The sequence below is a fragment of the Nocardia sputi genome (assembly GCF_023501985.1).
Window position 1 is genome coordinate 1 of sequence record NZ_JAMFLC010000025.1, and the last position, 115,343, is coordinate 115,343.

Here is a 115,343-nt window from a genome sequence, read left to right on the forward strand (position 1 = left end):
GTCGAGGGCCGAGGCAGGGTCGCGCTGATGCGCGCGGGCCTCGAGCAGGCCTACAAGGTGGGCGCTGCGAAGACGGCGGGGCGCCTGTCGGCGTTGGGGCCGGCCCGGTTCGCGGTCGCGGTCGGCAAGGCCGCCGCGCTGCCCGCGGGTGTGGATCTCGGGGTACAGCTTGCGCAAGTCGCCTCCCGCGACCGGAATTCGACCGTCAAGGGCCCGAACGGAGAGAACCCGAGGGGTATTGATCTGAAGTCGGTCGCTGCCGCAGGAGTATCGGGCGCTGGGGGTGCGTTGGGCGGCATGGCCGCGGGGATGCTTGCGCCGAAGGCCTTTCCCCGTCTGGAGACCAGCCGCTGGGCGCTTGGGCTGGTGCAGGGGGTCGCGGGCGCGGTGTCCGGTTTGGGTGCGGCGGCGTTGATCACGGGCTGGCCGGAACGCCCCGAGGACGTTTTGGCGTCGCTGCTCAGCGGCGGATTCGCCGGAGTCGTTGATGTCCACAGAGGGGGCCACTCGGATCTCGGTTCCCCCGTGAGAGAAGTGGTCGATGGCAGCGTGGCCCACGTGCCTCCGGATCCTTCGACGATGAGTCTGAGCAAGGATGCCGTGATGCGGCTGGCGGGGGCTCCTCAGGGGACGAAATCGCTGGTTCCCGCTCCACCTGCTCCGGTTGACAACACCGGCGGCACTACCCCGCAGCCCGCGAACCCGGCCTCACCCGGCCCCGCTACGGGCGCCGGACCATCGCAGGCTGAAGAGAACTCGGTTTCGTCGGGGCCGCCGGGAGCGACGGGCGATGGACAGCACGGGCCCGACGAGTCGGGAGACCGCGCGCGGCACCTCGCCGATTCGGGATCAGGTGAGTGGGCTCCGGTTTCGGATGCCCACGCGAACGGTCAGGCAGGGACGGCCGGGCAACCAGGGGACTCCAACTCGCCCGCACGGCAGGGTGACCGGGCAGCCGCAGACCGGATCGGCGATCGTGCGCGCGGCGATGACGGTGCGCATGGCGGTGATATGCACAACGACGGCGGTGCGCAGGCTGGTGGCGCCGGGATATCGCAGACCAGGGACGGCGGGCAGGCCGATAGTGGCGGCGGTGCGCACGCCGGCAATGGGCAGGCTGGTAGCGGTGCGCACGGTGCTGGTGCTGGTGGTGTGCAGGCTGGTGGTGGCGCGCACGGTGCTGGTGCTGGTGGTGGTGGTGGTGTGCAGGCTGGGCGTGGCTCGGCTTCCGGTGCTGTCCTGTCGAGCGCGGGTGGCGACTACTCCGGTTCGGGGCCGCGGCCATCGGCAGATCACGGCGAGGGCGGCGCGCACGCGGCCGGTCGTGGCCGGATTGCCTGGGCTCCTGCTGGCGACAGTGTGGCTGGACACGAGCCGGCGGCTGCGCGGCCGGGACCGGGACCGGCGACGGTTGATCCTCCGGTGGAGGTGGGCGATGCCGGTCCTCACAGTGCGGGCGATGAGGGCCCGGCGCGGGTCACGGCGCCGAAGCAGACGGACATACCGTCGGCGCACGAGCCGCCGGTGGAACACTCCGCGGATGCGGCGCCCGCCGACGATCGCCCATCCGTGCACGACGCACCCGACCGCCCGGTGGGGGAACTGGCGCAGGAGTTGGTGGGGTTGCCTTCGGCAGATCCGGCGACGAAGCGGGACCTCACCGCCGAGCAGCAGGCTCAGTTCAAGGCGGCGGCGAAGAAAGCGCTGACGGTCTATCGGTTGCGGCAGGAGGAGCTGGCCGGTGAGTCGTGGGAGCAGCGCAGGCACGCGATGGAGCACGGCGATCGGGCGGAATCGCTGCTGCGGTACATCGACGCGGTGCGCGAGGGAACCGGGAAGACGCCGCGGTGGAATCAGATCAAGGCGTTCCTGCTCGGCGAGCACGGCTTCATGCGTCAGATGGGCACGGGGCAGGGCAAGTCCATGGTCGGTGCGCTGGATACGTTGCGGCAGTTGTCGCGTGGAGAGCCGGTGGAGGCCGCGAGCGGTAAGTCGGTGCGGGTGCATCATGTGATCACCACGACCGAGGTGCTGGCCAACGAGGGGGTGCGGGAATTCGCGCCGATGCTGCGCGGTCTCGGGTATGAGGTGGCGCGCTGGGATCCGCACGACCCGCCGGGCGAGACGCAACGCCCGACTGTCTACTACATGACCTACGACGAGCGTGCGACCGCCGAGCTGTTCGACCGGCCGCCCCCGGGGAAAACCGCGACCATCGATGAGGCGGACGCGGTGCTGGTGCACAACCAGACGGTGCACTACCAGTCCGAGGGGCAGCGGGAGATCGCCTCGGAGGTGGAGGCCGCCGGGGTGCACCGGGTGCGTGACTTCTTGAAAGCCGTCTTGCGCAGCCGAATCACCGCGGCGAAGGACCTGTCGATGCATCTGGAAGAGGCACTCCACGATGGGCCGCTGACAGCGGAGGAGGCCGGGGCCGTACGGGCGCTGTCGGCGGTGGAGGTCGGGGCGGCACGGACGCTGACGGCGCGATTGCTGCGCGAACAACCCGAGCAGTGCCTGGACACGGTGAGCCGGTTGTGGGAAAGCTACGCCGGACGGAAATTCACCGCCGAGGAAACCGAGATGGCCCGTGCCTTCCTGGACGTCAAGGCGGGCCGGTTGAAACTGGATCGGGATTTCCAGATCTTCGGAGAGGATTCCGAGAAGAAGGTACAGATTCTCGACGAGTACGGGAAGCCGCGAAGCGATCCGAAGATCGGCACCGAGAGCCGGTGGTTCGGAGGCCGCCACAAAATGGTGGAGGCGATGTTCGGTGCCCCGGTGTACTCCGATGGGACGGGGTCGAAAAAGGTGACCGTGGAGGACGTCCTCGGCAGGTACGAACATCTGCATCTGATGTCGGGCACGCTGGAGCGGACCGCGGCGGAGATCAAGGAGAACTTCCCTGTCGAGGGTGGTTTGGCGAAGGTGGAGGACTTCGGCCGGTCGAAACTGGTGGGGGAGCAGGATCGGATTTTCCTCACCGAGCCGGAGAAATTGCGGGATGCGGTGGGCCGGGTGCGGCAGTTGCAGGCAGCGGGGCGGCCGGTGCTGGTGATCTGCCCGTTCAACGATCTGGCTCGGAAATTCTCGCTGATGCTGACCAAGGCGGGCGTGGAGCACAATTCGATCGATGCCCGGTGGTTCGCCGAGCACCGCGACAACAACGCCGCCGAGGAACACCTGCTGTCGGTCAAGGACACTGCGGGTGTCCGGGGCGCGGTGACTGTCGGCACGGGGATGCTCGGCCGGGGTTTCGACGTGTCGATCAGCGACGAGGTCAATGAGCTGGGCGGGGTACACGCGCACATGCTGGGGCGTTCGCCGACCAATCCGGACGAGGACCATCAGTGGTCGGCGCGCGCGGGCCGCAACGGCCGCAACGGCAGCTTCTGTTTCAACGTCGCCGCGTCCGACCGCCTCTACAGCGAGGCGCAACAGCAGGGTGCGCGGGTCGCGGTCACCCACTACCGGGCCGCGGTGGCCAAGCACGCCGAGGCCACCGCCGAATACACCGAAACCGTCCGTCAGGTAGGTGACCCGGATGCGGCGCAACCGCAGAAGTCCGTGCAGGCGGCGCGGACGAAGGTCGCGGCCACCGCGGCCGATGTCGCCGCGGCCGAGCGGGAGATGCGCAGCCTGACCACCCCCTTGCAGAACGACGCGGCCGACCGCACGTATCTGCAGCGTGCGATGCGCCGCGCCAACCAAGCCCACGCGCCCCCGGCCGCAGAAGATCTCGCCGCCACCTCGCCCCAGTCCACCGTCGCTGCGGACCTCCTCCACACCGGGCCGGGCACTGCCCATGCTGCGGCGGGCGTTGACCCGACCGGGGCAGACCCTGGCCGGACCAGGTCGGACACCGGCCACGCCGGGGCGGACAAGGACCGCGTCGTGATGGAGGCGGTGCACGTCGGGCCTGACGCCGTCCAACCGCACCTGCGGGGGGACCGGTTCGCGCGGCTGGCCGGGTGGCTGGGGATTCCCGCATCGGTCCAGGCGGCCGCGGCCATGTTCGACACCGACGATGACGACGACCCGCTGAGCCGACTGCTGGAACGAGCAGGCGTCTCATCCGCCGCTGTGGAAGCGCTGAACCAGCACCTCGACCACGCCGCGCCCGCGGTGGTGATGCGGGCGGACACACTCAGCGACGAGCAGGCACTGAATCATCTGATGCCCCAGCGCAATCGGCTGGCCGCCGAACTCGGCTGGGAACCCGCTCAGGTCGCAGGCGCGGAGGGCGTGCGCCAAGTCGGTGCCGCCGTCGACACCGCCCGCAAAGAGCTGGCGGACCTGCTGGACGTTCCCGCCACCGAGGTGAACACCGCCACCGCCCGCGACTGGCTCGCCGACGCGGTCGCCCGCCTGCTCGCCCCCACCGAAACCGCCGACGACCCGGCCACCGAACTCCTCGTGCTCGCCGCCTCCACCTACCTGGCCGTCACCGCCCTGCTCGACCTCGCCGTCGCCATCCACCAGCGCAGCCCGAAGAGCTGCGTCAACAACGGCGTGACGATGATGCGGGTGCTGTACCCCGACAGCGAGCACGCCTACCATCTGCCGGACGACATGCCACTGCGGGGCCACGACGAAGAAGACACCGAGCGGGCCTTCGGCGGCGCCTTCCGGGCATTCGGGTCGCTGGACGCGGCCGCCGAATCGCTGAAAGATCGTCCCGGGGGTAGCCAGGCGCTGGTCTATAGGTGGATGAACAAGGGGGAAGTCGAAAGCCACCTGGTGCTGCTGGTCAACGACAGTGACCGAGCAGATGCCCCGAACCTGGTCGTCTTGGACATCGCGGCCGCCCCCGGAGAGACTCCGATCACTCCGGCAGATCTGGCAGGTCGGCCCGCGCTGCTGAACAAGGCAGTCCCGTTCCAGCAATGGCGGCGCGAGCAGCAAGCGTTCATCGACCGACTGAAGGAGGCCGATCGCGCCGTTTTCGCCATCGAGTTCGACAACAAGGGCCAACCCCTCGCCCGCCTTTCCGCAACACAGCGCTCTGCTGTCGCCTCCCGGGACCCAGGACTTCCTCCGCCATCGCTCTGGTCGAGCCGTGCCCCACCGCTGCGGCGGAAGATGTTCGCGCTCGCCGGCGCTCGCCCGCCCGGCGACGGCCCGTCACCGGACAGCTCCGTCCCGGCCGATACGACTGAACCGGACACGCAGTCGTCGAACGTCGACTCCGGTTCGGCGATGCCGCACGACGATCCGGAAAGTCGCGGCACGGATGCGGGCTCCATGCAAGGCCGCGTCGGCAGCAGGCCCCCAGCGGGACGCGACCGCGAGTCGACATGGTCGGCCGGTACTGCGCCGCTGGATTTCCGGACCACGCGGGCGGAGGTTCATGCCAGGACCGGGGCCGAGGTCGGAGACGGTCTGGCGACGCTCGAGACGTTCGTGGCGATGCGCGATGGCGCTCCGGTCCATCCCGGGGGCGGTGCGGACGCGGGGGATCTCACCGATGAGCAGATGGCGGGGCCTGCTCTCGTTCCCGAGCAGCTTCTGCTCACCCAAGAGCATGCGGACGCACTGTCGGATGCCCTGACCGAACGCGATCAGGCAGTCGACCGGATCACCGATCAGGTGTGCGAATTGGAGCACGTGCTCGCGGCATTGGTCGGTGAATCCGGAACGGTAGACATGGTGTCTCTGACCGGTGTCCGCGATGAACTGAATACATTCTTGGACCAGCAGTTGGCCGCATACGCCGAAACTCCAGAGGGACGGCGTGACCAGATGATCGCGACCCTGCGTCAGGTTACCGCGAAGCCGCGTCTGGACGATCGAGATATTCGAGTACTGAACGAGATAATGCCGGCCAAGCACGGTGGACTCGCCGCGTTGCTTCCCGGGGCGAGAAATCGTTATGCCCAGGCGTTACACACCGCGGCCCGGGTTCGGCTCGCGGAACTGGATTCGCATCGGGTGGACGCCTTCCGAGTCGATGACGCGATGCGGCGTTTGCAGCGCGGAATTCGAGGTCAGCTCGACCACGCGGCAGAGGTGCTCTTTGAGCGCGGGTCGCGTCGGACGATCCAGGGTTTGCTCGACGACATCGATTCGATGCGGTCCAAAATATCGGCGGCGCGTCGGAATATCAGCGCTGGATGGCACGATATCCCGGGCGACGGGCTGGCGCCGCTGCTATCGGAGATCGCCCGGGGTCTGCGTACCAGAGACGATGTAGTCGAAGCAGTAGCCGCCATTGCCGCGCCCCGGCACATCGCCGTGATCGTTGATGACGTACTGAGGATGGTCGAACAGTCCGCGGTCGGCATATTCGCCGAATCCTCGATGCGGGGTCTCGTGTTCCGCGATCAGGAGGCTCGGCGCGTCAGGGCCTTGGAGGACACCGTAGCCCGCGTGCGCACCACAGTGGGCATTCCCCAGACTGCCCCCGATCTGTACACCCGAGTAGTGGATAAGTCGGCGGAGCACCGATCGGATCTCAGCACCTTCGTGGATCCGGCCGACACACTGTACCTGCACTTCACCCCGAACATTCGGGCAATCGCCACAGCGGGCATGATCCGGTCCGGCGCACACGACGAGATCATCAACACCACGGCCGGCCATTCCCTCGGGGTGCATTTCATCAAGCCGGGGAACTGGCAGGGGACGGAAAACTTCAACATGTACGTCGGATACGCCGGACTCCGCCGCACACTCGCAACCGGGAACGGCACTGTACTGCCTGACCCGCTCGGCGCGATCGTCGTCATGCCACTCGGCGCGATCACGAAGACAACGCCGATACGCAACGAGGCCAAGACGACCGCACCGGACGAGGCTCATCTGGCCAGCGACGCCACATTCCGTCCTTTGGACGGGAATCCCAGTTACGCCTACCCTCTCGACGACGCCTACATCATTCCTTGCTACAGCAATCTGCAGGTCCCTCAGGAGCAGCGTCTGATCATCGACCCCGACACTGGGGAACGAAACGTGCGACCGATTGCCGAGCCGATCCGCGACGCCTTTCGCCGCGCCGGGTACGAGGAGGCTTGGATCGACCGGCACGTCATCGAGCTACCAGAACGCATCGCAGCGGACCCTGACACTCGCGTCCTCCACGGGGAGTACGACCGTACAAAAAGGTTGATCCGGCAGGCCCAGGACGAGATCAAACGGCGGATGGCCGAGGACGGGACGTACACGGATCGACTCGTCGTTCCATTGACCACTGAGCACGGGCGGCAATTCGAGACCCTCGATCTGCACGGCACAACGCGGCAGGGTTACCACTCGACATCCGCTCTTGCCATCGAACGGCTGATTGTCACTGACCGGCGCCCGCCGGTCGGTGACGCGGAGAAACCGCGGAGCGAACGTACCCGGTGGACTCGGAGCGACCAGCCGGATAGAGCACCCGACCAGCAGGAACAGCGCACCCGACCGCACGGACTCGACGGTCCCATCGGCAGCCGGCCGTCGTCCGACGTCACCGCGAGCGAGCAGAACCGGCCCACGCCGTGGAGGACAGCGAGGACGGAGCCGGATCAACCGCCGATTCCACCGGCGTCGCCCGGCGATTCCGTGCCGGGTGAGGACACTACCGGACCGGGCGAATTCATCGGGAGCAGACCGCCCAGCCCGGGTGAGGCCGCAGGCAGGCCGACGCCGTGGGCGCGGCACACGGTCCCGGAGGCGTTGATCGAGCAACCCGACGGGTCGGCTCCAGCGGCGTGGCCGACCCCGAACGGCACCGAGCCGTTCCGGCGGTGGTCGAAGGATGCTCGCCTTGCTCGCGGACTGACTCAGGCCCAATTGGCCGCTCGCATGGGCGTGCCGAATTCGGCGACATATATCGGTTCGCTGGAGCGTGGGGTGACGATCACGCGGGATATGGCGGTGCGTCTGCTGGAAGGTCTGGGCGCTCCCGCCGAAGTGGCGGAGTCAGTACTGCGCGAGTACTTCCCGGACGAACACGGCGAGTTTCCTGATCCCCGGTCCGACCGGTTCCGCCATCCCAAGGACTGGATAATTGCCGCTCGCACGAGTAAGGGACTGTCACGCACGGAGTTGGCCGCGCGCGCAAGTGTGGGCCTGACCGGTTTGAGCCAGGAAGAACGCGCGGAGAACCCCCGGGGCGAGTTCGGCATGAACCCGGATTACGCGCTGCGCCTGCTCGCCGGACTGGACGCACCGGGCGATATCGCCACGGCGTTCATGAGTCGCTTCTATCCCGACTGGGAAGCCGCAGCGCGGGCCGACGAGCCACGAAGCGGCGGGCCCGACGGATTCATCGGCAGCCGTCCAACGGGTTTCACGCCCGAACCAGGTGACCGGCAGCCCGCCGAGGATCTCACCACGCGCGACGAACCCACCAGGCCCGATCCGGTCCACGCGACGCGAGAAGAACTCGCAGAGTGGGCAACCCAGCTGTCCGACCACGGCCTGCGAACATTCCTTAACCGCGCCCAGACGGAGACTTCGGCGCATATCGCGGACGTGCATCGCGGACAATCGCCCGCGCTGGAAGCAGCCATCGCCACGGCACGAGTGCAGACCGTATTGGTGATCGAACAGTTGCATCGAAGCGCCGCCGGTGGTTCCGGATCGCTGCTCGCCGCGGCCGACGCGGCGACCAATGTATTCGAGGTAATCGGAGCGCTCCACCTGGCCGACACGCGGTCGGCGTCCTATACCCACGATCTCGATGTACTGACCCGATTCCCGGAGCGATTGCGCGCAGTCGCCGAACTCGGGGCGGCGCGCTTCGTCGACGGCTCCGACTGGGCACGGCTTGCCGACGAGTGCCTCCTCGCGGGACGCGACAACGGCTGGGACGAAGAGCTGATCCAGTCGCTGCGTGCGCTGCCTGCGCAAGCACCCGAATTCGCTGCGGCGCTCACCGGCTCGGACCGGATCTTCTGCGACGCCGGCGGCCGATATATTCCGAACGCCTACCGGGCGGCGATGTACTATCTGACCCGCAGCCACGACACCGACGAGGCGATCAACCGGCTTCGCGAGCTGGACCATGCCGTCGCGGCGGCGGTGGTTCGCCTGGGGTCGACTCGGCCAGCCACCGAGGCAGGGCTGTCGCTGTTTCAACTGCGCCTGGATATCCACGCGGCAATCGCGTCCGCCGACGGCGCGATCGCTCCCGCTATGCGATCCAGCGCCATGCGTGGCCTCGACCACAATCCGCTGCTACCGCAGACGATCGAGCGAATCGTGCTCGACCTCGGTGCCCTCGCCCGGCACGGCTCCGAAACACCGAGATCTATCCGACCGACCTACACCGCCTACCCCATCGCGTCCGAGTATTTGGTCGGGGCCTCGGACGAAGACATTTTCCCCGTTATCGAAGCTCTGGCTTTCGCTATGCACGGAGGGGATTTCATCAAATCGACCGGTCCCTCGTCAGAGCTACTGCGGACCGGATCGGATGGTGTTTCCTTCGTGATGGATCAGTGGGGCCGCTTCCTGGCCGCGATCGACCACAATTCCCTGCTTCACCTGATGTCGGCTATGGGGGACGAGCTGGCCGGCTGGGGCACATTGTTCACCGACCAGAACGGACGGCTGGACGATCCGGTACGTCCCTATCGGGTGGACGAAATCTTCGATCCCATGGGTACCGCCCAACTGCGTGATGCGCTGACACGTGGCGGGCTCGGTCTCGATGACACCAACTTCGACAATGCGAGCCAGGGCAAACTGTGGCGCCACGATTCGACACCGGTGTCGGCGCTGTTCACCATGGAGCCGCTCGGCTTCCTGGGAAGCATCGAGTCGATCTTCGCTGTCTACGACGACGGTTTCTGGATAAAGCCTGTTCGCGGCGGAACGACACGCAGCGCCGACGAGGTGCGAGTACCGCTGATCCTCGGCCCCCTTCGCCACGAACCCGGCAATATCGAGGTTGCCGTATACCGGCAGGGCGACCACATGATCGTCCGATACCGTGACCCCGACCCGGGTCCCGAACCCGATCGAGTCGCCCCCGTATTCGCCGAGTTCCATCAGCGCATGAACCGATGGGTAACCGAATCCGACGGTGTCGAATGGCACCCCGACACCGCTCAGGTAGTTCACACCTTCGAACAACACCTCGGGCGATCGGTTTCCGGGCAAGACGGTCCCGATGGCTACATCGGCAGCCGTCCATCGGATTCGGCAGCCGACTCCAATGATCCGATGCGGCGTTCGTCGGTGGTGTTCGGACCGGATGCACCTACGTCGCAAATTCGTGCTTCTCTCACGGGGCCGCTGAGTTCCCTCGGATTGGACGCCGCCTCGGTCGAGCCCGCCGCTGGACTGCTCGATATCGCTGCGTGCCTGGTGAACTACGGTATAGCGGCGGCGGATGGCGACAGCGTGAAGTTGCTTTTGTCGAGCAGGGGCAGCGACAAAGGTTTCACGGTCTCCGGAGCGCTGTCGGGATCTACGGTGGTGCGTGCCCGTAGGGCCCTGGAATCGGAGTTGCTGGGTAAAGGGTTCGGCACGTTCGAGTGGCGGGGTCGGGCAGGTGAAACGGATTCTTGGTTGGTTCATCTGTGGGGAGATCGAAAAAGCATCGTTCACGTAGACCCCGCGCAGTTGGCGGGGCTGGCAGAAGATTTCGGTGCGGATCAAGTGGGTTCGGCGGTATCCGCAGCGGTCGGGCGCGCATCACGACGGTGGGGTGGTCTGAAGCACACCGGCTCGCTGGCGGTCGAGCTGAACGATGGGCGGCTGCGGGTGCGACTGCTGGGGATCCGTCTCGTTGACGGCCTCGCTTACGAGCCTCCCACGTTGTTCGACGAAACCATCACCCGGCCCGGCGCGGACCGGCCCGGTGGGTTCATCGGCAGTCGGCCATCCGACTCCGCCGATGCGGCGGGGCTTTCCGCTGATTTGGCGCGCAACCGCGCGGACGCCGCAGCGCAGTTACGCGCGGCTGCGCAGCGATTCGGCGAGGAGCCACCCGTACGCGGTGCGGAGGCCGCGGCCATCGAGGCATGGCAGCACGCCCGAAAAGCGTCGGCCGCGACGATTGCCACGCTGACCGGGACGAACCCCGGTCTGGTGATGACACAGCTGAGCGAAGTGCTCAACCTGCTGCACAGGCGGTTGACCGCGCTCACCCAGCCGGAATGGGACCGACTGCTCAGCAGTGGCGGGCAGCAGCTGTCGACGGCGCTCGGTCCGTGGATCGGTCGCAGCCTCCGGCTGGAAGATGATCTCCAACGTGCCACGACACTGGCACTCGAAGGAACACCGGACAACGCGCTCAACAACTCGAATGCCGAACGGCGCACACAGCGCACACGAGATCTCGACGACATGCTCGGTCGCTCTGCCACCAGCTCCGGCGTGGCGGCGAATGCGGGTATGGACCTACCACAGGCACTCGAACGCCTCGCCGCCTCGATGGAGGAAACCCCGACTGGTCGCCTCCTGAACGCGCTGCTCGATCATGTGCGGTTCGCCCGGCTGATCCAGCTGACCACCACGTGGATGGAACTCGACGGATACATCACCACGAACTTCGGCCGATTCGAGACACCGGAACAGTCGGGCGGTTCGTCTCCAGAGGAAGGCGATCGCACATCTGGGCTCATAGGGAACCGGCCGCAGGATCAGCCAGGTGATGCCGGACCGAATAACGCGGAGAAGTCGACGCCGTGGTCACGCTCGAGTAATCGGCCCGGAGCGTCCGACCAGTCTGATTCCCCCCATCGCCCCGAGCCGTCGGGTATCACTTCATGGTCCCGACCGACCGACAGCGCATCTCCGGAACAGGCGACGTCGATCGAGTTTTCGCAACAGTTCTTTCCGAAGTCGGCAGCGGGATCCGGCACCGATGAGCCGAGCTCCGCGCGCCCTCCTGATTTCATAGGCAATCGACCTCCTGACGACGAAACCGCAAGCCTCGGAACCGAAATCGACAAGGTCGCGCAGGCACCCAGTGTGAAGCGAATGCAGGCGATGCAGGGACGTCCGGGAGTCACGATCGAGTTGCTGACCTTCGACGACAAGAAGGAGACACAGGTCCTCAGGGAGATCTACGACGATGCTGACCAGGCAATGGCGGAGTGGACCAAAGCGAAGATCGGCCGGGCCATGGGCGCGCCGATCGCCGACGTGTTGCTGGATCGACAGGATCCATATCATGTCCTCTACCGGGACTTCGTGCTCGAGGGGGCACGCAACAACCCTCGGGCAGTCGACCTGCTGGGCATCTTCGCGGCGATCACCGGCAAGACGAGCCCCTTCGCCGCCGCCTTCGTCCGCGACGTCGGCGGCCGCAGAGTGTGGCAGGACCACCACCTTGGTCGGCAAGACATCGTCGAGATCGGACAGCTGGTGAAGTCCGTTGGGGATTCGCTGGCACAGATACCATTTCCCCCGTCGATCTCGAGGACAGTGCTCGATACGCAGATGGCGGCTATGTCCGCGTTGCGAGAGGTGGCGCAGCACGCCGAGCATCCACTGCGGATGGCCGGGCTCGACGAGGAGGCGCAGGCCAAGACCAGACTGGTCGCGAATTTCGAGCTCGATCACCCCTATATCGAGCTGTCCGGGCTCGTCAGTCCCCACATCCCGGCGGATACGGTCGGGGAAATCCTGGACAAATTGGATGACCTGCTCGGCAAGTATCGGTACGCTCCCGGTTTCCGCAAGCTCATGACCAAAATCCGCGTACTCAAAATCGATTTCGTGGCAGGAGCGCGCGCCATCGCCATCCGCGAGTATGTGGAGAATGACCCTGCCCTCTTCCAAACCATACTTACATTCAGTTTGCCGCATGCGGCCGATCGGATGATGACTCTCGCTGACAGCGACTTCCGTCGCCTGAACGGCATGCATCCGAGCAGCGCTCAGATATACGCAGACGATGTCTGCCACGAATTCGCCCACGCCATCGATCAGGCCACCAACTATGCACTCAGCAAAAAGCTCGCCGCAGTATTGATCGCCGCCCACGGAAAGCTGGAGCTGTACGGCTTGACCGAGAGTTACGTGGAATGGCGTAGTCGCTTGCCCTCGTTCGCCTTCGAAGATTCGACCAAGACCAAACTCAATTACCCCGAGGCCATTGCCGTCGGATTCGCCGACGCGGAAATCAACGGTGCCATTGTCGGCACACCGCAATGGGTCATCCACCATTACGTTACGACACTTCAACGGCCGGAAATCAAGCGGGTACACTTCGCCATGTATCAGCAGGGCCTTCCCGATGGCTAGATCGGCAGCCGACCGCCCGAGCCCGCCGACGCGGATGGGCTTTCCGCTGATTCGGTGCGCAACCGAGCGGACGCCGGTTCGCCGATGTCGCAGCAGGATCGGTTCCGCCGCTGGTTCGAGATGCGAGGGCAGGAAGCCGAGGTGGTCACTCAGAGTGTCGCTCGATACACACAGATGACGCCTGCGGACGGTCGGCCGCGCACCAGCAAAGACGGGACCAGATGGCCAGATCAGTAGCCTTACCGGCGTCCACGCCCAACACAGTCGGTCAGGGTTCGACAAGCAGGTCTCGTGATGTCGCTGAGACCGCCAGCAGAACCGATGATGTCGATGATGTGTTTCGGCCGGAGGAATTCGATGTAGCCGATATCATCCGGGCGGCGTTGGCGGATGTGTCGGAGCCCGATGTTGCGGCAGATCTGATCCATGTGTGTTACTTCAGGGCGTTTCGGTGTCGTCGGCGGCTGATCTCTTGCGGATCGGTGTCGACGACGCGCGGGAAGTCCTTGCCGTGGCCGGTGACGCGTTGCGGAACGGAAAGTTTCGTGCGGTGCTGCCCAGAGCCGCCGACTGACCAGAGGTCTCGACGGGTTCGACGACCCACCAGGCGATCGCTGTCCATATCGATGCCAGCAGGACCGCGCCGATGATGTCGGTGGGGTAGTGCGCACCGGCGTAGATTCGCTGCACGCCCACCAGCGTGGGGATCGCGATGATGGTGACGGACAGGAGCCGATGCCCTCGTCCGCGGGTGGTGGCCCACAGGAGTGCGGCGGTGGCTGAGTAAAGCGTCAACGAGGCGGCGACGTGCCCGGAAGGGAAGCTGGCGGTGGGTGGCAGGTCGGGATTGAGGTGTGGGACCTGGGGGCGGTCGCGGTCGACGATCGCGGCGGTGGTGAGAAACAGCGTGATCTCACCCGACAGCGCGATACCGAGGAACAACGCCGGGCGCCAGCTGCGGAGGACGCCCACCGCCAGCGCGGCGACGATCAGGGCGACCGTGATGACCGCGGTGGTATTACCGAGTTCGCCGAACACGCCGAGGATGGAGGTGAGCGTAGGGTTACGGTGCTCGGCAAGCGTCGCCACGATGCTGTGATCCCACCGCGGCACCGGGTTTTCGGCTTCCGGGGCGCGCACCAGCATGCCGATTCCGACGAGCCCTCCGACGAGCAGCACCCACGCGACCGCGAGTTCGCCGATTCCTCGCCATGGGTGGGGAAGGGTGGGCGCATGCCGCAGCGGGACCGGCCGCAAGTCGTCTTCCTCGGCCGGCGGTACGTCACCCGGCAGCGGGCCCGCGTCGCCGATTCGGGCGTCGCCACGCCATCGGTGGAACGCGACGGTGGCCAGCACGAGCCACAGCGACCCGAGCAGCCAGCCCGCGAGGACGTCGGTGAGGTAGTGCACGCCCAGCGCTATCCGGCTGACGCCGACGGCCGCCACCATGAGGACCGCGAACACGGCCACCGCACGGCGTGGGCCCGTCGGCAGGATCGGTGCGAAAACCAGCAGGACAACGCCGTAGCACACCAGTGAACTCATCGCGTGTCCGCTGGGGAAGCTCCACCCGTCTGTGCTGTAGAGGGGAGTCTCCACCACCGGACGCAGCCGGGCGACAAGCTCTTTGACGATCGGGTTGAGGATCAACCCACCCGCGCCTGTCACCACCACGTAGACAGCAAGGCGGGGGAGACGACGAATGAGCAGCCAGAGCCCGCAGACGGCGAGCACAAGGACCAGCGTGCCGGTCCCGCCGAGATCGGTGATGCCGGTGAGTACGTTCCGCAGAATCCTGTGCTCCGCTGCCACGGAGACCAGGCTGTCGGTGACCGCCTGATCCGCGCTCTGCATCGGTTCCCACCGCGCCCGGACCAGCGCTGTAAGCACACCGAACCCGAGACCGACGGCCACAGCGCCCAACAACGCCGCGGCACTGCGGATGGCGAATCGTTCGGCGGCCGCGGCCTCACTCCGAGGGGCCGGGCCGCCAGGGCGGTCGGCGCCCGTCGCGGCATCCTCGTCGTGGCGGTCGACAGACAACGCAACACCTCCTGCGATCGTGCGAGACCTCGCCGTGCAGCGAAGACCCGCGACAGGTCACCAGAGAACCTCCGGGTCTGGATGAGTCGTTGTCCACGGGTTCCCGAAACGAGCGGTCGCAATCAATCCGGAAGGTCACGGTCGACAGCCCAGCCGATGTCCGGCGACGAACTCGGCCCTCGTGGGTGGCTGAAAGCAGCGACCGCGGATCACTGGCGACTGCGTTCGTATGTGTGATCCGGAGCTGGGATCCGCTGATAGTCGGTGACGCGGAGAGTTGGTGTGAAGTCGGGATCATGCTGGGCGCTGTCCGGTTCGACGAAGCCGCGGACCTCGAGCCACGTGTCGTCCTCGATCACTTCCGGCATCCCCGTAAGGTGCACGACTACATAGCGGGCATCGGCGACGCAGCAGGTGATGACCACTCGCGCGAGATCTGTGTCGGTGGTGTCGGAAGGCCGTTGCCCGAGATCGACCGGCCGCATCGCGAATCCGCTGATGGTCACCTCTCGGCCGTCCAGGGAGCGGTTCGAGTCGAACAGCGCCCGATCCACCAGATCGACAACCCGCAACGTCGGTGCGGGATCCGTCGGCAGGGGCGGAAACGGCCATCGCTCCGGTTGCGCCGAGGGCGAATCGCCGGCCACGACCTGTACCCGAGGGCTCGTCACGGCGGCGTCGGCGCCCAGCGCGGGCGGGGCGATCAGCAGCAGTGCGGCGGCCGGAAGCAGCAGGAGCCAATGGGCCCGGCCGGTGCCGTGCCCATGGTCGTGCTCGTCGCTCGAGGTGGCCGCGCCGCGCCGGATGTCGCGCACGATCGCGATCAGCCCGAGCAGAATGAAACCCGCGCCGCTGATCAGCAGGAACGGATAGAGGCCGGGTTTCACGTAGCGCAGGTAGGAGCCATCGAGCGCGATCCACAAGACCGCGCCGCCGATCAGCAGCAACAGCAGATTCTGGGTCTCCCGTCTCACCGGGCACCTCCGAGAAAGACATATCCGGCGAGGGCGCCGCACACCACGGCCACCCCGAGCGTCACCGGCGCGAATCGCATCGCGAACGCTCGTCCGAACGTACCCGCCTGCATGGCGAACAGTTTCACATCGACCGCGGGCCCGACCACCAGGAACACCAGCCGCGGCAGCAACGGCAGCGTCGACATGCTCGCAGCGACGAACGCGTCGGCCTCCGAGCACAGCGCCAGCACGATCGCCAAGACGGCCAGAACAACGATGGCTATCACCATCTGGCCGGCCAGATGTTCAAACCAGGAGGGCGGGACCAGCACATGGAGCGCGGCGGCCGCCCCCGCGCCGAGTACGAGAAAAGCGCTGGCCTGTAGTAGATCGTGGCGCGCGGCCTCGGTGAAGACCTCCCAGCGGGTGCGGCCCGCCACGCAGTGACCATGCCCGGCCCTCGGCAACAGCCACGCCGGACGGCCGAACATCGACCAGATGAAGCCCATCGCGACCGCGGTGGCCAGCGAACCGGTGAACCGCGCCGCGACCATACCCGGCTCGCCGGGAAAAGCCACCGCGGTGGAGATCAGCACGACCGGGTTGGTCGCGGGCGCGGACAGCATGAAAGCCAGCGCTACCGAGCCCGGCGCGCCCTGATCGGTCAACCGTCGCGCCACCGGCACGACACCGCACTCACATCCAGGCAACGCCATGCCCGCCAGCCCGGCTACGCCGATCGCCGCGGGCTCGTTGCGGGGCAGCACCTTTCGCAGCACGGCAGGGGAGACGAACGCCGCGATGCCACCACTGACCAGTACGCCGAGTACCAGAAAGGGCACCGCCTGCACGAAGACGCCGGAGAATATCGTCACCGCGGTCTGCAACCGTGCCGACGCACCGACCGCGCGCACCAGCGGCGCCTGCATGACCAGCCCGAGGGCGATCAGCGCGACCAGTGCGTACGTCGAGGGCACTTTCGTCCGAATCGACGTCGGAGTGTTCTGCGCGAGCACGCTCACATCCTGTCAGCACGAGCCGCCGAACCCGTCGACCGACCCTGATCGATGAGGAACGGCTTCGTTCCCGTGACCGTCATCCGAACAGGATCGCGGTCGTCGCTTCCAATGGAACCCGCGTGTGGGGCGGCGGAGGGAGGTCCGCAGGGGCGGGGCGTACGCGTCCATGGTGCGCGCCCGCCCGTGCCGATCAGGCCGGCCGCGTGGCGGTGGCGATTTGGAAAACGCCGTCTACGCGTCGGATTTTCGGCTCACGCAGGCCGGCTTCTTCGAGCATGGCGACGAGTTCGGCGTCGGAGTGGAAGCGGGCGCGCTTGGCGACCGGCGGTGGCATGAGCGACCGTGGGGGATCGGGCGCGACGGTGTGCAGGACCAAGCGACCGTTCGGTGCGAGGACTCGGTGCAGTTCGGACAGCATGGCGGGCGCCTCGACGAAGAACAGGATGTTCATCGCGGTCGCGCTGCTGAAGTGTCCGTCCGGCAGGGGCAATGCTTCCGCCGCGGCCTCGATGACCTCGAGCCTGCCCTCTCGGACGGCGGTTTCGTTCCTCGACCTGGTGAGCGCCACCATATCGGCGCTGTGATCCACGGCTGTTACGCGGCAACCGGTTTCCAGCGCACTAGCGGCGAAAGTGCCGCCTCCGCAGCCCACCTCGAGGAGGTGGTCGTTGTCGGTGAGGTGAAGCTCTGCCAGCGTGTCGCGGAAGATCGGGTGATGGGATTTCATGTCCCGCCACATCAACCGTGCCAGCGGTCCGCGAGGTCTGCGCAGCAGTCGGTCGGTGAACAGATCGAAAAGAGCCAAGGCGAATTCCTGTCGTGATCGTCCGAAGGTGGTTCAGCTGTGGGAGCTCAGCTCAGCTCAGCTGAATCCGCATGTCTCCGTGCACGCTGCGGTGAGCCAATGGGCGAGCCAGTACGGTGTGCGGATATCCCGGCGTGATGGCGGACGCATTGCTGAGGCGCTCGAGATGGTGGTCGTCGAAGGCGAGGTCCAAGGCGTCGAGGTTGTCCTCGAGCTGCGCGCGAGTTCGGGCACCGAGAACGGGTGCGGTTAGGCCGGGTTGGCGCAGCAGCCAGGCGAGGGCCACCTGCGCCGGCGACCGGCCGAGTTGCCGGGCCACCTGGCGTACGGTCTCGGCGATGGTCAGCGACCGTTCGGTGAGACCGTCGTTGGCGACGATCAGGTCTTTGCGGGTGGTTCCCACCACCGGACGCCGCGCATCCGACGGGAGATCCGCATCGGTGTACTTACCGGCGAGCACGCCTCCCGCCAGTGGCGACCAGGCAACCACGCCGAGGCCCATTTCGCGGGCCATCGGCAGCATGTCGTGTTCGGCCGTGCGTTCGGTCAGGTTGTACTCCAGTTGAACCGCGATGAGCGGCGTCCATCCCCGCAAGTCGGCCATCGTCTGCATGCGTGCGATCTGCCAGACGGGGGTGTTCGAAATGCCGAGGTACAGCACTTTGCCCGCGCGCACCAGATCGTCCATCGCGCGCAGGATCTCTTCGGGCGGCGTGAGGCCGTCCCACATGTGCAGGTACAGCAGGTCGAGATAGTCGGTGCCCAGGCGGCGTAGGCTCGCCTCGACCGAGGCGACCATGTTCTTGCGATGGTTGCCGCCGGAATTCGGATCGGTGAGCCGTCGCAGCAGGGTGTACTTGGTGGACAGGACCAGAGCCTCGCGGTCGGCCGCGGCGAACTCGCCGAGCCATTTCTCGGCGTTGCCGTTGGTGTAATTGCCTGCCGTGTCGAGGAAGTTGCCGCCGCGTGTGACGTAGGCGTCGAAGATGCGCCGAGCCTCGTTCTTGTCGGCGCCCCATCCCCAGTCGGTTCCGAAGGTCATGGTGCCCAAGGCCATCGGTGATACACGCAGGCCCGACCGTCCCAGCAGCCGGTAGCAGTCCAGGGCATCGTTGGAGGACGCATTGTTGAAAAACGTTGTCATTATCGTCTAGTGTAGGCCCGCTGAGTTTGCCGAGCAAGGGCTGGAGATGGCGACAATCGATACAGAAGTTCGGCGTTGCGCCGCAACGGTTCTCGGAATCGATGCGGGCGGGATCGACGCACAGCGCCCCTTGCAGGAACACGGGCTGGATTCCTTTCTCGCCGCCCGTCTGCACCTGCGTCTGGCCGAACGCACCGGGGTGCGCGTGCCACTGGAAGCCTTCGTCGGAGCCACGCTCGACTCGTTGGTCGCGGAGATCGAAAAGCGCAGGGAATCAGTCGATCCGACGCGTCGAGAGACCGTCTCGCCGACGCCGCCCGTCGCGGCGTCCGAGATCGTCGTCGAAGAAGAACTGACCCCCATCCAGGCGTCCTACTGGGTGGGCCGCGAGGCCGGCATGCCGCTCGGGGGGGTGGCCACGTTCTACTACTTCGAATTCGACCGCGATCCGGAACGATTCGTGGCAGCCGACGCGCGGGCCGAAGTCGGCGCGCTGGAGACGGCGTGGAACACGGTGGTTGCCCGCCACGACATGCTGCGGGCCATCGTGACCGACGACGGCCGTCAACGGGTACTGCCGCCGGGGCGGCGCTACCGCATCGAGGTTACCGACCTGCGGGATGCCGCAGGCGATGCCGCCGCGACCTTGGCGCGGCTGCGCCACGAGAAGTCACATCAGGTGCGCGATACCGCGACAGGACCGTTGTTCGACATCCACGCCGCGCTTCTGCCGTCCGGCGCGCTGCGGCTGTTCGTCGGATTCGACATCATCGTGCTGGATATGGCGAGCTGGATTCAGCTCATGCGGGAGTGGGGTGAGTTGGTCGCCGATCCAGACGCGGCGCTGCCACCGCCGCCGACCTCGTTCCTCAGTATCGTGCGCGCCCGCCGGGCGGCCGAGGTGGGCCGCCGGGAACGGGATCGCGCCTACTGGCAGGAGCGGCTGGCCGGCCTGCCGCCCGGCCCTCGGCTGCCCTATGCGGTCGCACCCGAAACGATTCGCACCGCCCGATTCCGGCGCCACGAGGCGCGGCTCGCACCGGAACACTGGACGGCTCTCGGCTCTCGCGCCGCGCAGCGTGGCCTCAGCCCTACCGCGGTGCTGCTCGCGGCTTTCGGACTCACCTTGTCGCGGTGGGGAGCCACCGACGCGTTCTGCCTCAACGCCACCCTGTTCGACCGATCCGACGAAGGCGGGGACAACGAGGGCGTCGTCGGGGATTTCAGCACCACCGCGCTGGTCGAGATGCCGGCCCCGAACCCGGGCGATTGGCTCGGGTTCGCCGACTACGCTCGCCGCGTCAACACGCGGTTCTGGGCCGACCTGGAACACCGCTCCTACAGCGGCGTCGAGGTGCAGCGCGAGCAGACCGCCGACCTCGCGCCGCGTTACCCGGTGGTGTTCACCAGCGGGGTCGGTCTCGGCCAGGCCGACGGCCCGGCCGCGGGCTGGTTGGGAGACGAGGTGTTCGGAGTCTCGCAGACACCGCAGGTGACCCTCGACCACATCGTCTGGGACGAGGCCGGGGGATTGCGGCTGGCGTGGGATGCCGTCGAGGAAGTCTTCCCGCCCGAGTTCGTGGATCGGATGCTCGCCGCCCACGCCCGCCTGCTGCGGCGGCTGGCCCAGGACGAGACCGCCTGGGACACCGCGGAACTGGGTTGGAATCCGTATTTCGAGACGGTGCGACCGCTTCCATCCGGACTCGGTGCGGGGTTGCTCACGGACCTGCAGCGCCACCAGGTGGCCGAGCGGCCGGAGTCCGCGGCTGTGCTCTCCACCGCAGGACTGCTCACGCACAGCGAGGTGTCTACACGGGCGCGCGCCATCGCCGGGCGGCTGATCGCGGCCGGTGTCCGACCGCGCGATCGAGTGGCGGTGCTCGCTCCCAAATCTGCGGATCAGATCGTCGCCGTCTACGGGATTCTCTGGGCTGGAGCGACATTCGTCCCGATCGAGCCGGAATGGCCCGCCTCCCGCATTGCCTCGGTCTGTCGCCGCGCCGGGATCGGACATGCTCTCGCCGTACCCGGTGTGGAGCTGCCGGAAAACGTCATCGCGCACCCGCTCGACGCTCCTGGCGGTGCTGTCAGCGTCGGCGAGCCGATCGCCACCGCGGACGACGACCTGGCCTACGTCATCTTCACCTCTGGATCGACCGGTGAACCCAAGGGGGTGGCCGTCGAGCACCGCGCCGCCCGCACCACGATCGACGACATCAACGATCGCTTCGGCATCGGTCCGGGCGATCGGGTGCTCGCGCTGTCGGCGCTGAGTTTCGATCTGTCCGTCTACGACATCTTCGGCGTGCTCGGCGCGGGAGGGGCGCTGGTACTCCCGGACGCCGACCGGTTGCGCGATCCGGGCCACTGGTGCGAACTCGTCGCCGCTCACCGGGTGACGGTGTGGAACACGGCCCCCGCGCTCGCGGAGATGCTCGTCGAATACGCCGAGGCCGACCCGGCGGCGGCCGCGCGGCTGCGGTGGCTGCGCGTGCTGCTGCTGTCGGGTGACTGGATTCCGCTGTCGCTGCCCGGTCGGCTGCGCGCGGTGATCGGTGAGCAGGTGCGCGTGATCAGTCTGGGCGGCGCGACCGAAGCCGCCATCTGGTCGATCTGCCATCCCGTTCAGGAAGTGCGTCCCGAGTGGACCAGCATCCCGTACGGCAGGGCGCTGCGCGAGCAGTTCTTCCTCGTGCTCGACGAGGACGGCCTGCCCTGTCCGGTCGGCGTACCGGGTGAACTGCACATCGGAGGGGCTGGTCTGGCACGCGGGTATGTCGGGGACGACGAGCAGACCGCCCGACGTTTCATCCGGCACGACCGGCTGGGAGACCGGCTGTACCGCACCGGTGACCTGGGCAAGTGGCGGCCCGACGGCGCCATCGAGTTCCTCGGCCGCGTCGACCGGCAAGTCAAGGTCCGCGGCCACCGCATCGAACTCGGGGAGATCGAGGCCGTACTCCACCGGCATCCAGCCGTGCGCCGGTGTGTGGCGGCGGCGGTACCGGGGGCGGACGACCGGCCGCAGCTCGTGGTCTACGTGGTGGCCGGTGACTCACCGGCGGACACCGCGGAACTCACCACCCACGCGGCGCGTCACCTGCCGCAGTACATGGTGCCGTCCCGGTGGGTGCTTCTGGACGCCGTGCCGTTGACATCCAACGGCAAGGTCGACCATTCCCGATTGCCGAACCCGTTCCGTCGCGAGGAAGCCGAGACGGGAACCACCGCACCGGCCGAATACAGCCCGGCGATCAATGGACTTCCGACCGAAAACGGACGACCGGATCTCGGCCGAATCGCCCCGGTGGCCGCTCCAGCGCCCGCCCGGGGGACGGCCGCCACAGCCGGCGATCTCGCCGAGACATCGGTTGCGGCGGAGGAACAGGCGAGCACACCGGCCGACGACTGGCTGCTGCACGCGGCGCGACAAGCCGAGGCGCTGGGACTGACGTTGACACTGCGTGCGCAACCCCTCGACGGCGTCACCGAGAACAACGCCGCCGAGTGGGTCGGTCGTCTGCATACGGCGGCCACGGCCCGCGGCCTCGTCGCCGAGGCGCACTACGGCGACGCGGCCGAGCTCGTCCTCACCGCTGCGATGCCGACCATCACGGCCACCCGCGCGCGGATCGAATCCGCGGTCGTCGAGGTCTTCACCGACCTGCTCGGCCCAGGTATCGCGGCGACCACCCCGTTCAACGATCTCGGCGCCACCTCCCTGACCCTGGTCCGGGCCCATCGCAAGCTGCGGCACCTCACTTCGGTGCTCACCGTGCCGGACATCTTCCGGCTCGGCACCGTCCGGCGGTTGACGGACTGGATCGTCGACCACACCGATCAGGAGACCTCGACCCGCGAATCCGGCGCCGTGTCGATCGATCTCACCGACGCCATAGCGCGCGGCCACCGTCGACGCGCCCACCGATCGAAAGCGAGGCTCGCGGATGTCGTTCGCTGACACCGTGTTCCGGCTGCGCACCGCCGCGAGCCGCGCGGCCGACCGCAGACAGCGGTTCACCGTCCGTACCGAACACCGTCCGGATACACCCACCGAGATGCGGGTGCGCATCGGCAAGCACACCCTCGTGGTCGACGAACCCGTGGCCGCGGGCGGCGGCGACGCCGGTCCCGACCCGATCGGGATGGCGCTGGCCGCACTGGGCACCTGTCAGGCGGTCACGTACCGCTTCCACGCGGCACGGCTGGGTATCGCTGTCCATTCGCTGTCGGTGGACGTCGACGCCGACGTGGACCTCGGGCCCGTCTTCGGGCTCGCCGAGCCGGTGCAACCGGGTCGTATCCGGGTCCGTGCCCGGGTGGGCGGCCCGCACGAAGCGGCCCGGTATCGCGAGCTGCACCAGCTCGTGGAGGCGTCCTGTCCGGTGCTGGCCATGATGCGGGGCCACCTGGCGGTGGACTCGGAATTGGAGATCGAATCGTGAACGACGACAATGCCGTCGCCATCGTCGGGATGGCCTGTAGATTCCCGGGCGCACCGGACCTGGCCGCCTACTGGGACCTGATCGCCTCGGGCCGGGAAGGTCTGACCCGGTTCGACGACGCGGAGCTCGCCGCGAGCGGGGTACCCGCCGAACTGCGCGAGCACCGCAACTATGTGCCGGTCGGGGCGGTCATCGACGGACAGGACCGATTCGACCCGGAGCATTTCGGCATCGTCGCACGCGATGCCGCCCTGATGGATCCGCAGCTGCGGCTGCTGCTGGAATGCGCGTGGGACGCCCTCGGCGACGCCGGGCACCGCGGTGGCACCGGACTGGACGCGGTCGGCGTGTTCACCGGGGCCTCGCACAGCGACTATCTGGAGCACAACCTCATCGCCTACCGCCAAGGCGCGCAGCGGGATCCGCTCGGTCGGCTGCAGGCGGAAACGGGCACGCTCACCGACTACTTCCCCCAGCAGATCGCCTACCGGCTCGACCTCACCGGCCCCGCGGTAGCGGTGCAGGCCGCCTGCGCTACCTCGCTGGTCGCGGTACACCTGGCCGCGCAGGCACTCCTGTCGGAGGAGTGCGACGCGGCGCTGGCAGGCGGTGCGTCACTGATCGTCCCGCAGGGCCGCGGCTACCTGCACGTGCCCGATGCGATCTTCTCCGCCGACGGGCATACCCGGTCGTTCGGGGCGGACGCGACCGGCATGGTGCACAGCCAGGGCGTGGGCATGGTGGTCCTGCGGCGGCTCGCGGACGCGCTGGCCGACGGCGACCCGATCTACGCGGTGCTGCGCGGCAGCGCGCTGAACCACGACGGTGGCGGTAAGGCCGGTTTCACCGCCCCATCGGCGGCCGGGCACGCGCGTGCGATCAGCGAGGCGCTCGCCGTGGCCGATATCGGGATCGACGCCGTCGACCTGATCGAGGCACACGGCACGGCGACCGCCCTCGGCGACCAGATCGAACTGTCGGCGCTGACCGCGGTCTTCGCCGACCGCACGGCGCCCGAGCCGATCGCCTTGGGCTCGGTGAAGAGCAATATCGGCCACACCAACAGCGCGGCCGGAATCGCGTCGCTGATCAAAACCGCACTCGCTCTGTGGCATCGCCGCATCCCGGCAACCCTGCACGCGCGTCCCGCCCATCCTGATCTGGAACGCAGGCGCGGGCTGTTCGAGGCCGTCGAGCACACCCGGGACTGGCCGGAGCGCGACGGCACCAGGATCGCCGGGGTGAGCTCGATCGGCATCGGCGGCACCAACTGCCACGTGCTGCTCGAACAGGCGCCCCCGCACGGTGAGTCGAACGACCCCGATCCCGACCTGCGCGCACAACTGCTGTTGATCTCGGCCGCAGCGGAGTCCGGATGCCGAGACCAACTCGCGCAGGCCGCGACCGTCGTGACGGCCGACGCGAGGGCCGACTACGCCTACACCGTCTCGAGCGGCCGGCATTCGGACTCCGGATGGCGTGCCACCGCACTATTGACCGCTCAGGACCCGGGCCCGCGCCCGATCGCCCTCGCACAGGTACCGCCGAGGCGATCGGACATCGTCTTCGCCTTCCCGGGAGCGGGTGCGCAGTATTCGGGGATGGGTGCCGGGCTCTACCGCGACGAGCCGGTGTTCACAGCCTGCATCGACGACTGCGCCGAAGCGCTGAACCCCCTACTCGACTACGACATCCGCGAAATCGTCACCGGCCACGCCCCGCAGCAGGACGTCGACGACGTGCGCTACGGGCAGCCTGCCCTGTTCGCGGTGTCGCTCGCCACCGCGGCGACTCTGCGCGGCTACGGCATCGAACCCGACGGTGTCATCGGCCACAGCCTCGGCGAGTACGCGGCCGCGGTGGTCGCGGGAGTACTCAGCCTGCCCGACGCCGCGCGCCTGGTGGCGGTTCGATCGGCGGCGCTGGCCGATGCCGCGCCTGGCGCGATGCTGGCGGTCCCACTCGCCGAGGAGGACGCGCGCGCGGCGCTGGCACGCTACCCGGAGATAGCGTTGGCAGCGGTCAACGGCCCGGATGCCTGTGTGGTCTCCGGACCCGCCACGGCTGTCGAGGCGTTCGCGGCCGCCCTCGGTCGAGCCGGAATCCGCTCGAGCAGACTGCACGTCGCAGCGGCCCTGCACTCGCCTGCCGTGGCGGCCGCGGTCCCGCCGCTGCGCGCCGCGGCGGCGAGCGTCCCGGTCGCACCGGCTGCTCTGCCGCTCTACAGCACTCTCACCGGCCGCAGGACCCGATCCCTGGACGCCGAGCACTGGGCGCGGCACCTGCGTGAACCGGTACTCTTCGCCTCTGCCTTGCGGACCGCGACGGCGGCGGCCCCGACCACCCTCGTCCAGGTAGGGCCGGGCAGCACCCTCGCCACGCTCGCGCGCCGCAACGCACCCGAGGGCCTCACCGCCGCGCTGAGCACCCTGCCCGAGGCCGAGGAGCGGACGGAGGGCGCCACCGCCGACCGTGCCGCGCTGCTCACCGCCGTAGGCCACCTCTGGTGCGGCGGTGCGGATATCGATGTGGCGGCCCTGCACCGCCGTCGCCGGCGTGTCCGCCTGCCCGTCCACCCCTTCCAGCGCCGCCGGATCTGGATCGATCCGCCTGCCGTCGGCGAAGTGCCACCGGCCGAATCGGATCTCGTGGTATCCGATCGCGTTGCGGAGACGAACGGGTTCGCGACCGTCGTCGAACCAGAGGTGCGTTCCGAGCTCGTACCAGAGGTGCGACCGGAGCTCGTATCGGTGGTGAGCGCACCGACCGAGTCCCCGGCGGCGGTCTTCGAGCCGGTCGCGTCGTTCGCCGCACCCGCGCTGTCCAACGGTGCTCTCGTTGCTACGGCGCCGAACGACATTACGGAACGTCCCGACGAACCCCCGCGGTTCGCCGTTCCGGAAGAGGAGACGATCGCCGCCCTCTGGGCGGACACGCTGGGCGAGCAGGTCGACGACGCCGAAGCCGACTTCTTCGCGCTCGGCGGAACCTCCATGCTGGCGACGCGCATGTTGGACATCCTCAACGAGCGGGAACGCACCGATATCCGCATGCGCGAGCTGCTCTCGCACTCCACCGTGGCCGCCTTCGCCACACTGCTGCGAGATCGCCGCCCGCCGATGCCCGCGGCGAGCGTCGATTCGTCCGCGTCTCCCGCCGCCGCCATCCAACCCGTTCGTCGGGACGAGATACCGGTCGTCGAGGCGGATCCCGCCGTATTCCCGCTGACCCGGGTACAGCACGCGTACTGGGTGGGCCGATCGGGCGCGTTCGGCCTGAGCGACGTGTCCTGTCACATCTATCTCGAATACGATTGCGACAAACTGGATCTGGAACGCTACGAGCAGGCGTGGAACCTGGCGATCCGGCGACACGAGATGCTGCGCGCCGTCATCACCGAGGACGGACACAACCAGATCCTCGCCGAGGTGCCGGAGTTCCGGATTCGTCGCCACGACCTCACCACCTCCGCAGGCCAGGCGCGCGAGGACACCCTCACCGAGTTGCGGCGGCGGCTGTCTCATCGGGTGCACCGTCCCGACCGCTGGCCGCTGTTCGATGTGCGTGCCGCGGTACTGGACGACACCACCACCCGGCTGTTCCTCGGAATCGACGCCCTCATCTGTGACGCCGGGAGTTTCCTGGTCCTCGACCGCGACCTGCGTCTGCTCTACACCGACCCGACGGCCGAATTGCCGCCGCTGCCGACCCGGTTCGCCGACTACGTGGCATACACCGAGTCCCGCTCGGACTCCGCGGCCCGGCGGCGGGCGATCGACTATTGGCACAGCCGGATGGAGGACCTGGCCGGTCCGCCCGACCTGCCTACACACACCCGCACCCAGGCCCAGCCGTGGTTCGGCCGCCGCGATGCCCGGCTCGCACCCGAGGAATGGCAGCAGCTGCGGCGGTTGGCCGCCGATCACGGTGTCACGCCCTCGGCGGTCCTGCTCACCGCCTATGCGGACGTGCTCGCCGCCTGGTCCGGCGACGACCGGTTCACCCTGTCGCTGACCCTGGTCGACCGGCCGGTGGCCCTGCCAGGCATAGACTCCGCGATCGGCGATTTCACCACGCTGCTCGCCCATGAGGTGGACCGCATCGCCGGAGGAACCTTCGCCGAACGGGCCGCACAGACCCAACGGCGCCTCTTCGATGACATCGACCACCGCGAGTACTCCGCGCTGGATCTGCTCGCCGAACTGTCCACCCGCACCGGGCAGCGCAGGCTGCTGCCGGTGGTGTTCACCAGTGCGCTCGATGTCGCCCAACTGGTCGGCGGCGCCCCGGACCTGGAGTGGGCGGGCCCGATCGTGCACGGGGTGAGCCAGACCCCGCAGGTGTGGCTCGACCACCAGGCATTCGTCCACGCCGGCGGTCTGCAACTGCAGTGGGATGTCCTCGAAACCGTCCTCGATTCCGCGGCCGCGGATACGGCGTTCACCTCCTATGTGGCGTGGCTGCGCCGCCTCGCCGCGGCTCCGGAGGCGTGGACCGCCCCGGACGCCGCGATGAGCCGGGCAGAGGGGGACGAGGACGTCACCGACGCCGTGGCCGCCATCTGGACCCAGGTGCTCAACCTCGACGCCGGTGTCGTACGGCCCGACTCCACATTCGTGGGCCTGGGCGGCGATTCGGTGCTGGCGGTGCGCATGGCCACCATGGTGCGCCAGCGACTAGGCGTCGCTGTGCCCGTGGCGGAACTGGTAGGGGATCTCTCGTTCGCCGACCTCATCGCGCTGATCGACGAACGTCGCACCGGTATCGCGGTAACCGCCGTCGAACTGACACGGCAGGCCGACCCCACCGCACCGTTCCCGCTCACTCCGCTGCAGCAGGCGTATTGGGTGGGACAGCAGCACGGATACGCACTGAGTTACGACTCAGCGCACAACTATGTCGACTTCCGGCTCACGGGCATCGACCCCACGGTTCTCGACACGGTGGTGCGGCGGCAGGTGGAACGCCAACCCATGCTGCGGGCGATCTTCCTGCCGGACGGCACCCAGCAGGTGCTGCTCGCCGACGACCCCCGATTGGCCACTCTCCCCATCACCCACCTCGACCTGCGGAGCGCCGACGCCGGTGAGATCGATCGGCGGCTCGCCGCCATCCGCGCCGAACTACAGCGCACCGGCCCGCGAATGGATCCGTGGCCGTTCACCATCACCGCCGCCCGGCTTCCGGGCGACGAAGTGAGCCTGCATATCGTGTGCAGTCTGCTCGTGGCCGACGGATGGTCCGTCCAGTTGATGTTCACCGAGCTGTTCACCTACCTCGACGACCCGAATACCGTGTTGCCAGCGCTCACCGCCCACTTCGGCGACTACGTGGAGACCGTCTCCCGGCAGCGTGACGAACCCGAATGGCAGGCACAGCGAGACTGGTGGTGGGAACGGATCGACGATCTGCCGCCCGCCCCGGCGCTGCCCTTGGCGATGCCGTTCGACCAAGTGCGCCCCGACACTCTGGAGCGTCGCGAATTCCGGGTGACCGGCGAGCGCATGGCGGTCCTACGCGATCGCTGTGCCGAGTACAACATCACCCCGACCGCCGCGTTCGCCACCTGCTGGGCATTGGCGCTGGCCCGGTTGGCCGGGCACCGCCGGTTCCTGCTGAATGTGCTGTATCTCAACCGGTTACACCTGCCTCGCGATCTCGATCACGCCATCGGCCCCTACGCGGGCACGGTGCTGCTCGATATCGCCCTGCCCGTCCGGCCGACGTTCCTGACCGCCGCACGGCATGTGCAGGAGGCTACCGCCACCATGCTCGACCACGGACAGGTCACCGGCGTGGAGGTGGTGCGGGAACTGGCCCGGCGCCGGCGCGACACCGCCCCCCAGGCCCCGGTCGTCTTCCACAGCACCCTCGGGCTGCATCCGCCGGGCGGCACCCCCGACACGGTCGGAGTACGCGACTTCTACCAGCGCGTGCGCACGCCGCAGGTGGCCCTGGACATGCAGGTGTTCCAGTGGGACTGGGACGATTCGGTGGCGGTGAATCTGGACGCCGTCGCGGAACTGTTCCCGCCGGGCGTGCTCGACACCCTGTTCGCGGAGGTGTGCGATACCGTCACCGCGCTCGTGGACCGGCCCGAGACCTGGACGGCGACGGTCGAGTTGCCCGACACCGAGAAGCCCGCGCCCACGGCAGGTGCGCCGAGTCCCGCCACGGTGAGCGGCCCGCCCGCCACCGCCACCGAGCGCGCCATCGCCGAACTGTGGGAGCGGATGGTGGACGCCCCGCTCGATATCGACCGTGGTACCGACTTCTTCACCGCCGGGGGAGATTCCGTACTCGCCATCAGGATGCTCAACCGCCTGCGCGGGGAACTCGGCCTGGTGGTGACGCCGCGGGAGTTCCTCGCCGACCCGACCCTGGCCGCGGTCGCCACCGCCGCGCGCCAGGAGGCTCCGGAACAGCCGCTTCCACGCGACTGCCTGGTCCCGCTGCGCGACGGCACCGGCCGACCACTGTTCCTGATCCACCCGACCGGTGGCGACGTACTCTGTTACGTCGATCTGGCCCGGACACTCGATACCCGCGCACCGATCATCGGCATCCAGGACCCGGAACTGGTCGGCGCGCCCGGTCCGGAGACGATCGCCGAACTGGCACGGGTGTACGAGGGCGTGGTGCGGGCTCACCAGCCCGCCGGTCCGTACCGCATCGGCGGCTGGTCGATGGGCGGGATCATCGCACACGAGGTGGCCCGGCGGCTGCGCGCGGCCGGTGAGACCGTGGAGGCGCTGGTCCTGCTCGACTCGAATATCGCCGACCGCATTCACCATGTCGACGGGCGCGGCTTCTGGACGCGTTATCTCGGATCGCTGGCGGCGTTCCTCGAATTGGATATCGACACCGGCATGTTCGGACCCGACTTCGACCGGGCGCCGGATGACCTGCAGCGCGCCGAGGTGCGGCGCCGACTCGCGGACGCGGGCCTCGTCGAACGCGGCGCTCCCGCCGATCAGCGGCTCAAGGAGGACGTCTTCCGGCGTCATCTGCGCGCGCTCGGCGCGCACCAGACCGGTGATCTCGACGGTGCTGGACTCGACATGCTGTTGGTGCGGGCCGAGTTGCCCGCGCCGCACAATTCCGGGGTCGGCATGGGAGTCGACGACTGCGGCGATCTCTCGGACCTCGGATGGGCCGCGCATACCGACGTCGTGATCGATTCCCGGCCCGTCGCCGCGCATCACTATGCCCTGCTGCGACCGCCCGCGGTCGTCACGGTCGCTCATCTGGTGTCGGAACTGCTTGCGAGCCTTGATGATTCGGAGAAGCCGTGACCGACGACTACGCCGCCGCGGCGGAGTTCTACGACCTCATGGCCACACCGTATGTGGCCGGAGTGGAACCGGTGCTGACCAAACTGCTCGCCGGGGTGGACACCATCGCCGGACCGGTCGCCGATGTCGGGGCGGGCACCGGACTGTCCACTATGCTGGTCGCCGACGCGCTACCCGACGCGCGGATCGTGGCGGTGGAACCGGCCGCCGCGATGCGCGCGGTACTGCTGTCGAGACTGGCGGCCCGCAAGGACCTGCGTGAGCGAATCACCGTACTGCCTACGGGTTTCCTGGATACCCGACTGCCCGCGCGGTGTGCGGCGGTGGTCGCTCTCGGGGTGATCGGGCACTTCGACGCCGCCACCCGTCCGCGGGTGTGGGCGGCCATCGCGGACGCACTGGTCCCGGGCGGTGACGCCGTGGTGGAAGTGCAGCGTCCCGGTCGCGTCGAACCCTCAGCGGAACGGCGCTACACCACCGCCCGCGCCGGTGACCTGCGTTACGAGGGCTGGAGCCGGGCCGACCCGGTGGACGCGGACTCCTTGATCTGGCGGATGACCTATCGCACCTACCAGGGCGACCGGCTGGTGCAGGAGGTACGCACCGAACACCATGTCTGGCCTGCCGACGCCGACCGGCTCACGGCCGAGGCCCGTGCGGCCGGGCTGCGGCCTGCCGACGCCGACCCGGCGACCGGACTGTTGCGCTTCACCCGCTGACGATTCACCGCAGCCGCTGGTGCGGCCGACGCCCGCTTCCTGGACCACCCGACCCGCTATGGAGGACAACGCAATGACCGACGACGCCACCACCGCGGTACTCGCCGCGGTCGGTGCACTGCTGCCGACGCTGAGCAAACGTGCCCCGGACACCGAACACGCTCGGCGGATCCCGGTGGAGTCCCTCACCGAACTCACCGCCACGGGGTTCTTCGGCCTGCTGCGCCCGCGGCGCTACGGCGGACACGAAGCACACCCCGCCGTCTTCTATACGGCGGTAGCCGAGCTGTCCTCGGCGTGCGGCTCCACCGGATGGGTCGCGTCCGTGCTCGGCGTATCCCCCTGGAATATCGCGCTGTTCGACAGCCGCGCCCAGGACGAAGTGTGGGGTACCGACACCGACACTTTCATCTGCTCCTCGTACGCCATGACCGGCACCGCCGTTCCCGTCGAGGGCGGCTATCGGCTCAGCGGCGCCTGGGGATTCGCCTCCGGCTGCGACCACGCCCGCTGGGCGTTACTGGGCGCGAAGGTCGTCGTCGACGGCGAACCGGTCGATTCGTGCACCTTCCTGGTGCCCGCCGACGACTACACGGTCACCGACGTGTGGCAGGCGATCGGTCTGCGCGGCACCGGAAGCAACGATATCCATGTCGACGAGGTGTTCGTGCCCGCGCACCGGGTGCTCGGCGCCGACGCGGTGACCGCCTGCCGCACACCAGGTCAGCAGGTCAACGACGGCGCGCTGTACCGGATTCCGTTCGGTTGCCTGCACACCAGCGCCATCACCGCCGCCATCGTCGGCATGGCGCGCGGCGGCTACCGCGCACACCTCGAACAGCAACGCGACCGCGTGCGCGCCGCCCTACCCGGCGACGCCCGCAAAGACACCGGCTACAGTGGCGACGCGTTCCGCCACGATCCGGCCACACTGGAGCGGATCGCCGTGGCCGCCACGGAGATCGATGCGGCGTGGCGGCAGCTCACGCACAATATCGACGAACTGTACGTGCTGGCGGAGGCCGAGAAACCCATCGGACCGCGCGACCGGTTGCGGCTGCGTCGCGACCAGGTGCGCGGTACCGAGCGCGCCGTGGCCGCCATGGACCGGCTGTTCGAGAACTCCGGCGGTCGCGCCTTGCGGCCGGACAGTGCCGTACAGCGTTTCTGGCGTGATGTGCACGGCGGGCGAGCGCACGCGGCCAACGACCCGGAACGCGTGTACCGCATGTTCGCCGCGGCCGAGCTCGCCGCGGTATCGGAGGCGCGGAACCCGTGACCGATCAGCTGGTCTCCATGCTCGACCGGCACCCGTGGGTGGACTCGGCACGACGGGACGGGTACCGCGACGTGGTCGTGGTGCGGCCCGCCGCCGCGGCCGTCACGGTGCGGCCCGTTCCCGGGGAACTGCTCACCGAGTATCTCGAGCACTGGCGGCACGTATACGAGTACGTGTACTCGTCGGAAGAACTGCGCCACGGCGATGATCTCGACCTTTCCGGGTGGCGCGCCTCCGATACCGGTGCGGCGTTCCCCCGCGAGCACATGCTGGAGTGGATCGACCACGCTGTCGGACTGGTGCGGCGCGCCCGCCCCGGAATCGTTCTCGAAGTCGGTTGCGGCAGTGGTCTTCTCGTCCACCGCCTGCACTCGTCGACACGCGGCTACCTCGGGCTCGATCCGGCCGAACCTGTAGTCGAGAGGCTGCGCGCACGCGGGCTTCCGAGAGTGGCGGTACTGCGGGCCGCCGCACACGAACTCGCCGGCGACCGGGTGCGGACGGCGTTGCGCCGACTCGAGCCGGCCGGGCGACCGGACTGCGTGGTGCTCAACAGCGTGACGCAGTGCTTTCCGGACGAGCGCTATCTCACCGCCGTACTCGATGACGCACTCGACATGGTCGCACCCGGGGGCACCGTCGTCGTCGGAGACATCCGTAACCTCGCCAACGCTCAGGACTTCGCTCTCTGGTTGGAACAGGCCCGCACTCCGGGGCTGCGCGCCGACGACCTGGCGCGACGGGCGGCCGCACGGCTGGACGCCGACGAAGAGCTCCTGTGCGATCCCCGGGTTTTCGCTCGAATCGCTCGGCGGCACCCCCGATCGGTGCGGGTCGCGTGCTACGCGAAGCCGATGCGGGCCGACACCGAGCTGACCCGCTACCGCTACGACGTGGTGCTGACCGTCGACGCGCCCGCACCCGGCCTCAGCCGCATCGTCCCATGGCGTGATCTGCCCGCTCGCGACACCACCGACCGGATTGCCGCGCTCGCCGAGACGGTACGGCGGGACGCGACCGTGGTCGCCGGTATCCCGAACGCGCTGTTCGATCGCGACGCCACGGACGCCGTCACCCCCGCTGCGCTCGCGGCCGCACTGCCGCCGGAGTGCGCGGTCCTGCTCGACTCGGCGGACGGCCGGTTCCTCGCGGTCGGCCGCCCGGAACATCAGATGGACCTGGAGGCCGTACGCGCCGACCCGCCGCGCGCCGCCTGCAACGACCCATTCACCCGCTACCTGCGCCGCCGGATGCCGGAGGTCCTGACCGACTACCTCGAACTGCTGTCCGCCACGGCACACCCTCCCATCGTCGTCTCCGAGGAGTTCGCCGCCGTATGACCACCACACGACCGACCACCGACTACCTCGCCGACTTGCGCACGGCATGCCGGGGCGCCGTCCTGGCGCCGGGCGATCCAGGCTACGACCGGGCCCGGCAGCGCTGGAATACGGCTGTCGACCAACGTCCGGTGGCCGTCGTGCGGTGCGCCCGGGTGCCTGATGTGCGGGCCGCCGTGACGACGGCGCAGCGGCACCAGCTGGCTGTATCGGTGCGCGGCGGCGGACACGAAGTCGCGCGGCATGCGGCGGCCGACGGCTCCCTGCTGCTCGATCTGTCGGGACTGCGGACGATCACCGTCGACCCCATCGCCCGCCGCGCCACTGTCGGAGCGGGCGTCACCTGGGCGGAATTCGACCGTGCCTGTCATCGGCACGGTTTGGCCGTGACCGGAGCGGACGTGTCGACCGTCGGCGTGATCGGGTCCACTCTGTGCGGCGGCAGCGGCTGGTTGCAGCGTATGGCCGGGTTCACCTGCGACAGTGTGCGCTCCGCGCAGGTCGTGCTGGCCGACGGTCGGCTGGTGCACGCCACTCCCGACCATCACCCCGACCTGCTGTGGGCGCTGCGCGGCGGTGGCGGCAATTTCGGGATCGTCGTGGCTCTGGAGTTCGAGCTGCATCCGATCGGCTCGATGCACGCGGGCACACTGCTGTTCCGGATCGAGGAGGGGCGCAGAGTCTTCCGCGAGTTCCGCGAGCTCTGTGCCGAATCCCCGGACGAGTTGGCGCTGCGCGCCACCTTGCTGCACTGGCCCCCCACCGCCCCCGAAGGACCGCCGATGGCGGCGGTCACCGTCGCCTATTTCGGGCCGCGCGACCGTGCTCGGACGGAATTGGCGAGGCTGAAGCGCCTGGGCGAACCCGAGCTCGACCTCATCCGTCCGCTGGAATACCCCGAGCTGCAACGCAATACAGAGCAGGCCTTTCACGAAGGCCACGGCACTGCCACCGGCACCGAGTGGCTGCGCGCGTTCGATGACGACGCCATCGAGGCACTCATCGATCTCGCGGGGCGGATGCCGACCCCGTATTCGCTCGTCTCGGTCCATCAACTCGGCGGCGCGCTTCGGCGCGTGCCGGTGGACGCGACCGCGTTCGGCTACCACGACGCCGCCTACCACGCCGTTATGTTCTCCGGCGGTCCCGCCGGAACCGACCTGGATCCTTCACGCCGGTGGATCGCCGAGGTCGTGGCCGCGCTCCAGGGTTGTTCCGCGGGCGGGCCCTATATCGGCATCCTCGACGACACCGCGTCCGCGGAACGGGTGCGCCGCGCCTATCATCCCGATTCCTACCCGCGGCTGCAGCGGCTCAAGGCCACCTATGATCCCGACAACCTGTTCCGCTGCAATCACAACATCCCGCCGCTGGACGGTCCGCGATGACCACCGACGAGACGTTCGAAATCGCCGCACGCGCCTCGAACGCCGTCGCGGACTTCGATGCGCGGCAGTGCCTGTCCGCGCGCGATGACCTCGATCTGTTCGGGTTGCGGGCCATGGCCGCGGCGCTGCGACCGGCTTTGTACGGTGGTGTGGCGCGTTCCGAGGACGACCTCGCGTCCACGCTCGAAGTCGCGCCGCGGCATCGCTGGCTGCTGCGTCGCTGGCTCGGCCTGCTCACCTCGCGCGGAGTGCTGAAATACGACGCGGATCAGAAATTTTCATCGCTTCAGGCGGCTGCCACACCGGTGCGCGCAGATCTCGACCAGGTCTGCGCCGATCTCGGGTTCTCCGGACAACTCGCGCGGTTCTTCACGGCCGCCAACCGGCAAGCCCTCGAGCTGTTACAGGACAAGGTGCTCGCTCAGGAACTGCTGTTTCCGGACGGGGACCTGCTCACCGCCGAGGCCGCATACCGAGACAATCCGGTCAACCGGTACCTGAACGCCGCCGCCGGTGCGATCGTCACCCGCGCGGTGGACGCATTGGCCATCGACCGCCACCCCGTGCGCATCCTGGAACTGGGCGCCGGCGTCGGCGGTACCACCGCCGACCTGCTACCGATGCTGGACGGAATGCCCGTCGAATATCACTTCACCGATGTGTCGTCGTTCTTCCTCGACGCCGCCCGAACCCGCTTCTCGCACTATCCCTGGCTGCGGTTCGACCTGGTCGACCTGAATGCCGAGCTTCCGCCGCCACAGTCGGTCGACATCATCCTGGCCGCGAATGTGCTGCACAATGCCCACCGCTGCGGCGTGGCGTTGCGGCGGCTGCGCGAGCTGCTGCGCCCGGGCGGCCGGCTCGTCGTCATCGAGTCGTGTCGTGAACACTTCCAGTTGCTGACGTCCATGCACTTCCTGATGTCTCCCCGACCTGGCGGCGTCCGACCCGGCCACGACGATGTGCGGGCGGGAACCGACCGCATCTTCTTGACGGAGTCCCAATGGCGGTCCGAACTCGTCGCGGCGGATCTGCCTCCGTGGCTGGTGCTGCCCGGTCCGGATCAGCCGTTGGCCGCGCACGGGCAACGGATCTTCGCCGCGCGGACATCCCGTTGACCCGAGGAGGCTTCGCCATGCACCCGCACCCCAGCGTCGGCCGTCGATACACCGCCGCCGACCACTACGAGGTCGGGCGGGAGAAAATTCGGGACTTCGCCCGCGCTGTCCAGGATTTCCATCCCGCCCACTGGGACGACGGCGCGGCCCGCGAACTCGGCTACTCCGGACTGCTCGCCCCGATCACCTTCGCCTCCGCGGTTGGCTCCCTCGCGCAACGGGCGCTCATGCGCGCCGCACTCAACGGCTACGATCCGGCGCATCTGCTTCACGTAGAGCAGGACATCCACTGCCATCGCCCGGTGGCCGCCGGCGATCGGCTGACACACGAGATCACCGTGGACTCCCGCCGACCCACGCCGGGCGGCGACCTGATCGCCGTCACCATGACCATTCGCGATCAGACGGATGCCGTGGTGCAGACCGTGCACACCACTCTCGCCGGCCGCCACCACGACACCTCGCCGACCGTGGAAGCGCTCGCCATGCTGGACCTGATCGACCGCGTGCCGACGTCATCACAGGCGGAGATTTCAGAGTGGATCGCCGAGCCGCTCGCGGCGCGGCCCGACCGGCACATCGCCGTTCCGGAGCTTACGGTGGGGCAGCGCTTCCCGCCGCGCACGGTGAGGCTCTCCCGGGGCGAACTCGTTCACTACGCCGGTGTCTCCGGCGACATCAACCCCATCCACTGGCACGACGCCGCAGCCCGGCACGCAAGCCTGGACGCGGTCGCTGCCCATGGGATGCTGACGATGGGACTCGGTGCGGCCTGCTTGACCGAATGGCTCGGTGTCCCCGACAGCGTCATCAACTATTACGTACAGTTCGCCACGCCGGTTCTCATCGCCGCCCATCGGCCCGCCGAGATCACGTTCGACGGCGCGGTCCGATCTGTCGATCCGGCCACCCGGCGGGCCGCGATATCTCTGACCGCCCGCAGCGCCGACACCTCCGTCTTCGGCCTCGCCTCGGCGACCGTGCACGCTGATACGCGCTGACCGAATGGTCCAGCGACCATGCGGTACTCGACACGGTCGCCGAGCTGCCTCTAGAGGGAGCTGGACGCGGAATCGGTTCGAAGGAGAACGCTGGCAGCGCGCCGGTCGCGCCGATCCGGATCATGCCGGGGTTCGACCCCGCCGTGTCAGGGATTCGCCGCGATACTCCCGCCGATCGGCGGCCGACGCCCCCACCGAAACTATCTCCTGCAGTGCTGGTCCTCGTGCTCGCACGGCAGCGGCGTGGTCGCGCTGGTGCGCGCGTCGGCTGCCGCCGACTCGGCGGACTCCGGGTACTGCTGTCAAGACGTCGCGGTGAGGGCGGCGGCGCGCCGGCACTTGCCATCCATGGCTCAGTTCCGGCTGAGGGCCGAATTCGATTGCCGCCGGTTACAGATGAGGATTGACTTCGGGTTGCGCCAGTGTCGTGATGTTGTCGGGTAATCCGAAGCCGTTGATGTCAGAGCTCATCCGCATCGGTTACTTCAATAATGTGTTCTGAGTTTCGATTCTGGCAAATCCGCTGCAATAGCGTAGATGCCGAGGCTCTACGAGTCCGAATCAGGCGGCGGGCTGAGGCTGGGTCAGATCTCTGACGCCGGTGATCGCATCGATAATGTTGACGATGGCGGAGGTGCCGCCGTCGACGGCCGAGCTTCCGGAGTCGAGCATGGCGGAACCGGAAGACGAGCCGGCCGAACCCGTGGAGGAGCCGCCATCGGCCGAACCCGAGGCCAGGCCTGCGGAGCCAGTGGTGGCAGAGCCGGTGGCAGCGGAGCCCGCGGCGGCGGAGCCGGTGGCGGAGGCCACCGCGACCGGGCCGAAGAACAGGGCGGCGGCGGAGACGGCGCCGGCGGCGACCAGGATCTTACGAGAGAACATGTACGGAGCTTCCTTTCCACAGATGGATAACAGCGCCATCACGGCGCGCACCAGCAACGTTAAGAAAAAGAAACCAGCAAATCTACTTCTCTTATTGTGTCAATAATCACCGTTAATAATGGGCTAACAAAATATTGTGCCCAGGTAACACAATTTGATCTTCATTCCGGACTCGGATTGACCTATCTAATTCGGTTGATTCTTCGATGACTCGCGTATCGGCGTGGGGTGTAGGGGATCTCGGATCCGAGTTTCCTCTCGGCAAGGCGCGACCCGAGCCGCCGACCGCGCTGGGTGTCCTCTGGAATGACGGCGATCCGGCGGTCATGTCGGGTGCTGTCCCGCGCCGTCGCTCCGATACCGGCGTGGTATCGGCGTCATCGCGGCCACCGGTCATCAGAACCCGATCGCCGATGTGTGAGCGCGCGGAGGCGGGAGGAACAAACAGTCGTGCGCCGCGACCGATGACCCGCTTTCGGCGGTGGATCCGATCCGCAGCAGTCCCGGGCTGGGTCCGTTCGATTACCGGTTGACCAGCAGCTCCGCTCGGTCTATCCGACTGGGGACACGATGATGTTGACTGTCTGGCATGTCGAACCCGAATACCCCTGTACCGCAGCCCGCTCCGCCTCGGCAGCAGGCGAATGCGACGAGATCCCGGTCCGGCTACGGCCTGTTGGCGACCGCGATCCTGGCCGCCGGTATCGGGGGAGGCATGCCGGCGTGGCATCCATGGGATGAGAACACAGGGCCGGCGCCGTCAGAAGACCCGCAGCAGATCACAATCCAGCACATCGGTGACCAGCGTGAATCGGGAGGGGCCCAGAATCGACACGACCGGTCTACTGCATGACCAACGAGACCGGCGGCCTGTACTGCATAGTGATGCCCAACCGCTACAGCGGTATTCACGAACCCACCGTTGAGCGGACGCATGTCGAATTCTCCGTGTCTGCGCTGCGCCAGTAGTGGCCGACAGTGACGATTCGTTGTCGGGTCTGCGAGCTCAGCCGCGACGATCAGCCGCTGTCCGCCGCGACTGCAATTCGCGTAACCCGCTGGTGCGGTGGGAGGCTCGAGCAGACGTCACTCCGATGTATGCGCGAGGATGGCGGCGGCCAGCTCCTCGTGCACTTCCGGCGGCAGCGTGTGGCCCATGCCCGCCACGATCATCAGCCGCGCCCCCGGGATCTGCTCGGCGATGATCGCGCCATGGCCGGGCTTGGCCGGTTCGTGGCTGCCCTCGATGACCAGCGTGGGCGCCTTCACCTGGTGCAGCACGCCCACCGGCTCGAAGTCCGGGTCGGCCGCCGCGGCCAGTCGGTGGTTGGCCACCGTGGACAGGTCGCGGGCGCGGTCGTAGATCCGTTCCTGGAGCCGACGCGCCGCGTCCTCGTCGAACGGCAGTCCCGTGCCGTGCAGCATGCGCTGCTCGGCGATCATGCCGTTGATCCGGGCGCGCCGGTCCTCCGGCGGTGGGCCGGCTATCAGCGCTCGGTAGAAGGACGCGAACTCCGGCGTGGGCTCGGGCAGGCTCCCCTCTGGCTGTGGCTGTCCGGTCAGGGCCCGCATGAGCACCTTACCTTCGTCGCCGCCGAGTGGTGAGGAGCCGATGACGGTCAGCGAGCGCACGCGCTCCGGCCGCTCCACCGCGACGAACTGGGCGAGTAGTCCGCCCGCCGAGTGGGCTACCAGGTGCGCGCTCTCCAGACCGTGCGCGTCCATGACGCGGTACACGTCGTTTTTGATGTCGTCCCACGTGTACGGCTGCGCCGCGAAGTCGACGGCGTCCGACATACCGGTGTCACGGTGGTCGTACCGGATCACCCGGCGTCCTCCGGCGACGAGGCGATCGACGAACTCGTCCGGCCACAGGATGCCCTGGGACATCGATCCCATGATCAACAGGATCGGCGCATCCGTCACGGCGCCGAACTCTTCACTCCAGATGTTCACGTCAGGCATCTCAGACCATGTCTTCCCGGCCGGGCTCCCGGCCTCGTCGAAATATTTCATGGCACGACTGGGCCTTGCCGGATCCCAGGGCCAACTTGTTCGGCGGGACAATTCCCTTCCCGCTGTGATCCATTTCGTGTCGCCGGGCCCGGATCACCGGGGTGCGGTGGGCTGTCCCGCCGAGGCGCTACCTGGCTCCGCGCCTGCCGTGCCGGGGCCATCCATTCTGGGCGGTGGCGGCACCCCGCGGAGGCACGGGGCGAGCCACGAAACGCTGCTGGTTGTTTCGAATCGGGTGGGTGCCGTGCTGCTTTCGCATGTCGGTCGTGCCTTTCGCGAACCGGTGGAGACCCTGGCCTGCGGGGAGGCAGAAGCTGAGTTCGAACATCTGCCGCCCCAGTCGTAGTACTGCAACTGAAGTGATCTCACCGTAGTGCTACAGATGGAGTGGTGTCAAGTGTCCGGCGAAGCTACACGGCTCAGTGTTGTCGCGAGGCGGTCACCGAACTCATTGACCGCAGCCACCGCGCGCGTCACGGGTTCCCTCCCTCTTCTCGCGCTCTCGAACTCCGGCTGGAAGCCGCTCGTCCAACCGTGGGCGGCCGCTCGGCCGTCGGCCCACGGTGGGCGTGCGTTTCCTTCCCGGAGCCGGAGGGTGATAGGCGTTTCGGCGATATTGTGAAACCTGCTGTGCGGCAGCGATGTTCGCGCTATTCTTGTAGCCGGGGATTCCTCCACCGAAGTCGGTGGCCACTCGAGTGCTGGTTCGGCTTTTCTTTGTTGCACGCATGATCCAGGTTCTACAAGCGTTTTGATGACTACGCATTCCCTCGCCGGGGGATATGCGGGTATACAGTCGCGTTCAGGGGAGTAGGAACCATGCAAATCACGCCTGTGGTAAATAACGCCCAGTCTTCTTTCAGTCAGACGATGACCAGTAATGGGGGGACTCTCTACGTACAGTTCGCGGGCTCGGGATGGCGCGGTAGCGCCGGAAAAGTCAGCGTCGATTTGCTGATGGACGGGACTGTCATCGCCACCGCGTCGGTCTTCACGAACGAAGCCAGCTCACACAAGTCGCTGGTCCCGGTCGCGGTCCTCATCCCGGCGGCCGCCGGGCAGCACACCTTCACCGTGGCGCCTACGCCGGGTAGCGGCACGAACATCGACCAGAACGATTATTTCACTGTCACGGTGAACGAGACCACCCCCAACCACTTCGAAAGTGGTAGATCCTATGTGGGTTACCTGGTCTCGTCGGGATGGGGCCTCACGAGCGGCACCGGATGGCGTGAATGGCGAGAGCCCATCACATTCGCCAAATCATTCATCGCGCCACCGGAAGTCACGGTGGGGCTTTCTATGGTCGACATAGGAAACGGCGCCAATTCTCGGGTGACGGTCGAAGCGGAAAACGTTACGGGCCAGGGTTTCGACCTGGTCGTCAAGGCGTGGGGCGACACCGTCCTGTACAGCGTAAATGTCGATTGGCTGGCGTTCGGCGACGCGCAGTAGCCTGCCCCTGCCCGCGGGCAGGTAGTCGATCGGAGTGAGTTCGATACGCGACAGTCCACGGAGTGCCTCCGTGGACTGTTCGCGTTCATGCCTTTGCGGACACGATGTTCTGCCACCCGACAGCGGGTGATCGCGGATCGATTCGGACCGGCCACGCTCACCATGAGGATGCGCGGTCTGCTTCGGTCATCGGAAACCGAATGCCTACCTCATGGCCGAACTGTTGCAGCACACCGGTATCCCGCCGGGAGTGGTCAGCATCCTGCCCGGCGACCGCGACATCGGTGCGTACCTCGTCGCTCACCCAGGTGTGGACAAAGTGTCATGAACGGTGGTCAGGCCTGCGTCGTGCAGGCCCGGATCCTGCTGCCACGCAGCCGGTATCACGAGTACGTCCAGGCACTCGGCGAGATGGTGCGGGCCCTGCGCGTGGGTGACCCCTTCGACGAGACGACCGACATCGGCCCGCTGGTGTCCCGGAGCCAGCAGGCCCGGGTGCGCGACTACATCGACACCGGAATCCGCGAAGGCGCGCATCCGGCCGTCGGCGGCACGGACATGCCGACCGGCTGTGACGGCACTTCCGTCGGTACGGATTGCGCTATCGCCTGCTGGTGGTCGGCGGCTCCGCCGCGGAGGTCGTGCGTCACACCGGTGGCTGGCTGTTCGACGTCCGCGCCATGGGATGGGATGTGGTGGTGTCGATTCCGGATCCCAGTGGCATGCGCGGAGGGGAAGTCCTCGGCGCGGTCGTCCTCGAACCGGGCAGCGAACCCGCCACGATCATCCGTGAGGTGAACCCGCACGTGCTGGCATCCAACGCTTCGGAACACCTCACTGTGGCCCAGGGCGGTCGCGCGCGCGACTACCCGCACGCCGACGGATCGGCGACGGTGTACTGGGGCCCGCACCCGCCGGACGCGGCCGACCACCTGCACCCGGCCCAGCACCAATCAGTCTGGCGGGCGCGGCATTCAAGGAACGCGCGATGCTCGCGATCGATCCCGACGCCGGCCCAGCCCCGACCACGGAGACGTTTCGAACCGTCATGCGGCCGCGTCATGAAGAGCTGCACCGGATTCTGGGCCTCACCTCCCCGCACGACCTCCGCGCGTAGCAGCGGCGAGTCGAAGTGACCTCTTCCGGTGGCGGAACCGGCGGCGCTCGGACATATCGCCTTACGCAGCGTCGAAGGGCGTACCGACGCACCCGCGGTGATTCAGTCGGTCGCCGTCAACAGCGGCGCGAGTTGGCGCAGGGATCCGAGATAGTCCTCGCCCAACGCCTGCAACGCGACGTGGTCGGCACCCGCCTTCAGATGCTCGACAAGGTGCCCGGTGACCTCGACCGGGCTGCCGTGCACTGTGAGCACATCGATGAGACGGTCACTGCCCGGTTTGGTCACGTCCTCTTCGGAGAAGCCGAGACGCCGCAGGTTCGAGACGTAGTTGCGCAGGCCCAGGTACATATCCACCATCTGCCTGCCGACCTCGCGTGCCCGCTGCGGGTCGTCGTCGAGCACGAGTTTCTGCTCGGCGACCAGCAGGGCGGATCCCAGGATCCGGCGCGCCTGCGCGGTGTGCTCCGGCGTGGTCAGATACGGCAGCGCGCCCGCGGTGCGCGTGCGCGAGAGTTCCAGCACCTTCGGCCCGAGGGCGGCCAGCGCCATCCGGTCCTTCGGGACTCCGGACCCGTCGAGTTCGTCGAGGTATTGCACCAGCGCCTCGTAGGGTTTCCGGTACGGCTTGTTGGCTTCCGGATGACCCGCGCCGATACCGAGCAGGAAACGACCGGGGAAGCGCTGGTCGATCCGGTGGAACGATTCGGCGACCGCGTTCGCCGGGGCCGTCCAGATATTCACGATGCTGGTGGCGACGACGAGCGTCTCCGTCGCCTCGAGCAAGGATTCGACCACCGGCAGGTCAGCGGGCGGCGACCCACCGAGCCACAGCGCGCTGTATCCGCGCTTCTCCAGTTCAGCGGCCTCCTCGGGAGTGAATCCCAGGTAGCCGCGCCATACTCCGTACCGTCCGAGACCGTCGATCGCCATAAACGTGCGAACCTTTCTGTTGCCGTTGTCTGTCCGGATACCGCTGCTGATTCCACTGTGCCAGCCCGGTTGATCACAGCGACGCCGCGGCGTAGCGGCACGCCGACGGTTTCGGGCCCGGCCAGCGGCGATCCCCATTGGTGGCAGCGATCACGTGCGGATGACACCGCTGTCCGCAGCGAGCAAGCACCCATTCCAGCGGCGTCGAGAAGCGTGGCGGCGGTCGAGGCAGCCGAACCGGGGTGGGATTCGCAGCTCTTGGACCACTAGGCCCTTCAGGCCCGCTTATTCTCTCCGAACCATCGGCGACGGCGAATCCTGCTGCCGCGTGCGTGTGTCAGCGAGGAAGTAGGGTGATCCGGGCGTTGTGGGCGGGGCTGAGGCCGGTGTGATAGCGACGGGGAGGTTCGACGGGACCGGTGGCCGCGCCGATGCGGCGATGCTCGAGGATGGTGCGGAAGAGGATGCGTGCTTCCGCCAGCGCGAATTGGGCTCCCAGGCAGCGATGGGCGCCGGCGCCGAAGGTCAGCCAGGTGCGGCCGTTGGGTGGCTTGTCGAGGAAGCGTTCGGGGCGGAAGAGCATCGGGTCCGGGTAGTGCCGGGGTGATTCGTGGATGAGCAGAATCGGGACTATGACGATGGCGCCCTTGGGGACGTGGACACCGTTGACCACGGTGTCGCGCAGTGCGCGCCGTCCGGTGAACGGTGACACCGGGCGGATCCGCATCGTCTCGGCGACCACGGCGTCGAGGTATGTGTCGAGCCGGGTGCCGTCGCCGGCGTCGACGGCTGCGTCGAGCTCGGCCCGGGCCGCCGGGTGAACGGCCAGCATGGCGGCGATCCAGCCGAGCGTGATCGCGGTGGTCTCGTAGGCGCCCAGCAGGATGCCACGCATGTTGCGGGCCAACGCGGCGTCGTCGTGCTGGTCGAGTTCGGTGCCGACATACCGGGACAGCACATCCTTCCGGCCGTCCTTGTCGCCGGACGTGGCCCGGCGCGCGGCGATTTCCTCGATGATGACGGCGTCGACCTCGGACTGGCGGCGGCTGAGCGGCGGGTAGGGCAGCGTATAGCCACCGACCAGCGGGGTGAGCAAGGTGACGGCGAGAAAACCGCGACTCTCGATTTCCCCGAACCACCGGCTCACCGCCTGCTTCAGCCGGTCCTTGCGGGGCGCGGCCACGTCACCGAAGACGACGCCGAGCAGCACGCCGATGGCCAGGTCGTAACCGACCTTGAGGAACTCGAACGGTTCACCGACCGGCCAGGTCGGCAGTTCCCGCTGGACCACCTCCACCATGAGATCTTCGTACGACCGGAGTGCCATGCTCTGGAACGGCGGCGCGAACAGCTGACGTTCGCGGCGATGTTCGTCACCGTCGAGGAAGATCAACGTCTGTTTGCCGAACATCAAGTCGTGGCTGGAGAAGCGGCTGAGCACCTGCCCGACCGAGAAGTCGTCATGGTTGGCGAACAGTTCGCGCACATCATCCATGTCGTAGGTGACCAGCATGGCCGGAAATCCTGGCGGCGAGACGACGAACCGTTCGCCGAATTCGAGCAACGGAGAACGGTGCGTGCCGGGGCGCATCAGTCCACCGATCTGCGCGATGTGGCGGGTGCGTAGCCGGGGGAGTTCACGCAGGGATATCGGGGCATGCGACATGTGGCCATCCTCGACCCGTCACTCGGCGACTCGCAAACCTGAAATCCCGGCAGTGGCAATAGGCGACGAGCGCCTGCCACCGCCTGGCACAGGAGAACCGGTCGACGTGCCGGTAACGAGCTTGCGCGCGAGCGATCGGAAGCATCACCGCGCGAATGCTGGTTTCCTTACTTCGTTCAGGACCTCGCTGCCGGTTCGAGACAGGGGTGCAGTTGTGATGTTGACGCCGTGCGCTTTTCGTCGGCCGTGGCCAGCCAGAAGTACACGGGGGGCAGGACTACTTCGATGGCGGTGAGCACGATTTGAAACCAGTGCGGCCAGCCGTAGACGGCTACGGAGATGAAGCGGCCGACGGCGCCGAGTAGGAAGATGCCCGCAAGCCAGCGGATGACGACCGCGGAGATCGGAGATCGGCGGGCAGCCCAGATCCAGCCGACGCCATAGCCGAGGAAGATCGCGCCGAAGAAGCGGCTGAGGCTGTCGGTGGTGACACCGGAGTGCTCCATGTCCGGGACGGCGTGGATGCCGAGGGCGAGATGAAGGATGCCGATCGCGACGCAGGCGACCCCCATCATCATAGACAGCCATTTGAGTGCCGTAGCCATGTTGTTCCTCCCGCAGAGCGTGACGAATGAGGCAGGGGGCCAACTACTTTCAAGCTCTGACCGCCGACCGCAAGCTTAGTAGACGTGTGTCTACTAAGCTAGCCTACGGTGCTTGGTAGACGTGCGTCAACTAAAGTGTCGGGGTATGAGCACCCGCCGCCGACTGTCTCCCGATGAGCGCCGTCAGGTGTTGGTCGACGCCGGTGCGCGTCTGTTCGCCGAACGTCCTTACGATGCGGTACTGATGGAAGACGTCGCAGCGGCGGCTGGGGTGTCGCGGGCGCTGCTCTACCGTCATTTTCCGAGCAAACGCGACCTCTTCGTCGGCGTCTACGAGCAGGCTGTAGACCAACTGCTGGTCGCAACGCGCCTCGATACCGAAGGTCCGCTCACCGAGCAATTGGCCGCCGCGCTGGATACTCACTTCGACTATTTCGAGGCGAACGCCAATGGCGTGCTCGCGGCCAATCGCGTACTCGGTCGTGATCCGACCATCCAAGCCCTCATCGCGGGTGAACTCGCCGAAGTGCGTCGTCGACTACTGGATACGCTGGGTGTCGAAGGAACCGTCCGAGCGCAGATATCGTCGATCCTCACGAGCTGGCTCACCTTCGTCCGCGTGCTGACCGTCGAATGGTTGGAGAACCAGCACTACACTCGCGCCGAAATGCTCGAGATCAGCGTCGGCGCGCTACTGGGCGCGCTACATCCCATTCTCGGTCCGGACTTCCCCCTCTCAGCGCCGAGCTCACGTGTTCACGCTCGTCGAAACACGTCCAGGGGTGGGGATTCCTCATGACGGGCGGTGTGGCGTGATCCGGCCGGCAGCGACCCCGCGGGCCAAAGCTGAACTCGCCTATCAGCTCGTCGAAGGAATCGCCCTCTGGTCGAAAGTCGACTGGCGGGCGCGCGGACTGCACGACCTCGGCAAGCCGGACGGCTTCCACGACCGGCGGGTGCGACGCTGGACCGCCATGTTCGAGCGCGTCAAGGGCCGGGACATCGAGGGCATGGACACCGCCACCGGATGGCTGCGCGCCCGGCCCCTGGATTTCGTACCCGGCGTGATGCACGGGGACTACCAGTGGGCGAACGTCATGTATCGCCACGGCACTCCGGCGCGGCTCGCGGCGATCGTGGACTGGGAAATGGGCACGATCGGCGATCCCGAACTCGACCTCGCCTGGGCGCTCGAGGGCTGGCCCGAGGATGCCCACGCCCCGGGAGCAGGCGGGCAGGTCACAGGCCCTTGAAGCGACGAATTCGCCGTCGAGCCCGGATGGCGGGATCGACCACGACCGCCGACCTTCGGTGGCGTCGCCGGCGTGTGCTGCCTCACCCCAGATGTTGATGGGCCGTGGGATGTGGCATGCTTGTCGGTGAGCACGGGCTGTTGAAGTGATCGCTCGGCTTACTACAGAAAGTAACGCAAAGTACATGACGCAAGGCAGTGTGAAGTGGTTTAACGGCGAAAAGGGCTTCGGGTTCATCGCGCAAGACGGTGGCGGTCCCGACGTTTTCGTCCACTACTCCGAGATTTCCGGCTCCGGGTTCAAGTCCCTCGACGAGGGTCAGCGTGTCGAGTTCGAGATCGGGCAGGGCCAGAAGGGCCCGCAGGCTCAGAGCGTCCGCGCCATCTAGGAGCTGACAAACCGGAAACCCGCGCCACGGCGCGGGTTTTCTTGTTTTCCCGGCCGGACCCGCGTCCTCGCGTTCACCTGCGCCTGGCCGGGCGTGCTGGGTCGTCTTCGGTCAGGGGAGAGCGCCGATACCAGCGCGGGACACTTCACGCCAGGGGCGGTTCAATATTCGATCGGACCGACGGGTGACTGCGTGGCCGGATCGGGTCGTGACCGTCTCCAGAGTTTGGTCAGCAACACCAGCGTGGTCAGCAATACGGCGTGTGCTCCGAAGAGTGCCAGCATCGGCAGCGCGAAGCCCTCGTCGGTAATCGCGCCGCGTTCCCCCACGCAGTACAGGGTGTAATTGACCGACGTGCCCTCCGAATCGTGCGTGGTGTCCGAGACGACCATCGGCTCCGTCACGGGCGAACAGAAAAGGGGTGCGGTCAAGGTGGCTTCGCCGGGCCAGATCGCTACCGGGACCACCATGGTGAGGGCGCCGGCGGCGACACCGGTCGAGGCTGCGGCTACCAGGAGTCGGACCACCGCCTACACCTGCCGCATTCGCAGAAAGCTTCCGGCGCTGTCGAACTCGGCAAGCATCTCCGACCGTGGCGACACCACATTGGTGACTATCCGTATCTCGCTGCCGAAACGGCTCACCACAATCACGTTCACCTGCCCGTCGGGTAGTCCACTCCGGGTGCGGGCGGTGTCGACGATGTCCTCGATCTGCGATAGACCGGTCACCTCGCTGAGGTTGAAAGCCTCGCTGTCGAGGTCGTCGAATGCCGAAACCCGCGCCGGCTGTGCGGGACCGAGTGCGCCGAGGGTGAACGAATAGTCGTCGAGTTGCCTGGATCGGCCCGGATGGCGGATCCGCAGGCGAAGAGTTGGTTCGCGTGTGGCCAGGTCGTCGCGTTCGGTGAGGAACCGTGTCACTTGATTCGGCTGATTGTGCAGGACCAGCCGGAACTGGGTCGAGTTCGGTGCGGTGAGGAGGATGACGTTCGCTTGCGGGTCAACGGTGCCCAGTCGCTCGGTGAGTGCGGCGATGGCATCGCGGGTCAGTGTGTTGACGAGTCCGCCTCCGCGTGCGCGTATCCGCTGCTCGAAGTCCGCGCGATCAACCGCGCCGAGACATCCGCTGGTGCCGAGCACGGCCAGGCATATCAGGATCGGAAGCCAGCGGCTGTGGCGCATACCCCGAATGCTAGAGACTGGGCTCGCGAACTGCTCACCACAGCGCAGGGGCCGGTGACCGAAGCGGAATCCCAGCGGCTCGCCAACCGTGGCGAGTAGCAACCCCTCGTTTTGTACTAATCTATCCAAAATATGTCAACGTGACGATGTGGCACGACCGCTGCCCATCGACGAAGGGTCGGGAGCGAGAGAGCTACACAGGCCTGTCGGTGGGCTCTTGTCCGGCAGTGCATCAGCTCATGCACGCGGCTATCCACCCCGGCGAGACAGGCGGCAAGCACAAGCGAGTTACCGATAGGAGTGCGACCGTGAGTGAGACTCGGGCGGTCATCGAAGAGTTCTTCCGGTGTGCCCGCGCCGGTGAGTTCGATCGGCTCGGCGAGATGTTCGCCGATCAGGTCGACTGGAGCATCTATGGCGCCGACGAGGTGCCGTGGACCGGGCGCCGCAGCACCCGGGAGGAAGCCGCTGCATTCTTCCGTGACCTGCCGGGGTACCTGGAGGCAGAGCAATTGACGGTGAACCGGATCATCGTCGAGGGGGCCGATGCCGTCGCGCTGGGTCACATGCGTCAGCGCGTACGGGCCACCGGGGAAATGTTCGTATCACCGTTCGCCTTTCACATGACGGTCCTCGATGGCCGAATCACCCGATACATTCCCTACGAGGACAGTCTCGCGCTGGCCCGGGCATGCAGGATCGTGAATTAGGACCGCGACTGAGCGTCGAGAGGCGCCATCCGCCTGCCTCAATTGCCGCGCGAACATCGCCCTGCCTGCCGCAGTCCGGGCCAGCCGCTGCAGCAGCGTGCGATGTGCGGCAGCCGGTACCGCCGCCTCAACGGTGTCGAACTTCGGCGTAACCAGCTCCAGACAGGTCGCCGGCATGCCTTAGTGGATTGTCGACCCTTCAGCGGAGATTGGTCGGCGTGAGGATTTCACGCGCCGCGCGTTGTCCGGATTCGACCGCCCCGTCGATGTATCCGGCCCAGCGAGTCGCGGTTTCGGTGCCGGCCCAGTGCAGCGATCCGGTCGGGCGGCGCAATTCCGGTCCGAAGCGGGTCAACGTCGATGGGGTCGCGAAGGCGCCGTAACAACCGCGGCTGTAGGTTTCCGCGGCCCAGTCCTGTTCGATGTAGTGGGCCGGATGGCGCGCTTTCGGGCCGAAATATGCTGCCAGGTCGTCGAGTACCGCGTCGCGGCGTTCTTTCGGCGCCAGGCGAGCCGCGGCTTGGGCATGGGTGGCTTCGAGGAAGCCGACCAAGACCGCAGGGGCGGCGCTGGGCGGACTGGCATCGAAGACCGTGCCGAGTGCGAGCCGGTCGCTGTTGGCCTGGCCGGACAGGCCTCGTGCGCGCCAGAACGGCTCGTCGTAGACGACGTTGACCTTGATCGTCCAGCCCATCGGCAGACGTTGCAGCAGTTGGGCGCGAGCGGCGGGCAGATCCGGCGTGAAACGGATCCGGTGCACCAGCGGCGGCGGGACCGCGATGATCGCGTGCCGGGCCCGCCACTGCCGCCGCCCGGCCCGCACCCGCACCTCGTCGTCGCTCCAGTCGATCTCGGTCACCGCGGCATCGAGAACGATCCGGTCACCCAGCTCCTCGGCAATGGCGATCGACAGTCGCTGGGTGCCGCCGACGACCCGGTCCTGCTGCGCACCGCCGGTCGTATTGATCAAAGAGTCGACGCCGCCGCCCGAATGAATGTAGAACTGCGCCCACAGCGCCGACATCTCTTCCGGTTCGGCGCACCAGACCGCCTCGGTCACCAGCCGGAAGAACGCGCGCCCGGTGGCGGTGTGCGAGTGCTTGCGCAACCAGGTGTCGAAGGTCTGACCGTCCAGTTCGCGCGCATGAGGCGCCGTCCACGGTGCTTGCAGGGGTACTCGTCGAGCCGAACGATCCAGTCGTAGTTGGGTGAGTCCGATGTCGGCGAGCACCAGTGGATTCAGCCGGGGTATCCGGCCCCGGTAGCTGTGGACGCGACCGCCGAAGTCGCCGATGTTCGCGCCGTGATCGTGCGTCGGGTATGTGGCGAACCCGAGTTCGCTCAGCAATGCCAGCACCCGATCCTGGCCGGGGCCGACCCACATCCCGCCGACTTCCACGTACGTGTCGCTGTCCGGTATGTCCACGTTGCGGGTTCGTCCGCCTACGCGCTCGCGGGCCTCCAACACCACGACATCGCGTCCGGCCGCCGTGAGGGCGCGGGCCGCTGTCAGCCCGGCCGCCCCGGCCCCCACCACGATCACATCTTTGAGATCCGACATTTGCATACACCTAACATCTAAGATACATGATGTATGTGAAGGTAGTCTTGTTGCCGTGACTGTCAAGGGACGACGTGCGGAATACGCTGAAGCCACTCGATCCGCCCTGCTGGAGGCGGGCCGCAGGCTGTTCATCGAACGGCGGTACGCGGAACTGTCCGCCGACGAGATCGCACGGGCCGCCCGACTGACTCGCGGGGCCGTATACCACCACTTCAGCGGTAAGCAGGGCCTGTTCGAGGCAGTGTTCGAGCAGGTCGAACAAGAGCTGACCGAACGTTTGACGAAGGCGCTCGGTGCGCCCGGCGACCCCTGGGACACTGCGGTTCGCGCCCTGACAGTGTTTCTCGACGAATGCGCCGACGTATCCTATCAGCGCATCGTGCTGCAGGAAGGGCCGTTCGCCCTGGGCTGGGATCGATGGCGCGAACTCGATGAGCGGTACATGGTCGGCCTGATCCGCGGCCTGGTCGACGAGCTGATCCGAGCCGGCGTCTTCGCACCTCGATCGCCCGAACTCACGGTCCGCGCCATCTACGGTCTGCTCACCGAACTGGCCTGGAGCCTCGCCGAAACCACCGACGATCAGGTGCGCCGTGACGCGGGCGAGATCGCCCTCGGCATGATCGGCTCGCTACGTCGCGCGGCCGAATAACGAAAGATTCCGGTGTTTCGTCCGGCGGCAATGTTCGTGTGCCGGAAGCGAACTGCGCGGCATCACCGTGGGTTGGGGTGGCTCTCCACTGCCTCGACCCGGCGCCGGAGCAAGCAGAATTCGTTCCCCTCCGGGTCGGCCAGTACGTACCACGTTGCGGCGCCGGGCTGGCCGATGTCTACCTTCCGCGCACCCGCGGCGAGCAGCCGCTCCAGTTCCGCGTCCTGATCGCGGTCGATGGGGCTCACGTCGAGGTGCAGCGGCAGTTTCCCGCGTTTCGGTTCGGTGCTGCGACCGAACACCAGTGTGGGCTGCGGCCCGCCGAAGCCGGTTCCGGGCGGGCCGATCTCCAGGTGGTCTTCGCCCTCCCAGCCGAGTTCGACATAGCCGAGCACTCCGCACCAGAAGTCTGCCAGCCGTTGTGGGTCGGCACAGTCGATGACCAGTTCGGTGATCCTGCAAGACATGCGCGCGAGACTACGCGTGCGCGTCTGTTCCGAACAGCGGTTTCCCTGGTTGACACGGCCAAGCGGTCATGGGGATCGACAACCTCTGGCGCACTGGTGATCTGCACCCCGAAGGGGTGACAGGCCGATTGCCGGAGGCTTGTAACGGGCGGCGTCCGGGCGCTCTAGTCAATCGCCACATCGTCGCGGGTGCACTGCTGGCCGGGGCGGTGCTGATGTCCGTCGCTCCCGCGCAGGCTGAGGCCCCGGTCGAGCCCCATGCGATCGGCAACAGCGAGATTTCCAGCGGTTCGGCCGCTGTGAACCGTTTCTTCTGCGGCACGATCTGGCGTCCTATCTGCGTCTGATCACCCGGCGCGCGGAACGACGAAACCCACGGCAATATCTCGCGCCGTGAGTTTCGATTCGAAATCACCTCTGCGGCTCCGCCGCCAGCTCGCCTTCGACATCGACATCGACGTCCCGCAGTCCGGTCGCCGACTGCTACAAGCGCGATCTACAACTCAGCCGCCAGATAGTCATCGTGTATTCGGCAGAGCGGATGGTTCGTGCTCGGCGGTGAGATCAGTCGGCAACACAACCTGTCGCCCGATCCGGCAGGATCCCGGCCCGGACGAGTTCCTCGTAGATCCGCTGCTGCTCATCGTCGAGATTCGAGTACAGCATGTCGTACGCGAGATTTTCCTCGGCGAGCGCCGCCACCGGATCCCAGTCGTCACCGAGCGCCGCGACGACGGCGCTGCGCCGTCGTACCTCGTCCAGAGTGAGGTCGTAAGCAAAATCGAGGTCGGCCATTCGGGCATCTCCAGCTAGGTTCTTTCCAAAACGAACTGACGACGATGCCCAACCACGCCTCCGCGGGCAATGACGTACATCACGTTCCACGGTCGGACTTCGTCACAATGCCTCAGCGTGATGGCGCTCGAGCCTTCTCCTGCTGGTGCCGTCATTGCGGCCTTTCAGGAAGCCGATGTAGGCCTGGGCGCGGCGGGCTTCGAGGGGTTTGGCGGGGGAAAGGTCATGGTGAGCCCTGATCGCGCGCGCCCAGGATGCCGGACGGCTCAGCCGCGAGCTCACCGACCAGGACATGGTCATGCTGCTCATGGCCAACGCCGGCGTCATCGCCGCCACCGGCGACGCAGCGCCCGACACCTGGCAACGACTTGTCGCCTACATGCTGCGCGCATTCAGCACTCCCGGCACCGAACCGCTGCCACTGCCCCCGGCGCCCAGCCATGGCGCGCTCTACCGCGCCATGGTCCGTCTCGGCCGCCCTGCCCCGGTTGCCGACGCGGCCGCGCGCTATAGCGCTGAAACGAGGTGATCTCTCGATGCGGTGACTTCAGGCAGGTGGGGAATCACATTCGGGCGAGATATCGCACGCGATGCGGGTTGCGGCCGCAGAGCTCTCGTCATCGCCGAGAGTGGCCGCTGCAGTCGGGCCCAGTACATGGTCGAGGAGGTGGTCGACGAGTCGGGTCGCGGACTGAGCGGTGCTGTAGCCCTGGAGCATGCTTTGGGCGAGTCCACCGATTGCCATGAGGATGAGTTCGGCGTCGAGATCCGCGCGGCAGGGGCCTACGCCGTGGCCGTCTTGGGCTCGACAGAGCTGGTCGGCGACGATCGTGACCAGTGCGCGAGGCGCGGCGAAGGTTTCTTCCGCGGTGATGCCACCGCCGGTGATCGCCGCGGTGCCGAAAGCGCCGAGCACGATGGCTTCTTCCCGGCGTTGCCCGTCCAGGGGTAGCAGTTCGGTCAGGACCGCGCGGATCGCTTCGCGGGGTGCGGCGTCCTGGCCGAGCGTGGACCACCGTTGCGTGAATCGGGCGCCGGCGTCTTCCATCACCGATCGGTGGGTCGCCAGCAGGAATTCGCTCTTGCTTCCGAAGTAGTACTGCACCAGCCGTATCGAGAATCCGGCCTCGGCGGCGACCGATTGGAAGGTCACCGCTTCGAGGCCGCCGACGACGATTACTCGGCGTACGGCGTCGGTGATCTGGCGTCTCCGCACTTCATGGTCGACCAGTCGCGGCACGAGACCTACGCCTTCCTCTTGTATCCGATGACCCCCGAATTTGATGGTATGAGCATACCGCATATGTGTTATGGTCATACCATCATGATGGTACGGTCGTACCTTATAAGTGGACCGAAGGGGAGGCTCATGCCGAGGATCGGGCGATTCACCAGCGAGGAAGCGAGAGCGACCTTCCTGCGCGCCTATGACACCGTGGCTGCGAAATGGCCTGTGCCCTCGACCGATATCGACGTGGGAACATCTTTCGGCACCACGCGAGTACGCAAATCCGGAAACGGGGACGGTGCACCGATCATGCTGCTGCCGGGCATCGGGGGTAACGGGCAGATATGGCTCAACTTCATCGAGGATCTGGCGCGCGAGCGCGTCGTGTACACCCCGGACGTGATCGGGTGGGCGGGACGCTGTGTGCAGACCGCACCCGTGCGCGACACGGCAGATATCGCGACCTGGATGGTCGAGGTGCTCGACGGACTCGGTGAGGATCGGATCCATCTGGCCGGGAACTCCCTGGGCGCCTGGCTGGCCGGTGCCATCGCCGTGCACCGTTGCGATCGCCTGGCCAGTCTGACCATTTTCGAGCCCAGTGGTGCGACCTTCGCCAAGCCGCGCTGGAGTCTGCTGTTCAAATTCCTTGTGGTGGGTGCGCGGCCGACTCCTGAGCGGATGCGCAAGTTCAACAAGTGGCTGATGCCGGGCCTGAACTTCACCGACGAGGAGTTCGCACTCGTCATGGCAACGGTGAAGTTCCGGTCCGGCATGCCGTGGGACCGCCCGTTCACCGACGAACAGCTTGCCGCCATCACCGCACCGAGCCTGGTGCTCTTCGGCGCCGACACCGTCGTCAGCGACCCGCAGCTAGGGGCGGCGCGCGCCCGCAACCACATGCCGTCGGCCGAAGCCGAAATCTACCCTGGCATCGGACACGATCTGCTGTGGGCCAATTCCGAGCAGATAATTCCCCGCTTCCTCGACTTCGTCGCCCACCACGACCAAATCCGAGCGTGAACCCCCAGCCATGCCTGCCCTCATGACGCTGTCATCGCCTGGGGCACGGGGCCGACGCGGCGGGCGCCGACCAGCAGCAGGACGGACGCGATCAGGAGGAGCAGCAGGGGTGAGGGCCCGGAGAGAACGGCGGTGATCAGGGTCCAGCACGCAACGCTCCACGCGATGAACAGTGGCGGGGTGATCCTATGGCGGTTGAGCCACATCACGATCAGGCCGACCATGATGAGTGGCGGGCCGAAACTGAAGGCCGAGTACCAGAACGCGGCGGTAGTGTGGCTCATCGCGATCGGGTCGTTGTTCTGCTTCTCCCACAATGCCCAGCTGAACCAGTCCCCGGCGTAGTGGGGGACAGTCTGCGCCAGTGCGCCCAACGTGTGTCCGACTCCGCACAAGGTGATAAGCCAACCAGCCCACTTGATCATGGGATCTCTCCGCTCTCTTCTGGAGTCGCGTGGCATGCGGGTTCATCCGCGCGACAGTGTCTCGACCTGGACGAAGCCCGCATCACGGTCTCAGGTCGGCTCCTCAGGTTATACAGTGGTGTATAACTCGAGATTAGACACGTTATGCAGTACTGCACAACCCCTGGGAGGAGAGACACGGAATGGGCGCGTTGCGCACGCCGCGTGAGAAATGGGTCGAAGAGGGCTTGCGAGCACTCGCCGAGGGCGGGGTGGAAGCCGTGCGGGTCGACGCCCTGGCCAAGCGGCTCGGCGTGACCAGGGGCGGCTTTTACGGCTACTTCACCGATCGGGAGGCGCTGCTGGAGGAGATGCTGGACACCTGGGAGCGTCAGAGCGTCGACGCGGAGATCGACCGGGTGGAGCAAGAGGGTGGCGCGCGCGACAAGGCTTGGCTGGTCGACAGGTTTCTGCAGTCGGCTGACCAGGTGCGCTCGGTCGACTTGGCGCTGCGCGACTGGGCCCGGCGGGACCAAGCTATCGCTGAGCGTATGCGCCGCGTGGACAACAAGCGCATGCGGCTGGCACGAGAGATGATCGGTACCTTCTGCTCCGACCCCGACGAGGTCGAGGCCCGCGCCCTGCTCGCCTTCTGCCTGGCGATCGGTAGCGCCTTCCTCGCCGCCGACCACCCCGACCGCAGCCGCGCCCAGGTCATCGCCGACGCCGCCGAACTCGTCCTCGCCCACCAGCCGGAGGTGCTCGCCCCGTCGGCGGGGCACGCTCATCAGTGACGTCAGATCTCGCCGATGAATCTCGGCCTCACCGGCCGCCGTCGTAGTTCACCGATAGCCGACGCCCAGGTCGAGATCAGAGTGGGCGGGTTCGGACGTGCGAAGGGACTCGCTGCAGGAAGTCGGTCGGTTCACCGGTCGGGGTCGGCGCGTACGTGCGAGCGCACTCCCTTTCGGCCGCCTCACCGGGTGGCAACGTCAGGTCGCGCTCGCCGAGCACGAGCCGCAACCGACCGTTGAGCACGTACAGCCATTCGAAGCCTTCGTGCGTCTGCGGTGTCGGTTCCAGCGGTTCCGATCGCGCGGGAATGATCATCTTGAACGCGTGGACTGGCACACTCGGATCATGGCTTCCTCCGTCGACATCGAACTCGACAACCGCCAATGGGTACTGCGCCGCCGACCCGTAGGCATGGTGGGCGACAACGACTTCGAGCTGCTGCGATCACCTGTTCCCGAGCTCGGCCCATCGGACGCGCTCGTGCGGGTCCATTGGCTCGGCATCGACCCGACGCAGCGGAGCTGGCTCAACGACGGCGAGAATTACATCGATCCCGTGCCGCTCGACACGGTGATGCGCGGCAGCGGCGTAGGCGAGGTCGTCGCGTCGAACAACCCGAACTACCCGGTCGGGACCTGGGTCGCGGGGATGGTCGGCTGGCAGAACTACGTTCTGGCCTCGGAACAAGGGCTCTTCGGGTTGAACATCGTGCCCGACGGCGTCGATCCCAAGCTGATGTTGAGCCTGCTCGGGGTGAACGGATTGACCGCCTACTTCGGCATGATCGATATCGGCCGTGCAGGCGAGGGCGACACGGTGGTGGTCACAGCCGCAGCGGGCGCCACCGGCTCCGTCGCCGGCCAGATCGCGAAAGCATTGGGCTGCAGGGTGATCGGAATCGCGGGCGGGCCGGACAAGTGCGCGTGGCTCACCGACCAGGCAGGCCTCGACGTCGCCATCGACTACAAGAACGAGGACGTGCGCGTACGCCTGGCGGCGGCCGCTCCCGAAGGAATCGATGTGTTCTTCGACAGCGTGGGTGGCCCCATCCTGGATGACGGGCTGATGAATCTCGCGATGAAGGCTCGCGTGGTGCTGTGCGGTGGTATCGCCACGGGTTACACCGCGCACCTTCCCGCGACCGGACCATGTAATTACCTTGCGCTGACGGTGAAGCGTGCTCGCATGGAAGGGTTCATCTTCCTCGACTACCTCGATCGCTTTCCCGAGGCATTCGGCAAGCTGTCCGGCTGGCACGCCGAGGGCAAGATCGTCATCGCCGAGAGTGTCGTCGAGGGCCTCGAATCCGCACCGTCGGCCCTGCGTGGCCTGTTTCAGGGAACCAACATCGGCAAGCAACTCGTGCGGGTCCGGTGACACCGGAGAACGGGCGGTCATCGCCCCCCCGCCACCGGGCTACTCAGCCCGACATCGCGGCCAGCAGGATCGCGATCCCGTAGGCAGCGTCCATGCCGAATCCAAGGCGGGCCCGGCAGGAGAACATGTTCGTAATGGCCGAAGCTCCGCCGACCGGCCAAGCGTCCACCTTCAGCTCCCACAGGTTTCCGCTCGTCGGTTGACACAGTCGAATACGCGATCTCACCGGTCCAGGTCCCACATCAGGCGTAGCGTTCGACATGTGGCAAGGCCCCGGACCGGCCGCGGGGCTGTCCTACGCAGGAAAGCAGCGATGAACCGGGAGTCGATGATGACGACTCGACGCACTGTGCAAATCCGCAGAATCTATGACGACCCAACCGCGCAGGACGGCACGCGCGTGCTCGTGGACCGGCTCTGGCCCCGCGGTGTCAGCAAAACCAGAGCCCATCTCGACGAGTGGTGTAAACAGATCGCTCCCTCCACCGAACTGCGCAGGTGGTACGGCCACGACCCGGAACGCTTCGATGAATTCGCCCGCCGCTACCGCGACGAACTGACCCAACCCGACCGCGCCGCCGCTCTCACCCACCTGCGCGAACTGGCCGACCAAAGCAAACTCACGCTGCTCACAGGCACCAAGAACACCGACATCAGCGAAGCGGCCGTACTCGCCGAACTCGTCGAACAACCGAACAGATCGCCCGAAAAGTGACCCACCACTACAAAAGCCGCCGACACCGGCTCGCGCCGGTGTTCATCCCGACGCACCGGTCGGCCGGTCCGGTTTCCTCGTCCACGACCTGCTGCCGACCGCGTCGGGCGCTCGATCGCGCTGCGCCCGCGGTTCCGCATCGGAGCGGCTCATGGTGACATTGGACCGGTTGGCCAACGTACTGGGTGGTTATGGAATTCGCCTGCGATTGGGTTCGGTTCCCCGATCCACCCCATTGCGCAGCGTGGTGATCCACGGCGCCGATCACGACCCCACGGAAATCGGCGATGTGCTGTTGGGCATCGGAGCCCGCTCGATGTCGGAGGTGGTGGCCTGGGCAGTGTCGGCGCGGGCTGTTGTCGCGCTCATCCGTGGGGGTGAGGAGGCCGAGGCCGAGCCGGAGATCAACGGTGTGGCGGTGATGGTGGTCGACCCTGCGGTGGACTGGAGCGAGGTGGCTGCGGTGGTCTACGGGTTGGTGCTGGAAGGACGCGAGACCGAGGCCGGTCGCGGCCCGACCGATTTGTTCGCCTTGGCCGACAGTCTCGCCGACGCCGTCGGAGGTGCGGTCACGATCGAGGATCGCCTGTCTCGGGTGCTGGCATATTCCAGGCCGCAGCAGCACCTCGACCCGGCACGGGTAGAGACGATTCTGGGCCGGGAGATGCCGTCGTGGTTACGGTCGGTGTTCGATGCGCGCGGTGTCTTCGTACATTTGGCGACCTCGGAGGAACCCTTGTTCGTCCCCGCGCAGGCAGAGCGTGGGGTGACGGGGCGGATGGTCGTGGCCGTGCGTGTGGGACGGCAACTGCTGGGGTCGGTCTGGGTGTCGTGCCCGGCACCGTTGCACGGGGCTCGACGCAGGGCCTTGGCCGACGGCGCGCGGACGGTGGCCCTGCACCTGTTGCGGTCGCGGGCCAGCGCGGACCTGGAACGTCAGGTGGAATCCGACCTCGTGATCCGTTTGCTGGAGGGCGACGCGGACGCGACGACAGTGGCCAGCAGGCTGGGGTTGGCGCCGGAGGGTTTGCGGGTGATCGCGCTGCGGGCTCGGATCGCGGAGGAACAGCACGCCGCGCTGCTGTTGATCTTCGAGCGAGCGACAACCGGATTCGGCTGGTCCCGGTCCAGCCGCAGCGCCCTGGTCGGCGACACCATCTACACCGTGCTGCCCGCCGACCAGGCGGACACGGTACGCCACTGGATAAGCGAGCTGCAGGTTGCACTGCCGGCGCAGATGACGGTGTCGGCCGGAATCAGCGGTGTCGCCCGCGCCACGGAGTTGGCGTCGGCGCGTCAAGAGGCCGACGAATGCCTGGCGCTGCACGAGACCCACTCCGCGGCTGCGACACCTCCTGCCTATGACGAGTCATGGGACGAAATTCTGCTCCAACGGCTGCGCACCGCAGGGCTCTCTGGACGGACCCCCGCACGGGGGCCGGTGTCGGAGTTGCGGCGCCATGACAGCACGAACTCCACCCAGTATGTGCCAACGCTGCGCGCGTGGTTGCAGGCGCAGGGCGACCCCACCGAGGCGGGCGCGCACCTCGGGGTGCACGAGAACACCGTCCGTAACCGGCTGCGCAAGATGGCAGAGGTGACCAATCTCGACTTGGACGACCCCCGCAAACGACTCGCCATGATGATTGAGCTCGCCGTCACCGACAACGACTGACCGGGCTGTGCCATCGCCACAAATCCCGACGCCTCGATTGTCGAATCCGCTCAACCGATCGCCGCGACAGTCACGTCATCATGGAGTTGCCCAGAAATCGCAGGTAGGAGCAGTGAGACAAGGGCAGGCCAGCGAAGGATCTGCCCTCTTGCGTCGATCCGGTACCTAGTTAGTTGAACGGAGCGGAACCGAAGTGAGGAACACGCAGGTATGCGAGGTCATGCAAAGACCCATCATCACCGTCCGGCACGACAACACGGCATGCGAGGCGGCGCTGCTGCTCGCCGAACTGGGCTACGCGGCGCTGCCCGTTCTCGACCAAGACGATCGCCTCACCGGGGTACTCACCAGCGGCGACCTCCTGCGGGCCGGTGAACTCGACGACACGGTCGATGAAGTCATGACCACACCAGCGGTCTCGGTCCCCGCCACCGTGGCACTGGCCGAGGTCATGAGCAGGCTTGTCACGCGCGGACTGCGCAGTCTGCCCGTCGTCGATGCCGACGGCCGCGTGGTCGGTATGTTCAGCCGTGGCGACGCGTTGCGAATCATGCTCACCCCCGACGACGCACTCACGGCCGGTGCACAGAACCTCCTCGATCAATACACCGGCGCACGACGGTGGCATGTCACCGTCCACGGAGGCGACGCCAGCATCTCCGGCCGGTTCGCCGACGAACCCGAACGGCGCATCGCCATCGCCCTGACCCGCACTGTCCCCGGCACCCGCACCGCGACCATCGCGACCACACCTGTGCACTGATCGAGTCGACCGCCATCCACGGGCTGTGACACTTCCCTTGCTGGTGTACTGGCGAAACGCCCGAGAAAACGAGTGGGGGAATCGGACAAGTAGCACAGCCAGGATTGTCTCAGACGGATAAGCGCGGCCGTTCCACGTAAACGATCCTGGCCTTGTCAGCGATTATTCGGATGGCATGGAGGTGGTCGTACAGGGGCCGCTGGCAGGGCGGCCCATCCCTTCTCACCTGACCGCATCTCGAACCATTCCAACCACCAACCCTGGAGATCAGGATGACCCGTGCACACCCCGTCTCACCCGCACGCCTTACCGACCACCTACCCGCACTACGAGCCGCACTGAACCAGCAACGCCGCTTCCGCCTGCAGCAGCTGGCCGAACTCGAAGCCGAAATCGACCGCGCCGCCACGCCCACCAACGCGGCTGATACGGCCAGGCATGAGGTCACTACCGAATTGGCCGCGGCAGCACGACAAGCTTTGGCCGATATCGATGAAACCCTTACGCTCATCGCCACAGGCCGTTACGGTCGCTGCCGCGGCTGCCACGCCGAGATCTCGATCCACCTGCTGCAGACCATCCCCACTTCACAGTGGTGCCTGAATTGCCGACAGCATCTGCCTGCCTTCGCCGGTTCTCGCCCGATGCGCGGACAGCGGCCTCGCGCAGCCTCCCGAACACCGCGACGCGACCTGTCGGCCGAACGGGAAACCATCGCAGGCGGTTGACATGACCTGCTGACCATTACGACCGGTCGCAGCGCGTTGACCTTGCCGCACCGGCCGCCCCGCGAGGACGATGACCGGCTGCGCCCGTTCGATCCGCCCGAAGCCGCGCCCGAGGCGCCCGCCACGCATATCGAACCCGGTAAACACCACTGGAAGGTCGAACGGGATCTGGCGAGCGGCGTATCGACCCTCGAGATCGAGAACGACCAGGGCACCATCTCGCTCGACGACACCGGCACCATCGTGCGTCGCGCCACTACCGAATGGTTCAGCTTCCGTGGCAACGACGTCACCTCGGTCCGGGGCGAGACCCGCACGCTACGCAGGCTGGAGCGCGACGATTGGCGCACCGAAGTCACCACCCATACCGTATTACGTTGCACCCCCGAAGAATTCGTGCTCGACGCCCAGCTCGACGCGTACGAACTCGAATATCCGCAGGCCGACCCCCGGACGGTTCGCAAGCGGGTGTACTCCCAGAACTGGCAGCGACGGAGTCCTCGAGACTTCGTCTGATGCGGTGCGTGGCTTCACATATCCTCTCTGCGGGTATGCGACGAGCGCCGATTACGAGGCACTGGAAGAACCTGCACCAGATAGTCGGCCAGCTCGTCCGGGCGCGACAACATCACCATGTGGCTACCGGGCATCTCGTCCGGGGTGATGCCCAGCCGCTCCTTCACGTGGCGGCGCGCGAAGTCGGGGGTGAAGAAACGGTCGTCGCGGCAGAGCAGGTATCTCGTCGGAATGTCCGGCCAGGCGGACAACGGCCATGGCTCTCGCCCCGCTCGGTCCATGCTGATCTTCTCCGCGAGCGCGCCGTCGTGGGCCAGTACCCGCTGGGCCAGTTCGCGAGGGACATCGTGAAAGTAGAGCTCGTAGTCGTCATCGCTGCCGGACGATGGTTTGCCGCTGCGTTCCCACCAGGCGTCCGGCATCTCGCCCGGGCTCGGAATCATGGCGGTCACCAGTACAAGCGCGGCGGCTCCGGCGCGCACGCCGACCAGGGGACCGACGAAACCGCCCCAGGAGTGGGCCACCACCACGAGAGGCCGGCGTCCGCCGGTTACCTGGACGACGGCGTCGGCGTAGTCCCAGAGCCCGGCCTGGGGGTCGGACATCGGCAGATCCACCGCGACCGCGTCGTGCCCGCGGTTGCGGAGTTCTGCTTCGAGCAGATGCCAGTCGAAAGCGCTCCCGCCGGCACCGTGGATGAGAGCGAAAGCTGTCATGACGGTTATGACTGCCGGAAGCGCGGGAACTCGTCGGTGCGCGCAGGCACCCCGTGAGCGAGCAGAGCGAGGACCTGTTGCGCCCGGGACGGGTTTGTTCAGCCGCCGTCTAACCTGGGCTTGTTCGGCCACGACCCCGCTGCGGCATCGGCCCGGGTTTCTCGAGTCCTGGCGCGTCGGCTATGCGGCGCTGACTGTCTGTTACGGCGGCGGCTCTGGCATCGGCTTCGCGTCGCGTGAAGGCGATATCGCGGGCGCTACGCACCGACAATCGGCCGAGTGAGGTCGCCGCGAAGAACAGGATCAGCGCACCGAGACCGTGGAAATAGGTCAGTTGGAGTACGGCGCGCTTCAGGTCGGAGGTGGCGACAGGGTCACCGACATCCCCGATGCGCAGCGGCTCAGCAAGGACGGGCCCGATCACGAACCACACGCCCGCCGCCACTGCCAGCCACCCGCCGAAACTCGCCACGATACGGTTGCGGCTTACCAACATGAGCAATCCGCCGATGATCGCGGCGACGCCAGGCAGTACTTGGAGCCACCCTCGCGCCGACGTCCACACCCATGGCTCGTCCGGAGTGAACGCGAAATCGAAGTAGGGGCCGAGGAACGGGATCAGCGCACCCCAGACGCCCAGGAGCAGCACCGCGAGCCCGCCGAGGGCTCCCCGGCTACGTGGAATTCGGACCGGGTGGCCGCGGCCTGCGGAAACATTGTCGTCGACGTCCCTCATGACGCCTCCATTCGTCGAAGTAGGTGCTTATACCGCCTACCCTTTTGTCCACCGCGATACGCACGAAAGCGCGCAGGGGTCCACAGTTGGCCTCCGGTGATCGGAGGTGGTGCGGGCGCGGAAGAACGCCTGGGTCGAATTGATCCTGCGCATCCGGCCGCCTTCTGTGGTGACCGTGCCGCTGTCGGCGTTTCATTCGATACACCTGTGTTCGAACGTCATCCGGCGGCCGCCGAACACTTCATTTCCGTCGAGGTGAGAAATTCGCTGGCCATCACAGGGCACTCTTCACAACCAGCACCGAACTTCTCTCACCACGGCAGCTGGGGATCTATCTCCCTACAGTCCCGGTTCGCGGTCGGCGGTCGGTCGGGATGAGGGGGCACGGTGCGACCGGATTCGGTCGCACCCCGGAGAAGTCGGTGAGGGGGAGTCAGGACTGCGCGTACTCAGCCGTGACGTCGAGGATCCAGGTGATACCGAAGCGATCGCGCAGCATCCCGAAGGCGGGTGCCCACTGGGCCGGGCCGAACTCCTCGATAACCGTGGCGCCGTCCGCAAGGCGTTCCCACAGTGCGCCGACCTCCTCGACGGTCTCGCCGCGAACGGACAGGAAGAACGGCTCCTCGGTGATGGTGGTGCCGTTCTCGCGGCGGGTGGCGGGCACGCCGAGGGCGGTTGGAGCGTGCTCGCCGGGCACGTCGTAGGCCATGACCCGGAAGCCGTCGTCGGCGACGACCTGGCCGAAGACCACTTTGCCTGCGTCGGGCGAGTCGGTGGGCATCCCGAAGTCCGCATAAGTGGCGAGAGTGGTCTGCCCGCCGAACACCGACTGGTAGAACTCCAGGGCAGCACGGGCCAGCCCGTGGAAGTTCAGGTGGGCAACAGCGTTTACCGACATGGTGATCCGTCCTTCGCAAGGGATTCCGTCACCGGCGACTTCCGGCGACGAGAGCAACGTTGTCACCAGTACCGGCCAGGGAACGTCCGCTATTCATGGCAGTCTGGCCACATGCCGACCGCCTCCTCGACGGTGACCTCCCGCCGCCTGCTCTCGCTGCTGTCTTTGCTCCAGGTCCGCCGCGATTGGCCGGGCAGTCTGCTGGCCGAGAGGCTGGGCGTCAGTGAACGTACAGTGCGTCGCGATGTCGATCGCTTGCGCGAGATCGGTTACCCCGTCCGGGCGGTCAAGGGGCCCGACGGTGGTTACCGTCTCGCGGCGGGCAGCGAACTGCCGCCGCTATTGTTCGACGACGAGCAAGCGGTCGCGCTCGCCGTGGCGTTGCGCAACGCGGCCGCGACCGGCGCGGGCATCGAAGAGGCAGCCGCACGAGCGCTGGCGACCGTACGCCAGCTGCTGCCTTCCCGCTTGCGGCAGCGCGTCGATGCCCTCGAGATCACGGTGGGCGAATCGGCCGGGCCCGCGGCCGCTCCCCGGGTCGACACCCAGGTGCTGCTCGCGTTGAGTGCCGCTGTCCGCTCCCGAGAGGAGGTGCGGTTCGACTACCGGTCACCGACACAGCCGAATGACACCGGTCCGCGGGCGCCCCGCCGAATCCAACCACACCACCTGGTGGTCCGCAGTCTGCGCTGGTACCTCATCGGATGGGCCTCAGAACGTGGGGAGTGGCGGGTCTACCGCGTCGACCGGATGACACTTCGGGTGCCCAACGGGCCGCGGTTCGCGCCCCGGCCGGTGCCCGGCGGCGATATCGCCGCGTTCTTGTCCGCGCGGTTCAAAGGCTCCGACAGTGCGAATACCTGGCCATGCCGCGGCGAGGTTGTCCTCGACCTCCCCATCGCACAGGTGGCCCCGTTCGCCGGCGACGGTGTCGTCGAGGAACTCGACCCTGCCCGAACCAGGCTGCTGCTCGGTTCCTGGTCCTGGCCCGCGCTCGCGGCGACAGTAGCGCGCTTCGGCACCGAGATCGAGGTCGTCGGCCCGGATCGACTGCGTGACGCATTCACCGATCTGTCCCGTCGCGCAGGCCGTGCCGCACGTCTGGGCTGACTCTACGTGAGCCTGCCCGGTTCTACTCATCGGTCCGGCACCGGGGCCGTCCCGGTGCCGCAGAGAACGCGTGACCGAGGGTGTCCAGGTCGTGTGCGCCGGGTGGTGACATGATCTTCCAAGCCACGGTGCTTGGCCGCGGCGCGTGCTTCGGCGAGGGACCGGTCGGAGGTGCCGGCGATCGTGACGTGATGGCCCTGGGCGGCGAGTTCGAGCGCGTCGAGGCCGTTGCCGCCGCCCGCGTCGAGGATCTCCAGCGCGCCAGCGGGTAGATGGGCGGTCAGGTTGACGGCTGCGGTTGTATACCGCAGCCGACCCCACGGACTAACTTGCCACCGCTGGAACTTGCCGAACTTGTCGTCGAACAGATGCGAATGTGACTCACTCACCACGCCCCACCTGGCCTTGACGCACTCTTGTACAGGTGCTCGAGCGCGCACTCCATGCCAACCATGCGGTTCGACACTTGCTACACATAGGTCAGCGGCGGGGACTTCGGGAAAACGACCGGCATTGCCGTCATCGCGCGGTGGAACGGACCCGGCCGCCAGACCAGCTGGTCGGCAGGCACCGCGAGTTCCATTTCGGGGAGGGCGTCGAGCAGTTGGTCGATAGCGTTCTGGACAGTCGGGTAGGCGATGGATTTAGCAGGGCAGGCGTGCGGGCCGGTACTCCATGCCAGATGCGAGCGATTGCCGATGCGGCTGCTGCCGGGCTCGTCGGTCCCGTGGATGTCGGGGTCGTTGTTGCACGCGGCGAGACTGATGACGACCGGCTGGTCTGCCGGCAGCCAGACATCGTCGATCATGATCGGCTGCCGCGGGTAGGTGGTGCAGAAGTTCGCCATCGGCGGGTCGTTGAACAGGACCTCGTCGAGGGCGTCGGTGGTGGACAGGTTTCGGCCGAGGACGTCGCCGAAGCGGAACCGGTCGTCGGTGATCATCAGCAGCAGGGTGTTGGTGATCAGGTTGCGCTGCGCTTCGAAGCCCGCGCCGTAGAAGCTCATCAGTTGGGCGAAGATCTCCACGTCGTTGAGGTCGGCCGGATGATGTGCCAGCCGCGAGGTGGCGTCGTCGCCGGGCTGGCGCCGTTTGAGCTGTATCAGCTCCATCAGGGCCTCTTTGACCATCTTCATGCCCTGGGCGGGGTTGACCGTATCGAAGCGCGCGGCCATGCCGGTCGCGACCCGCTGCCCGATCTCGGTGGGGCAGCCGACCATGTCGTTGAGGATCCCGAGGACGAGGGGAAAAGCGTATTGGGACACCAGGTCGGCGGAACCGGCCTCGCAGAAGGTGTTGATCAGCGGGATGGCGAGTTTCTCGACAGTGGGACGCAGCCCGTGGGTGTCGATCCCGTCGATGCTCGAGACGGATGCCTGCCGATAGCGGATATGTGCGTCTCCGGTGTTGTATCGCGCTGCCGGGTACCACTCCATCATCGGCCGGACCGGAGAGTTGTCCGGAATGGTTTTCTGCCAGGTTCGTGGATCAGCGGGAAAGTGATCCGGGTCGTTGAGGATCCGCACCGCCGTCCGATACGCGATCACCAACGTCGCGGGCACACCCGGTGCCAGCTCGACGGGAACGAGCGAACCGTACTGACGACGCATCTGGCGGTAAGCGCGATGCGGGTCGGCGACGAACTGCGGGGTATACAGCGGAACTCGGCGGTCATCGCTGCCGGCGGAGCCGTGCTGGACGGGGCACGTTCCGGTCGATGCGGTATGCGGTGCGGATGTCGGGAACTGTGGTGTGGTCAAAGACGTGACTCCAGATGATGGACAGGATTTCGACGAGAGTGATCGATGAGCGCGGACTCGTGCCTCGATGAGGTGTAACGAGGAAGGTCAGAGTGTGCCGGGTGCCAGGTCTGGCGCCGTGCCCCACCAGACCGCTCCAGGGTTCCGTCGTAGGCGACTGTTCGTGCGCCGGTGTGTCGGCGGCCGACCGGTACTGTTTCGAGTAGCCCACGGCAGACCGCGACGGCACTGAGCGCTGTGCTGGGTCAGAACCATGAAAACACCACGGCGGTACCTTGATTCATCAGTCCTCTTGTCGTTGACGGGTTCGAAGCTACTACAGCCTTCCGCTACCTGCCGTCCAGCACCGGGCGACTCGCGCGCTGACCACGTTGCGCCGAGGATCGACTCTGCCGGGCCAGGGGAGCCCTGTGGCAGAGCCGGAGTGAGCCGCTAGTCGCGCTGCCGGAGGTCGGTAGGTTCGGATTCCACGCGTTCCGGCTCGTCGGCCCACCGCAGATCGCTGTCGGTGGTGTAGGAGTGGTCGGGTGGGATCACGTTGGGGTTGAATGATTCTCGTATGTAGCAGAGCGGCCGATCGGCCGTCACGATGACGTATGCCTTCGCTGCACAGAGGCGGCCGTCCGGCCATCTCGTCAAGCCCGCCCGTAGTATGTGACGCCGCTGGGGTATTCCACGAGAAATCAGGGCGTAACCGATCGGCGTGCGGACATCGCCAACTCCGTAGGCAGCCGCGGGCCCAGGGACGATCACGACATGGTTGGCGGATACGGCCACCATGTCGGAGTCGATCAGGCGCGAGCGGCGGACGATGACGCGGTCGGTCCCGGACACCTGCAATACATCGGTGACGGTGGTGGGCAGCCTACTGGCCGCCATAGCGTCTTGACGGATCACATGAACCTGGAGGTCCGTCCTGAGTATCGCCTCGAGGACCGGCATCGTGGAGCCGTCGCTGGCCAGCAGCATCCTGGTGAGCGGATGGCCGAACCGTCCGATCTCGGCCCTGTTGGTCCGGAAGCCCGAACCACCGGCCGTTGCATCGCCCGGTGGTTCGGGGAGGGATCGAATGATCGTCACAATCGTCGGCTCCGCGCAGTGATTATCACTGGAGATCCGTGTCGAGAGCCGGGACTAAACCGGGGTGACGTCGGTGTCCTTCGGTGGAGTGAATGGGCGAGCTATGGCCTCCTGCTCCGCGGCGGTGCGGGGTTTGCTGGTCAATCCGAGTACCGGTTCGGTCGTGATACGCACCTCACCCATGACGGTGTCGGCCCCGAGCGGATCGCGCCAGATATTCCACACCGGAGACATATCCAAATGGCCCATGTATTTGATGTTCACCGCGGCTGCCTCGTCGTCGAGATGTTCGGCCTCGGTGACGATGGTGTCGGTATCGGTGCGTTGCTGTTCTCCCGCCGACTCGTCGACATCGGTGAGTCCGGCGATGATCCTGGTGAACGACTCCTGCGGGGTGTCGCCATCGTGCGCCTCGGTGAGGCTGCTGGCATGTGTGAAATATTCTTCGGACCCGACGTACTGCTCGTACATTCGCGAAACCAGGATCAGGAAGCGCCAGTACGCTCGGCGATAGGTGTAGTCGAAGAATCCGAGTGCCTCGGACTCGCTCATTTCCCCCCGCAAGGTGGTCGCAATGGCCGCGGATGCGGTCAGCGCTCCGTAGGTCGCCAAATGCACGCCGGTGGACAACAACGGATCGAGGAAGCACGCCGCGTCACCGACAATGGCGTAACCCGGACCGCAGAAGCGATCGGCGACGTAGGAGTAGTCTTGCTCCGCCCGGACGCTGTCGACCTGCTGGGCTCCCTCGAGCAACTCGCTGAGCTGGGCACTGCCTCCGATGACATCGAGGTAGTACGACTCCAGTGATTCGTGTTCACGCCGCTTCGCAACGAACTGGCGCTTGGAAATCACATAGCCCACGCTGAAACGGCCGTCCGACAAAGGGATGTGCCAGATCCAGCCACCCTCGGGGGTGGATACGACGTTGATCGCGCCTTCCGGGCTGTCCGGATGCAGGCGGGCGCCGGTCCAGTAGGACCAGATCGCGGTGTTTCGGAATGCCTTGTGCTGCTTGCGCATATCGAAGTGCCGCTTGGCCAGCAAACCCGCTCGACCGGATGCGTCGACGAGAAAATCGAATTCGGTTGTGCGGGTCTGGTCGTCATCGGGCCCGGTCCATTCGACGGCTGTCGGGCGGTCGCCGTCGAACAGCACGTTTGTCACGGTGGCCTGCTCGATTACCTCGGCGCCCTGTTTTGCCGCGTTGCGCAGCAGGATGTCGTCGAATGCCGCGCGGTCGACCTGCCATGACCAAGCGTCCGCGTCCACGAGCCTGGACCAGTCCAATAGCCAGGTATCGTTCTGCCACAGAAAGACTCCGCCCCGCTTCACCTGGAAACCGTGCGCGGCGACCTCGTCATAGGCGCCGGAAAGGCGCAGTGTCGACAAGCACGACGCCAGAAGGGACTCCCCGATGTGATACCGCGGGAAGCTCTCCTTTTCCAGAAGGGTTACGCGAATGCCGGCTCGCGCGAGCAGGGCTGCCGTGGTCGAACCGGCAGGGCCTCCACCTATTACCAGAACATGCGGATTGTACCCCATAGCAAACTCCCTGGAACTGCTGAGAACGGATAATGCGCCCGCGTCGGGAACTGGACCGACTCCGGGGGCCACGGCCGTAGGCAAACCCGGAGTAAGTGTTGCCGCCGGTTAGCCAGACCGGAGCGGAACACGATATTTACTGTAGCAAAGGAGGTCGGGGCATGCGGTATGGAACGTGAAAACCGTTGTCAGCCGGGGCCTATGGTGCACGTGGGACGGCTTCCATCGCTCGCCCCACCATCGCGATGGTCAGAAGTTGCGATGGACGGGCGTCGAATACCGGCCTCGCGCAAGGCTTCGGAGCTCGGATGCGCTGGACTGATCGCTGCCGGAAGCGGACGGGCTATCCAATGCGTTCCGCTGCATCCTATTCGAGCAACTTCTAGCGATGCATGTCGTCGGTGTCGGCTATCGCGACGGTGGTCGCGGCTGCCTTGTGCGCGGAGTCGACACTGCAACGGCCGAGCCCACATGCGGTGGCGACACCGTAAGCGGTCCTCGCCGCGGCCTTCTCGAAGAGAGCAAGCGCGCCGGCGCTGTTCTCGGCGGAGTCCGGCGAAACGACACCGGCGATCAACCGCCAGGCGGGGTCGAGCTTGCGCAAGGGTGCGTAGAAGCGGGGGTCCAGCGGTGCCGGTTCGGCGCCGTATGCGCACGGAATGTGCACGGGGGGCAGTGGCGTCCCCTGTTTGCTAGATAGTCGCGCGGTCTGATTGAGCAGCTTAACCGCCGGTGCCAGCGTGCGCGGGCTCAACAGGCTTTTGTGCTGGTAGTCGCCGTAACACAGGTGCACGATGGTATCCGCCCCGATCTGGTGCATCCGGCCGAGGAAGCTGGCGAGCTGCCGCGCGACGAGCCAGCCGAGTGACCACTGCGCATGCATTTGCTCGGCTTTGACCATGCTCAACAGCGCGATGGGCGACTCCAGTTGCCAGAGAACATGCTCGCCGTGCCGTTCGATGACTTCGGTCATCTCTTGCAGCACCGCTTCGGTGAACACCGGCAGATGACGGAGCGCGTCGACGACGAGATTGGAGCGCCGCAGAGCCTTCCCGACGGGCAACCCGGCGGACACGGCCGCGCCCGCGAATACGAACAAGGCGAGGTCCAGCGGGTTCGGCTGGCTTATCTGAACTTTCGTCGCGGCCAGTTCCGGTCGGTCACGCTGCATCGATTCGAAAGCGGAGACGACTTCACCGATCCGCCCTACCCGGTCCATCGACACATGTCGCGGCTCCAACGTGCGGCCGGAACGCAGGCCATAGCTGGGGAAGTCGCTGTAGTCGGTGTAGTCACCCGAGTGGACGACTTCGAAGACGTCATGTTTCCCGCGCCCGATCAGATACTCGAGGATCCAGTCCGGGTCGAGGTCACAGGGCACCGCGGTGACGGGCCGGTCCTCGCTCCGGTCGGCGAACCATTGCAGCACGGCGCGATCGCCGGTCATCAGTTCCGCGGGCAGGCTGCCGACATAATGCGCGTATCTGGTCATCCGTGGCCCTTCCGATCACTGTCCGGTAGTTGTGCAGCCTACCCAACCGGCCTACGGTTGCCATGCCCAACACTATTGCTACACAGCTTGTTTCGTTACACGTACGGTGCGGGGCGGTGTCGCTTGCGGAAACCTGTGAGAGCTGAAGGTGGATGCCTGGGGCCCGGTCGGCGGAGCTTCGGCCATCCGGGCGCAGAAACAGTTGCCTTTCCACTCATCGGTGCACTCGTCACGGTGACCTTTTCACGGCAACAGCCCTCGGCACGAACAGGTTCAGCCGCCGCGTCCGTCTCGGATTCGGTATGGGCGCACTCGTATACGGCATCGTGATCATGTGTGAGTATCGGGGGGACGGTCTTGCGGAGAGTCAGAGTCAGTGTGGCATAGCAGGTCCATCCACCCGTGGGGGATCGGGATCACCGCTGCGAACACTGTCGGGTTCACCTTCGGTGCTTGATCTCGCGCCTGCACTATTCCCGATTCGGCGCGGTTTGGCCATGCGCCGGATTCCGACGGCCGGAGCATCGCCACCGGCTCGTTTCCGCCGCAACGCGTCGAGATCGACGACATTCTCATCTGGCTCGGCACTGCCCGGATCGTCCTCGGGGACGGCGCGGTGCACCGCGCCAGGGTGGACCGGCCACCACCCGGTCTCCCGCTGCAGTTCCGATCGCAGAACAGGCTTGGTCGGTGCAGGGTCATAGACGGAGCCGCCTTCCGAACGCCAGGTCTTGTGAGGACGCTCGCCGGCCTCTTCCGTCACACGCCGCGGGCGACGCGGCAGCCGGGTGACCTTCGACGTGCCGTCTCCTGACCCCGGGGTCTCGACAGCGTTCATGCCTTCTTCCAGCTTCCTGCGTATCCGTTCCATCGCGTCGAACTCTTCCCGCCGGGCTCTGGCAAGGATTCCCGTCCTGGCACTTCCCGCTCCGACATCAAGCTACTAGCCGATGCAGGACACCGCACCCGTCGGCACCACGAACCGCTGGCCGAGCTGATGTCTGATCCCATTGTTGATTGCGTCGCTCACGCTCGCATTCTGCCTCAGTGGGTGACCAGTGAGCACCGGAGCCAGGCCCGCGCCGTCGCGAGACTCGATGCAGTGTCCTCATCCGTAGACGGGTAGGGCGGATTGAGATGACCTCACGCGGCGACGGTGAACAGGGTCAGCTCATGCGGATGCTGTGATGCGGCGGCGCGAAGTTCGGCACGTTCACCGATCGCGCAGGCCGGTCCGATCCCTTGGGCGACCGATTGCGGCGACAGCAGTCAGCGGCGGCAGTGGGTGACCAGCCTCACCCTGGGCCGGTCATCGGTGGCGGCCATTCGTTCTGCTCCAGCCAGGCAGGCTCTCTGTCGGCCGAGTTTGGTTAGCCACCGGCACCGACCAGTGTGTCGACCGAGGATAGCGAATGGCCCCACCCACATCGGTAGGTAAGGTCGTGCGGCTCGTGCGCGGATCAGCGCAGCGTCTGGGTGATAGGGATCTCCCGGATCGAGCCGGGGACCGTTCAGCGGTTCCGAATAAATCCTCGCGGACAGCGATGAGTCCTCCGACGGTGCTCCGTCCTATCTGTTGAACGTGCTACCAACCCGGCGCGACCGACCAGAAGGACCAGAAATGACCACCGCCAACTCCGCCACCTTCTCCGACGACGTCACCGACCGTCCCGGCAAGATCCGCAACCGCGTCCTGTGGACTCTGCAGATCCTGCTCGGCCTGTTCTTCATCATCGCCTCCGGCGGACCGAAGCTCGTTATACCGAACACCCTGACAGAAAACGCCCCCGAGAATCTGACCATCCCCCTCGGGCTGCTCATATTCATCGGAGTCGTGGAGATCGCCGGCGGTATCGGGCTGATGGTGCCACGGCTGTGCGCCCTGGCCGCCGCGGGTCTGTCCGTTCTCACCGTGCTCGCCGCCGGGACGCAGGCTTTCATCGCCGACAAGCCCTCGATGGCGATCTTCCCGCTGGTGCTCGCCGCGATCTTCGCCTGGATCGCCTACCAGCGCCGCGCCACCATTACCGATCTGCCTAACTCGCTGTCGTGATGATGAATCCATGAGAACGACCGGCGATCGGTGGCACACCCACCGATCGCCGCTCGTGCGTTCTCGGATCGATCGCCCGTCGGGTTGGCGGCGATCGATCCAGCGGCCATCTGGTCCGCGGCGCCCCGGCCCGGCGCCGCACCAGGTGGCCGTCGTCGCGTCGGCGTACTCCGCAGCCGACAGTTATCCGGTGCGTCGTATGCCATGGAAATGAAACGGGTTGGGTCCATGCAGGGTATGGATCAAGCCTTGTGATGCAATCGGCTACCGAGGTCGTTTCCGAGGCGTTCGGAATCTATGAGGCGATGGATGGGTGCTACCAGCCCGGGCGCGATGCATCCGACAGTGGCGAGTATGCGTGTTTCGATGGGAGCGACGACGATTTCGTCGATGTCCTCCTGGACGGCCCGGATAACAGCGCGGGCGACTTGCTCGGGCGTGACCGTGCGCATTCCGGGTGGGAGTCGACTGCCGCTATCGGCGAACATCCCCGCATCTCGGACGAACCCGGGCTCGATGATGGACACGCCGATCTCGGCATCGCGAAGATCGTGCCGCAGGGCGAGGGCGAAGCCGCGAAGGCCGAATTTGGTGGCGTTGTAGAGGCTGACCCGCGGTGCGGGCAGCAGGCCGGCGACCGACCCCATGAAGACGATGTGTCCCGCGCCCCGCATGCGCATTCGCTCGGCGAGATCGCGGGCGAGCAGAATCGGCGCACGCAGATTGACATCGAGGACGCGGTCGAGATCGGCGGCGGCGAAGTCCAGTATGTGGCCTCCTGCCGGTAGACCGGCATTGGCGATGAGAACATCCACCGGCCCAGCCTGGGCGAGCAGGCGTGACAGTTCGTCTGGCTCCGATAGATCCGCGGGAATCACGGTCGCGTCGAGCTCGGCGGCGAGCGCGGCCAACGCTTCGGCGCGGCGGCCGGTCAGCACGAGATCACAGCCGTGGACGGCGAGTTCACGCGCTACCGCGTGCCCGAGACCGCCGGTGGCGCCGGTCAGCAGCACCGTGGCGGAATCCAGTTGCACAGGGGACATGATCGAGTCCTTCCGTGCCGTCGACGACATCGGCGATCGGCTTGATCGAATGGTTCAGCAACTGGGACCGGGTCGATAGGCGCGAAGGAAGGCTTGGACGCCTGCGGTCACGCTGGCGTCGATGTCCCCGGGTTCGGCATCTATGGCGCCCCAGAAGGTCCGGTTGTTGGCCTCACCCGCGGCTAGTAGAACGAAGTGGACGGCTGCGCGTTCGGGGTCGTCGAGTTCGAGCAGCCCCCGTGCGGCGAGCGCGGAGAACCTCCGGGCCAGCGCGGCATGGACCGGCCGAGGGCCGGTGTCGAGCCAGGCATCGAGTATCTCGCCCGGGATATGGTCTGCCTCGGCGCGGATTTGGCGGACGAGCGCGAAATGATCCTCGTCGCCACCGACGACGAAGGCGCGGCCGAGTGCGATCAGGTCCGCCTCGACATCCCCGACGTTGCCCAGATGGTGATCGATCGCAGCACATCGACTGGTACGGGCATGCGCGGCACTATCGACAATCACCGCGGTGAACAGCTGCTTCTTATCGGCGAAGTGCTTATAGATAGTGCGCGTCGACACCGCGGACTCGCCTGCGATGGCGTCGATGGAGGCGCGGGTGTAGCCGTCGCGGCAGAACACCGTACGTGCTCCCCGCAAGATGGAAGCCCGCTTATCCGGCCGCAAGGGGCGCACCACGGCCACATCGGGGCTCGTCATGACCGGCTCTGCGAGTTGCGGGCCATCGACTTCCAACCTGGCTGTCCACCGGCTGCGATCAGGTCTTCGGAGACGAACATCCTGTTCCTCCTGCTGTGTGGGGTGCCGCCGCATCGGGGGTGCTCGAGCTAGAGTACAACGATCACTTTACCCGCCCATTCGGCACAGCGCCAGAACGCCGCATTGTGAGAGCTCCTGTAGGACAGCCACTCCCGCGCATGATCAGATAACCGGCCGGAGCTCCGAAACCAGCTTGCGGACGTGTTCGTCGCGGCAATTCACATGGCTCGAGCTCTTTCGGGCGCGGGTCGGGTCTTCTGCACCCGCTGTCCGCGTTCGATCCACCATTCGGCGGTCAGCAGTGACAGCGTCCAACCGAGCCAAGTGCCGATGCCTGCGATCGTCTGCGTGAGTAGCTCCTCGTCGCCATGAAAGGTGCTGTTCAGCTGGGGACTCAGGATGAGCAGCAGCGCTACACCGAGTACCCGGTTGAGCATGATGGACAGGGTGAGCGCGAAGCTGCGGATCATCCAGCGGCGATGCTCGGCGAATCGGCGGCGCCGGGCCATGCGCCAGCCGGTGAGGGTGGTGATGAGCCACAACGTCGCAAGCATGACGTTGCTGACCCGGGCGACCGGACCGAAGGGGCTGGTCGCACCGATCACCAGTCCGGCGAGCCCTGCGGGTAGCACACCGGCGATGACGTACCAGCGACCCAACCGCCGATGTGAAACGGGATGCTTGCGCCGAAACCACGGCCAGACCTGGAATCCGCAAACGAGGATGGCGATCGACCCACACACTACGTGCACGACGAGCAGTGGGTAGTGCGGCGCGAATCCCGGGTCGGGGACCCGCGACCGGGTCGGATCCAGCGTCAGATATGGCGGCAGGGAGAAAGCGACGAAGGCGAACGTCAGTACCAGCAGCGGCCCCATCCAGGGGCGCTGCCACCATGATCGCCGATGTGGTTTCGGCGCAGGTGATTTCGGAGGACTAGTCGGTATTGCCATAGTGGACCACCCGTAGATCGCGAGGACGATACTATTGCGTAGTTTATACGCAATAGCGTAGTGCATACGCAATATGAAGGCGTGAGGAGCGAAGTGGCCGAGGAACTACCGCGCGTGGCGCGACTGCTGTGGTCGGGCACTGAACGTTCCGGCCGCGGCCGACGGCCGGCGTTGACCCTGGATCGCATCGTCGAGGCGGCCATCGCCATCGCGGACGCGGACGGGATCGGCGCGCTGTCGATGCAACGGGTCGCCACCGAACTCGGCTCGGCCACCATGTCGCTGTACCGGCATGTGCCGAGCAAGGACGACCTCGTCGCCCTCATGCTCGATACAGCCATGGCCGAACGGCTCGACCTGCCCATGGGTGACTGGCGGGCAGCTCTCGAACACTGGGCGCGCCGAACCCGTGAGATGTATCTACGCCACCCTTGGATATTGGCGGTCGGTGCGAGCAATCGCTGGATGGGCCCGAATGAGGCCGCATGGGGAGAGGCCGCGATGAGCGCTCTCCTCGATACCGCGCTGCCACCGGAGGCCATCGGCGATGTAGTCTTCTCCGTCAACGCTTTCGTCAGCGGTGTTGCGCGCCTGGAGATCGACCCGGCGCTGGGCCGCGGGGCAGCGGGGTACGTCGGCCCCATACTCGACCCGGAGATGGTCCAGCGCTACGGGCAGCCCGAGCGGTACCCGGCACTGATGGCCATTCTGACTGCAGGAGCAGGCGGCGACCCTGGTACGCGTGCCGTCGCCGGGGGCGTGTTCGAGTTCGGCCTCGGCAAGCTGCTCGACGGCATCGCCGCCTATCTGGCCTGATTCGAACACCGCGGACTCGCGCCAGGCGGTGATCATGGCCAGGCACACCCTCGGGTTGATTCAGATCGAGAACCTGGGTGACATCTGATTGCGAATTTCGATCACCCAGGTGCTCGTGGCGTGCGGGTCCCTCGTGGCGCCACCCGGTCGTATTTGTCGCGGCGAATCATTCTGGTGTGCGGTGCGGTTGGCCGGTCTGCCGCGTTCGGTGTCAATCGATCGGCAGCAGGCTCAGGATCGGGTCGTACGCCCAGTTCAGCATGCGCTCGGCGTCGTTCTTGGCGGCGACGTCGCTGTCGGGTGAGCTGTGCAGGACTACACCGATCAGCGGTATTCCCGCCCTGACCGTTTCGAACAGCAGGCAGGTTCCCGCCGCGTCGGTGTATCCGGTTTTGATGCCGATGGTGCCGGGATAGTCGCGCAGCAGCAGATTCGTGGTCTGCCAGAGGTGTGCCCGGTTGTTCGGGCCTGCGGGCAGGTGATAGCTCTTCGACCCGACGATCTCTCGGAACACTGGCGTGCTCATCGCGCGCAGGCCGAGGGCCACCAGGTCCGCTGGTGTGGAGTAGGTGGAGTGGTCGGTGGGGGCGGGCAGCCCGCTGGGGTCGGTGAAATGTGTCCCTGCCAAGCGCATGTGACGCGCGGTGTCGTTCATTCTGGCGAGGAAGCCGTCTTGGCCGGGCCCGTAGGCCTCGGCAAGGGTATAGGCGGCGTCGCAGCCGGACGGCAGCAGCATCGCGTACAGGAGTTGTCGCGCGGTGAGCACTTCACCGGGGACCAGGCCCGCGTTGCTTCCGTCGTACTTGGTGCAGTAGGCGATGATCTCCTGCGGCACGGTAATGCCCCGGTCGAGGTCGCCGGAGTTGATCACTACCAGTGCCGTCATCACCTTGGTGATACTGGCTATCGGGACCGGGATGTTCGGCTGTCGCGACCACAGCACCGTGCCGGTGATTCCCTCTGCCAGCGCTGCTCCCGACGCCTGCACTGCCTCCGGCTCAGGGGTCGGCCAGGGTAATTGAATATGGGTCTCGCTCGCGGCAGGCGCGGGCGCGACTCCATGACCGGCTACCACGACCAGCGCTCCGGCGACAGTGGCCTGCAACAATCTAGCAAATGTGCGCATAGCCGCATTCTGCCGTGTGTCTCAGCCGATCAGCGGGATTTCACCGTCTGCATTATGGGCGTTGCTCCAGTACAGCATGCAGTTAGCTAATCAAGGATGCTCTGCGCCCGGCACCTCTCGCGGCGACCGCTCGCCCAGCGGCATCACCGGATCGAACGACGAGTTCGTGTCTCGGGGTGCCTCGATGTGGACCGGCCCGATCTCGGTCAGCACCGAGGTGATCAGGGCTCAGCCGAATCCAGCGGCGGTGACGGCAGGATCGATTTCGATGACGCAACCTGCACGATGTTCATCGGTTGCGGCGTGATCATCACGTCCGATCGGAGAATTCCGCCCGGAAAGCTGTACGCCGCTGCCGGGTACAAGTGATCAGCGATGCTCAGTATCCTTTGGAACGGAGGAACCCGGCTATTGTGACGACGGCCTGGGGGTTGCGTGGACTTTCGACCAACGCGGCGTAGGGCAACGCGATGATGTTGTTCTCGCGGACAGCCGCTGTTCCGGCCATCAGCGGATGGGCGCGCAATTGCTCGATCTTCGCTTGCACCGAGTTCTCCGGGCCCGCGCCGTAGTCGACGATCACGATCGCCTGCGGATCCCGCTGTGCCGCGGCCTCCCACGAGGTCGTGGTCCACGAATCGTTCAAATCGTCGAAGATATTGGCGCCACCCGCTTCGCGGATGATCTGCGACGGTGCGGCGGTACGGCCCGAGGTGAACGGTTCCGGTGTCGCGCTGTCGAACAGGAAGACCCGGACCGGTTGCTGTCCGGCCGGTGCACTGTCGGCGGCTACGGCGACCTGTTCCTGGTATCGGGAGACCAGTTCGCCCGCCTTCTCGCGCACATCGAAGATCTCGCCCAGGTTGGTCAGGTCTGTGTACAGGGCGTCGAGCGGTTCCATAACCCCGCGGCGATTCGTTCCGGGCTGTCGGCATGCCTCGGTCAACTGGTACGGCACCGCCCCGATCGACCGCACCCATCCCGGGGTCATACCCGTGGACTCCTTGAATCCGTAGTTCCAGCCGGCGAAGACGAAATCGGGGGCGGCGGCCTGGACGACTTCGCGGGTGAAGGCGTCACCGAGCGGCGGCACGCGTTCGAAGTCGGCCTGCCACGGTGAGGTGGCGATGTCGCGTTCCTTACCGGGGTAGCTGGTGTAGCCGACCAGCCGATCGGCCAAACCGAGGGCCAACATCATCTCGGTGATCCCCGTGTCGTTGGTGATCACCCGCTCGGGGACACCGTCGACGGTGAGCGGAGCGCCGCAGTTGGTGACCGTCACCGACTCGCCGCTCACGTTCCTCGGGGCCTGCTGCACCTCGGCGCCGCAAGCTGCCGTGACGAGTACGCACGCGACAGCAATTGCCGTGATCACCGGGGATGACCTCATCTATCGTTCCTTCTGGTCGAAGATGATCTGCGGGACGCCCAGCCGGGGGTGGCTGACGATATGGCCGCCGATCGAGAACCAACGGGTGATCACCTCGGTGGTGATCACCTCGTTCGGGGGGCCCGAACACACGAGCCGGCCCGCGTGCAGGACGAAGATCCGGTCGCAGTGCTGGGCGGCCAGATTGAGGTCGTGCAGCGCCGCCACCACGGTGATGCCCAGATCTCGCGCCGCGGACAGAACGCTGTACTGGTGATGGACATCGAGGTGATTGGTCGGCTCGTCCAGGACCAGAACGCGCGGCTGCTGGGCAAGCGCCCGCGCGATCAGAACACGCTGGCGCTCACCGCCCGACAGCGACAGGAATCCGCGCGACGCGAGATGCCCGATATCGGCCGTCGCCATCGCCGCGGAACAGATCCCCCGGTCGCGTCGGTGCGTGCCCCGCAGCAGCGCGGTATGCGGTAGTCGTCCGGTGGCGACGACCTCGGCGGCGGTGAAGTCGAACGGAGTAGTCGTATCCTGGGTGAGCGCCGCTACCTGACGGGCGTTCTCGCGCATGCTGATCGCCGCGATATCCGTACGGCCGACCAGGACTCGTCCCGTCGTCGGCGACAGTGCGCGGTAGAGGCAACGCAGCAGGGTGGACTTACCGCTGCCGTTCGGGCCCACGATGCCGATGAACTCTCCTGGCGCGGCGGCCAAGGTCACCGCCTCGACGACCGTCGTGCCGTCGAACTCGACCGTGACATTCTCGTAGTCGACCCGCATCAGCCGTGCTCCACCAGTGCGCCGCGGCGTCGCATCAACAGAACGAACACGGGAACCCCCACCGCCGCGGTGATCGCGCCCAGGGGTAACTCCTGCGGTGGTAAGAGTGTCCGCGCCAACAGGTCCGCGGTCACCAGGAACACGGCGCCCAGTAGCGGTGTCACGATGGTGAGGCGCCGGTGGCCAGCGCCCACCAGCAGTCTGGCGATATGCGGAACCACCAGTCCGACGAAGCCGATCGCCCCGCAAACCGCAACGAAACATCCCGTCATCGCGGCGGAGACGACGAACAGGAGCAGCCGGAACCGGGAGGCGTTCATCCCGAGAGCGGCGCCGACCTCGTCTCCCATCGACAGTGCGTCGAGGTGTCGCGCGTACACGGCGATGACCGCCAGTCCGATCGCCGCAACCCCGGCGACCAGTGGCACCATTCGCCAGGTTGTCCCGGCCAGACTCCCGAGCAGCCAGAACATCACGGAACGGGCGGCATCCCCGTGCGGGGCAAGGAATACCAGCACCGTCGTCGCCGCGGAGAAGCCGTAGCCGAGGGCGGTACCGGTGAGCACCAGGCGCAGCGGCACCAGCCCAGAGGCCGAACGCGCCATCAGATAGACGAGCACCGTGGCGCCCAGCGCCCCGGCGAAGGCGGCGGTCGACAGCGCGTAGATACCGAGCGCGCCGAAGACCCCGAAGAGTACGACTGCGGTAGCGCCCACCGACGCACCCGAGGAGATCCCGAGGACGTATGGGTCGGCGAGCGCGTTGCGGACCATAGCCTGTACGAGCAGTCCGACCCCGCCGAGACCGGCTCCGACCAGGGCCGCCAAGAGTACGCGGGGCAGCCGGGAATCGACGACGATCCGATAGTTGGCGACGTCGGCGGCGACCACCGTCCCGCCGGTGAGTTCGGCCCAGAGGAACCAGACCGTGTCACGCCAGGGGATATGAGCCGCGCCCAGCGCCAGAGCGAGCACGCAGGCCACTGCCAGCGCCGTGATCAGGCTGGGGACCAGCACGGCGACCGACAGCCGGCGCCTCTCGACACTTCTCATCGGTCCAGCTCTACCCACACCGTCTCGAAATCGGATGTGCGCGGGCAGGCGAGCACCACAGGACCCATACCTCGTCAACCGCTCCCTCGGAGTCGACAGAAGGCCGCGCCATCGGCTCGGCCACGCGGGCAGGTCTTCGGGCTCGTGGACGTGACACCGGAACCTTCGGCCTCGCCTACTGGCGGTCGCTTCCCGGGCTCGGAGCCCAGTGCTGATGACCGCGGTCGTTTCCACATACCGCTGCGGGGCAGCTCCGGATTCCCACCGGATTCCCTCTTACGAGCCGCCCGTCCGGGGGACGAGCGGCAACCAGCGCTCGGTCACAGTAGCATTCGAGCCGCCCGCGGGACGCCGTCGCCTCGATTACCGGCCCGGAGCGCGCGCCGCGGGCGCTGGGCTGTGCATCCGAACTCCGGTCGGGTGCTCGGCTACCCGTGTCCGGTCGCTGCGCGCGAGAATGGCGGGCCGGTTCACGCGCTCGTAGCCCCTGCTGAGCCGGACCGCCGTGCCTGTTTTCGCCGCACGGCGGTGAGGTCCTGCGTCGGCGGGATCGGTGCTGGGGTCAGGAGCCCGGCTCATCCGTCGGCTCGAACCGGGCAACGAGCCAGACTCTTTTGGTTCTGCCCTCGGGATTCTGGAACTGCGGGATCACCTGCCCGGTCTGATCCAAGAAACCCGTGATCGACACCTTGTATTCGGTGTCGTCGATGTACACGATGTCGTTCTCGTGGACTACGGGCAGTTTGACCACGTCGGACACGTCGCCAGGCTGGTTGGCCGTCTCGTTATGGCGGAAACGCAGTGTGAAGGTGTGGTCGAACCCCTCGTCCTGGAAGTCCACCGTGACCTTCAGGTACACCCAGAACTGCGTGTGCTCGAGGTGGATTCGGCGGTTGTAGTGCGCGAAGATGCCGAGATTGAAATCCTTGCCGTCCAGGCGGGCATCGACGTCGGTGAGACCCGTGAAGTCATAACCGCTCTTCTCGCTGTCCTGCGCGCTGCCCCACCTGATGCTGGATCTGATGCCGCTGCTGGATGCGACGCCAGGTTTTCTCAGACCTTCGAACTGTGTCTCGTCGACGCTGACACGCGTCCATTCCCCTTTGGTGCTGACTTTGCCCACGACAGAAACCCTCCCTGGACCCGGATCTCACCGGATGATCTGTCTATCCAACGAGACTCCATCATCCCTCCACGGAGGCAACTTGTCATCGAAATCGTCTGCGAGTCAACGCTACTCGTCGGCAGGCAAGGCAACCGACCCGCAACGTCCCGTTGCCCGTCCGCCGGGCAACGGTCTGGACCCACATCCTGCGCTGCGACCGGTCCGGCCCTGATCGCGGTAGTCGGCGAGTCGGTCCGTCGTAACAACCTCGTGCAGGAAACCGAAAGTCGCCGGACCACGCTTGGAGCGATCTCCACCGAGAGGGATTCGAATGGCCTTCGGTCCTTACAGCGGCTCATGGAGCGGTTCGTTCAGTCCATCAGGTCATGGCGCGGCCTCGTGTGCAGGTCCTTTCAGCATCGGAACCGCCGCCGGCGCTCACGTAGCGATATACCGCGACTGACGCCCGTTGCGGTGGCGCGAACAAGACTCACGAGGTCGGCGAAAGCTGGTCAGATCGTGCGGGCGGAGGGCTCGGTACGGTCGCGGAATACCCGCGGGGCGCTGCTCCATGGTTTGGCCGGGCGTCTCCAGGCCTTGTTGCAGTGCGGGAGCGATGTCCTCATCCGCCTTGCGCGCGTAGGACAGGAAGACGTCTATGTCGGAGTTCATCCTCACCCTCCAGCACCGGAGCAAGCAGGCGCCGAGTACGCGGTACACAGCTGGTCGATCAGCAGCGGAACCGTGATCGGGATCTCGACGGCGCGCTGCGAAGTCAACTCATCCTTTCGATACAGCAGGATGGTGATGAAGCCATCCGATTCGTACAGCGCGATTCTTTGCGGATGCATGGTGGTGTCTATTGATTGGCGACTGGCCATGAGGCGGCGACCGGTCGCGATGTCGAAGATCTCGAAGGTCGAATCCTCGGCCACCACGACTGCGAGGGTGCCGTGATCGGCCAGGGCGAGGCCGACGATACGTTGCACTGTCACGGGAATAGTCGTCTGCTGTTGCCAGCCGCCGGAGGCGGACCGGTAGATGCGCAGCAGCCCCTCGCCTTCGGCGATTCCCGCGATCAGCGAGTCCGACACCGAGACGCGCGCGCCCGGCCTGCTGACCTCCACGGGTGCGGGCGTGGTGCGGACGTCGGAGGAATCGCCGTCCCATCCGGTGATCTGCAGTCGTCCTGCTTCGTCGCGCCAGAGGATGCGGCCGCGGTCGTCGTCGATGCCGTAGTCGACGACTCGGTCGGGCGGGATCGCGTCCACGAGTTTTCCGCTGTGGCAGTCGATCGTGCCACGTGGCCCCGCGGCTACCAGCAGCGCCTGTCGGGCCGACTTCTTGGATGTCTGGAAACCCGGAGCCGGAACGTACTTCGCAGGTCGCACGGCGCAGAAGTTGTCGGCGTCGCCGATTTTTCCGGTCTCGGTGATCAGGATCGCACGGGTTCCCGGCCCGAGGAAATCGGCGAGAATCTCCTTGCCCGCGGGGTGCACGGCGAGCACAGTGCCCGCCTTCTCGTCGCGCCAGTTCTGTACCTTGCCGTCGGGCCGCACTATCCGCACATGGTCGTATCCTTTGATCACGCGGAGCGCGCCCAGCGCGGTCGTCGTCTCGGGCAGGGGCATCTGCCGCATCCCCCAGGGTTGGTTGGAGGCGCCCTTACTCGAGAGCACTTCGATCGGCAACTCGGCTTGAACGACCGCGATTTTCGACTCGTCGGTGCTCAGCGCGAGCCCGTCGTATGCCGAGCTTTTTCGGAGAACAGTATTTCCGGCCGCGCCATCGCCGTGGGCGGAGAATCGGAGCCCCTCGTCGACGGAGACGACACCGCAGGCCAGACCGGAGGTGGCGAAACCGTTGAACCTGCGTGCGAGGCGGTTGGCGTCCACGGCCCAGACGGCCGTGGATTGCGTGCCGCCGGTGAGGTATACCTGTTCACCGTTCGCGCAGGCGCCGAGGACGGCATCTTCCCCGGCTCGGCCCGCGCTCTGGCTCCACCCTGAGGGCAGCGCCCGCCAGGTGTCGCGAGGCATGTCTTTGACCAGCGGCGGGTACGACACTTCGCCGGGCGGCCAGACAACCGAGGCGCCATCGCGGAATACGACGACGAAACCGTGCTCGACAGGCCGGATCCGTGTGGAGTGGAAGAACCGCTCCTCGCGCGCCCGGCTCTCGATGCGGACAGAACCGGGGGTGCCGGGCATGGACACCGTGCCGTCCGCCGCTACTTCGGCGAGTTCACCGGTGAGTCCGGACAGGGTGAGCCTTGGTGCGGAGTCGACCGCTTCCGGGCTCGCCCTCACTTCGGTGAGTTGGTATCCGTCCTGGTCGGGGCGCCCGAGGAGCCAGCGCCGATCGTCCGCGCGAACGGCGAAACCGCCCGAGTTGTCCAGCACATCAACCGTGCGCACCGGCTGATCGCCGAGCCGATGCACGCCGTCGGCGCGCACTACGGCGATGCCGCCCGCACCAGCGACGACGGCCGCCGGATCCTCGGGCCGTACGGCGACGCTGGGCATGCCCGCCAGTTCGGTCGTTTCGCCCCCATGGTTGGCGAAATACGAAATGCCTTGCGATCCGCCCTTCTCCTGCGTGGTGACGAGGAGGCCACCGGCGAACGTGTGCAGTGTGCACGACCAGGAATGCGACCAGGTGGGGTCCAGCCTTCGGGCCTCCCGGGTGGCCAACGAGATGATCAGTGGACCCGCGTCGCTACAACCGGCGGCCCAGCGGGATCCGACCGAGGCGATCCCACTGAGGTTCGGTACACGCAGCCGCGTCGCGAACAGTTGCCGCCCGGTCTCCAGGTCCCACTGGACCAGATACGAATCGTCGTCGTCCGGAGCATGCCCCCAGGCGAAAAGGTGCGAACCGTCGTGTGAGAAGGCGACACCCGTGCCGGGATAGCCGGCGTCCGCACGCGGGAACTCGAACGCGTGCTGCAGTACGGCACTGGAATCCGCGACGGCGAGCAATGCGGCTCGGACGCTGGTGCTCGAGGAGAGTTGCGCGGCTTCGACGCCCAGCCGGATGCCGCGTGCTGCGGAGTCCCCGGCGGCGAGCAGCGCTTGCGCCGCGTTCGCTTCTGCTCTGGCCTGCACGGCCTCTCGGTCCGCGCGCGCACGATTGCTCTCGGAGCTACGCCAATTGGAGAACGCCATGGTGGCCGCGACGAGCGCCATCACCAGCAGAATACTCAGCGCCGACACGATCGCCCTCGTCTGTCGCTGGCGGCGCTGCTGGAAGTTCGCCTCGGCGAGCAGCAGGTCCTCGGGACGTATCCCCGCGATCGGTGCGTACAAGCCCACCAGCGCGGTCTCGTCGGTTCCCGTCAGAGAACTCTGCAATTCGACCCACTTCTGCTCCTCGGGGAACCGCTTCGCCAGCGCCGACGGCAGGAATCGTGGTTCGGCGAAATCGTTGCGCGCGTCATCCCACTTCAGATCTACCGACGGGTCGTGCCGCACGAGGAACAGGCGGGACACGTCGCCCCCGTTGTCCAGCCAATGCCGGATCTCGAGATCCACCCACGGAGACTTGTAAGTGTCCGGACCGAGTAGGACGATCAGGCAGCGGGAATTCTTCAGCGCGTTCTTGATCTCCCCGCTGAGCTTGCCCGCGATGAGGGACTGGGTGTCCAAGAACAAAGAAATGAGATCGCCGTCGGGACGATGCCGTTTCGACAAGGCGACGAGCGCGCGCTGCAACTGGTGCGCGGCCTTGCTCGAGGTCTGCGCTCGATAGGAGATGAACGCGTCGAACCGCGGTCGTGATTCGTCTGTCGGCGTGGGCGTTTCGTTCAGCACGACAGACGCCCGGAGGTGGCGGCCAGCACCGCGGACTTGGGGAACTCTTTACGGACGCCGCCGGAGACCACGACAACCGACCGCTTGTCGTCGGCGCCCGTGTAGCCGATCGTGTCGCCGCACGTCGGTCCGATCACCTGCGACGCGCGGTCGGATTCGGCGAGTGCGTCTGCGAACGTTTGGGTCCGGACGTCGTACGTACGGATCCAGGACTGCGGTGCCGGATCGCACGTCTCGTCGCGCGGTGGTGCGTGCACCTGGCCGGTGACCACGACCTTGCCGTCGGCCCAGCGCAGACTGTCGATGTAGAACCACGGATCGGACAACGTGCCCGAGGACGTCATGCGGGCCAATGGGCGATCGGGGTAGGTGTCCAGTTCGCGCATCTCCGCGAGATCGACCACGCGAAGATGGGCGATGGTGATACAGGCTCCGCCGGATCCGCCCGCGGTGAGCGCCAGATAGCGCTGGTCGGGCGAGACCTCGGCGTCGAAGGTTTTTCCGTCGATCATCAAGTAGCTCAGCAACTGCCCGGCGCGGGAATATCGCGCGACGACCTGAGGTCCCCGGCGCGCACCGCCGAGCCGTGAGGCGTAGGTCAGGTAGATGTGCTCGTCCGTCGCCGCCAGCACGTCCGGCGGCCGGGAGTCCTCGTCGGTGCGTATGCCGAGCCAGCGTTCGTTCAGTCGAGTCGACGGTGTGGAACGGATCTCGCCGAGGCTGCCGTCGAATTCGACCAGGTCGAAGCCGTCCCCGGCCCGGTAGTTCGCTCGCGCGGTGATCGCGATGTCGCCCGCGAGCGCGACGCCGCGGCAGTCCATGCAGGGTGCGGTACGGCGCTCACCCGTTGCGTCGACGATGCCGATCACGTTGCCGAACACCACGAACGCAGTGCCGCGGTCGCGCCAGGCGGCAGCTGCGCCGTTCCAGTTCCCGTCTTTGGGAGCGAAAGACGTCAATGTCCGAGCGCCGATGCCATCGGTGATGGCGAGACCGGAATCGGTGCTGAGAATCGCGAAGCCTTGGCCTGCGCTGGTCGCCGTGCCGAAGTTGCGGTGGCTGCCGCAGGCGGGTAGCACCGCCACCATAACGAGTATCACGAACAGCGGCCGCAGCGAAACGCGAAGAAAAGAACGCACTCCCGCCCCCATCGGTGTCGAAGTGATCGCGGCCGACGCCGCCGCGACTCGATCACCGAATGATTGCACGAAAGACGTTGCAGCAGCGATGAGTCGCGTCATTCGGGCTGAACAAGACCCGGTACCCGTTTCGGACCCGATTCTTGTCTGTCCCGGAATACGTCACGGATGGTTCGAGAGTGGATTCACCATCACGAGGTGGCTCAAAGGGTGGGAAGCGGATTCCGAATTCTGGTTGCGAAGTTCTGTCCAAGAGCCCCGAACTGTCGACGATTTCTACCGGGCGACGAGATCACTTCGTCGATCGTGGTGCCGCTCAGGTATCGAGATCGGCGGCCACCAGTGCGGCGACCTTGTCCAGCGCGGCTTGGTCGTCGCTGGTGATCACGACCGGGGTGCCCTGTGTGGCGCCGAGGGTCATGATCATCAGCGCCGATCCCGCGTCGACCGGATCGCCGCCGGCGAGCGAGAGGGTGACGGGAACGCCCGCGGCTTGGACAGCTTCGGCGATGATGTTGGCGGGACGGGCGTGCAGGCCGATGGACGAGCCGACCTCGACGGTTGTTTGCAGCATGGCGGGGACTCCTTCTCTGGGAACGATTATCCAGCGGTAACGGTGGAGGGGGACGGAGACGGTACGGCGGTCCGCGTGCGGACCAGTTCTTTGGCGACCGTGACGCAGACCGCGCCGATGAGCGTGCCCGCGGCGAGGGCGGTGAGGAACCACAGGATGTGCCCCACCGCGAAGAAGACGAAAATGCCGCCGTGCGGTGCGCTGAGCGTGGTTCCGGTGGCCATGATCAGCGCCCCGGTGACGGCGCCTCCCGTCATCATGGAAGGTATGACCCGCAGCGGGTCGGCGGCCGCGAACGGAATAGCGCCCTCGGAGATGAACGACGCCCCCAGCAGCCACGCGGCTTTGCCGTTTTCGCGTTCGGCGGTGGTGAACAGCCGGGGTCTGATCGTGGTGGCCAGCGCCATGGCCAGCGGCGGCACCATGCCCGCGGCCATCACCGCGGCCATGATGCGCAGTGACGCGATATCGGTGACGGCCAGTCCGGCGACGGCGAAGGAATAAGCGGCCTTGTTGACCGGTCCGCCGAGATCGAAGCACATCATCAGGCCGAGCATGACTCCGAGCGTGATCGCGGACGTGCCGGACAGCCCGTTGAGCCAGCTGGTGAGTCCGCTGGTCACCGCGGCGAGCGGCTTGCCGAGCACGATGAACATGGCCGCGCCGACGATCAGTGACGCGAACAGCGGGATCACCACCACCGGCATCAGACCCCTGGCCCACTGCGGGACCGCGAAGCGCGCGATCCACAGCGCCGCGAACCCGGCGATCAGTCCGCCGACCAAACCGCCGAGGAATCCGGCCCCGACGAACACCGCGACGGCTCCCGCGGTGAATCCCGGTGCGAGGCCGGGGCGGTCGGCGATGGCGAAGGCGATGTAGCCCGACAGCGCGGGCACCAGGAAGCCGAATGCGAGAGAGCCGAGTTGGAACATCACCGCGCCGAGATAGGTGGCCAGTCCGCCATCGGGCAACGCCATCAGCGAGTTGTCCAGCACTATGGTCTTGGCGTTGTCGGCGATCTCGTAGCCTCCGAGCAGGAAGCCGAGCGCGATGAGCAGGCCGCCCGCCGCGACGAACGGGATCATGTAGCTGACGCCGGTCAGCAGGATTTGGCGCAGGCGGGTGCCCCAGCCGAGGGTTTCGGATCTCGCTGCGGAGAAAGGCTTTTCGTCGGGTGCGCGGCCGGTGACGGTGGCTGCACCGGGATCGTCCGCGGCACGCAGCGCATCGGCGATCATCGCATCCGGCTCGTTGATCGCCCGTTTGACCCCCGAAGCCACGACGGGCTTGCCCGCGAACCGGTCGCGCCCGCGCACGCCGACGTCGGTGGCGAAGACCACCGCGGCGGCGGCCGCGATGACTGCCTCGCCGAGGGGAGTGCTGCCGCTGGACCCCTGTGTTTCCACGTGCACGGTGACACCGGCGCGTTCGCCCGCGGCGACCAGGGCATCGGCGGCCATGTAGGTGTGCGCGATTCCGGTCGGGCAGGCGGTGACCGCCACGATGGTGCGCCCGGCAGCCGGTTTCTCATGCCCGGGTGCCACGCCCGCACTCGCGTTCTCCGCGGCGGTGCTGCTGCGCGAGGTGGTAGTGGTAGCGGGAGCTTCGAGGACACCCTCGACCAGGGCCACGATGTCTGCGGGCGTCGCCGCCGCACGCAGGTCAGCGACGAACTCCGGCTTCACCAGCGCACGCGCCAGGCTGGACAGCAGTTTCATGTGCTCGGCCCCCGCGCCTTCCGGCGCGGCGATCAGGAAGACGAGGTCGGCGGGACCGTCCGGGGCGCCGAAATCGACTCGCGGGGCGAGCCGGGCGAACGCGAGAGAAGCTTCGGTGACGGTCGCGGCGCGGCAGTGCGGAATCGCGATCCCACCGGGAAGTCCGGTCGCGGACTGGGCTTCCCGGGCGAGCGCCGCGTCGCGCAGTGCCGCGGCGTCTCGCGCACGGCCGGTTCCGGCCAAGCGCTCGGCGAGTGCGGCGATCACCGTCTCCTTGGCGGCGCCGAGATCGGCGTCGAGGGTGATCAGATCCTCGGAGATGATCGAGTCGGCCACCATGGCCTCCTTCAGGTGTTGTGCAGGGCGTCCAGCGCCGTGACGCAGACGGCGGCGAGGTCGATGTCGTGTGGCCCGGGTACGCCGGTGCCGGGAAGTGCGGCGGCGGCGCTGCCGTAGGCGACTGCGCGGCGCAACCGTTCGGTGGGCCCGGCGCCGTCCGAGTCGGCGAGCAGGTAGCCGGCCAAGGCCGAATCCCCCGCACCGACCGTGCTGCGCGGTGTCACGCTCGGCGCGGGCGCGTACCAGGCGCCGCCGGGGGTGACCAAGACGGCGCCCGCCTTGCCGAGCGTCGCGAGGACCGTCTCGACGCCCCGCTCGACCAGCGTCGCGGCGGCGCGTGCGGCGGCCACCGGATCCTCCAGTTCGGCGGGGTCGGCACCGGTGAGCTGACCGAGTTCCTCGGTGTTCGGTTTCAGCAACCTCGGCGGGTGGGAGCCGAAGGTGGCGGCGACCGCCCGCAGCGGCGCATCCGAGGCGTCGAGCGCCACCGGAATGCCGCGCAGCCGCCGGAGCAATGCGACGTACCAGTCGGGGGGCACTCCCGGAGGCAGCGAGCCCGACAGCACCACCCAGGACGCGGCATGGGCGAGGTCCTCGAGCGTCTCGGCAAGGGCAGCAGCGCAGGCAGTGGTCAGCGGGGGACCGGGTTCGTTGATCTTCGTCGTGGTCCCATCGGTTTCCGCGATCGTGAGATTGGTCCGCGCCGTCCCGGGCATCGGAACAGCCCGGTAGGCGATGCCCGCGTCGCTCAGCTGCCGCAGCAGCGGATCTCCGGTGTTGCCGGGCAGCACGGCCACGGTCGCGCGGCCCGCCGCGGCGACCACTCTCGACACGTTGACGCCCTTACCGCCGGGATGCGAGCTCACGGTGGCGGCGCGGTGCACCGCGCCCCGGCGCAACGCCTCGGTGAGGGTTACGGTGCGGTCGATGCTGGGGTTGGCGGTCAGCGTGACGATCATGCCGTGACCACCTCGAGGCCGGAGGCGCTGAGCTCGCTGCGCACCGAATCCGGCACGCCGGTGTCGGTGACCAGGGCGTCGACGTCCTCGACCTCCGCGAATCGCACCAGATCCTCGCGGCCGACCTTGGTGGAGTCGGCGACCACGACGACGCGGTGCGCGCTGGCCACCATGGCTCGCTTGACCGCGGCCTCATCGATGTCCGGGGTGGACAGGCCGTGCGAGGTGGTGAGCGCGTTGGTCCCGAGAAAGCAGACATCGACCCGCAGTTCGGCGAGCATGCGCTGGGTCTCCGGGCCGACGGCGGCCTGGGTGACGCCGCGGACGCGTCCGCCGAGCAGGTGCAACCGCACCGCGGCGTGCCCGCTGAGGCGGGCCGCGATCGGCACCGAATTGGTGACCGCTACCAGCTCGCGGTCGGTCGGCAGCAGTGCGGCGATCCGCGCGGTGGTGGTGCCCGCGTCGAACAGGACACTGCCACCGGTGGGCGGCAGGAATTCCAACGCCGCTTTGGCGATGCGGTCTTTCTCCGCCGCGCGGCTGTGCTCGCGTTCGCCGGTGCCGAGCTCGATCGCGGTCAGCGCCGCGGCAGGCACCGCGCCGCCGTGCACACGCCTGACCAAGCCCATCCGGTCCAGGACCGCGAGATCGCGCCGGACTGTCTCGGTCGTGACGCCGTATTGATCGGACAGCTCGGTGACCGACACGCGCCCTCGTTGCCCGACCAGCGTCGCGATCGCCTGCTGCCGTTCCTCGGCGTACATCCGACCTCCCGGTTCGATGTTTGTTTATGTTGTTTTATATCTGAATGTGTTGCTTTGTCAATCGCATGGCGTAGTCTGGATCACATCGAAGATCGGATGGGCAGGGAATCGGGCTCGCCGGTTCAGGTGTGGAGGTAGGCGACGGATGACGGGATCTTTGCAGGTAGAAATGGAATCGTTAGTACTGTGCGGCACACCGGCGGTCTCCGGGGTAGCATGTGCGCCCGCTGTCCGGCCGGGTGCCCGTCTACGCGTTGCGGAGTCGACTGATTCGATTCCCGAGCCCGGTCGGGCATCCGAGCAAGCGGCGTTCCTGGCGGCAGCGGCCACGGTCGCGGACCGTTTGCGGGGACGAGCGGCCCGGGCCGGCGGCGCCGCCGCGGAAGTCCTCGCCGCGAACGCCGCGATGGCCACCGACCGCGGCTGGCTCGGTGTGGCGCAGAAGCTGATCGCGGCCGGCACACCGGCGCGTGCGGCGGCGGTCGCGGCCACCGACCAGTTCGCCGAGATGTTCATCAAGCTCGGCGGGCTGATGGCCGAACGCGTGACAGATCTCCGGGACGTCTGCGATCGGGTCGTCGCCGAACTGGCCGGCGCGCCCGAACCAGGCATCCCGGTGCCGCCAGAGCCCTCGATCCTGCTCGCCGACGACCTCGCGCCCGCGGATGCGGCGGGCCTCGACCCCTCGCTCATCATCGGCTTGGCGACGTCATTCGGCGGGCCTACCAGCCACACGGCGATCATCGCGCGGCAACTCGGCATTCCTTGTGTCGTCGCGGTGGCCGGTCTCGACGCAATCGCGGCGGGTACGCCCGTCCTGCTGGACGGCTCGTCCGGGCGCGTAGTCATCGATCCCGATCCCGAGGTTGCGGCACGCGCGGTCGAGCGGTTCCGTGCCCGGACGGCCCGAGACGCCGCCTGGACCGGGCCGGGCGCAACCGCGGACGGTCACCGGGTGGAAGTACTGGTCAACGTCCAAGATGGCCCAGGCGCGCAGGCCGCGCGCCGAACACCGGCCGAAGGCGTCGGCCTGTTCCGCACCGAATTGTGCTTCCTGGACCGCGAAACCGAGCCCGCGGTAGCAGAGCAAGAGCGCATCTACCGCGAGGTGTTCGACGCGTACGCCGGCGCCAAGGTGGTGATCCGGACCCTGGACGCCGGATCGGACAAGCCGCTACGATTCGCCGACCATGCCGACGAGGCCAATCCCGCGCTCGGGGTACGGGGTATCCGCATTGCCGCGCGCGACGCCGGAATCCTCGACCGGCAACTCGACGCGATCTCGCAAGCCGCCGCCGGCCGTTCGCCGGTGCCCTGGGTGATGGCGCCGATGATCTCGACCGCGGCCGAAGCGGAATCCTTCGCCGAGAAGGTGCGCGGCCGGGGGCTGATCCCCGGCGCGATGATCGAGGTGCCCGCCGCCGCGCTCACGGCGGAGGCGATTCTGCGCCACGTCGATTTCCTCTCCGTCGGCACCAATGACCTCGCGCAATACACAATGGCGGCCGACCGGATGTCTCCCGCACTGGCCGCCCTCACCGATCCGTGGCAACCGGCGGTGCTGGCTCTCGTCGCGCGCACGGCGGCTGCGGGTCAGCGCCTCGGCAAGCCCGTAGGGGTGTGCGGTGAAGCCGCGGCGGATCCGGCCTTGGCATGCGTGCTGGTCGGCTTCGGCGTCGGATCGCTGTCCATGGCAGCGGGCGCGGTCGCCGCGGTGGGCGCGGGCCTGGCCGAGGTGACCCGTGAGCAGTGCGAGCGCGCCGCGACCGCCGCGCTGGCGGCTTCCGACCCGGCCGCTGCTCGTGCGGCCGTGCGAGCGTTCCTCGGCTGGGCGCCCGGCGCCTGACGATCGAAGATTCCGACCGTTCACGACCGGACGTCACGAACTGCAGCTCTGATAGCGCGACGGAGTCCGTCACGCCAGTGGGGTAGGGGCGTAAGGCCGCTTCCGATCCACGATGCGTTCGACAGAACGGCATTCCGCGGCCGGGTTGCGGCATCTCGGAATTCCGATGTCCGGCAAGGCCGCAACAGATCCGCATCGAGTCCCGCCGCTTCGACGACCGCACGAGCGAATCGGTATTTGGATGCGGCGCCGCCTCCGGTCGCGTGGAGCAGGTGCGGTGGATTCGGGTGCGCGACGAGGTCGAACAGTGCGGACACGAGATCGTCGACGTAGGTGGGGGACGCGATCTGGTCGGTGACGACCGCGACGCGCTCGCCTCGGGAGCATCTCCGCACGAGTGCGGCCGGGAAATCCCGATCGGTCCCCGAGTACAGCCACATGGTGCGGACGATCCGCACATCGGGCAACGCTGCTCGGGCGGCCTCCTCACCTGCCAACTTGGATCTTCCGTACACGCTCGACGGGACGGTCGGCGACCAGGTTTCCCATGGACTCGACGCCGCCCCGTCGAAGACGTAGGCGGTCGAGATGTGCAGTAGTCGCGCTCCACTCTTCGCGCAGGCTCGGGCCAGCAGTCCCGGGCCGACCGCGTTGACCGCGAACGCTTTATCGGCTTCGATCTCGGCGGCGTCTACGCCGGTGTAGGCCGCGCAGTTGATGACGACATCGCCGGGGCCGACGGTGTCGTTCACCGCTGTTGCGTCGGTGATGTCGAGTTCTTTCGATCCGAACCCGAGCACCTGTCGATCAGCGCGACGAAACGGGCTCGTCGCCCTTGTTATCCCACTGCCGAGCAGTCCGTCGGCACCGGTGACCACCAACCTGTTCACCGCTTGTCCTCGCGGGAGATCGGCACGAGCCGGACCGGGGAGTCTCGGTAGCCCGAAACGTACTCTCGGATCGAGGCGACCATGTAGTCGGTCATCTCGTCGGTTATTCCGGGGTACACGCCTATCCAGAAGGTGTTGTCGGCGACGTAGTCGCTGGCCGCCAAGCTGCCGGATATTCGGCACTCGATGTTCGAGTACGCCGGATGGCGGAGGAGATTTCCGGCGAAGAGGCCACGGGTCGCGATTTTGCGGTGTTCGAGGAAGTTGACGATGTCGATGCGGCCGAAAGGCGCGTCCGGCAGCACCGTGAGGGCGAATCCGAACCAGCTCGGATCGCTACCGAGGGTCGGTTCCGGCAGGCGGAGATGGTCGATCCCATCCAGGCCTTCGCGAAGCCGACGCCAGTTGTGACGCCGACGGGAGCAGAAATCGTCCAGTCTGGCCAGCTGGGAGAGCCCGAGCGCAGCCTGGATATCTGTTGTCTTCAGGTTGTAGCCGATATGCGAATAGATGTACTTGTGGTCGTATCCGTAGGGAAGGCAGCCCAGCTGCTGGGTGAACCTCTTCCCGCATCTGTTGCTTTCGCCCGGCTCACACCAGCAGTCGCGTCCCCAATCGCGCAGAGACTTCACGACGCGTGCTGTGGTCAGGTCGTTGGTCAGCACACATCCGCCCTCACCTGTGGTCAAATGATGTGCCGGGTAGAAGCTGACGGTGGCCAGATCGCCGAAGGTGCCGGTAACTCGTGACCGGTATGTCGAGCCGACTGCATCGCAATTGTCTTCGATCAGGAACATGCCGTGCTCCGCGCACAACGCGGAGATCTCCGCCACCGCAAACGGGTTACCGAGTGTGTGTGCCAGTACCACGGCACGGGTTCTCGGGCCGATTGCCTCCTCCACGGCCTCAGGTGTCGTGTTGTATGTGGCGGGATCGATATCCACGAATACCGGTTTCAACCCGTTTTGCAGGATCGGGTTCACTGTCGTCGGGAAGCCGGCGGCAGCCGTGATCACCTCATCCCCGGGGCACAGCCGGGAGTCGCCCAGTTCCGGGGCGGTCAATGCGGTGACCGCGAGCAGGTTCGCCGAAGAGCCGGAGTTGGTGAGTCGCGCCTTGCGGAGACCCATTTTTCTGGCGAATTCTCTTTCGAATCGATGTGCCAGGATTCCCGCCGCGATACGCATATCCAGCGCGGCCTCGAGGACGGCGACCCTGTCGTCGTCGTCGAGGCAGGCGCCGGATGATTGGATCTCGGTGACGCCCGCGACGAAGTGATTCTCGGTCTGCGAATTGTGGAACCGTCGGATAATCGTGATCAGATCGTCTCTATCGTTCACTCTATTTCTCCCGGTGCGAGAAGCCTGGAACGAGGTCTCTGAGGTCTTCGGTAAATGCGGATTGCGGCGGCAGTGCCCACATATGCCGCTTGAGCGCTCGCGCGGCCTGCTGGTAGGTGGGGTCGTCGAGGATTCGCCGGCAGGCAGTGAGAACATCGGAGGCGGTGACGGTCATGGGATCGAGGTGGATGCCGGTGCCGAGGATTTCGCAGCGTCGTGCATTTCCGGGATGATCGGCGAAGAAGGGAAGTACCAGCTGCGGGACTCCGTAGGTTATCGTGTCGCGCATCGAATTCAATCCACCGTGTGTGATGAACAGGTCCACATTCGCCAATACGAGGGACTGCGGGACGTACGGCAGGACATGGATGTGTGCTGGTAGCGATCGGAATCTGTCCTGATACAGCGACAGCAGCGAGACGACCGCGGTACACCGGAGCTCGGCCAAAGCCGCGAAGACCTCCCCGTAGATCTCGGTCATTCGATCCCTGAACCGCGGTGAGAAGGGGCCGATCGATCCTAGCGAGAGGTAAACGATCGGCCTATCGCCAGGCATCGAGGTGAACACCTCCGGGAGCAGTTGATCATTGTGCCGTACCGGTGGTTCGTGCCGGTAACGGACCAATGGGGTGTCGAGATCGGCGTTATTGAATTCTCTCGGCGTCAGGGAGACCGTGAGATGTCGCAGGATTCCTGGCGTCGGCGGTTCTTCCGGAAGCCCGAGTTTGGCCCGTTGCGTGGTCAAAGCGGGTCGGATCAGGTCTTCGTGGAGGTTTCGCACAAGCTGCAGCGGGCCGATGTCCACCGTGACGTGGGGTATTTCGAGCACCTCCGCGGCCAGGTAACCGCCGAACTCCGAGCACTCGTGCAAGACGACATCAGGCCGCCACCGTTGGGACAGGTCCAGTACGTCTTCCGCGACACGCAAGGCGATACGGTCACCGAGGAACTCCGTCATGTACATCCGGTCGAACGCGTCTATGTCCCGGTCGAGCAGACACCCGAAAATCGCTGCATCGAACTCGCGGTCGGCCCACCGTATTCCCACGTCTACGGTATCGACGCCGTAGTTGCTGTGCAGCCAGGCCGCCCACTTCTGGGGTGCCGCAACGCGGACATCGTGGCCGTGCCTGCTCAGCGCGTCGGCCAGTGTGACCAGCCCCCGAAAGTGGGATTCGAACTGGTTGACGGTCACCAGCACGCGCATGCGATCTGCCCGCGAGAAAGCCATGTCCGCAGCGTGACACATTGGGGCTCAACGACGTACGCGTTTCCACGGAACTGGATCAGCGACGGTTTCCGCTCGGATGGTGCCTTCTTCCCACTGCGGCGGCTCCACGTCAGCATCAGCACCAAGACAGCCGGGGCAGGGAAGGGGCGGGGTCCATCTCGGTGTCGTCGGTGCGCAACTCACGCAACACGACGCCGACCGGCTCGGGCTGCATCATCAATCCCTCGGTCTCGGCGGCCCAGTGTGAACATGTTGCGCCGCTACCGAATTCCAGGGGTCGCCGGGTGCGGGCCGACGCAGGCGAGGATGAAGCAGCCCGGTGGCCAATTCGCGAGCGGCGTGGACATGGGCTTGCCCAGGCAGGATAGCGGGTTGCAGCCCGGGTAGGCCATCGGGCCGATACCGAGCGCGGCGAGGGTCGCGTCCGGATTCGACATCATCGGATCCGACAGTTGGGTATTCGCCTGCTGTTCGTAGGGTGCCGCGGCGGGTATGCGGGGTTGCCGGAAGGCGGAGCCGACGGCACGCAGGACGTCGTGCGGGAAACTCAACGCGCTGCCCGGAACCGTGACGCCGGTCCAGCTGACCATCAATCCGAGGCTCGGCACGACGAAGTTGTCCTGGCGCATCATCCCCGACATCTGCATCGCATCCGGCGGCAGACCAGGAAAGTAATTGGCGCAGTCCGGCCCGTTCACGACGAACAGGAAGCCGTAGCAGGGGTTCGTCGGGGTGGGCCGGCCGGCCTGCGCGAGATAATCTCCCGAAATGATTTGATGACCGCCCCACTGGCCGCGATTGGTGAGCAGGAGGCCGAGCTTGGCGAAATCGTCCGGTGGCAGCAGGAGATGCGCGTAGCCATAGGTGTTTCCGCTACGGTCACGCCCCCAGAAGTAGTCGGTCGGCGGAATGCCCAACGGATCGAACAGTTTTCGCTGAGCGTAGGTCTGGAAGTCCTCGCCGACCGCACGTTGGATGACGTATACGAGCAGATCGACAGCGCGCTGACTGTAGCGCCACTCGGTGCCCTGCTGTTGATCGATCGGCATCGCCAACGCCTGCGCGACCACATTCGGGTCGATTTGCGCCAGCCCGGTGATGCCCTCGGAGGCCACCGCCACCCGCATGCCGCTGGATTCGATGAGCAGATTCCGCACCGTGATCGCGCGATGTCCGGCATCACCGAGCTCGGGCGGCAGATAGGCGCCGATCGGGTCATCGAGCCGCAGCCGCTGCTCGTCCACCGCGATCCCGGCCACCATCGAAACCACACTCTTGGTGCTGCTCCATAGATTCCACGGCACACCGGCGGCCCGTGCGTTGTCGGGACCGGTCGCGATCAGGCAATTGTTCCGGAAGATCTGCAGCGTCGTGCGCGTCGAATCCGCCGCGAGGGCCACCGCCTGGCGCAGCGCCGCCGAATCGAGTCCGACCTCCTCCGGTGTCGCCGTTTCGGGGACCCGTCCACTGCTGACCGCGCAATGCCTCAGCCCGTCCGGCTCGGCCTGTGCCATCACCGGTGCACCGACCCCGAGCATCGACGTGGCCACCGTAATGGCGGCCATCGCAATGCTTCTCATACCTCGACCACGCCGGCCTCCGCTCTCGACGAACTCCACCTGGCTCATCGCCCCCACCTCACCCCCGGTTACCACCTTGGGTGCCCCTACTTGCAGGGGGGCGGACCCGCGCCGTCACCGCATCCGCCCGTGCCGGACGACGTGGAAGTATCCGTTGCGACCCCGGCCGTATCGGCCACTGCTATGTGGTGGACGCCTACTGCGGTCCCGACCGCGAGCACGCGAGGTGTCCGTGCTCGCGAACCTGCTCCGATGGCGCTTGTTCACGCCAACCCCTCGGCTGTACGCGATCTGGAGGCGCTCCGCTTCCACGACATGATCGGCGAGAACGAGCGGCGAGCACTCTGACCATCACCAACATCTTCATCGACCAGACCGCCAACCCACGAATCCTGGCTATAGTTACCGGCGACGATCAGCCAGGGAGAGCCTGAACGTGACCACCGAAACTGTGTACCTGCCGGCGATCGACGTCATGATCCCGGTAGCGGCCAAGGATTTGACCAGCCTCGATGCCTGTCTCACGGGACTGAGAACACACTGCCGTAATCCGATCCGATCGGTGAATGTCGTCGGGTCCGCGCGACTCCGCGTCCAGGTGCGGACCGACCACGTGCTGCAGTGGATCGATGAGGAAGGGGTCTCGCCGACACCGGCCTCGATCGAGGCGACCCTGCGCGCGGCAGGCGGTGATCACGACAATTCGTCCTGGTACTGCCAGCAGTTGATCAAACTGAACTGCTTCCGCATCCTGCCGAGTACGGTCCAGCACCTCCTGGTCCTCGACGCGGACTACACGCTCGTCGACGATGTCGTGTTCGTCGAAGGCGATGGCACATCCTGTCTGGCACTTGGTTATCCACTGCATTGGCGCCTCGGCACCCGTCAACATGCCATCCCCGCCCGCCACTCCGCGATCACCGCAGCGACCCGGCTGCTTGCCGAGTGGCGGCCGGTCGACCCATACAGCGGAATGCAACATCACATGGTGTTCGACAGGAAAATCCTGACGGATCTGACTCGGCGAGTCGAGAATCAGCATGAGCGACCGTTCTGGAAGGCATTCCTGGCGACGATTGAACACACCAAATGGACCGGTGCTTCGGAATATGTTCTCTACCGCCACTTCGCAGCGAAGTTCTTCCCTGAACAGATCCGGTCACGACACCTCGACGCCATCGACATCGTCCAGCCCGCCGAAAACGCATCGTGGACATTGGCCGACGCTGTCGCCAGCGCCCGCCGGGCGGGAATCAAGGCGATCGGATGCCACAGTTTCCTCAACTACCGCAAACGGATTGCCACCATGGACTACATACCCGACCAGTTGCGCGTCCGGCTGCAAACAACCCTCGGGGCGCTGATGCTCGACCTGAACCAAGGCGACCTTCACATCGCCGCTGCAACCCTGCCTCTGGGGCGCGCCGAAGTACTGGACACCGATGCTGTGACGGTGCTTGATTCGGCCTGATTCTCGGCAACTTCGAACGCGAGGACGCGAACCGGGCCTCAACGCGCGCGAGCCCGTCGCGGTCGAGGGTGGTGTGCGCCCGAGTGGGATCGGCCTGCGTGGCACCGTGGCTTCTGGCACGGATAGCTCAGGTTGTAGCAGGTTGTGTCGGCCGATCGCGTCAAAACTGTGTGTTGACGCGGTTTGCGGGTATGCGCATCAGAGGAACTCGATGACTTGCTCGGGTGTCATCGTTTCCGACGGACATCAGGAGGTTCTCATGCTCGCCATCGCCGCAGCCGTAGCATTCGGTCTCGCGCTCATTTTCGATCTGGCGGATGCCACCTTCGGTGAGGCCATTACCGGCGGTACCTTCGTCACCCTCGGACTGTTGTTGATCACCCTGCACCTCGCGGGATTCGGTACCAGCGCGCGCGCCGGTACCGGGGGCCGCTCCCGGAGCTGGCGGCGCGTCCGTCGCTGAGCGCTGTCGTCCGGCTCGACCGGTTCGGTGGCGACGTCATCGTCGTCATCGGAGCCACAGGTGACCGCGACCCGAGCAAGCGCCGCCTTCTCGGGGGAGTACCCCTGTGCCCGGACGGGACAGTGGTGGCAACCCCGTCATCGAGTTCGAGATGTTTCGAGTAGGCGTTTGGGGTGCATGCCGTTGACTTGGCCGATGAAGGGTGGGTGGATGCTGTAGCCGAGCATGCGGCGGATGTCTTCGGAGACGGTGCGGGCGCAGTCACGGCTGGTGGACAGGGTGAAGGCTTCCTGGGGTCGCAGCCAGGGTTCGCAGTACTGGGCGGTCACGGCCAGTCGTGGATGTGCGGAGCGGTTGGCGCCGCCGCCGTGCCAGAGAGTGCCGAGGAAGAACACGCACGACCCTGGTGTCATCTCGACGCTGACGATCGAGTCGGAGGCTGTGGGCCGCCGGTCGGCCCACAGGTGGCTGCCGGGGATGACGACAGTGGCGCCGTTGGTTCGGGTGAAGGGGTCGATAGCCCACACGGTGGCCGCCCCGACCGGCGGGCGGGGCCGAGGCAGCGGATAGAACCCATCGTCGTGGTGCAGCAGCTGCGCGTTCTCGCCGGGCAGGATGTTGATGACTTGTAGCTGGGACAGCAGGTAATTCGGTAGGAACAGTCTGTCGAGCAGGGCCAGCACCCGCGGATGGTCGACGAGGCGGTCGCAGTCGCGGGTTTTCTCCAGCACGCTGTAGAGGCGTTGGGTGCGTTGCCCTTCGAAGATGTTGCGGCCGGTGTGATCGAGCAGTTCTGCGGCGGACTCGCGGATACGTGCACAGTCCTCGGTGCTGATGAGGTCTTCGAGGATGACGTAGCCGTCGCGTTCGAGGGCGGCCATGTCGGCATCGACCACCGCCGGATCGACCGTGGCACCGCCGCTTTCGGTGGCCTTGTGCCGCCCCGCCAGGTCGGTGCCGAGGTCCTCGAGTTCGGTGACAGTGCCGGTAGGGGCGGGTTTGTGGTTCATGGTGTGTGTCCTCTCTTGTCGGTGAGTCCGACTGCTCCGGAGACGAAGGCCCAGAGCTGAGCGATGACGGACTCCGGAGTCGGACGGGGGGTGCGCGTGAGCGCGACCGACACCACGGCGTTGGTGCCGCCGAGGGTGGCGGCGGCCAGATACTCCGGATCACGATCGGCGGGGATCTCGCCGTGGTGCTGGGCGCGCGCCATGTTGCGGGCGCCGAGTTCGATGAGCATGCTCAGCCGCGCGGTGTGCGCAGCCGCGACCTCGCCGTCGCCGACCAGACCGCCGAGCACGATCGGGGCCAGCGGCTCGCCGTAGAGAAAAGCCACCCAGTCCCGGATGCGGTGCTGTTCCCGTGCCGCCCAATTGGATTCGGGGTACTCACGCAGCGCCGCGGCATCGCAGAGCCGGTCGTAGAACGACTCGAGCACCGCGACCAGCAGTCCGGTGCGGGTCCCGAAATACCGGTACGGGAGCCCGGTGCTGACACCGGCGCGGCGTGCCACCGCCGCGACTTCCAACTCCCCGGTCTCGCTCAGCTCATCCGCGGCTGCCTGAAGCAGGTTCTGGCGAGCGGCGCTTCCGCGTGCGGTCTTGCCCATGATCGAATGGTAAGTTGAGTTCAACTCAAATTGCAACCCTCGATGGTCTATCGAGGCCGTTCCCCTTCCCAGGACGCGGAACCACAGCGCAGGGGGAGGCCCCGCCGAGCGTGACCATCCCGGATCAAGTTCCGAATCGTTCCCGAAGTAGTTCCGCGAAGGCTGTTCGGAAACGCGGGCCGGGAGTTACACCTGTGTATTTACCGTCCCGGTCGTCGTCGAGTCGTTGCCACAGCACGAGTTCGGCGGTATGGGTCCGGGGTACGCTGAATTTGCGACAGGGTTGTCGGCGGATTTCTGGGCACGATCTGCGTACTCGCACCGGTGGCGGGTAGTGCCCAGCCGCGTACTTGTCGGCACGAGCATGGCTGGGAATTCGCCCCGCCATAGCGCTGGCTCTCGACTGTCTGGCCTGGCTGAATCACCCAGTGTGAGGCATCCGCTCGGGCGGGAGTTGAAAAAATCGAGTTCACCGTTTGCCAGTCGGGTGGCCATGGGACGGCACAATGAATGACACGGTACTAGGTGGCGGGGACGCCACTCGAGGGCCAGCAGAGGCGTTCGGACGCTATCGGCTTCTGTCGCTGCTGGGTCAGGGCGGCATGGGCCAGGTGTGGCGGGCGCACGATTCGCTGACCAACCGGGTGGTGGCGCTCAAGGTGCTGCCTGAACGCTTCGCCGAGGACGAGGAGTTTCGCGAGCGGTTCCGCCGGGAGTGCCGGGCGGTGGCGCAGTTGACCGAGCCGCATGTGATCCCCATCCATGACTTCGGCGATATCGACGGTCGGCTCTATCTGAATATGCGCTTGATCGAGGGCACCGACCTGCGCACGGTGATCAGGCGAGAAGGGGCCTTGCCGCCGCGTCGGGCAGTGGCGATCATCGCACAGGTGGCCGGCGCGCTGCAGGCGGCCCACGACGCCGGGCTGGTCCACCGCGACGTCAAACCCTCCAACATCCTGCTGGGAGGCGATGAGTTCGCCTCGCTGATCGATTTCGGGATCGTGCCGCCGACGACCGCACCCTCACCACGGTCGGCCAGACCATCGGCACCGTCGCCTACATGGCGCCGGAAGAGATCAGCGCGGAGGTCAAGGCCGATGCGCGAGTGGACGTGTACGCGTTGACATGCGTACTGCACGAGTGCCTGACCGGCCGGCCGCCGTTCGCGAGCGCATTGGGGATGCAGGGTGTGATCGCCCAACACTTGAACAGCCCGCCGCCGCGTCCCAGCGCCACTGCACCCGATGTACCGACTGCGTTCGATGCGGTTATTGCCAAGGGTATGGCCAAAAATCCCGATGATCGCTACCAGACCGTGCGCGAGCTGGCCGCGGCGGCCTGCGCCGCGGTGGGTGATCCCCCGGCCAGCAGCACAGGGGGCGTGGCCGCCCGAGATGAGCGGCGGATCAGATTGTCTCGCAAGACAGCCATGCTGCTCGCCGCCGCGGTCGCGGTTACGGTGTTGACCGCCGTAGCTGTCATCGTCGGTGTCCAGCGGGAATCAGCTGGCGGCGACTCGCCCACACCCACAGCTTTCGCCCCCGCCTACTCGCCACCGACTCCGCTGCCGTTCACCGGCGTCACCCTGCCCACCGGTGTGGCGGTCGATGATGCGGGCAACGTTTACGTCACCGATATGGGTAACGATCGGGTGGCGAAATTGGCGGCGGGCGCGTCGGAGCCGACGCCGCTGCCGTTCACCGGCCTGAGGAACCCGCAGGATGTGGCAGTCGATGATGCGGGCAACGTTTACGTCACCGACACAAGTAACAATCGGGTGGTGAAATTGGCGGCGGGTGCGTCGGAGCCGACCTCGCTGCCGTTCACCGGCCTGAAGAATCCCCAGGGTGTGGCGGTCGACAATGCGGACAACGTTTACGTCACCGACCTGGGCCCCCATCCGGTGATGAAACTCCCGGTCGGCTGAACCCCCGTTTCCGCGCCATCTTCCGGCTGGCTGCTCGGTCGATCGCAGATCCTACTCGGCTGTACGGCGTAGGGAACTGGCACGTACAGAACACGGCTTCGAACAGTCCTTGCTTTGCCGCCGAAGTGGTGGTTCACAGCGCCTCGCGTCAGGCGGGCAGCGGAGCGATCTCGTCGGCGGAGAGTTCGGAGTACCGCTGTTCTATGAACAGCCGACGGCCCGTCTCCATGAGGGCGGCCCGGGTGGCTTCGGTGTATTCAGCCCGTCGTCCCTTGACAGTCACGCAGACAAGACTACATTCACATACATCATGTATCTGAGATGTTGGATGTATGCGAATGTCGAACCTCGCAGACGTCATCGTGGTGGGGACTCGCGGCTGCGACGGAGATTTCACTACCCCGTCGACATTGACGCGCTTCGGATCGCAGCTGTCTCGGCCGACCGGCCCGCTGCACTGGGCCGGCACCGGAACGGCGACCCGCTGGGCCGGAACATCGACGGCGCGGTCGACTCCGGGCAACGCGCTGCTCGCGAAATCCTCGCGGTCAGCACCTCATGAGCGCCGCCCAACCGATCGAGCGGACGCAGCGTATCCACCCATCAGTTCTCGATTCCCCAGGACCTCGTACGACCAACTCCTCTGAAGGATCACAATGGGCAGATTCACCACGCGCCCCACACTGCAGGGCACCTTCGGCATGGTCTCGTCCACTCACTGGATCGCCTCGGCGGCCGCGATGGCGATACTCGAGGACGGCGGTAACGCCTTCGACGCCGCGGTAGCCGCGGCGTTCGTACTGCACGTGGTCGAGCCGCACCTCAACGGGCCGGCGGGGGAAGTTCCGATCATCCTCGCGCCGGCGGGACGGGCACCGCAGGTACTGTGCGGCCAAGGGCCCGCACCGATGGGTGCGACGATCGAGCACTACACCGATCTGGGCCTGGATCTCGTACCCGGAACCGGACCGCTGGCCGCGGCGGTGCCGGGTGCCTTCGATGCCTGGATGCTGCTGCTTCGCGACTACGGCACGAAGCGGCTGTCGGACGTACTGGCCCATGCCATCTGGTACGCCGAGCGTGGGCATCCGGTGCTCGAGGATGTCTGGGGCACCTTGTCTGCGATGCAGAACCTCTTCGAGTCCGAGTGGACCACCTCGGCGGCGGTGTACCTGCGAGGAGGAAAGCCGCCCGCACCGGGACAGTTGCTGAAGAACCCGGCCCTGGCACGAACCTGGCGGCGTTTGATCGCCGAAGCCGAGGCCGCACATGCGGACCGCGAGGCCCAGATAGAAACCGCGCGACGTACATGGCGGGAGGGATTCATCGCCGAAGCGCTGACCGCCGCCGCCGCACAGCCCACCATGGACACTTCGGGTGAGCGGCACACCGGCACCTTGAACGGCAGCGACCTTGTGCACTACGTTGCGACCTACGAAGATCCGGCCACCTACATCTGGAACGGCTGGACGATCGCCAAGCCCGGTCTCTGGAGCCAGGGCCCGGTGTTCCTGCAACAGCTGGCCCTGCTGCCAGAACAGATGGACCACGGCACGGCCGATTACTACCACACCCTGATCGAGGGCTCGAAGCTCGCGATGGCGGACCGAGAGGCTTGGTACGGCGACTGCACGGATATGTCCCTGGAGGCGTTGTTGTCGCCCGCATACAACGCGGAGCGCCGAGCGACGATCAGTCCGGACGCGTCCCACCAGCTGCGGCCCGGAAGCCCGGACGGCCGGCCGCCAAGGGTGAGCGAGTATGCCGTTTCCGCTGTGCCGGACCGTTTTCCTGCAGGGACGGGGGAGCCGACGGTAGCCGCGACAGGCACCGTCCGTGGCGACACCTGCCACCTCGACGTCGTGGACCGCTGGGCAACATGATCGCCGCTACTCCCAGCGGCGGCTGGTTGCAGTCGAATCCGATCGTGCAGGAACTCGGATTCCCACTCGGTACTCGGTTGCAAATGGCTTGGCTGGAACCTGGCCTACCGAACTCTCTCGCGCCAGGCCGCCGCCCTCGGACCACGCTCAGCCCGTCCATGGCGTTACGCGACGGAGAGCCCATCTTGGCTTTCGGCACCCCCGGCGGCGATCAGCAGGACCAATGGAGCCTGCATTTCTTCCTGGAGGTCGTCATGCGCGACAACGTCCGTGGCCGTTTGGACCTGCAGGGTGCTGTCGACGCACCGAATTGGCATCAGGACAGTTTCCCTGGCTCGTTCTATCCGCGTTCGATGAATCCGGGAGCGGTGACGATGGAATCGCGGATCAGCGCCGAAATCCGCACCGAGCTGCGCCGGCGTGGCCACCGGATCACCGTGGGCGACGCCTGGTCGGAGGGACGTCTCTGCGCTGTCGCTCGTGACCCCGAGACGAACGTGCTCTCGGCGGCCGCCAATCCTCGCGGGATGCAGGGCTACGCGGCCGGCCGCTGAAACACCATCCGAACTTTTCTCTCGCGACCCACTCACTCAGGAGACTCCATGTCTAGAAGGACGTTGCCCGTGCGGCGCGTGATCGTGACGGTACTTGCAGCCGTATCGCTGGTACCGGTGACCGGATTGTCAGCAGCCGATGCGCTGCCCGCTGCCGGGCCGGGAACGATAACGTCGTTCCGACCGCTGATGGAAGCCGAGCTGATTCCGTCGGCCGGCAAAGGGTATCGGCTCGTCTACCGAACCACCGGTCAGAACGGTGAACCCCAGATCAGTGCCGGAAACATCTACCTGCCCGCGGGGAATCCCCCTCCAGGCGGTTGGCGAGTGGTGTCATGGGGACATTCCACCAGCGGTATCGCGCAAGGCTGCGCACCTAATCTCATGGGCGGGATCGCGGATACTTTCGACGAAACGCCGCAGTTGTCTGCCTACCTGGCACAGGGTTACGCGGTGACGGCCACGGATTACATCGGGCTCGGCGCACCAGGACACTACGAATACCTAGCCGGGCGCGCTGCCGGGCACGCGGTGCTCGACATCGTCCGGGCCGGGCGCGCCCACGACCGCGGGCTATCGAACTCGTACGTGCTGGCCGGGCATTCCATCGGGGGGCATTCGGCACTACTCGCGGCGCGATTGTCACCGATCTACGCTCCCGAACTCGACCTACGCGGCACGGTGGCCTACGCCCCGACGAGCAACTACGAGGACCTGATCGCCACGCTCTCCGGCCCCGGCCTGCGGGTGCCGCTTCCCGAGGGGCTGCAGATCAGGGTCTTGATGATCATGGCCGGCCTCGATCACGTGCGCCCGGATCTACGCGTCACCGACTACCTGAGCGACCGGGGAAAACAGGTGCTCGCCCTCGCCGAGGCCGGTGAAGGATGCTTGCGGTCAGCGGGGGACGCTGTCGCGGGCCGCCCCTTCGGCGATCTGTTTTCCAAGCCGTTGTCCGATCCGGCGTTGATTACAGCGCTACGCGACTACATGGCGGTACCTACGACCGGATACCGTCAGCCGCTGCTGCTCCTGCAAGGCGGCATGGACACCGTGCAGCCGATGCCGACCACAATGCTGCTACAGCAGCAACTCGAGCAAGGCGGCGCCGACAGCCGACTGCTGTTCTATCCACCGGCCACCCATTTCACACTCTTGCAGCACGCTCGTTCCGACGCGAATGCATTCCTTGCCGACGTTCTGCCGCCCCATTGAGGCAAGGCGTCCAACGGCTGTTTCGTGTGACAAGCCTGGATGAGTAGAAAGCTGCCCGCACCTCGGCCGGACAGCCGCTCGGCCAGTTCGGACGCGACCGTCGCGCGCCCCGCCGCGGATGCTGCCGCCGCGTCTCACAGATCGCGGCCTCCCACCTACGCTGCCACGCGGGTCGGTGATTCCGCGGTGATGGCGACGAATAGGGCTATTCGAGATCCTTCTGCACAGAGAAGCGGTTGAACGAGCCGCGCACCCATCGCCGGGTTCGCCCCCCGGCTCGTATACGCCGCGGCACAGCCATGGACATTGGCGACCATATCGACGGCGGGAGCGGTCTGTGTGCTGCCACACCGCCGCCGCGGCAACGATCCGCCGTACGGCCCGGCGAAGACAGGAACGATTGCCTGCGGGCAGGCAGGAGCAGCGTCACGCGCGCTGACCTGACCGCTGTCGCTCGGTCGCCGGAACACCCTCCGTCAGTTGCCGAATCCCACCGTGGCCACCGTTCGCCCTTCGGGCGACATCCACCGAGGGCGACTGAGACTTTTGTTCACGCAACGCTGAACGATATCTCTATGCCAGGCAGACGTGCCGACGAAGCGCAAGTAGTGCGCACAACCTGGGACTTCTTCCATTGTGGCCGCGAAAGAATCTTCGCCGCACTTATACGATTCGGGACTCGACCGCACATTTTGTTCACCAATAGTTTCCGGTAACGGGCGTACGCGCTTGCCATGCCGTCGGGGTGTTCTGCGGGGATTCGATTGGAGATTATGCAGCGGGGACCGAGCATGAAGCCTTTCGCCGGAAGCGGGGGCCGCGTCGATTGTCAGCAACGTCGTTGTTACGGCCCTGAGCGGCGCGGTTCCAGAGTCGTTCCCGTGTGCTTCGGGCGGTTGCGGTGCGGGGTCGGTGCGGGATCCGCAGCGGCAGTGTAGGTCTCGGGTGGGGTTTGCTGATGAGGCTCATAAGCATACTTAAGCATGCGTTCTCGCATGACAATGCGTAAAGATGTTCGGCGCCGAGTGTTCGCGCCGAGTGTTCCGCACTGTGAGACCGGGTCCGATTCGCCGTTCGGCGGCTCGGTGGAGTCGCACCGAAACTGCCGAGCAAAGAGCGGTACGCGTATCACTTGCGGGAAGCCGGAGCGGCTGGCAGGCTAATCGTCAGCACGCGACTGGACGATCGTCCTGTCACTTTGCTCGCGGAAGAAAGATTGCGCATGAGCTTTGGTTTCGTCTTCTCAGCAATGGGAAACTGCACGCTCGCCACTGATAAAAGGTCGTGGTACATAGAGCGCTCTACAGTGTCGGCTTTCCCGTCAGTGCAGGTAGCGTCGAGATGTCCGTCTCGATAACCGCCGCGAAACATTCTCCTGCGGAATCGCCCGGTCGGATCGCTATCCACCGGGCGCGGCCGGCGTCCGAAGTCACCGCGTTCGGAGCGGCCTCGTACCCCCCGCCTCCGGTGGCGCCGAGCCGCTGCGCGATCCGGCGCCGCCGGATCCCGGGTCGCGTCGGCCGATACGGGCTTCTTCTTCCGAGCCGGTCCCAGGGCCACGGCCCTGGCGTGTGCGGTATCGGGCTGCTCGCCTGCGCCTCGACCGGCCACTTCGTCACCGATACCTGACCGAACGACGCGGTAGTTCTCACCAACCCGCGCCGCGCTGTTCGCGCGCCGGGTTTCTTTGTCGACCCTGCGATACCCGGGATGTGAAACGTGGACTCAAGCGCTGGTGACTCGTCCGACCGCATGTTGGAGTACTTGAAGAAGGTCACCGTCGAGCTCATGACGACTCGCGACGACCTGACCCGGTTGCGGGAGAAGATCGACGAGCCGATCGCGATCGTCGGGATGAGCTGCCGTTATCCGGGCGGTGTCGGGTCGCCGGAGCAGTTGTGGGATCTGGTCGCGGCGGAGGTGGACGCCGTCGGCGAGTTCCCGCCGGACCGGGGCTGGGACCTCGAGGGGCTGTTCGACCCGGACCCGGACCGGTTCGGAAAGGTGTACACGCGAGAGGGCGGCTTCCTGCGTAATGCCGGTGATTTCGATGCGGGTTTCTTCGGCATCGGACCTCGGGAAGCGGCGGCGACGGACCCGCAACAGCGGCTGCTGCTGGAGGCTTCCTGGGAGGCCTTGGAGAACGCCGGTATCGCCCCGACCTCCCTGCGTGGCACCGATACCGGCGTGTTCGCCGGTGTGATGTACGAGGACTACGAGCACACCGCCAGGGCAGCCGGACCGACCGCGGAGGGCTATGCGGGTATCGGTTCGACGGGCAGCGTGGTGTCCGGCCGGGTGGCCTACACGCTGGGGCTGGAAGGCCCCGCCGTGTCGGTGGACACAGCGTGCTCGTCATCGCTGGTGGCCATCCACCTGGCCTGCCAGGCGTTGCGTCGTGGTGAGACGTCGCTCGTGCTGGCCGGCGGTGTCACGGTGATGTCGACGCCGTTCCTGTTCATCGAGTTCTCCCGGCAGCGGGGGTTGTCGCGAGACGGTCGCTGTAAGGCGTTCGCGGCCTCGGCCGACGGGGTGGGCTGGGCCGAGGGCGTGGGTGTGCTGGTGCTGGAGCGTTTGTCGGATGCCAGGCGGTCGGGCCACGAGGTGCTGGCGGTGATCCGGGGTTCGGCGCTGAATCAGGATGGGGCGAGCAATGGTTTGACCGCTCCCAATGGTCCGTCGCAGGAACGTGTGATCGCGGCGGCACTGGCGGCCGCGGGGTTGGCCGCGGCGGATGTGGACGTTGTGGAGGCGCACGGGACGGGGACGTCACTGGGTGATCCGATCGAGGCGCAGGCGCTCATCGCCACTTACGGACAGCAGCGGGACGAACCTTTGCGGATCGGTTCCTTGAAATCGAATATCGGCCATTCGCAGGCAGCGGCCGGTGTGGGCGGTGTGATCAAGATGGTACAGGCGCTGCGGCACGGGATGTTGCCGAAGACGCTGCATGTGGACGCTCCGTCGCCGCATGTGGATTGGTCGGCGGGTTCGGTGCGGTTGTTGACCGAGGCGGAGCCCTGGCCCGCGGGGGAGCGGGTGCGTCGGGCGGGTGTGTCGTCGTTCGGGATCAGTGGGACGAACGCGCACGTCATCGTGGAGGAAGCACCTGGCCCAGCGGTCTCCGACGACGGCACGGCGGACAGTGACGGCGGCCCAGCCTGCGCCGCGACCGTCGTTCCGTTACTGGTGTCGGCGAAAACCGACGAGGCGCTTCGTGCCCAGGCGCAGCGATTGCACGGGTGGCTGCTCGAGCATCCGGAGGCCGACTCGTGGAGCGTGGCGGCCGCGCTGATAGAGACGAGGGCGCACTGGAACCGGCGCGCCGTCGTCGTCGGCCGCGATCGGGAGCACTTGCTGGCCGGGTTGGCGGACCTGGCGACCGGTGCCTCCGGCGGCGTGCTCGAAGGTGTGGCGGGACCGGGGAAGACGGCGTTCATGTTCACCGGTCAGGGTGCGCAGCGTGTCGGTATGGGGGCGGAGTTGTACGCGGCGTTCCCGGTGTTCGCGGCGGCGTTCGACGAATTGTGTGCCGAGTTCGATCGCGCGCTGGGGTCCGGGATTTCGTTGAAGGACGTTGTTCTGGGGGCGGCGGGCGAGGATCTGTTACACCGCACCGAGTACACCCAGCCTGCGCTGTTCGCCTACGAAGTGGCGTTGTTCCGGCTCATGGAGTCGTTCGGAGTCGTCCCGGATGTGCTGATCGGCCATTCGATCGGTGAGTTGGTCGCGGCGTATGTCGCGGGTGTGTGGTCGACGGCTGACGCGTGTGCGTTGGTGGCGGCGCGGGGGCGGCTGATGGGGGCGCTGCCCGAAGGCGGCGCCATGCTCGCCGCGGCGGTGACCGAACAGCGAGCCGTCGAGATCACGGCTGACTTAGGGGACCGGTTGTCGGTGGCGGCCGTGAACGGTCCGTTGTCGGTGGTGTTCTCCGGCGACGAGGGCGCCGTCGGGCAGGTCGAGCGCCAGCTGTCCGAGGAGGGGGTCAAGACCTCACGGCTGCGCGTCAGCCATGCGTTCCATTCCGCGCGGATGGATCCGATGCTGGCCGAATTCCGCGCCATCGCGCAGCGATTGACGTACCGGAAGGCCACGGTCGCTGTGGTGTCCAATGTCTCTGGCGTGTTCGCGGAAGACACGCTCATCGATCCGGACTACTGGGTCGAGCAACTGCGCGGTTGCGTACGGTTCGCGCCGGGGGTGGACGCTCTGGTGGCCGCCGGGGTCCGCCGCTTCGTCGAGGTCGGCCCCGACGCGGTGCTGGCGGCGACGGCACGGCGATGCCTGGCCGGACACCCCGAGGCCGAGGCCGAATCGATCGTGGCCGCAGCGTCCCGTCGTTCGGCCGACGAGGTGACGCAATACGTCACTATGCTCGCGCAAGCCCACATCGCTGGTGTCGAGGTCGACTGGCGCCCGCTGTTCGCGGGCCGGACACCGGCCCGCGTGTCGTTGCCTACGTATGCGTTCCAACGCCAGCGGTACTGGTTGGAACCACTCGGGATCGAGGCGTCGCTCAACTCATCGGACCATCCGATGCTCACCGGCGCCGTGCCGTTGGCGGGGCGGGACGAATGGCTGTTCACCGGCCGACTGTCGTTGCGGACGCACCCGTGGCTGGCCGACCACGTCGCCTTCGGGTCGGTGCTGCTACCGGGCACCGCCTTCGTGGAAATGGCGCTGACCGCTGGTGCCCGGCTCGGCACCGAGTTCGTCGACGAACTGTTGCTGGCAGCGCCGCTGCCGCTCACCGACGACGCCGCGATCGATATCCAGTTGACCGCCGGACCCGCCGACGAGGCGGGTGCGCGCCGGTTCGTTATCCATTCACGCGCGGTCGGGAACGGAGATGCGGATGCGGGGGAGTGGGTGCCGCATGCCAACGGAGTCCTCGCCCCCGCAGCGGAGCGTGTGCCTGCGTGGGTCGAATCGGCATGGCCGATCTCGGCGGAGGGTGCGCAATGGCCGCCGACGGAGGCCGAACCGGTGCCGGTCGACAGCCTGTACGACCAGTTGGCGCACCTGGGGTTCGATTACGGTCCGATGTTCCAGGGCGTGACGTCGGCTTGGCGCGACGGCGAAGACGTGTTCGCCGAAGTGGCGGTCCCGGCCGCATCCGGCGAGCCCGCACCGGCTTTCGGGATCCATCCCGCCCTGCTGGACGCCTCATTCCATGCCGCGATCACCGAGCTCGCGCAGGAAATGCCCGCAGGCAGGCTGCCGCTGCCGTTCTCGTTCGCCGGGGTGCGGCTGTACCGCGGCGGGGCGACCGCCGTACGAGTGCGTCTGGAACGGTCCGGAGCCGGACGAATCCGGGTGGCCGCCCTCGACGACACCGGTGCGCCCGTGCTGAGCATCGAAGCGCTCACCGCGCGCCCCGTGGATGCTAAGGCGCTCGACCGTGGAACCCGTCGCCGTGCATCCCTGTCGGATCTCGAATGGGTGCAGGTGCCCGCGGTCGCGGGCGGGATGGCCGCGACGGTCGCGCTGCTCGGTGACGCGCGTGTCGCGGGAACCGCTCGCCGCGTTGCGGAACCGGCCGATCTTCTCGGCGACCACACGCCGCCCGAGATCGCCGTCTGGTCGCCGGGCGGGGACGGTCGGGTCGTCGGCGATACGCCTTCACGGACACATCTCTGGGTGCGGTCGGCGCTGGAGTTGTTGCAGGCGTGGCAAGCCGAGGAACGCCTGCGCGATACCCGGCTGGTGATCCTGACCAGAGACTCCCTCGAGTTGCCGGGTGAAACTTCGGACGTGGCGGGTGCCGCGGTGGGCGGGCTGGTCCGCAGTGCCCAGGCAGAATATCCGGGCCGGTTCGTGCTGCTCGACGCTGCCACCGGGCAGGATCCGACGATCGAGGCCATCACAGCGGCGGCGGGCTCGGACGAGCCGCGGCTGGCCTGGCGCGGCGGTGCGCTGCGGGTCCCGCGGCTGCGCAGACAGCACGCGGCGGTGACGGTCGAGGCCGAGGTGTTCGGAGCAGGCGCGGTTCTGATCACCGGTGGCACAAGCGGTCTGGGGGCCGAGGTCGCCCGCCACGTCGTCGCGGCGCACGGTGTGCGACGCCTGGTGCTGGTGTCACGCCGGGGTGACCGCGCAGACGGGGTGGCCGCGCTGGTCAGCGAACTCACTGATGCGGGCGCGCAGGTGCGGGTGGCGGCCTGCGATGTCAGCGACCGTGCCGCGCTGGAGGCGCTGCTCGCCGAACTGCCCGGCGACTTCGCGCCGAGTGCGGTGATCCATTCCGCGGGCGTTCTGGACGACGCCACCATCGAGAACATGTCCGCCGACCGGCTCGACCGGGTGCTGGCGTCGAAGGCGGACGCCGCATGGCATCTACACGAGCTGACCTGTGATCGGGAACTCTCCGCCTTCGTCCTGTTCTCGTCCGTCGCCGGTGTGGTTGGCGCGCCCGGCCAAGGCAACTACGCCGCGGCGAACGCGTTTCTGGACGCGCTTGCGTCCGAGCGCCGGGCGTCGGGCCTGCCCGCGGTATCGATCGCGTGGGGATCGTGGAACCAGAGCAGCGGCATGACCAGCGGCCTGGAGGACGCTGCGCTGGCACGGATGGGCCGGCTGGGCGTGCGGCCGCTGGAGACGGCCGATGGTTTGGAGTTGTTCGATCGCGCGGTTGCCGCGCCGGTGCCCGTCGTCGTCGCGACCGAGTTCGACACCGAGGCCCTGGCAGTCCAAGCGCGCGAAGGCACCCTGCCGCGAATACTGCACTCGATCGTCCCGGTGCCGGTGCGGCGGGCCGCCGACACGGGCGCGACGTTGGCGCGCCGGCTGGCCGCGGCCCCGGCGCCGGAGCGCGCGGCAATTGTGCTGGACGTCGTACGCGAGCAGGTCGCAGGCGTGCTCGGGCACATCTCCGGCGATGCCATCGACCCCACCGCGCCGTTCAGCGAGATCGGGTTCGACTCTCTGGCGGGGGTCGAGTTCCGCAACCGGCTGGCCGCGGC

89 protein-coding genes, 3 pseudogenes and 1 riboswitch (1 of these 93 running past the window's edge) are annotated in these 115,343 nt (G+C 66.7%); of the genes and pseudogenes, 40 read left to right on the forward strand and 52 right to left on the reverse strand.

What is annotated here, in order from left to right:
- Positions 1 to 849: 849 nt before the first annotated feature.
- The gene (locus tag M8859_RS29175) at positions 850 to 1,371 is read right to left on the reverse strand and encodes a hypothetical protein (protein WP_249645136.1); all 522 of its coding nucleotides are present in this window, start codon (positions 1,369 to 1,371) and stop codon (positions 850 to 852) included.
- Between the two features lie 153 nt (positions 1,372 to 1,524).
- Between M8859_RS29175 and M8859_RS29180 the strand changes: the two genes are divergently transcribed.
- Positions 1,525 to 13,185: a preprotein translocase subunit SecA gene (locus M8859_RS29180; protein ID WP_249645137.1), complete on the forward strand. Its 11,661-nt coding sequence runs from the start codon at positions 1,525 to 1,527 to the stop codon at positions 13,183 to 13,185.
- A gap of 438 nt (positions 13,186 to 13,623) precedes the next feature.
- Here the strand turns inward: M8859_RS29180 and M8859_RS29185 are convergent, their stop codons facing one another.
- From M8859_RS29185 to M8859_RS29205, 5 genes are all read right to left on the reverse strand, one after another.
- Positions 13,624 to 15,228, reverse strand: coding sequence for a phosphatase PAP2 family protein (locus M8859_RS29185; protein ID WP_249645138.1), 1,605 nt, complete (start codon positions 15,226 to 15,228; stop codon positions 13,624 to 13,626).
- A 209-nt stretch (positions 15,229 to 15,437) separates the two neighbouring features.
- Complete coding sequence (locus M8859_RS29190) at positions 15,438 to 16,202, reverse strand: TIGR03943 family putative permease subunit (protein ID WP_195070818.1); 765 nt, start codon at positions 16,200 to 16,202, stop codon at positions 15,438 to 15,440.
- The gene (locus tag M8859_RS29195; protein ID WP_321212516.1) at positions 16,199 to 17,200 is read right to left on the reverse strand and encodes a permease; all 1,002 of its coding nucleotides are present in this window, start codon (positions 17,198 to 17,200) and stop codon (positions 16,199 to 16,201) included. Before M8859_RS29195 ends, M8859_RS29190 begins: the two co-directional genes overlap by 4 nt.
- A gap of 193 nt (positions 17,201 to 17,393) precedes the next feature.
- A complete protein-coding gene (locus M8859_RS29200) occupies positions 17,394 to 18,008 on the reverse strand; it encodes a class I SAM-dependent methyltransferase (RefSeq protein WP_159927057.1) in 615 nt (204 codons plus the stop codon).
- Between the two features lie 52 nt (positions 18,009 to 18,060).
- A complete protein-coding gene (locus M8859_RS29205; RefSeq protein WP_159927055.1) occupies positions 18,061 to 19,152 on the reverse strand; it encodes an aldo/keto reductase in 1,092 nt (363 codons plus the stop codon).
- Positions 19,153 to 19,198: 46 nt separating this feature from the next.
- Between M8859_RS29205 and M8859_RS29210 the strand changes: the two genes are divergently transcribed.
- The 9 genes from M8859_RS29210 to M8859_RS29250 all read left to right on the forward strand — a co-directional run bounded on the left by M8859_RS29210 (position 19,199) and on the right by M8859_RS29250 (position 37,740).
- Entirely contained in the window at positions 19,199 to 23,116 is a 3,918-nt protein-coding gene (locus tag M8859_RS29210) for a non-ribosomal peptide synthetase (protein ID WP_249645139.1), read from the forward strand.
- Complete coding sequence (locus M8859_RS29215) at positions 23,103 to 23,600, forward strand: OsmC family protein (protein WP_159927051.1); 498 nt, start codon at positions 23,103 to 23,105, stop codon at positions 23,598 to 23,600. The genes M8859_RS29210 and M8859_RS29215 overlap by 14 nt, the downstream gene beginning before the upstream one ends.
- On the forward strand, positions 23,597 to 30,895 hold the full coding sequence (locus M8859_RS29220; RefSeq protein ID WP_195070821.1) for a type I polyketide synthase: 7,299 nt from the start codon (positions 23,597 to 23,599) through the stop codon (positions 30,893 to 30,895). The genes M8859_RS29215 and M8859_RS29220 overlap by 4 nt, the downstream gene beginning before the upstream one ends.
- On the forward strand, positions 30,892 to 31,614 hold the full coding sequence (locus tag M8859_RS29225; protein ID WP_159927047.1) for a class I SAM-dependent methyltransferase: 723 nt from the start codon (positions 30,892 to 30,894) through the stop codon (positions 31,612 to 31,614). The genes M8859_RS29220 and M8859_RS29225 overlap by 4 nt, the downstream gene beginning before the upstream one ends.
- Positions 31,615 to 31,687: 73 nt before the next feature.
- Positions 31,688 to 32,893 carry a 3-hydroxy-9,10-secoandrosta-1,3,5(10)-triene-9,17-dione monooxygenase oxygenase subunit gene (gene hsaA, locus M8859_RS29230; protein WP_159927045.1) on the forward strand — a complete coding sequence of 402 codons (1,206 nt, stop codon included), beginning with the start codon at positions 31,688 to 31,690 and terminating at the stop codon, positions 32,891 to 32,893.
- Entirely contained in the window at positions 32,890 to 34,233 is a 1,344-nt protein-coding gene (locus tag M8859_RS29235) for a class I SAM-dependent methyltransferase (RefSeq protein ID WP_249645140.1), read from the forward strand. The genes hsaA and M8859_RS29235 overlap by 4 nt, the downstream gene beginning before the upstream one ends.
- Positions 34,230 to 35,621, forward strand: a complete 1,392-nt coding sequence (locus M8859_RS29240; RefSeq protein ID WP_249645141.1) for an FAD-binding oxidoreductase — start codon at positions 34,230 to 34,232, stop codon at positions 35,619 to 35,621. Before M8859_RS29235 ends, M8859_RS29240 begins: the two co-directional genes overlap by 4 nt.
- Positions 35,618 to 36,739 (forward strand): class I SAM-dependent methyltransferase, encoded by a 1,122-nt coding sequence (locus M8859_RS29245; protein WP_159927041.1) that lies wholly within the window; start codon positions 35,618 to 35,620, stop codon positions 36,737 to 36,739. The genes M8859_RS29240 and M8859_RS29245 overlap by 4 nt, the downstream gene beginning before the upstream one ends.
- 17 nt (positions 36,740 to 36,756) lie before the next feature.
- The gene (locus M8859_RS29250; protein ID WP_159927039.1) at positions 36,757 to 37,740 is read left to right on the forward strand and encodes a fused (3R)-hydroxyacyl-ACP dehydratase subunits HadA/HadB; all 984 of its coding nucleotides are present in this window, start codon (positions 36,757 to 36,759) and stop codon (positions 37,738 to 37,740) included.
- A 561-nt stretch (positions 37,741 to 38,301) separates the two neighbouring features.
- Here M8859_RS29250 and M8859_RS29255 read toward each other — a convergent pair.
- Both M8859_RS29255 and M8859_RS29260 read right to left on the reverse strand, forming a co-directional pair.
- Positions 38,302 to 38,622 carry a hypothetical protein gene (locus tag M8859_RS29255; protein WP_195070826.1) on the reverse strand — a complete coding sequence of 107 codons (321 nt, stop codon included), beginning with the start codon at positions 38,620 to 38,622 and terminating at the stop codon, positions 38,302 to 38,304.
- 1,086 nt (positions 38,623 to 39,708) lie between these two features.
- Entirely contained in the window at positions 39,709 to 40,578 is an 870-nt protein-coding gene (locus tag M8859_RS29260) for an alpha/beta hydrolase (protein ID WP_249645142.1), read from the reverse strand.
- 930 nt (positions 40,579 to 41,508) lie between these two features.
- Here M8859_RS29260 and M8859_RS29265 point away from each other — a divergent pair.
- From M8859_RS29265 to M8859_RS29280, 4 genes and pseudogenes are all read left to right on the forward strand, one after another.
- The gene (locus M8859_RS29265) at positions 41,509 to 42,093 is read left to right on the forward strand and encodes an H-type lectin domain-containing protein (RefSeq protein ID WP_195070828.1); all 585 of its coding nucleotides are present in this window, start codon (positions 41,509 to 41,511) and stop codon (positions 42,091 to 42,093) included.
- Positions 42,094 to 42,304: 211 nt separating this feature from the next.
- Positions 42,305 to 42,421 carry an aldehyde dehydrogenase family protein gene (locus M8859_RS29270; RefSeq protein ID WP_223514945.1) on the forward strand — a complete coding sequence of 39 codons (117 nt, stop codon included), beginning with the start codon at positions 42,305 to 42,307 and terminating at the stop codon, positions 42,419 to 42,421.
- A pseudogene (locus tag M8859_RS29275) lies at positions 42,418 to 42,591 on the forward strand (aldehyde dehydrogenase family protein); the annotation flags it as partial. The gene M8859_RS29270 and the pseudogene M8859_RS29275, both read left to right, overlap by 4 nt.
- A gap of 98 nt (positions 42,592 to 42,689) precedes the next feature.
- Positions 42,690 to 43,229, forward strand: coding sequence for a hypothetical protein (locus M8859_RS29280; RefSeq protein ID WP_249645168.1), 540 nt, complete (start codon positions 42,690 to 42,692; stop codon positions 43,227 to 43,229).
- A gap of 83 nt (positions 43,230 to 43,312) precedes the next feature.
- Here M8859_RS29280 and M8859_RS29285 read toward each other — a convergent pair whose 3' ends face one another.
- The 3 genes from M8859_RS29285 to M8859_RS29295 form a co-directional block, all read right to left on the reverse strand.
- Positions 43,313 to 44,143: an LLM class F420-dependent oxidoreductase gene (locus M8859_RS29285; protein ID WP_195070829.1), complete on the reverse strand. Its 831-nt coding sequence runs from the start codon at positions 44,141 to 44,143 to the stop codon at positions 43,313 to 43,315.
- A 337-nt stretch (positions 44,144 to 44,480) separates the two neighbouring features.
- Positions 44,481 to 45,809 carry a cytochrome P450 gene (locus tag M8859_RS29290; protein ID WP_195070830.1) on the reverse strand — a complete coding sequence of 443 codons (1,329 nt, stop codon included), beginning with the start codon at positions 45,807 to 45,809 and terminating at the stop codon, positions 44,481 to 44,483.
- A gap of 176 nt (positions 45,810 to 45,985) precedes the next feature.
- Positions 45,986 to 46,414, reverse strand: coding sequence for a DUF4345 domain-containing protein (locus M8859_RS29295; protein ID WP_159927027.1), 429 nt, complete (start codon positions 46,412 to 46,414; stop codon positions 45,986 to 45,988).
- Between the two features lie 145 nt (positions 46,415 to 46,559).
- Between M8859_RS29295 and M8859_RS29300 the strand changes: the two genes are divergently transcribed.
- The 3 genes and pseudogenes from M8859_RS29300 to M8859_RS29310 all read left to right on the forward strand — a co-directional run bounded on the left by M8859_RS29300 (position 46,560) and on the right by M8859_RS29310 (position 48,055).
- Positions 46,560 to 47,213: a TetR/AcrR family transcriptional regulator gene (locus M8859_RS29300; RefSeq protein WP_195070831.1), complete on the forward strand. Its 654-nt coding sequence runs from the start codon at positions 46,560 to 46,562 to the stop codon at positions 47,211 to 47,213.
- Between the two features lie 34 nt (positions 47,214 to 47,247).
- Positions 47,248 to 47,640: pseudogene (locus tag M8859_RS29305) on the forward strand (phosphotransferase); the annotation flags it as partial.
- Positions 47,641 to 47,851: 211 nt separating this feature from the next.
- Complete coding sequence (locus M8859_RS29310) at positions 47,852 to 48,055, forward strand: cold-shock protein (RefSeq protein WP_040871014.1); 204 nt, start codon at positions 47,852 to 47,854, stop codon at positions 48,053 to 48,055.
- Positions 48,056 to 48,216: 161 nt separating this feature from the next.
- Here M8859_RS29310 and M8859_RS29315 read toward each other — a convergent pair whose 3' ends face one another.
- Both M8859_RS29315 and M8859_RS29320 read right to left on the reverse strand, forming a co-directional pair.
- Entirely contained in the window at positions 48,217 to 48,582 is a 366-nt protein-coding gene (locus tag M8859_RS29315; RefSeq protein WP_159927023.1) for a hypothetical protein, read from the reverse strand.
- A 3-nt stretch (positions 48,583 to 48,585) separates the two neighbouring features.
- Positions 48,586 to 49,239, reverse strand: a complete 654-nt coding sequence (locus M8859_RS29320; protein ID WP_159927021.1) for a hypothetical protein — start codon at positions 49,237 to 49,239, stop codon at positions 48,586 to 48,588.
- A gap of 308 nt (positions 49,240 to 49,547) precedes the next feature.
- Here M8859_RS29320 and M8859_RS29325 point away from each other — a divergent pair, with 308 nt between their 5' ends.
- The gene (locus tag M8859_RS29325; RefSeq protein ID WP_159927019.1) at positions 49,548 to 49,949 is read left to right on the forward strand and encodes a nuclear transport factor 2 family protein; all 402 of its coding nucleotides are present in this window, start codon (positions 49,548 to 49,550) and stop codon (positions 49,947 to 49,949) included.
- A 199-nt stretch (positions 49,950 to 50,148) separates the two neighbouring features.
- On the opposite strand, the gene M8859_RS29330 is transcribed toward M8859_RS29325, so the two are convergent.
- Positions 50,149 to 51,510, reverse strand: coding sequence for a flavin monoamine oxidase family protein (locus M8859_RS29330; RefSeq protein ID WP_159927017.1), 1,362 nt, complete (start codon positions 51,508 to 51,510; stop codon positions 50,149 to 50,151).
- A 55-nt stretch (positions 51,511 to 51,565) separates the two neighbouring features.
- Between M8859_RS29330 and M8859_RS29335 the strand changes: the two genes are divergently transcribed.
- Positions 51,566 to 52,165, forward strand: coding sequence for a TetR/AcrR family transcriptional regulator (locus M8859_RS29335; RefSeq protein ID WP_195070834.1), 600 nt, complete (start codon positions 51,566 to 51,568; stop codon positions 52,163 to 52,165).
- Between the two features lie 62 nt (positions 52,166 to 52,227).
- Here the strand turns inward: M8859_RS29335 and M8859_RS29340 are convergent, their stop codons facing one another.
- A complete protein-coding gene (locus tag M8859_RS29340) occupies positions 52,228 to 52,632 on the reverse strand; it encodes a VOC family protein (RefSeq protein ID WP_195139707.1) in 405 nt (134 codons plus the stop codon).
- 68 nt (positions 52,633 to 52,700) lie between these two features.
- Here M8859_RS29340 and M8859_RS29345 point away from each other — a divergent pair, with 68 nt between their 5' ends.
- Entirely contained in the window at positions 52,701 to 52,979 is a 279-nt protein-coding gene (locus M8859_RS29345) for a hypothetical protein (RefSeq protein ID WP_195139708.1), read from the forward strand.
- Between the two features lie 217 nt (positions 52,980 to 53,196).
- On the opposite strand, the gene M8859_RS29350 is transcribed toward M8859_RS29345, so the two are convergent.
- Entirely contained in the window at positions 53,197 to 53,427 is a 231-nt protein-coding gene (locus M8859_RS29350) for a DUF6400 family protein (protein ID WP_159927009.1), read from the reverse strand.
- Between the two features lie 102 nt (positions 53,428 to 53,529).
- Positions 53,530 to 53,727: a hypothetical protein gene (locus M8859_RS29355; RefSeq protein ID WP_159927007.1), complete on the reverse strand. Its 198-nt coding sequence runs from the start codon at positions 53,725 to 53,727 to the stop codon at positions 53,530 to 53,532.
- On the opposite strand from M8859_RS29355, the gene M8859_RS29360 reads away from it, so the two are divergent.
- Positions 53,720 to 53,956, forward strand: coding sequence for a hypothetical protein (locus tag M8859_RS29360; RefSeq protein ID WP_195139709.1), 237 nt, complete (start codon positions 53,720 to 53,722; stop codon positions 53,954 to 53,956). The genes M8859_RS29355 and M8859_RS29360 overlap by 8 nt on opposite strands.
- 18 nt (positions 53,957 to 53,974) lie before the next feature.
- Here M8859_RS29360 and M8859_RS29365 read toward each other — a convergent pair whose 3' ends face one another.
- Complete coding sequence (locus tag M8859_RS29365; RefSeq protein ID WP_249645143.1) at positions 53,975 to 54,580, reverse strand: TetR family transcriptional regulator C-terminal domain-containing protein; 606 nt, start codon at positions 54,578 to 54,580, stop codon at positions 53,975 to 53,977.
- Between M8859_RS29365 and M8859_RS29370 the strand changes: the two genes are divergently transcribed.
- Positions 54,569 to 55,678: an alpha/beta fold hydrolase gene (locus M8859_RS29370; RefSeq protein ID WP_249645144.1), complete on the forward strand. Its 1,110-nt coding sequence runs from the start codon at positions 54,569 to 54,571 to the stop codon at positions 55,676 to 55,678. The two genes, M8859_RS29365 and M8859_RS29370, sit on opposite strands and share 12 nt — an antisense overlap.
- A gap of 20 nt (positions 55,679 to 55,698) precedes the next feature.
- On the opposite strand, the gene M8859_RS29375 is transcribed toward M8859_RS29370, so the two are convergent.
- Complete coding sequence (locus tag M8859_RS29375) at positions 55,699 to 56,103, reverse strand: DUF6463 family protein (protein ID WP_249645145.1); 405 nt, start codon at positions 56,101 to 56,103, stop codon at positions 55,699 to 55,701.
- Between the two features lie 182 nt (positions 56,104 to 56,285).
- Here M8859_RS29375 and M8859_RS29380 point away from each other — a divergent pair, with 182 nt between their 5' ends.
- On the forward strand, positions 56,286 to 56,876 hold the full coding sequence (locus tag M8859_RS29380; RefSeq protein WP_159926997.1) for a TetR/AcrR family transcriptional regulator: 591 nt from the start codon (positions 56,286 to 56,288) through the stop codon (positions 56,874 to 56,876).
- Positions 56,877 to 56,952: 76 nt separating this feature from the next.
- On the opposite strand, the gene M8859_RS37725 is transcribed toward M8859_RS29380, so the two are convergent.
- Positions 56,953 to 57,213 carry a cupin domain-containing protein gene (locus tag M8859_RS37725; protein ID WP_370523809.1) on the reverse strand — a complete coding sequence of 87 codons (261 nt, stop codon included), beginning with the start codon at positions 57,211 to 57,213 and terminating at the stop codon, positions 56,953 to 56,955.
- Positions 57,214 to 57,222: 9 nt separating this feature from the next.
- Between M8859_RS37725 and M8859_RS29390 the strand changes: the two genes are divergently transcribed.
- The gene (locus M8859_RS29390) at positions 57,223 to 58,254 is read left to right on the forward strand and encodes an NADP-dependent oxidoreductase (protein WP_249645146.1); all 1,032 of its coding nucleotides are present in this window, start codon (positions 57,223 to 57,225) and stop codon (positions 58,252 to 58,254) included.
- Between the two features lie 43 nt (positions 58,255 to 58,297).
- Here M8859_RS29390 and M8859_RS36990 read toward each other — a convergent pair whose 3' ends face one another.
- Positions 58,298 to 58,423: a hypothetical protein gene (locus M8859_RS36990; protein ID WP_283780184.1), complete on the reverse strand. Its 126-nt coding sequence runs from the start codon at positions 58,421 to 58,423 to the stop codon at positions 58,298 to 58,300.
- A gap of 144 nt (positions 58,424 to 58,567) precedes the next feature.
- Between M8859_RS36990 and M8859_RS29395 the strand changes: the two genes are divergently transcribed.
- The 5 genes from M8859_RS29395 to M8859_RS29415 all read left to right on the forward strand — a co-directional run bounded on the left by M8859_RS29395 (position 58,568) and on the right by M8859_RS29415 (position 62,651).
- Positions 58,568 to 58,969 (forward strand): DUF488 domain-containing protein, encoded by a 402-nt coding sequence (locus M8859_RS29395; RefSeq protein WP_249645147.1) that lies wholly within the window; start codon positions 58,568 to 58,570, stop codon positions 58,967 to 58,969.
- 151 nt (positions 58,970 to 59,120) lie between these two features.
- Positions 59,121 to 60,644: a PucR family transcriptional regulator gene (locus M8859_RS29400; RefSeq protein ID WP_159926993.1), complete on the forward strand. Its 1,524-nt coding sequence runs from the start codon at positions 59,121 to 59,123 to the stop codon at positions 60,642 to 60,644.
- A 220-nt stretch (positions 60,645 to 60,864) separates the two neighbouring features.
- Positions 60,865 to 61,407 carry a CBS domain-containing protein gene (locus tag M8859_RS29405; protein ID WP_249645148.1) on the forward strand — a complete coding sequence of 181 codons (543 nt, stop codon included), beginning with the start codon at positions 60,865 to 60,867 and terminating at the stop codon, positions 61,405 to 61,407.
- Positions 61,408 to 61,679: 272 nt separating this feature from the next.
- Complete coding sequence (locus tag M8859_RS29410; protein WP_159926980.1) at positions 61,680 to 62,135, forward strand: hypothetical protein; 456 nt, start codon at positions 61,680 to 61,682, stop codon at positions 62,133 to 62,135.
- A gap of 36 nt (positions 62,136 to 62,171) precedes the next feature.
- The gene (locus M8859_RS29415; RefSeq protein ID WP_236565570.1) at positions 62,172 to 62,651 is read left to right on the forward strand and encodes a hypothetical protein; all 480 of its coding nucleotides are present in this window, start codon (positions 62,172 to 62,174) and stop codon (positions 62,649 to 62,651) included.
- 14 nt (positions 62,652 to 62,665) lie between these two features.
- Here M8859_RS29415 and M8859_RS29420 read toward each other — a convergent pair whose 3' ends face one another.
- From M8859_RS29420 to M8859_RS29430, 3 genes are all read right to left on the reverse strand, one after another.
- Positions 62,666 to 63,367, reverse strand: a complete 702-nt coding sequence (locus tag M8859_RS29420) for an alpha/beta fold hydrolase (protein ID WP_159926978.1) — start codon at positions 63,365 to 63,367, stop codon at positions 62,666 to 62,668.
- A gap of 109 nt (positions 63,368 to 63,476) precedes the next feature.
- Positions 63,477 to 64,103 carry a hypothetical protein gene (locus M8859_RS29425; RefSeq protein ID WP_159926976.1) on the reverse strand — a complete coding sequence of 209 codons (627 nt, stop codon included), beginning with the start codon at positions 64,101 to 64,103 and terminating at the stop codon, positions 63,477 to 63,479.
- A gap of 433 nt (positions 64,104 to 64,536) precedes the next feature.
- Entirely contained in the window at positions 64,537 to 65,004 is a 468-nt protein-coding gene (locus M8859_RS29430) for a VOC family protein (protein WP_159926974.1), read from the reverse strand.
- Positions 65,005 to 65,115: 111 nt separating this feature from the next.
- Between M8859_RS29430 and M8859_RS29435 the strand changes: the two genes are divergently transcribed.
- The gene (locus M8859_RS29435) at positions 65,116 to 66,114 is read left to right on the forward strand and encodes a helix-turn-helix transcriptional regulator (protein WP_249645149.1); all 999 of its coding nucleotides are present in this window, start codon (positions 65,116 to 65,118) and stop codon (positions 66,112 to 66,114) included.
- 26 nt (positions 66,115 to 66,140) lie between these two features.
- Here the strand turns inward: M8859_RS29435 and M8859_RS29440 are convergent, their stop codons facing one another.
- The 6 genes from M8859_RS29440 to M8859_RS29465 form a co-directional block, all read right to left on the reverse strand.
- The gene (locus M8859_RS29440; RefSeq protein ID WP_159926970.1) at positions 66,141 to 66,503 is read right to left on the reverse strand and encodes a class I SAM-dependent methyltransferase; all 363 of its coding nucleotides are present in this window, start codon (positions 66,501 to 66,503) and stop codon (positions 66,141 to 66,143) included.
- A gap of 80 nt (positions 66,504 to 66,583) precedes the next feature.
- Positions 66,584 to 67,873, reverse strand: coding sequence for a cytochrome P450 family protein (locus M8859_RS29445; RefSeq protein WP_195070846.1), 1,290 nt, complete (start codon positions 67,871 to 67,873; stop codon positions 66,584 to 66,586).
- 432 nt (positions 67,874 to 68,305) lie between these two features.
- A complete protein-coding gene (locus M8859_RS29450) occupies positions 68,306 to 68,953 on the reverse strand; it encodes a hypothetical protein (protein ID WP_159926966.1) in 648 nt (215 codons plus the stop codon).
- A 54-nt stretch (positions 68,954 to 69,007) separates the two neighbouring features.
- Positions 69,008 to 70,498, reverse strand: coding sequence for an NAD(P)/FAD-dependent oxidoreductase (locus M8859_RS29455; protein ID WP_159926964.1), 1,491 nt, complete (start codon positions 70,496 to 70,498; stop codon positions 69,008 to 69,010).
- 382 nt (positions 70,499 to 70,880) lie between these two features.
- Positions 70,881 to 71,990: a hypothetical protein gene (locus M8859_RS29460; protein WP_159926962.1), complete on the reverse strand. Its 1,110-nt coding sequence runs from the start codon at positions 71,988 to 71,990 to the stop codon at positions 70,881 to 70,883.
- Between the two features lie 373 nt (positions 71,991 to 72,363).
- Positions 72,364 to 72,861 (reverse strand): hypothetical protein, encoded by a 498-nt coding sequence (locus M8859_RS29465; RefSeq protein ID WP_159926960.1) that lies wholly within the window; start codon positions 72,859 to 72,861, stop codon positions 72,364 to 72,366.
- Positions 72,862 to 73,611: 750 nt separating this feature from the next.
- Here M8859_RS29465 and M8859_RS29470 point away from each other — a divergent pair.
- Entirely contained in the window at positions 73,612 to 74,043 is a 432-nt protein-coding gene (locus tag M8859_RS29470; protein WP_159926958.1) for a DoxX family protein, read from the forward strand.
- Between the two features lie 242 nt (positions 74,044 to 74,285).
- Here M8859_RS29470 and M8859_RS29475 read toward each other — a convergent pair whose 3' ends face one another.
- The 3 genes from M8859_RS29475 to M8859_RS29485 all read right to left on the reverse strand — a co-directional run bounded on the left by M8859_RS29475 (position 74,286) and on the right by M8859_RS29485 (position 76,726).
- The gene (locus M8859_RS29475; RefSeq protein WP_159926956.1) at positions 74,286 to 75,086 is read right to left on the reverse strand and encodes an SDR family NAD(P)-dependent oxidoreductase; all 801 of its coding nucleotides are present in this window, start codon (positions 75,084 to 75,086) and stop codon (positions 74,286 to 74,288) included.
- Between the two features lie 54 nt (positions 75,087 to 75,140).
- Positions 75,141 to 75,773, reverse strand: coding sequence for a TetR/AcrR family transcriptional regulator (locus M8859_RS29480; protein WP_249645150.1), 633 nt, complete (start codon positions 75,771 to 75,773; stop codon positions 75,141 to 75,143).
- 293 nt (positions 75,774 to 76,066) lie between these two features.
- Positions 76,067 to 76,726, reverse strand: a complete 660-nt coding sequence (locus M8859_RS29485) for a DUF2306 domain-containing protein (protein WP_249645151.1) — start codon at positions 76,724 to 76,726, stop codon at positions 76,067 to 76,069.
- A gap of 156 nt (positions 76,727 to 76,882) precedes the next feature.
- On the opposite strand from M8859_RS29485, the gene M8859_RS29490 reads away from it, so the two are divergent.
- Complete coding sequence (locus M8859_RS29490) at positions 76,883 to 77,617, forward strand: TetR/AcrR family transcriptional regulator (RefSeq protein ID WP_195070850.1); 735 nt, start codon at positions 76,883 to 76,885, stop codon at positions 77,615 to 77,617.
- Between the two features lie 211 nt (positions 77,618 to 77,828).
- On the opposite strand, the gene M8859_RS29495 is transcribed toward M8859_RS29490, so the two are convergent.
- From M8859_RS29495 to M8859_RS29550, 12 genes are all read right to left on the reverse strand, one after another.
- On the reverse strand, positions 77,829 to 78,743 hold the full coding sequence (locus M8859_RS29495; RefSeq protein ID WP_195139716.1) for a D-alanyl-D-alanine carboxypeptidase family protein: 915 nt from the start codon (positions 78,741 to 78,743) through the stop codon (positions 77,829 to 77,831).
- Between the two features lie 379 nt (positions 78,744 to 79,122).
- Positions 79,123 to 80,133 (reverse strand): ABC transporter substrate-binding protein, encoded by a 1,011-nt coding sequence (locus M8859_RS29500; protein ID WP_195070853.1) that lies wholly within the window; start codon positions 80,131 to 80,133, stop codon positions 79,123 to 79,125.
- Entirely contained in the window at positions 80,134 to 80,904 is a 771-nt protein-coding gene (locus M8859_RS29505; RefSeq protein ID WP_249645152.1) for an ABC transporter ATP-binding protein, read from the reverse strand.
- Positions 80,904 to 81,956, reverse strand: a complete 1,053-nt coding sequence (locus M8859_RS29510; protein ID WP_249645153.1) for a FecCD family ABC transporter permease — start codon at positions 81,954 to 81,956, stop codon at positions 80,904 to 80,906. Before M8859_RS29510 ends, M8859_RS29505 begins: the two co-directional genes overlap by 1 nt.
- A 110-nt stretch (positions 81,957 to 82,066) precedes the next feature.
- A riboswitch (cobalamin riboswitch) is annotated at positions 82,067 to 82,285 on the reverse strand.
- A gap of 233 nt (positions 82,286 to 82,518) precedes the next feature.
- On the reverse strand, positions 82,519 to 83,079 hold the full coding sequence (locus tag M8859_RS29515; RefSeq protein ID WP_249645154.1) for a choice-of-anchor K domain-containing protein: 561 nt from the start codon (positions 83,077 to 83,079) through the stop codon (positions 82,519 to 82,521).
- Between the two features lie 420 nt (positions 83,080 to 83,499).
- A complete protein-coding gene (locus tag M8859_RS29520; RefSeq protein WP_249645155.1) occupies positions 83,500 to 83,733 on the reverse strand; it encodes a hypothetical protein in 234 nt (77 codons plus the stop codon).
- A gap of 2 nt (positions 83,734 to 83,735) precedes the next feature.
- Complete coding sequence (locus M8859_RS29525) at positions 83,736 to 86,873, reverse strand: TIR domain-containing protein (protein WP_249645156.1); 3,138 nt, start codon at positions 86,871 to 86,873, stop codon at positions 83,736 to 83,738.
- Positions 86,867 to 87,958: a hypothetical protein gene (locus M8859_RS29530; protein ID WP_249645157.1), complete on the reverse strand. Its 1,092-nt coding sequence runs from the start codon at positions 87,956 to 87,958 to the stop codon at positions 86,867 to 86,869. The genes M8859_RS29525 and M8859_RS29530 overlap by 7 nt, the downstream gene beginning before the upstream one ends.
- Positions 87,959 to 88,328: 370 nt before the next feature.
- Positions 88,329 to 88,586, reverse strand: coding sequence for an HPr family phosphocarrier protein (locus M8859_RS29535; protein WP_159926936.1), 258 nt, complete (start codon positions 88,584 to 88,586; stop codon positions 88,329 to 88,331).
- 26 nt (positions 88,587 to 88,612) lie between these two features.
- Entirely contained in the window at positions 88,613 to 90,643 is a 2,031-nt protein-coding gene (locus M8859_RS29540; RefSeq protein ID WP_249645158.1) for a PTS fructose transporter subunit IIABC, read from the reverse strand.
- Between the two features lie 11 nt (positions 90,644 to 90,654).
- Positions 90,655 to 91,605 carry a 1-phosphofructokinase gene (pfkB, locus tag M8859_RS29545; protein ID WP_159926932.1) on the reverse strand — a complete coding sequence of 317 codons (951 nt, stop codon included), beginning with the start codon at positions 91,603 to 91,605 and terminating at the stop codon, positions 90,655 to 90,657.
- The gene (locus M8859_RS29550) at positions 91,602 to 92,369 is read right to left on the reverse strand and encodes a DeoR/GlpR family DNA-binding transcription regulator (RefSeq protein ID WP_195070859.1); all 768 of its coding nucleotides are present in this window, start codon (positions 92,367 to 92,369) and stop codon (positions 91,602 to 91,604) included. Before M8859_RS29550 ends, pfkB begins: the two co-directional genes overlap by 4 nt.
- A 145-nt stretch (positions 92,370 to 92,514) precedes the next feature.
- Between M8859_RS29550 and M8859_RS29555 the strand changes: the two genes are divergently transcribed.
- Positions 92,515 to 94,215, forward strand: a complete 1,701-nt coding sequence (locus tag M8859_RS29555) for a putative PEP-binding protein (protein ID WP_249645159.1) — start codon at positions 92,515 to 92,517, stop codon at positions 94,213 to 94,215.
- Between the two features lie 20 nt (positions 94,216 to 94,235).
- Here M8859_RS29555 and rfbD read toward each other — a convergent pair whose 3' ends face one another.
- The 4 genes from rfbD to M8859_RS29575 all read right to left on the reverse strand — a co-directional run bounded on the left by rfbD (position 94,236) and on the right by M8859_RS29575 (position 99,256).
- Positions 94,236 to 95,105, reverse strand: coding sequence for a dTDP-4-dehydrorhamnose reductase (rfbD, locus tag M8859_RS29560; protein WP_159926926.1), 870 nt, complete (start codon positions 95,103 to 95,105; stop codon positions 94,236 to 94,238).
- Complete coding sequence (gene rfbH / locus M8859_RS29565; protein WP_223522041.1) at positions 95,102 to 96,445, reverse strand: lipopolysaccharide biosynthesis protein RfbH; 1,344 nt, start codon at positions 96,443 to 96,445, stop codon at positions 95,102 to 95,104. The genes rfbD and rfbH overlap by 4 nt, the downstream gene beginning before the upstream one ends.
- A 1-nt stretch (position 96,446) precedes the next feature.
- A complete protein-coding gene (locus M8859_RS37355; protein ID WP_249645160.1) occupies positions 96,447 to 97,676 on the reverse strand; it encodes a glycosyltransferase in 1,230 nt (409 codons plus the stop codon).
- Positions 97,677 to 97,936: 260 nt separating this feature from the next.
- Positions 97,937 to 99,256 carry a serine hydrolase domain-containing protein gene (locus tag M8859_RS29575; protein WP_249645161.1) on the reverse strand — a complete coding sequence of 440 codons (1,320 nt, stop codon included), beginning with the start codon at positions 99,254 to 99,256 and terminating at the stop codon, positions 97,937 to 97,939.
- A 436-nt stretch (positions 99,257 to 99,692) separates the two neighbouring features.
- Between M8859_RS29575 and M8859_RS29580 the strand changes: the two genes are divergently transcribed.
- Both M8859_RS29580 and M8859_RS29585 read left to right on the forward strand, forming a co-directional pair.
- Positions 99,693 to 100,727 (forward strand): DUF6492 family protein, encoded by a 1,035-nt coding sequence (locus M8859_RS29580; RefSeq protein WP_159926918.1) that lies wholly within the window; start codon positions 99,693 to 99,695, stop codon positions 100,725 to 100,727.
- A gap of 259 nt (positions 100,728 to 100,986) precedes the next feature.
- Complete coding sequence (locus tag M8859_RS29585; protein WP_159926916.1) at positions 100,987 to 101,190, forward strand: hypothetical protein; 204 nt, start codon at positions 100,987 to 100,989, stop codon at positions 101,188 to 101,190.
- A 137-nt stretch (positions 101,191 to 101,327) separates the two neighbouring features.
- Here the strand turns inward: M8859_RS29585 and M8859_RS29590 are convergent, their stop codons facing one another.
- Positions 101,328 to 102,200: a phytanoyl-CoA dioxygenase family protein gene (locus M8859_RS29590; protein ID WP_195139724.1), complete on the reverse strand. Its 873-nt coding sequence runs from the start codon at positions 102,198 to 102,200 to the stop codon at positions 101,328 to 101,330.
- On the reverse strand, positions 102,197 to 102,799 hold the full coding sequence (locus M8859_RS29595; RefSeq protein WP_249645162.1) for a TetR/AcrR family transcriptional regulator: 603 nt from the start codon (positions 102,797 to 102,799) through the stop codon (positions 102,197 to 102,199). Before M8859_RS29595 ends, M8859_RS29590 begins: the two co-directional genes overlap by 4 nt.
- A 506-nt stretch (positions 102,800 to 103,305) precedes the next feature.
- On the opposite strand from M8859_RS29595, the gene M8859_RS37000 reads away from it, so the two are divergent.
- Positions 103,306 to 103,926 (forward strand): serine/threonine-protein kinase, encoded by a 621-nt coding sequence (locus M8859_RS37000; protein WP_283780186.1) that lies wholly within the window; start codon positions 103,306 to 103,308, stop codon positions 103,924 to 103,926.
- Positions 103,863 to 104,729: a hypothetical protein gene (locus tag M8859_RS37005; RefSeq protein ID WP_283780187.1), complete on the forward strand. Its 867-nt coding sequence runs from the start codon at positions 103,863 to 103,865 to the stop codon at positions 104,727 to 104,729. Before M8859_RS37000 ends, M8859_RS37005 begins: the two co-directional genes overlap by 64 nt.
- Positions 104,730 to 104,877: 148 nt before the next feature.
- Here the strand turns inward: M8859_RS37005 and M8859_RS37010 are convergent, their stop codons facing one another.
- A complete protein-coding gene (locus M8859_RS37010; RefSeq protein ID WP_255466234.1) occupies positions 104,878 to 105,012 on the reverse strand; it encodes a hypothetical protein in 135 nt (44 codons plus the stop codon).
- Between the two features lie 457 nt (positions 105,013 to 105,469).
- Here M8859_RS37010 and M8859_RS29615 point away from each other — a divergent pair.
- The 3 genes and pseudogenes from M8859_RS29615 to M8859_RS29625 form a co-directional block, all read left to right on the forward strand.
- Positions 105,470 to 107,166: pseudogene (locus M8859_RS29615) on the forward strand (gamma-glutamyltransferase family protein).
- 48 nt (positions 107,167 to 107,214) lie between these two features.
- Positions 107,215 to 108,381 carry an alpha/beta fold hydrolase gene (locus tag M8859_RS29620; protein ID WP_249645163.1) on the forward strand — a complete coding sequence of 389 codons (1,167 nt, stop codon included), beginning with the start codon at positions 107,215 to 107,217 and terminating at the stop codon, positions 108,379 to 108,381.
- 1,719 nt (positions 108,382 to 110,100) lie between these two features.
- Positions 110,101 to 115,343 carry the 5' portion of an SDR family NAD(P)-dependent oxidoreductase gene (locus M8859_RS29625; protein ID WP_249645164.1) on the forward strand. It continues 3,433 nt past the right edge of the window, so only the first 5,243 of its 8,676 coding nucleotides appear in the window; its start codon is at positions 110,101 to 110,103; the stop codon falls past the right edge of the window.

Coding starts and splice junctions, on each gene's coding strand:
- M8859_RS29205 (WP_159927055.1), bottom strand. CDS start 19,152: ATGACAACGTTTTTCAACAATGCGTCCTCCAACGATGCCCTGGACTGC.
- M8859_RS29210 (WP_249645139.1), top strand. CDS start 19,199: ATGGCGACAATCGATACAGAAGTTCGGCGTTGCGCCGCAACGGTTCTC.
- M8859_RS29215 (WP_159927051.1), top strand. CDS start 23,103: ATGTCGTTCGCTGACACCGTGTTCCGGCTGCGCACCGCCGCGAGCCGC.
- hsaA (WP_159927045.1), top strand. CDS start 31,688: ATGACCGACGACGCCACCACCGCGGTACTCGCCGCGGTCGGTGCACTG.
- M8859_RS29240 (WP_249645141.1), top strand. CDS start 34,230: ATGACCACCACACGACCGACCACCGACTACCTCGCCGACTTGCGCACG.
- M8859_RS29245 (WP_159927041.1), top strand. CDS start 35,618: ATGACCACCGACGAGACGTTCGAAATCGCCGCACGCGCCTCGAACGCC.
- M8859_RS29250 (WP_159927039.1), top strand. CDS start 36,757: ATGCACCCGCACCCCAGCGTCGGCCGTCGATACACCGCCGCCGACCAC.
- M8859_RS29255 (WP_195070826.1), bottom strand. CDS start 38,622: ATGTTCTCTCGTAAGATCCTGGTCGCCGCCGGCGCCGTCTCCGCCGCC.
- M8859_RS29265 (WP_195070828.1), top strand. CDS start 41,509: ATGACCAGTAATGGGGGGACTCTCTACGTACAGTTCGCGGGCTCGGGA.
- M8859_RS29270 (WP_223514945.1), top strand. CDS start 42,305: ATGGCCGAACTGTTGCAGCACACCGGTATCCCGCCGGGAGTGGTCAGC.
- M8859_RS29285 (WP_195070829.1), bottom strand. CDS start 44,143: ATGGCGATCGACGGTCTCGGACGGTACGGAGTATGGCGCGGCTACCTG.
- M8859_RS29290 (WP_195070830.1), bottom strand. CDS start 45,809: ATGTCGCATGCCCCGATATCCCTGCGTGAACTCCCCCGGCTACGCACC.
- M8859_RS29295 (WP_159927027.1), bottom strand. CDS start 46,414: ATGGCTACGGCACTCAAATGGCTGTCTATGATGATGGGGGTCGCCTGC.
- M8859_RS29300 (WP_195070831.1), top strand. CDS start 46,560: ATGAGCACCCGCCGCCGACTGTCTCCCGATGAGCGCCGTCAGGTGTTG.
- M8859_RS29310 (WP_040871014.1), top strand. CDS start 47,852: ATGACGCAAGGCAGTGTGAAGTGGTTTAACGGCGAAAAGGGCTTCGGG.
- M8859_RS29320 (WP_159927021.1), bottom strand. CDS start 49,239: ATGCGCCACAGCCGCTGGCTTCCGATCCTGATATGCCTGGCCGTGCTC.
- M8859_RS29330 (WP_159927017.1), bottom strand. CDS start 51,510: ATGTCGGATCTCAAAGATGTGATCGTGGTGGGGGCCGGGGCGGCCGGG.
- M8859_RS29340 (WP_195139707.1), bottom strand. CDS start 52,632: ATGTCTTGCAGGATCACCGAACTGGTCATCGACTGTGCCGACCCACAA.
- M8859_RS29345 (WP_195139708.1), top strand. CDS start 52,701: ATGGGGATCGACAACCTCTGGCGCACTGGTGATCTGCACCCCGAAGGG.
- M8859_RS29350 (WP_159927009.1), bottom strand. CDS start 53,427: ATGGCCGACCTCGATTTTGCTTACGACCTCACTCTGGACGAGGTACGA.
- M8859_RS29360 (WP_195139709.1), top strand. CDS start 53,720: ATGGTCATGCTGCTCATGGCCAACGCCGGCGTCATCGCCGCCACCGGC.
- M8859_RS29355 (WP_159927007.1), bottom strand. CDS start 53,727: ATGACCATGTCCTGGTCGGTGAGCTCGCGGCTGAGCCGTCCGGCATCC.
- M8859_RS29375 (WP_249645145.1), bottom strand. CDS start 56,103: ATGATCAAGTGGGCTGGTTGGCTTATCACCTTGTGCGGAGTCGGACAC.
- M8859_RS29380 (WP_159926997.1), top strand. CDS start 56,286: ATGGGCGCGTTGCGCACGCCGCGTGAGAAATGGGTCGAAGAGGGCTTG.
- M8859_RS29390 (WP_249645146.1), top strand. CDS start 57,223: ATGGCTTCCTCCGTCGACATCGAACTCGACAACCGCCAATGGGTACTG.
- M8859_RS29395 (WP_249645147.1), top strand. CDS start 58,568: ATGAACCGGGAGTCGATGATGACGACTCGACGCACTGTGCAAATCCGC.
- M8859_RS29400 (WP_159926993.1), top strand. CDS start 59,121: ATGGTGACATTGGACCGGTTGGCCAACGTACTGGGTGGTTATGGAATT.
- M8859_RS29405 (WP_249645148.1), top strand. CDS start 60,865: ATGCAAAGACCCATCATCACCGTCCGGCACGACAACACGGCATGCGAG.
- M8859_RS29410 (WP_159926980.1), top strand. CDS start 61,680: ATGACCCGTGCACACCCCGTCTCACCCGCACGCCTTACCGACCACCTA.
- M8859_RS29420 (WP_159926978.1), bottom strand. CDS start 63,367: ATGACAGCTTTCGCTCTCATCCACGGTGCCGGCGGGAGCGCTTTCGAC.
- M8859_RS29425 (WP_159926976.1), bottom strand. CDS start 64,103: ATGAGGGACGTCGACGACAATGTTTCCGCAGGCCGCGGCCACCCGGTC.
- M8859_RS29430 (WP_159926974.1), bottom strand. CDS start 65,004: ATGTCGGTAAACGCTGTTGCCCACCTGAACTTCCACGGGCTGGCCCGT.
- M8859_RS29435 (WP_249645149.1), top strand. CDS start 65,116: ATGCCGACCGCCTCCTCGACGGTGACCTCCCGCCGCCTGCTCTCGCTG.
- M8859_RS29455 (WP_159926964.1), bottom strand. CDS start 70,498: ATGGGGTACAATCCGCATGTTCTGGTAATAGGTGGAGGCCCTGCCGGT.
- M8859_RS29460 (WP_159926962.1), bottom strand. CDS start 71,990: ATGACCAGATACGCGCATTATGTCGGCAGCCTGCCCGCGGAACTGATG.
- M8859_RS29465 (WP_159926960.1), bottom strand. CDS start 72,861: ATGGAACGGATACGCAGGAAGCTGGAAGAAGGCATGAACGCTGTCGAG.
- M8859_RS29470 (WP_159926958.1), top strand. CDS start 73,612: ATGACCACCGCCAACTCCGCCACCTTCTCCGACGACGTCACCGACCGT.
- M8859_RS29475 (WP_159926956.1), bottom strand. CDS start 75,086: ATGTCCCCTGTGCAACTGGATTCCGCCACGGTGCTGCTGACCGGCGCC.
- M8859_RS29485 (WP_249645151.1), bottom strand. CDS start 76,726: ATGGGGCCGCTGCTGGTACTGACGTTCGCCTTCGTCGCTTTCTCCCTG.
- M8859_RS29495 (WP_195139716.1), bottom strand. CDS start 78,743: ATGCGCACATTTGCTAGATTGTTGCAGGCCACTGTCGCCGGAGCGCTG.
- M8859_RS29500 (WP_195070853.1), bottom strand. CDS start 80,133: ATGAGGTCATCCCCGGTGATCACGGCAATTGCTGTCGCGTGCGTACTC.
- M8859_RS29505 (WP_249645152.1), bottom strand. CDS start 80,904: ATGCGGGTCGACTACGAGAATGTCACGGTCGAGTTCGACGGCACGACG.
- M8859_RS29510 (WP_249645153.1), bottom strand. CDS start 81,956: ATGAGAAGTGTCGAGAGGCGCCGGCTGTCGGTCGCCGTGCTGGTCCCC.
- M8859_RS29520 (WP_249645155.1), bottom strand. CDS start 83,733: ATGAACTCCGACATAGACGTCTTCCTGTCCTACGCGCGCAAGGCGGAT.
- M8859_RS29535 (WP_159926936.1), bottom strand. CDS start 88,586: ATGCTGCAAACAACCGTCGAGGTCGGCTCGTCCATCGGCCTGCACGCC.
- pfkB (WP_159926932.1), bottom strand. CDS start 91,605: ATGATCGTCACGCTGACCGCCAACCCCAGCATCGACCGCACCGTAACC.
- M8859_RS29550 (WP_195070859.1), bottom strand. CDS start 92,369: ATGTACGCCGAGGAACGGCAGCAGGCGATCGCGACGCTGGTCGGGCAA.
- M8859_RS29555 (WP_249645159.1), top strand. CDS start 92,515: ATGACGGGATCTTTGCAGGTAGAAATGGAATCGTTAGTACTGTGCGGC.
- M8859_RS37355 (WP_249645160.1), bottom strand. CDS start 97,676: ATGGCTTTCTCGCGGGCAGATCGCATGCGCGTGCTGGTGACCGTCAAC.
- M8859_RS29575 (WP_249645161.1), bottom strand. CDS start 99,256: ATGAGAAGCATTGCGATGGCCGCCATTACGGTGGCCACGTCGATGCTC.
- M8859_RS29585 (WP_159926916.1), top strand. CDS start 100,987: ATGCTCGCCATCGCCGCAGCCGTAGCATTCGGTCTCGCGCTCATTTTC.
- M8859_RS29590 (WP_195139724.1), bottom strand. CDS start 102,200: ATGAACCACAAACCCGCCCCTACCGGCACTGTCACCGAACTCGAGGAC.
- M8859_RS29595 (WP_249645162.1), bottom strand. CDS start 102,799: ATGGGCAAGACCGCACGCGGAAGCGCCGCTCGCCAGAACCTGCTTCAG.
- M8859_RS37000 (WP_283780186.1), top strand. CDS start 103,306: ATGAATGACACGGTACTAGGTGGCGGGGACGCCACTCGAGGGCCAGCA.
- M8859_RS37005 (WP_283780187.1), top strand. CDS start 103,863: ATGGCGCCGGAAGAGATCAGCGCGGAGGTCAAGGCCGATGCGCGAGTG.
- M8859_RS29620 (WP_249645163.1), top strand. CDS start 107,215: ATGTCTAGAAGGACGTTGCCCGTGCGGCGCGTGATCGTGACGGTACTT.